Origin of the sequence: Lentzea alba (genome assembly GCF_047445655.1) — a bacterium.
GTDB classification, from domain to species: domain Bacteria; phylum Actinomycetota; class Actinomycetes; order Mycobacteriales; family Pseudonocardiaceae; genus Lentzea; species Lentzea alba_A.
In genome coordinates this window covers 55,981-158,514 of the sequence record NZ_JAJAEG010000003.1, presented here as the reverse complement: position 1 = coordinate 158,514, position 102,534 = coordinate 55,981, and the positions used below count along the sequence as shown (strand labels likewise).

The 102,534-nt window shown below is 68.4% G+C and carries 90 protein-coding genes and 1 pseudogene (1 of these 91 only partly in view); 37 read left to right on the top strand and 54 right to left on the bottom strand.

The genetic code is table 11. The annotated features are described in order from the left end of the window. Positions 1–5 precede the first annotated feature (5 nt). Both LFM09_RS06270 and LFM09_RS06265 read right to left on the bottom strand, forming a co-directional pair. A complete protein-coding gene (locus LFM09_RS06270; RefSeq protein WP_414095312.1) occupies positions 6–1,208 on the bottom strand; it encodes a cytochrome P450 in 1,203 nt (400 codons plus the stop codon). Continuing rightward, positions 1,205–2,797 carry an FAD-dependent monooxygenase gene (locus LFM09_RS06265; RefSeq protein ID WP_414095311.1) on the bottom strand — a complete coding sequence of 531 codons (1,593 nt, stop codon included), beginning with the start codon at positions 2,795–2,797 and terminating at the stop codon, positions 1,205–1,207. The genes LFM09_RS06270 and LFM09_RS06265 overlap by 4 nt, the downstream gene beginning before the upstream one ends. A gap of 226 nt (positions 2,798–3,023) precedes the next feature. On the opposite strand from LFM09_RS06265, the gene LFM09_RS06260 reads away from it, so the two are divergent. Then, a complete protein-coding gene (locus LFM09_RS06260) occupies positions 3,024–3,776 on the top strand; it encodes an alpha/beta hydrolase (RefSeq protein ID WP_414095310.1) in 753 nt (250 codons plus the stop codon). 48 nt (positions 3,777–3,824) lie between these two features. On the opposite strand, the gene LFM09_RS06255 is transcribed toward LFM09_RS06260, so the two are convergent. The 6 genes from LFM09_RS06255 to LFM09_RS06230 are packed head-to-tail and all read right to left on the bottom strand — an operon-like array spanning position 3,825 to position 10,931. Then, the gene (locus LFM09_RS06255; RefSeq protein ID WP_414095309.1) at positions 3,825–4,304 is read right to left on the bottom strand and encodes a flavin reductase family protein; all 480 of its coding nucleotides are present in this window, start codon (positions 4,302–4,304) and stop codon (positions 3,825–3,827) included. Continuing rightward, a complete protein-coding gene (locus LFM09_RS06250) occupies positions 4,301–5,518 on the bottom strand; it encodes a cation:proton antiporter (protein ID WP_414095308.1) in 1,218 nt (405 codons plus the stop codon). The genes LFM09_RS06255 and LFM09_RS06250 overlap by 4 nt, the downstream gene beginning before the upstream one ends. Before the next feature lie 12 nt (positions 5,519–5,530). After that, positions 5,531–7,069, bottom strand: a complete 1,539-nt coding sequence (locus tag LFM09_RS06245; protein WP_414095307.1) for a tryptophan halogenase family protein — start codon at positions 7,067–7,069, stop codon at positions 5,531–5,533. 36 nt (positions 7,070–7,105) lie between these two features. Further along, entirely contained in the window at positions 7,106–8,104 is a 999-nt protein-coding gene (locus LFM09_RS06240; protein WP_414095306.1) for a methyltransferase, read from the bottom strand. Next, the gene (locus LFM09_RS06235; RefSeq protein ID WP_414095305.1) at positions 8,104–9,336 is read right to left on the bottom strand and encodes an FAD-dependent oxidoreductase; all 1,233 of its coding nucleotides are present in this window, start codon (positions 9,334–9,336) and stop codon (positions 8,104–8,106) included. The genes LFM09_RS06240 and LFM09_RS06235 overlap by 1 nt, the downstream gene beginning before the upstream one ends. After that, positions 9,333–10,931 carry a tryptophan halogenase family protein gene (locus LFM09_RS06230; RefSeq protein WP_414095304.1) on the bottom strand — a complete coding sequence of 533 codons (1,599 nt, stop codon included), beginning with the start codon at positions 10,929–10,931 and terminating at the stop codon, positions 9,333–9,335. The genes LFM09_RS06235 and LFM09_RS06230 overlap by 4 nt, the downstream gene beginning before the upstream one ends. 222 nt (positions 10,932–11,153) lie before the next feature. Here LFM09_RS06230 and LFM09_RS06225 point away from each other — a divergent pair, with 222 nt between their 5' ends. Further along, positions 11,154–12,563 (top strand): flavin monoamine oxidase family protein, encoded by a 1,410-nt coding sequence (locus LFM09_RS06225; protein ID WP_414095599.1) that lies wholly within the window; start codon positions 11,154–11,156, stop codon positions 12,561–12,563. Beyond that, positions 12,560–15,412, top strand: a complete 2,853-nt coding sequence (locus LFM09_RS06220) for a ferritin-like domain-containing protein (RefSeq protein ID WP_414095303.1) — start codon at positions 12,560–12,562, stop codon at positions 15,410–15,412. The genes LFM09_RS06225 and LFM09_RS06220 overlap by 4 nt, the downstream gene beginning before the upstream one ends. Before the next feature lie 36 nt (positions 15,413–15,448). On the opposite strand, the gene LFM09_RS06215 is transcribed toward LFM09_RS06220, so the two are convergent. From LFM09_RS06215 to LFM09_RS06205, 3 genes are all read right to left on the bottom strand, one after another. After that, positions 15,449–16,156, bottom strand: a complete 708-nt coding sequence (locus LFM09_RS06215; protein ID WP_414095302.1) for a class I SAM-dependent methyltransferase — start codon at positions 16,154–16,156, stop codon at positions 15,449–15,451. Between the two features lie 9 nt (positions 16,157–16,165). Beyond that, positions 16,166–17,266 (bottom strand): cytochrome P450, encoded by a 1,101-nt coding sequence (locus LFM09_RS06210; protein WP_414095301.1) that lies wholly within the window; start codon positions 17,264–17,266, stop codon positions 16,166–16,168. 96 nt (positions 17,267–17,362) lie between these two features. After that, the gene (locus tag LFM09_RS06205; RefSeq protein ID WP_414095598.1) at positions 17,363–20,128 is read right to left on the bottom strand and encodes a LuxR C-terminal-related transcriptional regulator; all 2,766 of its coding nucleotides are present in this window, start codon (positions 20,126–20,128) and stop codon (positions 17,363–17,365) included. 693 nt (positions 20,129–20,821) lie between these two features. On the opposite strand from LFM09_RS06205, the gene LFM09_RS06200 reads away from it, so the two are divergent. Further along, complete coding sequence (locus LFM09_RS06200; RefSeq protein WP_414095300.1) at positions 20,822–20,983, top strand: hypothetical protein; 162 nt, start codon at positions 20,822–20,824, stop codon at positions 20,981–20,983. Between the two features lie 117 nt (positions 20,984–21,100). On the opposite strand, the gene LFM09_RS06195 is transcribed toward LFM09_RS06200, so the two are convergent. Together LFM09_RS06195 and LFM09_RS06190 are read right to left on the bottom strand one after the other, a co-directional pair. Beyond that, complete coding sequence (locus LFM09_RS06195; protein ID WP_414095299.1) at positions 21,101–21,751, bottom strand: response regulator; 651 nt, start codon at positions 21,749–21,751, stop codon at positions 21,101–21,103. Beyond that, entirely contained in the window at positions 21,748–23,001 is a 1,254-nt protein-coding gene (locus LFM09_RS06190) for a sensor histidine kinase (RefSeq protein WP_414095298.1), read from the bottom strand. The genes LFM09_RS06195 and LFM09_RS06190 overlap by 4 nt, the downstream gene beginning before the upstream one ends. 150 nt (positions 23,002–23,151) lie before the next feature. Between LFM09_RS06190 and LFM09_RS06185 the strand changes: the two genes are divergently transcribed. Both LFM09_RS06185 and LFM09_RS06180 read left to right on the top strand, forming a co-directional pair. Then, positions 23,152–24,378, top strand: a complete 1,227-nt coding sequence (locus tag LFM09_RS06185; protein WP_414095297.1) for an ABC transporter substrate-binding protein — start codon at positions 23,152–23,154, stop codon at positions 24,376–24,378. Positions 24,379–24,418: 40 nt separating this feature from the next. Then, positions 24,419–25,171: an MBL fold metallo-hydrolase gene (locus LFM09_RS06180; RefSeq protein WP_414095296.1), complete on the top strand. Its 753-nt coding sequence runs from the start codon at positions 24,419–24,421 to the stop codon at positions 25,169–25,171. Here LFM09_RS06180 and LFM09_RS06175 read toward each other — a convergent pair. Genes LFM09_RS06175 through LFM09_RS06165 form a run of 3 tightly spaced genes read right to left on the bottom strand, consistent with a single transcriptional unit; the run spans position 25,158 to position 28,349 of the window. Further along, on the bottom strand, positions 25,158–25,580 hold the full coding sequence (locus LFM09_RS06175; protein WP_414095295.1) for a VOC family protein: 423 nt from the start codon (positions 25,578–25,580) through the stop codon (positions 25,158–25,160). The two genes, LFM09_RS06180 and LFM09_RS06175, sit on opposite strands and share 14 nt — an antisense overlap. 10 nt (positions 25,581–25,590) lie before the next feature. Continuing rightward, entirely contained in the window at positions 25,591–26,025 is a 435-nt protein-coding gene (locus LFM09_RS06170) for a helix-turn-helix transcriptional regulator (protein WP_414095294.1), read from the bottom strand. A gap of 50 nt (positions 26,026–26,075) precedes the next feature. After that, on the bottom strand, positions 26,076–28,349 hold the full coding sequence (locus LFM09_RS06165; RefSeq protein WP_414095597.1) for a glycosyl hydrolase family 18 protein: 2,274 nt from the start codon (positions 28,347–28,349) through the stop codon (positions 26,076–26,078). 172 nt (positions 28,350–28,521) lie between these two features. Between LFM09_RS06165 and LFM09_RS06160 the strand changes: the two genes are divergently transcribed. Beyond that, positions 28,522–28,968, top strand: coding sequence for a hypothetical protein (locus LFM09_RS06160; RefSeq protein WP_414095293.1), 447 nt, complete (start codon positions 28,522–28,524; stop codon positions 28,966–28,968). 9 nt (positions 28,969–28,977) lie between these two features. Here the strand turns inward: LFM09_RS06160 and LFM09_RS06155 are convergent, their stop codons facing one another. Beyond that, positions 28,978–29,430, bottom strand: coding sequence for a DUF4396 domain-containing protein (locus LFM09_RS06155; RefSeq protein WP_414095292.1), 453 nt, complete (start codon positions 29,428–29,430; stop codon positions 28,978–28,980). An 83-nt stretch (positions 29,431–29,513) separates the two neighbouring features. On the opposite strand from LFM09_RS06155, the gene LFM09_RS06150 reads away from it, so the two are divergent. From LFM09_RS06150 to LFM09_RS06140, 3 genes are all read left to right on the top strand, one after another. Continuing rightward, the gene (locus LFM09_RS06150) at positions 29,514–29,840 is read left to right on the top strand and encodes a hypothetical protein (RefSeq protein ID WP_414095291.1); all 327 of its coding nucleotides are present in this window, start codon (positions 29,514–29,516) and stop codon (positions 29,838–29,840) included. Positions 29,841–29,888: 48 nt separating this feature from the next. Beyond that, positions 29,889–30,416 carry a DUF305 domain-containing protein gene (locus LFM09_RS06145; RefSeq protein ID WP_414095290.1) on the top strand — a complete coding sequence of 176 codons (528 nt, stop codon included), beginning with the start codon at positions 29,889–29,891 and terminating at the stop codon, positions 30,414–30,416. 62 nt (positions 30,417–30,478) lie between these two features. Continuing rightward, positions 30,479–31,150, top strand: coding sequence for a glycosyltransferase family 2 protein (locus LFM09_RS06140; RefSeq protein WP_414095289.1), 672 nt, complete (start codon positions 30,479–30,481; stop codon positions 31,148–31,150). Here LFM09_RS06140 and LFM09_RS06135 read toward each other — a convergent pair. From LFM09_RS06135 to LFM09_RS06115, 5 genes are read right to left on the bottom strand one after another with little or no spacing between them, the layout of a single operon-like run. After that, a complete protein-coding gene (locus tag LFM09_RS06135) occupies positions 31,143–32,138 on the bottom strand; it encodes a YdcF family protein (RefSeq protein ID WP_414095288.1) in 996 nt (331 codons plus the stop codon). The two genes, LFM09_RS06140 and LFM09_RS06135, sit on opposite strands and share 8 nt — an antisense overlap. 22 nt (positions 32,139–32,160) lie before the next feature. After that, positions 32,161–32,334 (bottom strand): hypothetical protein, encoded by a 174-nt coding sequence (locus LFM09_RS06130; RefSeq protein ID WP_414095287.1) that lies wholly within the window; start codon positions 32,332–32,334, stop codon positions 32,161–32,163. Positions 32,335–32,350: 16 nt separating this feature from the next. Continuing rightward, complete coding sequence (locus LFM09_RS06125; RefSeq protein WP_414095286.1) at positions 32,351–32,503, bottom strand: hypothetical protein; 153 nt, start codon at positions 32,501–32,503, stop codon at positions 32,351–32,353. Between the two features lie 27 nt (positions 32,504–32,530). Next, a complete protein-coding gene (locus tag LFM09_RS06120) occupies positions 32,531–33,274 on the bottom strand; it encodes a phosphotransferase family protein (protein WP_414095285.1) in 744 nt (247 codons plus the stop codon). A gap of 12 nt (positions 33,275–33,286) precedes the next feature. Beyond that, a complete protein-coding gene (locus LFM09_RS06115) occupies positions 33,287–35,689 on the bottom strand; it encodes an NB-ARC domain-containing protein (RefSeq protein WP_414095284.1) in 2,403 nt (800 codons plus the stop codon). Positions 35,690–35,749: 60 nt separating this feature from the next. Between LFM09_RS06115 and LFM09_RS06110 the strand changes: the two genes are divergently transcribed. Both LFM09_RS06110 and LFM09_RS06105 read left to right on the top strand, forming a co-directional pair. Then, a complete protein-coding gene (locus LFM09_RS06110; RefSeq protein ID WP_414095283.1) occupies positions 35,750–36,508 on the top strand; it encodes an IclR family transcriptional regulator in 759 nt (252 codons plus the stop codon). A 33-nt stretch (positions 36,509–36,541) separates the two neighbouring features. After that, a complete protein-coding gene (locus LFM09_RS06105; RefSeq protein WP_414095282.1) occupies positions 36,542–37,987 on the top strand; it encodes an aldehyde dehydrogenase family protein in 1,446 nt (481 codons plus the stop codon). Here LFM09_RS06105 and LFM09_RS06100 read toward each other — a convergent pair. The 7 genes from LFM09_RS06100 to LFM09_RS06070 all read right to left on the bottom strand — a co-directional run bounded on the left by LFM09_RS06100 (position 37,984) and on the right by LFM09_RS06070 (position 44,783). Next, the gene (locus tag LFM09_RS06100; RefSeq protein ID WP_414095281.1) at positions 37,984–38,613 is read right to left on the bottom strand and encodes a response regulator; all 630 of its coding nucleotides are present in this window, start codon (positions 38,611–38,613) and stop codon (positions 37,984–37,986) included. The genes LFM09_RS06105 and LFM09_RS06100 overlap by 4 nt on opposite strands. Beyond that, entirely contained in the window at positions 38,610–39,470 is an 861-nt protein-coding gene (locus LFM09_RS06095; protein WP_414095280.1) for a sensor histidine kinase, read from the bottom strand. Before LFM09_RS06095 ends, LFM09_RS06100 begins: the two co-directional genes overlap by 4 nt. Continuing rightward, complete coding sequence (locus LFM09_RS06090; protein ID WP_414095279.1) at positions 39,467–40,675, bottom strand: serine hydrolase domain-containing protein; 1,209 nt, start codon at positions 40,673–40,675, stop codon at positions 39,467–39,469. The genes LFM09_RS06095 and LFM09_RS06090 overlap by 4 nt, the downstream gene beginning before the upstream one ends. 96 nt (positions 40,676–40,771) lie before the next feature. Next, the gene (locus LFM09_RS06085; protein ID WP_414095278.1) at positions 40,772–42,322 is read right to left on the bottom strand and encodes an MDR family MFS transporter; all 1,551 of its coding nucleotides are present in this window, start codon (positions 42,320–42,322) and stop codon (positions 40,772–40,774) included. Beyond that, complete coding sequence (locus tag LFM09_RS06080) at positions 42,319–42,945, bottom strand: TetR/AcrR family transcriptional regulator (protein ID WP_414095277.1); 627 nt, start codon at positions 42,943–42,945, stop codon at positions 42,319–42,321. Before LFM09_RS06080 ends, LFM09_RS06085 begins: the two co-directional genes overlap by 4 nt. Positions 42,946–43,007: 62 nt before the next feature. Further along, complete coding sequence (locus LFM09_RS06075; protein WP_414095276.1) at positions 43,008–43,760, bottom strand: DUF427 domain-containing protein; 753 nt, start codon at positions 43,758–43,760, stop codon at positions 43,008–43,010. A gap of 39 nt (positions 43,761–43,799) precedes the next feature. Further along, the gene (locus LFM09_RS06070; RefSeq protein ID WP_414095275.1) at positions 43,800–44,783 is read right to left on the bottom strand and encodes a ribose-phosphate diphosphokinase; all 984 of its coding nucleotides are present in this window, start codon (positions 44,781–44,783) and stop codon (positions 43,800–43,802) included. A gap of 174 nt (positions 44,784–44,957) precedes the next feature. Here LFM09_RS06070 and LFM09_RS06065 point away from each other — a divergent pair, with 174 nt between their 5' ends. After that, entirely contained in the window at positions 44,958–45,089 is a 132-nt protein-coding gene (locus LFM09_RS06065; RefSeq protein WP_414095274.1) for a hypothetical protein, read from the top strand. Positions 45,090–45,183: 94 nt separating this feature from the next. Next, the gene (locus tag LFM09_RS06060) at positions 45,184–46,680 is read left to right on the top strand and encodes an alpha/beta hydrolase (protein ID WP_414095273.1); all 1,497 of its coding nucleotides are present in this window, start codon (positions 45,184–45,186) and stop codon (positions 46,678–46,680) included. Here the strand turns inward: LFM09_RS06060 and LFM09_RS06055 are convergent. Continuing rightward, on the bottom strand, positions 46,669–49,428 hold the full coding sequence (locus LFM09_RS06055; protein ID WP_414095272.1) for an AAA domain-containing protein: 2,760 nt from the start codon (positions 49,426–49,428) through the stop codon (positions 46,669–46,671). The genes LFM09_RS06060 and LFM09_RS06055 overlap by 12 nt on opposite strands. Before the next feature lie 40 nt (positions 49,429–49,468). Here LFM09_RS06055 and LFM09_RS06050 point away from each other — a divergent pair, with 40 nt between their 5' ends. Next, positions 49,469–49,666, top strand: a complete 198-nt coding sequence (locus LFM09_RS06050) for a hypothetical protein (protein ID WP_414095271.1) — start codon at positions 49,469–49,471, stop codon at positions 49,664–49,666. 593 nt (positions 49,667–50,259) lie between these two features. On the opposite strand, the gene LFM09_RS06045 is transcribed toward LFM09_RS06050, so the two are convergent. The 3 genes from LFM09_RS06045 to LFM09_RS06035 all read right to left on the bottom strand — a co-directional run bounded on the left by LFM09_RS06045 (position 50,260) and on the right by LFM09_RS06035 (position 54,659). Beyond that, positions 50,260–52,074, bottom strand: a complete 1,815-nt coding sequence (locus tag LFM09_RS06045; protein WP_414095270.1) for a S8 family peptidase — start codon at positions 52,072–52,074, stop codon at positions 50,260–50,262. A gap of 165 nt (positions 52,075–52,239) precedes the next feature. After that, positions 52,240–53,178 carry an RNA polymerase sigma factor RpoD/SigA gene (locus tag LFM09_RS06040; RefSeq protein ID WP_414095269.1) on the bottom strand — a complete coding sequence of 313 codons (939 nt, stop codon included), beginning with the start codon at positions 53,176–53,178 and terminating at the stop codon, positions 52,240–52,242. Between the two features lie 197 nt (positions 53,179–53,375). Further along, on the bottom strand, positions 53,376–54,659 hold the full coding sequence (locus tag LFM09_RS06035; protein ID WP_414095268.1) for a hemolysin family protein: 1,284 nt from the start codon (positions 54,657–54,659) through the stop codon (positions 53,376–53,378). A 93-nt stretch (positions 54,660–54,752) separates the two neighbouring features. On the opposite strand from LFM09_RS06035, the gene LFM09_RS06030 reads away from it, so the two are divergent. The 4 genes from LFM09_RS06030 to LFM09_RS06015 all read left to right on the top strand — a co-directional run bounded on the left by LFM09_RS06030 (position 54,753) and on the right by LFM09_RS06015 (position 57,348). Next, positions 54,753–55,148 carry an ATP-binding protein gene (locus LFM09_RS06030; RefSeq protein WP_414095267.1) on the top strand — a complete coding sequence of 132 codons (396 nt, stop codon included), beginning with the start codon at positions 54,753–54,755 and terminating at the stop codon, positions 55,146–55,148. A 79-nt stretch (positions 55,149–55,227) separates the two neighbouring features. Continuing rightward, positions 55,228–55,689, top strand: a complete 462-nt coding sequence (locus LFM09_RS06025; protein ID WP_414095266.1) for a hypothetical protein — start codon at positions 55,228–55,230, stop codon at positions 55,687–55,689. 10 nt (positions 55,690–55,699) lie between these two features. After that, positions 55,700–56,746, top strand: coding sequence for a sensor histidine kinase (locus LFM09_RS06020; RefSeq protein ID WP_414095265.1), 1,047 nt, complete (start codon positions 55,700–55,702; stop codon positions 56,744–56,746). Then, positions 56,743–57,348: a response regulator gene (locus tag LFM09_RS06015; protein WP_414095264.1), complete on the top strand. Its 606-nt coding sequence runs from the start codon at positions 56,743–56,745 to the stop codon at positions 57,346–57,348. The genes LFM09_RS06020 and LFM09_RS06015 overlap by 4 nt, the downstream gene beginning before the upstream one ends. 314 nt (positions 57,349–57,662) lie before the next feature. Here the strand turns inward: LFM09_RS06015 and LFM09_RS06010 are convergent, their stop codons facing one another. Then, positions 57,663–58,316, bottom strand: coding sequence for a GntR family transcriptional regulator (locus LFM09_RS06010; protein ID WP_414095263.1), 654 nt, complete (start codon positions 58,314–58,316; stop codon positions 57,663–57,665). Positions 58,317–58,373: 57 nt separating this feature from the next. Between LFM09_RS06010 and LFM09_RS06005 the strand changes: the two genes are divergently transcribed. Both LFM09_RS06005 and LFM09_RS06000 read left to right on the top strand, forming a co-directional pair. After that, positions 58,374–58,826: a VOC family protein gene (locus tag LFM09_RS06005; protein WP_414095262.1), complete on the top strand. Its 453-nt coding sequence runs from the start codon at positions 58,374–58,376 to the stop codon at positions 58,824–58,826. A gap of 331 nt (positions 58,827–59,157) precedes the next feature. Next, positions 59,158–60,180 carry a cytochrome P450 gene (locus tag LFM09_RS06000; protein WP_414095261.1) on the top strand — a complete coding sequence of 341 codons (1,023 nt, stop codon included), beginning with the start codon at positions 59,158–59,160 and terminating at the stop codon, positions 60,178–60,180. Here the strand turns inward: LFM09_RS06000 and LFM09_RS05995 are convergent. Further along, complete coding sequence (locus LFM09_RS05995; RefSeq protein WP_414095260.1) at positions 60,170–60,760, bottom strand: TetR/AcrR family transcriptional regulator; 591 nt, start codon at positions 60,758–60,760, stop codon at positions 60,170–60,172. The two genes, LFM09_RS06000 and LFM09_RS05995, sit on opposite strands and share 11 nt — an antisense overlap. 137 nt (positions 60,761–60,897) lie before the next feature. On the opposite strand from LFM09_RS05995, the gene LFM09_RS05990 reads away from it, so the two are divergent. From LFM09_RS05990 to LFM09_RS05960, 7 genes are all read left to right on the top strand, one after another. Next, positions 60,898–63,966, top strand: coding sequence for a S8 family peptidase (locus tag LFM09_RS05990; RefSeq protein ID WP_414095259.1), 3,069 nt, complete (start codon positions 60,898–60,900; stop codon positions 63,964–63,966). A gap of 172 nt (positions 63,967–64,138) precedes the next feature. Next, complete coding sequence (locus LFM09_RS05985; protein ID WP_414095258.1) at positions 64,139–65,395, top strand: alpha/beta hydrolase family protein; 1,257 nt, start codon at positions 64,139–64,141, stop codon at positions 65,393–65,395. Between the two features lie 317 nt (positions 65,396–65,712). Next, the gene (locus LFM09_RS05980; protein ID WP_414095257.1) at positions 65,713–69,516 is read left to right on the top strand and encodes a discoidin domain-containing protein; all 3,804 of its coding nucleotides are present in this window, start codon (positions 65,713–65,715) and stop codon (positions 69,514–69,516) included. A 29-nt stretch (positions 69,517–69,545) separates the two neighbouring features. Next, a complete protein-coding gene (locus LFM09_RS05975) occupies positions 69,546–72,875 on the top strand; it encodes a CARDB domain-containing protein (protein WP_414095256.1) in 3,330 nt (1,109 codons plus the stop codon). Between the two features lie 54 nt (positions 72,876–72,929). Beyond that, positions 72,930–73,781, top strand: a complete 852-nt coding sequence (locus tag LFM09_RS05970) for a universal stress protein (protein ID WP_414095255.1) — start codon at positions 72,930–72,932, stop codon at positions 73,779–73,781. A 6-nt stretch (positions 73,782–73,787) separates the two neighbouring features. Continuing rightward, entirely contained in the window at positions 73,788–74,195 is a 408-nt protein-coding gene (locus LFM09_RS05965; protein WP_414095254.1) for a hypothetical protein, read from the top strand. A 33-nt stretch (positions 74,196–74,228) separates the two neighbouring features. Then, a complete protein-coding gene (locus tag LFM09_RS05960; RefSeq protein WP_414095253.1) occupies positions 74,229–75,056 on the top strand; it encodes a hydrolase in 828 nt (275 codons plus the stop codon). Between the two features lies 1 nt (position 75,057). On the opposite strand, the gene LFM09_RS05955 is transcribed toward LFM09_RS05960, so the two are convergent. From LFM09_RS05955 to LFM09_RS05945, 3 genes are all read right to left on the bottom strand, one after another. Further along, positions 75,058–75,990, bottom strand: coding sequence for an alpha/beta hydrolase (locus tag LFM09_RS05955; RefSeq protein WP_414095251.1), 933 nt, complete (start codon positions 75,988–75,990; stop codon positions 75,058–75,060). A 153-nt stretch (positions 75,991–76,143) separates the two neighbouring features. Beyond that, positions 76,144–78,144: a neutral/alkaline ceramidase gene (locus LFM09_RS05950; RefSeq protein WP_414095250.1), complete on the bottom strand. Its 2,001-nt coding sequence runs from the start codon at positions 78,142–78,144 to the stop codon at positions 76,144–76,146. A 25-nt stretch (positions 78,145–78,169) separates the two neighbouring features. After that, a complete protein-coding gene (locus tag LFM09_RS05945) occupies positions 78,170–79,030 on the bottom strand; it encodes an EamA family transporter (protein WP_414095249.1) in 861 nt (286 codons plus the stop codon). A 69-nt stretch (positions 79,031–79,099) separates the two neighbouring features. Here LFM09_RS05945 and LFM09_RS05940 point away from each other — a divergent pair, with 69 nt between their 5' ends. Continuing rightward, positions 79,100–79,948: a LysR family transcriptional regulator gene (locus tag LFM09_RS05940; protein ID WP_414095248.1), complete on the top strand. Its 849-nt coding sequence runs from the start codon at positions 79,100–79,102 to the stop codon at positions 79,946–79,948. Here the strand turns inward: LFM09_RS05940 and LFM09_RS05935 are convergent. Further along, positions 79,917–80,825: a LysR family transcriptional regulator gene (locus tag LFM09_RS05935; RefSeq protein WP_414095247.1), complete on the bottom strand. Its 909-nt coding sequence runs from the start codon at positions 80,823–80,825 to the stop codon at positions 79,917–79,919. The two genes, LFM09_RS05940 and LFM09_RS05935, sit on opposite strands and share 32 nt — an antisense overlap. Positions 80,826–80,907: 82 nt before the next feature. Here LFM09_RS05935 and LFM09_RS05930 point away from each other — a divergent pair, with 82 nt between their 5' ends. Next, complete coding sequence (locus LFM09_RS05930; protein ID WP_414095246.1) at positions 80,908–82,287, top strand: MFS transporter; 1,380 nt, start codon at positions 80,908–80,910, stop codon at positions 82,285–82,287. Here the strand turns inward: LFM09_RS05930 and LFM09_RS05925 are convergent. Genes LFM09_RS05925 through LFM09_RS05905 form a run of 5 tightly spaced genes read right to left on the bottom strand, consistent with a single transcriptional unit; the run spans position 82,238 to position 86,603 of the window. Then, complete coding sequence (locus LFM09_RS05925) at positions 82,238–83,068, bottom strand: macrolide 2'-phosphotransferase (RefSeq protein ID WP_414095245.1); 831 nt, start codon at positions 83,066–83,068, stop codon at positions 82,238–82,240. The two genes, LFM09_RS05930 and LFM09_RS05925, sit on opposite strands and share 50 nt — an antisense overlap. Before the next feature lie 48 nt (positions 83,069–83,116). Then, positions 83,117–83,836 (bottom strand): DUF1963 domain-containing protein, encoded by a 720-nt coding sequence (locus LFM09_RS05920; RefSeq protein WP_414095244.1) that lies wholly within the window; start codon positions 83,834–83,836, stop codon positions 83,117–83,119. Further along, complete coding sequence (locus tag LFM09_RS05915; RefSeq protein ID WP_414095596.1) at positions 83,836–84,582, bottom strand: hypothetical protein; 747 nt, start codon at positions 84,580–84,582, stop codon at positions 83,836–83,838. Before LFM09_RS05915 ends, LFM09_RS05920 begins: the two co-directional genes overlap by 1 nt. Before the next feature lie 60 nt (positions 84,583–84,642). After that, the gene (argG, locus tag LFM09_RS05910) at positions 84,643–86,088 is read right to left on the bottom strand and encodes an argininosuccinate synthase (protein ID WP_414095243.1); all 1,446 of its coding nucleotides are present in this window, start codon (positions 86,086–86,088) and stop codon (positions 84,643–84,645) included. A gap of 8 nt (positions 86,089–86,096) precedes the next feature. Continuing rightward, a complete protein-coding gene (locus tag LFM09_RS05905) occupies positions 86,097–86,603 on the bottom strand; it encodes a hypothetical protein (protein WP_414095242.1) in 507 nt (168 codons plus the stop codon). Between the two features lie 47 nt (positions 86,604–86,650). Here LFM09_RS05905 and LFM09_RS05900 point away from each other — a divergent pair, with 47 nt between their 5' ends. Then, positions 86,651–87,007: a MerR family transcriptional regulator gene (locus tag LFM09_RS05900; RefSeq protein WP_414095241.1), complete on the top strand. Its 357-nt coding sequence runs from the start codon at positions 86,651–86,653 to the stop codon at positions 87,005–87,007. A gap of 142 nt (positions 87,008–87,149) precedes the next feature. Here the strand turns inward: LFM09_RS05900 and LFM09_RS05895 are convergent, their stop codons facing one another. Continuing rightward, positions 87,150–87,629 (bottom strand): hypothetical protein, encoded by a 480-nt coding sequence (locus LFM09_RS05895; RefSeq protein ID WP_414095240.1) that lies wholly within the window; start codon positions 87,627–87,629, stop codon positions 87,150–87,152. A gap of 78 nt (positions 87,630–87,707) precedes the next feature. Between LFM09_RS05895 and LFM09_RS05890 the strand changes: the two genes are divergently transcribed. The 3 genes and pseudogenes from LFM09_RS05890 to LFM09_RS05880 all read left to right on the top strand — a co-directional run bounded on the left by LFM09_RS05890 (position 87,708) and on the right by LFM09_RS05880 (position 89,791). After that, entirely contained in the window at positions 87,708–88,529 is an 822-nt protein-coding gene (locus tag LFM09_RS05890) for a siderophore-interacting protein (RefSeq protein WP_414095239.1), read from the top strand. 97 nt (positions 88,530–88,626) lie between these two features. Then, positions 88,627–88,884, top strand: a pseudogene (locus LFM09_RS05885) (5-methyltetrahydropteroyltriglutamate--homocysteine S-methyltransferase); the annotation flags it as partial. Between the two features lie 160 nt (positions 88,885–89,044). Further along, complete coding sequence (locus LFM09_RS05880; protein WP_414095238.1) at positions 89,045–89,791, top strand: NPP1 family protein; 747 nt, start codon at positions 89,045–89,047, stop codon at positions 89,789–89,791. 3 nt (positions 89,792–89,794) lie between these two features. Here the strand turns inward: LFM09_RS05880 and LFM09_RS05875 are convergent, their stop codons facing one another. Continuing rightward, positions 89,795–90,466 carry a TetR/AcrR family transcriptional regulator gene (locus LFM09_RS05875; RefSeq protein ID WP_414095237.1) on the bottom strand — a complete coding sequence of 224 codons (672 nt, stop codon included), beginning with the start codon at positions 90,464–90,466 and terminating at the stop codon, positions 89,795–89,797. A gap of 94 nt (positions 90,467–90,560) precedes the next feature. Here LFM09_RS05875 and LFM09_RS05870 point away from each other — a divergent pair, with 94 nt between their 5' ends. Then, the gene (locus tag LFM09_RS05870) at positions 90,561–91,286 is read left to right on the top strand and encodes an SDR family oxidoreductase (protein WP_414095236.1); all 726 of its coding nucleotides are present in this window, start codon (positions 90,561–90,563) and stop codon (positions 91,284–91,286) included. Then, positions 91,286–92,158, top strand: coding sequence for an SDR family oxidoreductase (locus LFM09_RS05865; protein WP_414095235.1), 873 nt, complete (start codon positions 91,286–91,288; stop codon positions 92,156–92,158). Before LFM09_RS05870 ends, LFM09_RS05865 begins: the two co-directional genes overlap by 1 nt. A 4-nt stretch (positions 92,159–92,162) precedes the next feature. Here the strand turns inward: LFM09_RS05865 and LFM09_RS05860 are convergent, their stop codons facing one another. The 7 genes from LFM09_RS05860 to LFM09_RS05830 are packed head-to-tail and all read right to left on the bottom strand — an operon-like array spanning position 92,163 to position 101,369. Further along, positions 92,163–92,882, bottom strand: coding sequence for a polysaccharide deacetylase family protein (locus tag LFM09_RS05860; protein WP_414095234.1), 720 nt, complete (start codon positions 92,880–92,882; stop codon positions 92,163–92,165). After that, positions 92,879–93,361 (bottom strand): MOSC domain-containing protein, encoded by a 483-nt coding sequence (locus tag LFM09_RS05855; protein ID WP_414095233.1) that lies wholly within the window; start codon positions 93,359–93,361, stop codon positions 92,879–92,881. Before LFM09_RS05855 ends, LFM09_RS05860 begins: the two co-directional genes overlap by 4 nt. Further along, positions 93,358–93,855: a peptide-methionine (S)-S-oxide reductase MsrA gene (gene msrA / locus LFM09_RS05850; protein ID WP_414095232.1), complete on the bottom strand. Its 498-nt coding sequence runs from the start codon at positions 93,853–93,855 to the stop codon at positions 93,358–93,360. The genes LFM09_RS05855 and msrA overlap by 4 nt, the downstream gene beginning before the upstream one ends. Before the next feature lie 23 nt (positions 93,856–93,878). Beyond that, entirely contained in the window at positions 93,879–95,027 is a 1,149-nt protein-coding gene (locus tag LFM09_RS05845; protein WP_414095231.1) for an AI-2E family transporter, read from the bottom strand. Positions 95,028–95,077: 50 nt separating this feature from the next. Continuing rightward, positions 95,078–98,005: a DUF4062 domain-containing protein gene (locus LFM09_RS05840; RefSeq protein ID WP_414095230.1), complete on the bottom strand. Its 2,928-nt coding sequence runs from the start codon at positions 98,003–98,005 to the stop codon at positions 95,078–95,080. Next, on the bottom strand, positions 98,002–100,944 hold the full coding sequence (locus LFM09_RS05835; RefSeq protein WP_414095229.1) for a DUF4062 domain-containing protein: 2,943 nt from the start codon (positions 100,942–100,944) through the stop codon (positions 98,002–98,004). The genes LFM09_RS05840 and LFM09_RS05835 overlap by 4 nt, the downstream gene beginning before the upstream one ends. Positions 100,945–100,973: 29 nt before the next feature. Continuing rightward, positions 100,974–101,369 (bottom strand): nuclear transport factor 2 family protein, encoded by a 396-nt coding sequence (locus tag LFM09_RS05830; RefSeq protein ID WP_414095228.1) that lies wholly within the window; start codon positions 101,367–101,369, stop codon positions 100,974–100,976. 83 nt (positions 101,370–101,452) lie between these two features. Between LFM09_RS05830 and LFM09_RS05825 the strand changes: the two genes are divergently transcribed. After that, a complete protein-coding gene (locus LFM09_RS05825) occupies positions 101,453–101,824 on the top strand; it encodes a winged helix-turn-helix transcriptional regulator (protein WP_414095227.1) in 372 nt (123 codons plus the stop codon). Here the strand turns inward: LFM09_RS05825 and LFM09_RS05820 are convergent. After that, positions 101,809–102,534, bottom strand: partial view of an FAD-dependent oxidoreductase gene (locus LFM09_RS05820; protein WP_414095226.1) — the 3' portion only. Its footprint extends 426 nt past the window's final position; the window shows 726 of its 1,152 coding nt (coding positions 427–1,152); the start codon falls outside the window, past its right edge; its stop codon occupies positions 101,809–101,811. The two genes, LFM09_RS05825 and LFM09_RS05820, sit on opposite strands and share 16 nt — an antisense overlap.

The window sequence follows — 102,534 nt, the reverse complement described above, 5'->3', positions numbered from 1 at the left end:
GCCGGTCACACCGACCGGCGCACGACCACCTTGTGCGGACCGTGGAAAACCATGTCGTACGGGTACTTCACATCGTCCACAGTGAACTCGCAGAGCGCCTTCAGCAGCAGCCCGAGCCCGATCTCCAGCTCCACGCGGGCCAGCGTCGCGCCGAGGCAGTAGTGGATTCCCAGCCCGAAGCTCACGCTCCTGCCGCCATCGCGGTCCAGGTCCAGCTCGGTGGGTGCGGTGAACCGGGCGGGGTCGCGGTTGGCCGCCCCCAGCATCACCATCACCTTGCTGCCACGAGGGATCTCGACCCCGGCCACGGTGACGTCCTCGTAGGCCCACCGGCTGATCGCCTGCACGGGTGAGTCGAAGCGCACGAGCTCCTCAACCGCCGCCGCGGTCACGCCAGACCTCAGCCTGCTCAGGGCTTCCGGGCGCGTCGACAACGTCAGCACCGCCTTGCTGAACACGTTCGTCGTCGTCTCGTGGCCCGCGGTCATCAGGTGCACGCACGTCGCCACGATCTCGTCCAACGACAACGGCTCACCACGGGTCTGTGCCGACACCATCAACGACACGAGGTCTTCACCCGGCGCCGCACGTCGATCCTCCGCCAGTGCGGAGAAGTAGTCGTGCAACTCGCGGGCAGCGGCTTCGGCGATCTTGTGCGCGTCGGGGTTGCGAGCGGCGCGGCTGCTGCTCCCTTCCTGCAACGCAACGGCCTGGCTGCGCAGCCAGTCCCACTTCTCCCGCGGCACGCCGAGCAGCTCCGAGATCACCATGATCGGAAACGGCGCGGAGAACCGCTCCACCAGATCGAACTCGGCCGGCAGGTCGGCGAGCAGGTCCTGAGCGATCACGGTGATCCGGTCGCGCAGGTTGGTCACCACCGACGGCGAGAACTCCCGGTTCAGCACGGACCGCAGTTCGGTGTGACGGGGTGGGTCGAGGAAGACGAGCCAGTTGTTCACCATCGTGCGCAGGATCGAGTGCCCGGCCGGGATCGGGCCGCCACCACCGGACCTGCGGCCGAAGACCTGGCTGGACAGCACGGTCGAAGCCGCTGCATGACTGAAGATGTAGTAGGTGCCATCGGCGACGTGGATCGGCGACTCGGCGAGATACCGCTCGAAGACCGGGTAGGGGTTGCGGACGTCGGCGTCGGCCCAGTCGCGCAGGTCGAACGGCGGCAGTGCCTTCTTCGTGGTGGAGATGGTCATCGAGCACCGCCCCGGACCTGGTCGGCGATCTCACCGGCGGATTCAGGCAGTTCGTGACCGCGCCACGCGACGTGACCATCCGGGCGGACGAGGACGAACGGACGCTCGTAGGCCTCGGCGATTTCGGGGTCGTCCAGGGTCACGGAGCTGAAGGGGATGCCTCGCTCCCTGAATGCCTGACTGAAACCGTTCAAATCCTCGGACTCCGCAAAGCACAACAACACGAATCCTTCACCGAAGAGGTCCAAGGTGGACATCCCCGGCTTCACCCACGCGTGCGGCGCCCGCGACCCCGGCCGCGTGTTCGGCCTCCGATCCTGAGTCTCCGGTGCGGTCGGGTCCGGCACGATCAACGGCGACCCCGCGTAGGTGAACCCGAGGTGGATCTCCGGAGCGTCGAACTCCCGCGCCACTCCCCCGCGCTCCAACCCCTCACGAACCTTGCCCCGCAGGAACTCGCCCTGCGGCGTGTCGTCGTTCAGCCCGTCCGGCACCTGCCGCTTCATCGCGCGCTCCAGGTTCCGGTTCGCCTCCTCCAGCCCCTCGAAGGCGACCGGCTGGCGTTCCGTGGTGTAGCTGTCCAGCAACCCCGGCCCGGCCCAGCCGGCGATCTCCGCGGCGAGCTTCCACCCGAGGTCCGCCGCACCGCAGATGCCGGTGTTCATCCCGAACCCACCCGACGGGGACAGCGTGTGCGCCGAGTCACCGACGAGGAACACCCGGCCGGAGCGGAAGTTCGACGCGACGCGGTGCACCAGGTGCCATTCGTTGTCCGACAACACCTCCACCGGCGTGTCGAACGTGATGGCTTTGCGCACCAACGTCTCCGCGTCCTGCAACGCCTCAGGAGAACCCTGCAGACCGACTGTGAGCCGGTAGAGCCGCTCGCCGTCCAGTGCGCGCATCGGGAACCGCAACGCCGACGAGATCATCAGGTAGTAGAAGTTCGCGTTCCGCGAGCCGAGCAGCGAACGCAGCTCAGGTGCGCTGAAGAGGATGTTGCGGAAGACCTGGGTCTCGTGCACAGCAGCTGCCGGTATCTCCAGGGTCTTGCGGATCGGCGACCCCGTGCCGTCACAGGCGACCAGGTACCGGGCACGCACCTCCGACACCTGACCCGAAGCCAGGTCGGTGACCACAGCGGTCACCCCGTCGGCGTCCTGGGTGAAGGAGTCCATCCGCGTGCTCATCCGCACCGCGTCGCCGAGCTCCTCGCGCAGCAGCGGGCCGAGCCAGTGCTGCGGGCAGATCGCGTCGGGTTCCGGGGTGTGCCGGAAGTCCGCGCGGGTGTCCATCGTGGCGCGGTGCAGGCGGAACAGCTCGTGGCCGCCGATGCGGGTCGTCCAGACGCAGTCCAGCGGGTGGTCACCCGGCCAGCCCGAGTGCCGGATCCGGTCGGCGATGCCCCAGCGCCGGAAGAACTCCATCGAGCGCGGACCGATGCTGCTGACCTTGGGATGACCGACCGCGCCGTCACCGGCCTCGACCAGGACGAAGCCGACGCCGCGGTAGCGCAGCTCCAACGCCATCGCCATGCCGATCGGGCCACCGCCGACGACGAGCACGTCGGTCGTGAGCTGCGAGGTCATCTGGTTTCCCTTTCCAGGCAACGGAGTCCCGCCCATCCTCCTGAGCCGCCACGACCTCCCACATCCCCAACCACCACCCGCACCGCACGGTTTGTGGTGCCCGCACCCCGCGCGACCCAGTCGAGACAAGCCTTCACACCACGCGAGCCAACGGGTTCCAACGCGCGTGCGTGGGAGAGGACCGCACGCGGGCAACACTGGCGCAAACCGAGGACAGGAGGACGCGATGCCAGCGCGCACCGCCGATACCCAACTGCGCACCACCGTGCGCACCCACGACGGCCTGCGACTGGCCGGCACGCTGGTCGCACCCGACCACCCGAAGAACGCGGTCCTGCTCCTGCACGGCGAGGGGGCGACCCAGGAGCAGGACGGCTTCTACTCGCGGCTGTCGCTCGAACTCGCCGAACGAGGCGTGGCGAGCCTGCGCTTCGACCTGCCGGGCCACGGCGAGAGCGAGGGCCTGCAGGAGGAGCTCACCCTGTCCGGCCTGCTGAACACGATCAGCGCCGGACTGGCACACCTGCGCGAGCACGTCACCGCACCCGCCACGCTGCTCGCCACCGGACTGACCGGCGGGGTCGCGGCGGGGTACGCCGCGCGCCGGGCGCCGGAGGTGGACCGCCTCGTGCTGGTCAACCCGCTGATCGACTACGACCGGTACTTCGGCGCGTTCCTCGACGAGCAGGCAGGCCGCGACCTGATCACCCGCGGCCGGGTCGAGGTCTCCCCCACGTTCGCCGTGGGCAGGGCGATGCTCAACGAGATCTTCTGGCTCCAGCCGCGCGGCGCCCTGAACATGATCTCCGCACCGACGCTGATCGTGCACGGCGCGGGCCCGACAGACGTCCCGCTCACATCATCAACCACCGCAGCGGAAGCACTCACCTGTGAGAAGCGCTTCGTCGAGATCAACGGCCCCCAAGCCGCCCACTGGCAGGCTCCCGCAATCCGCGAAGCAACCGAGTGGATTCTCTAGCCAGACCAAAGGGGGAGCCTTCGCAACGAAGGCTCCCCCTTTGACGTGTCAGGCAGATGCGGGCCAAGCCGCGTACTGCCGCTTCCCGTACAACAACGGCTCCAGGGCCGACCGGTGCGTGACCTCACGGACCTCGCCGAACACCACGACGTGCGTGCCGACCTCTTGTGTCTGCGAGACAACGCAGTCCGCCACGGCGTGGGCGTCGAACACCAGATGCGGACCGCCCAGCGCCGGCCGTTCCCACGACACGCGCGAGAACCGGTCCGGATCACCCGAGCAGAACAGCTCCGCGACCGGCCGGGCCGCGTGGTGCAGCAGGTTCACCGTGAACGAACCCTTGCGCAGCAACGCCTCCAACGTCGGACTCCCGTTGCGGACGCACACCAGCAACGTCGGCGGGTCCATCGACACGCTGCACACCGACGAGATGGTCATACCCCACGGCGAGTCGTCGAGGTCGAACGTCGTCAGCACCGCCACCCCGGTCGGGAACCCGGCCATCAAATCCCGGAACGCCGGCTTCATCGCGCACCCACCAGCACCCGCCGGTCGATCAGGTCGATCACCGGTCCGGTCAACGTTGTCGTCACCAGCGCCATCACCAGCAACGCCACGAACAGCCCCGGCGTCAGCAGACCCGCCGTGTAACCGACCTGCAGCACCACGATCTCGGTGAGGCCGCGGGTGTTGACCAGCACGCCGATCTTCAGCGACGTCAGCCTGTCCTCGCCACCCCACCGCGAGCCGAGGTAGCCACCCCCGACCTTGCCCACCACACCGAGCACCACGGCCAGCACCACACCGAACCACGGCAGCGCACCGATCCCGCCCGTCGCCAGCGTCATGCCCGCGACCACGAAGAACACCGGCACGAACACCCGCCCGGTCCGGCAGACCAGCCCGACGACCCGCTCCCACGCCGGCCCCTTGGGGATCATCAGGCCGACCAGGAACGCACCGAAGATCGACGTCAGACCCATTGCGTGCACCCCGTTGCCGGCACCCAGCGCCACGAGCCCGAGCACCACCGCGAAGATCCGCGGATACGTGCTGGCCAGACCGTCGAACCGGCCCAGCACCCGATACCCCAGGAACGCCAGCACACCGCCGACCGCGATCGTCGCGAACGCGATCCACACACCGCTCAGACCACCCGCGGCGAGCCCGAGAGCCACCGCCAGCAGCAACCACGCGGGTGTGTCGATCAGCATCGACGCCATCATCGACAGGTCACCCGAGCGGCCGAGCTCTTCCTTGCGCTCCTCGATGATCCGGGCGAGCACGGGCACCGCGGTCACGCTCATCGCGACCGCCAGCATCATCACCAACGCCCAGACGTCGGCCGTGCCGCGCACCTCCGCCGGCGCCAGCCACAGCACCCACGCCGCGAACACCAGCCCGGTCAGCAGCGGCAGCACGAAGGAACCCAGCGTGATCCGCCCGACCGTCTTGCTGCGCAACCCGTTCGTGCCGTGGTCGAGCTGGTGCACGATGCCGACCAGGAACAGCACCAGCCCGGCCTCACCGATCTGCTTCAACAGCCCCGTGACGTCCTCGGGCAGCACCGCCGCGAACGTCGACGGCCCGAACGCGTGCAACAGCACCGGTCCGAGCAGGATGCTCAGCGCGATCTCGCCGATCACGGTGGGCAGCCGGAGCAGCCGGGCCACGAACCGTCCCGCGGCCGCGACCCCGAACAGCGCACCGAGCAACACCAGCAGGTGGAAAAGGTTCTGCATCGCCGACCCTCCTCAGTGGAACTGCGCGAAGTACTCGTACTGGGTGGGCAGCGTGCGTTCGAGCTCGGAGGCCTGTTCCGCGACGAGCTTGAACTCGTGCTGGGCCGACGACGGGTCGAGCAGTCCCAGCGCGGCCGACGGCTTCAGCTCGATCCCGCCGAGCCCGAGCAGCATGCAGACGTAGGAGTAGGCCTCGAAGCCGTGGTAGTGCGGGTAGACGGACTCGCCGTCGGGCAGGCGGGTCTGCCACCGCTCCAGCCGCTCGGCCAGACCGTCCGGCAGCGCCCGCTTCTTGGTGTCGAGCCAGTACTGGTTGTCCGTGCGCTTGGCCGCGTAGTAGTGCAGCACCAGGAACTCGCGCACGCCGTCCATGCAGCGGTTGACCAGGCTGTTGTAGGAGTCGCGCAGCCCCTCGTCCCACCGCGCGTCCGGGAAGTGCTTCACCAGCTGCTCGATGGCGTGCTGGATGAAGAAGATGCCGGTCGACTCCAACGGTTCCACGAACCCGGACGACAGCCCGATCGCGACGCAGTTGTTGACCCAGTGCCGGCGCGAACGGCCGATCCGCATCTTGATGTGGTTCGCTTCAAGGTCTTCCGCCGCCGGGCCGACGAACTCGCGCAGCCGCTTCTCGGCCTGCTCTGGCGTCGAGTACTCGCTGGCGTAGACGTAACCCGTACCGATGCGGTCGAACAGCGGGATCGTCCAGATCCAGCCGGCCTCCTGCGCGGTCGCCGTGGTGCACGGCCTCAAGCCCTTGCGCTCCATGTCCAACGGCACCCGCAACGCCACCGCGGAGTCGTTGGGCAGACTGCTCTGGTACGACTCGAACGGCTCCTCAAGAGCCTTGCCCAGCAACAGACTCCGGAACCCGGTGCAGTCGATGAACAGGTCACCGGTCAGGTCGCCCTGTTCCTTGGTGACCACGTGGCTGATCCACCCGCGGTCGTCGAGAGCCACGTCGACCACGTCGTCGAGCACGTGGCGCACACCCCGCGCGACCGCGTAGTCGCGCAGGAAGTTCGCGACCAGGGTGGCGTCGAAGTGGTAGGCGTACGGGAACTGCGTCGACTGCTCGGTCAACGTCGTCCGGTACATCGACCGCTCCCCCAGGCCTCCCTCGAACAGCGTACCGTCCAGGTGCCGCGGCGACTTCAGGCTGTCGCACAACGTCCCGACCAGGAAGCAGTCGCGGTCGAACCGGTCCGACGACGGGTTGCGCAGCCACCAGTCCGGCAGCGTGAACCCGTCGACCACGCGCTGGCGTTCGAACGGGTGGTAGAAGTGATGCCCCTCCTCGCGCCAGTTCTCGAACCGGATGGCGAGCTTGTAGGTGGCGTTGCACTTCGGCATCCAGTCCTTCTCTTCGAGACCGAGGTACTCGAAGAAGTGCCGGACCGTGCTGAACGTCGCCTCGCCGACGCCGATCGCGCCGACGCGGGCCGACTCCACCAGCGTGACCTTGATCCGGTCACCGAACGCGGCGGTCAGGTACGAAGCCGTCATCCAGCCCGACGTTCCACCGCCGACGACCACAACACTCTTCAGCATGAAAGGAATCCTCCGAAGTGGAACGAGAAAGCCGGCTTACTGGGCCACGGCTTCGATCAGGCTTTGCGGGGAACGGGTGGGCGTGACCTGCGTCCGCCGCAGGCCGGCCGCCACGAACAGGGCGTCGTAGTGGGCGAGGTCGCGTTCCCGGCCCGGCACCACCGCGAGCATGTTGAGGTCGAGCAACGGCGCGAAGCCGGGCTCACCGATCGGGCCGAGCGGCATCTCGACGACCACGACCCGGCCGCCGGGGTTCAACGCGTTGCGGCACCTAGTGAGGATCTTGACGCACGAGTCGTCGTCCCAGTTGTGCAGCACTGCCTTGAGCAGGAACAGGTCGCCCTGCGGAAGGGCGTCGAAGAACGAGCCGCCGACGAACGAGCAGCGGTCACTCAGCCCGGCCTTCTCCGCCTCGGCGACCGCAGTCGGCTCCACGCTCGGCAGGTCCAGCACCACGCCACGCAGATCCACATTGGACTTGAGCAGGGCGTGCAGCAACGCACCGTTCGCGCCGCCGACGTCGACCGCGGTTCCGGCTCCGGTCGTGTCGAGCAGCGAGGCGATCTCGCGGGAGAGTCCGTCGGTGAGCTCGGTCATCGAGTTGGAGAACCGCTCGAACTCCTCCGGGTGAGCCGCGAAGTGCGACCACACGTCACCGCCGAGCGCGGCCTGCGTCTGCGGCTCGCCGGCCCGCACGGCGTCGGGGAACCGGCCCCAGGACAGCCAGTGCGCCGGTGAGCCGTGCACGATCGCGATGTCCCGCAACGAACCCGGCACACCCTCGCGCAGCGCCTCCAGCAGCGGGGTGCTGCCGAACCGCCCGGCACCGTCGTAGGAGGCCAGTTCCAGCGACGCGGCCGTCCGCATCAGCCGGAACATCGCGTCGACGTCGGACTTGGTGAGCGCGGCCAGTTCCTCGGCGGTGAGGAGATCCTCCGCGAGGTGGTCGGCGATCTTGAGCGAGGCCAGCGCGTGGACGATCTGGGTCACCCAGTACCCGGTGATCATCTGCATCAGGCGTGCTTGTGGTGGCATCAGATCCTCCTTTCGTGCTGCTTCGTTCCTGGCGTGCGCACGTGCTCCGGCCGGAAGCCGAGCCCGATGACCCGGCTCATCAGCCACTGCGCCGGGGCGAACTTCTCGAACAACTTCGGTGCGGGCGGCTGGCCGGACCCGTCGAGCGCCTCGTCGATCCCGAACCGCTGCGTCGCCCGCTGCAGCCCCTGCGACAACGTCGTGGTGAGCCGCCGCCGCTTCTGCACCGCGGCCAGCGCCGAGTCGTCGAACGCCGCACCCGTCAGCTGCGTGTTCAGCAGCGGCGCGACCAGCGCGTTGGCCGTGGCGACCGCGTCCTGCACGGCGAGGTTCACGCCGAAGCCCGCGACCGGTGACATGGCGTGCGCCGCGTCGCCGATGAACAGCAGGCCGGGCGCGTGCCAGGTGTCGAGCCGGTCGATCCGCGCCTCCAACAGCTTCAGGTCGTCCAACGAGGACAGTTCGTGCACGCGGTCGGCGAGGAACGGCACCGTGGCGGCCAGATCGGCCCGGAACGCCTCGATCCCGTCGCGGCAGACCTTCTCGTAGCCGCCCTTGGGCGTCTCCGTGAACATCTGCCAATAGGTGCGGCGGTCCGTGGCGCCGAAGATCTTGCCGTCACCGACCCGCACGCAGAGGCCCTCGTCGGGATCGGTGTCCCGGCGCGAGATCCGGAAGAAGATCACGTCCAGGGTCTTGCCGATCTTCCGCGGTACCGCTCCGACATCGCGCCGGATCGCCGAATGCCTGCCGTCCGCGGCGACCACCAGCGTCGAGCGGATCTCGAACTCGCCCTCCGGTCCCCGCGCCCGGACACCGGCGATGCGGCCGTTCTCCCGCACCACACCGAGGACCTCGGTGCTCATCATCAGCCGGAACCCGGGATAGCGGGCGGCCTCCGACGCGATGAGGTCGAGGAAGTCCCACTGCGGCACGAACGCCATGTACGGGTAGCGCACGCGCAGCCGGCGGAAGTCCGCGATGTCGATGCGCTTGCCGTCCTGCACCACGCCGATCGTGTGCACCCTCTGGTGGGGCAGCTCGTGGAACCGTTCCGCCAGGCCGAGCTCGTCGAGGATCTGCAACGTGGCCGGGTGCACCGTGTCGCCGCGGAAGTCGCGGTGGAAGTCGGCGTGCTTCTCCAGCACCACCACGTCCACCCCGGACCGCGCCAGCAGCAGTCCCAGCATGACGCCGGCCGGACCACCACCAGCGATGCAAACCGTCGTCATCCCTGACGCCCGTGCAGCTTGCGCAGGTGGTCGTAGTGCGTCGGCAGCGTCGCGAGCAGTTCCTTCTGCTTGTTCTTCATCTCCGCGAACGCGACCTCCGCGCCCGCCACCAGGTCGCCGCGCTGTTCGAGCAACGGCAACGGGTGCTCGGGCAGGTAGTCGAGGCCCGCGAAGATGCAGTAGTAGCTGGAGTTGGTCCAGTAGTTGCGGAACTCCGCCTCGAAGTTCGCGTAGTACGTCGTCTCGTCGACGGCCGGCATGTTGACCGCGAGGCCCGCGCGGTAGGCGGCGAGCTTGTGCTTGAAGTCCGGCGCCAGCTCCAGTTCCTTGCAGGCACGCCAGAAAGGCGAGTCGTCGCGCGGCGCCAGCGAGAAGTGCGCCTGCAGGAAGTCACGGCTGTCGTCGAACATGGTGTTGATCTCGCGGTTGAACGAGTCCGCGAGCACCTGGTCGAACCGCTTGTCCGGGAAGTGCTTGGCCAGCTGGTACAGAGCGGCCGTGATGAAGTAGATACCGGTGGACTCCAGCGGCTCCAGGAAGCACGACGACAGACCGATGCTGACGACGTTGCGCACCCACGTGCGGCGGTTGCGGCCGACGCGGAACTTCACGTGGTTGAGCGGCTGCGTCTCGGGGTCGAGGCCCCACATGTCGCACAGTTCGCGGGTCGCCTCGTCCGGCGTGGTGAAGCGGCTGGAGTAGACGTAGCCCGTGCCGAAGCGGCCCAGCATCGGGATCTTCCAGGTCCAGCCGTTCTTCATCGCGATCGCGGACGTGAAGGGCTCGACGCCGTTCGCCTCGTCGTCGTGCGGCACGGCGGTGGCGACCGCGCTGTCGTTGAGCAGGTGGTCGCTCATGTCGAGGAACGGCTCGCGCATCGCCTTGTTGATGAGCAGGCCTCGGAACCCGGAGCAGTCGACGAAGAAGTCGCCCTCGATGACCCGGCCGGACTTGGTGCGCAACGCGGTGATGTGGCCGCGGTGGTCGATGACCGGCTCGGTCATCTCGTCCTCGACGTGGATCGCGCCCTGCCGTTCGGTGGCGAACCGGCGCAGGAAGTCGGCGACCAGGTGGGCGTCGAAGTGCCACGCGTAGTTCGTCCAGCGGGAACCGTCGGCGTGCCGGGGCGCCAGCTTCGCGTCGAGGATCGGCGACTCGCGATAGCAGGCGTAGTCGAACTGCTCGTCGGTGCGCCCGGCGAGGCGTTCGGCCGTCCAGTAGTGCGACAGCGGCCAGTTCGCGTGGTTCGGCAGCAGGCCGAACAGGTGGTCGAAGTGGTCGGGCTTGCCGCGGTGTTCGCGCGCTTTACCCTCTCCGACACCAGGAGTGCGCCAGTTGATGAACCGGACGCCCATCTTGTAGGCGGCGTTGCACTCCCGCATCCACTCGTCCTCGTCGAGGCCGAGGAAGTCGAAGAACGTCTTGTGCAGGTTCGGCACGGTGGCCTCGCCGACCCCGATGCGCGGGATGGACGGCGCTTCGAGCACGGTGACCGTGACGTCCGGGCCCAGCGCCTTGCCGAGGTAGGAGGCAGTCATCCAGCCCGCGGTGCCACCGCCGAGGACGGTGACCTTCCTGATCCGATGATCTTCCACCAGACGTCCCTTCGTGCCGGGTTCACGATTTGCTCGATCCGGGGCGAAGTTAGCCAGCGGCGGGCCTGTTCAGACGCGTGCGAAGAAGAACCTCTCCGATCACGCGGGGTCAGCGAACTGAGACGCACCGTGTCGGCGGACGAACCTGCGCGCCTTTCGGGCAGACCGCGCAGGTTCGCGTGATGTGCCCGTCGTGACCTGGGCGACAGGATTGGTGCCGTGATGTCACCACGAAAGAAGGTCACCGTCCTCGGTGCCGGGATGGCAGGTCTCGCGGCCGCGTACGAACTGGAACAGCTGGGCCACCAGGTCGAGGTGATCGAGGCGAGCGAGCGGCTCGGCGGCCGGGTCTACACGCACCGGTTCGGTGCGGGCCCCGACGCGCCGCTGGTCGAGCTCGGTGCCATGCGGATTCCCGCGAACCACCGGCACACCCTCGACTACATCGAGAAGCTCGGGCTGTCGCACAAGCTCCGCGAGTTCAAGACGCTGTTCTCCGACGACGGCGCCTACCACCGCACCCGCACGGGGTTCGTGCGCGTGCGCGAGGCGGCCGAGGTTCTGGTGGCGGACTACCAGGAACTCATGGGCGACGACCTGAAGGACGAGACAGTCCTCTTCGGAGCGTGGATCACCGCCATCGGTGACGCGATCGCGCCGGGCAGCTTCATGGCGGAGTTGCGGCCGGACTTCGCGGCTCTGCTCGATGCCGTCGACCGCATCGACATCACACCGTTCCTCGTCGGTGAGGCACGCGATCAGATCGACCTGCACGCGTTCTTCGCGGCGCACCCCGAGGTGCGCAACAGCGGAACGGGCCGGATCAACCACTTCATCGGCGACATCCTCGACGAGACCAGCGCGGGGCTGCGACGGCTCGAAGGCGGGATGGACCAGATCGTCACCGCGCTCGCCGAGCAGATCAACGGGCCCATCCGCACCTCTCACGAGGTGCGCGGGATCGCCGTCCACGACGACCACGTGGCCGTGACCGTCTCGAATGGACAGACTCAGGTGCTGCACTGCGACCAGGTGCTGAGCACGATTCCGTTCTCGGTGCTGCGCAGGCTGGAGCTGTCCGGGTTCAGCGACGACAAGCTGGCGGTGCTCGGCGAGGTCACGCACTGGCCGGCCACCAAGATCGGGTTCCTGTGCCGCGACGCGTTCTGGGAGCGCGACGGGATCAACGGCGGCGCGTCCTACGGCGGCGGGCACATCCGGCAGACCTACTACCCGGCGGTGGAGGGCGACCCCGCTCGTGGCGCCGCGCTGCTGGCCAGCTACACGATCGGCGCCGACGCGGCCGTCCTGGACGACCTGCCGGAGGAAGAACGCCACGCGCTCGTGCTCGACGAGGTCGCCGGCATGCATCCCGAACTGCTCGAACCAGGGATGTTCGTGGAGGCGGTGAGCCTGCCGTGGGGGAAGTACCCGTGGAGCGCCGGCGCCGGTGTCCTGCGGTGGAACAAGGACGAAGCCGCCTGCCTGGAAGAACGCGACCGGGCCGCACGTCCTGAGCGCGGCAGGTTGTTCTTCGCGGGCGAGCCCTGCGCGACCGTCACCGGGTGGATCGACGGTGCCATCGAGTCGGCCCAGCGTGCCGTTCGCTTCATCGAGGAGAGCTCGCGATGAGTGTTTTCGACCTGCCTCGCCTGCACTTCGCCGGTGTCGCGTTGACCAGGCTGCCGACCGGGCCGCGCAACGGGCTCGTCGACTTCACCACGCACACGGTGTTGATGGACGGCGAACCGTTCCCGCGTGACCGCCCGGCGGCCGAGTACCACGCCTACCTCGACCGCGTGGGTGGGAAGGGCGAGACCTTCGGCGCCAACGGGACGTTCAACTTCGACGCCGCGATCACGGGTGTCGAACTGGTGGCCGGTGACGTGCTGACCGACGATCCGGTGGTCGGGCGCGCGGTCGACGTGTGGGGGCACTACAACGAGTACCTGGCCACGACCTTCAACCGGGCGCGGATCTTCGACGTGGACCCGGCATCCACGACCTCCACGACTGTCATGATCGGGCAGTTCGGGTTCGGGCGGCTCGGGCGGTCTCACGACGTCGAGTACATGCTCTCCGGTGGCGTGCACGGGATGCAGCCACCGCGCTGGCAACAGGACGGACGTGTGCTCTACCAGTTCGTCGTGCCCGCGGGCGAGGAGATGATCTGGCTCGACAGCGCGGCCGACTCCCCCGCTGTCGACCGGTTGCGCTCGCTCGCGGTCGACGGACTGGTCGTGCAGTTCGCGATGGCCGACCCGGTCCCTGCGCCGATGCCCGGCACCATGGCGTGGCAGCTGCGCGGCACCATCGCCGTCTGGCACGCCGACGAGCCGCGGACCGCACCCGCGGGCCGGCAGCTGGACAACCTCGCCGTCGACCTGCGCGATGGCCTGGCCTCGCTCAACCTGGTCGCGTTCCGCGCGCCCGAGGGCGTGACCGATCTTCAGCTGTGCGCTGGTGACACGGTCCTGGCCGCGGTGCCTGCCGAGCAAAGTGTCGTGACCGTGCCGTGCGCGGCCACGGACGAACTGCTGAGCCTGACAGGCACGCGTGCGGGCGAGCGCGTTGTGCTGGCACGCGAACAGGAGATCGTCGTCGTGGTCGACGACGCGAGCCTGTTCCTGGAACACCCGCGCGATGCCGAGGACAGCTCGCAGGACGCGGTGATCGCGGTGCGGACCTTCGTGCGGGGTGTTCCGGCGAGCGTTCCCGCTGTCCACATCAGACAGTTCCACAACCCGCGGGCGTTCCCGCTCGACAAGCGGGAGCACATCGACGTGGTGCGGCTGAGCGCCGACGTGATCAGCACTGACGAGCACGGCCGCGGGCAGTTCACGATTCGAGGTGCCGAGGCCGGTACGACCAGGCTGGAGCTCGGCCCCGGTGGGTCGATGGCCGTGCGGGTGCTGCCGAACCACTGGTGGATGGACGACGTGCCGCAGGACGAGGTCACGTTCGACCTGCTGTACCGCGAGGTCTTCTCGTTCTACGAGCTGATGTACTCGTTCATGGCCGACGAGGTGTTCAGCCTCGCCGACAAGTTCCGGATCGACACGTACTACCAGATCACCTGGAACATGTGCGACCCGCGCAACCGCGTGAAGACGTACTACATGCCGCAGACGCGCGACCTGACCGGACCGCAGGCCAGGTTGCTGCTCAAGTACCTGCGCGCCCGCCGGGCCGAAGTGGCGGTGCCGACGATCGAGCCGTCGCTGTCGCGGTCGTCGCGGCCGATCACCACCCGTGCCGAGCTGATCAAGGCGTTGCGCCACGGTGTCACGGTCGAGCTGGCCGTCATGCTGCAGTACCTCTACGCGGCCTACTCGATCCCTGTTCACGGTGCCGGCGAGGAGCTGGTGCGGCGCGGTGACTGGACGCCCGAGCAGCTGACGTTGATGTGCGGCGACGGTGGCGAGACCCGCGAGGGCGGCCTGCGCGCGAGCCTGATGGACGTCGCGCGCGAGGAGATGATCCACTTCCTGGTCATCAACAACGTGCTCATGGCGTGCGGAGAGCCGTTCTACGTGCCGGAAATCGACTTCGGCACGTTGAACGAGACCCTGCCGGTGCCGCTGGACTTCTGCCTCGAAGCGTTCAACCTCGGCAGCGTGCAGCGGTTCATCCAGATCGAACAGCCGGAGGGGCTCGTCGGTGCGGTGCGGCTGGGCGACCTGCCGTCGCCGTCTTCAGCGGACCACCACTACGCGTCGCTGAGCGAGCTGTACGGCGACATCCGGGAAGGCCTGCAACGGGTTCCGGACCTGTTCCTGGTCGAGAAGGGACGAGGGGGCGGCGAACACCGGCTGTTCATGCGGGAGTCGGTCAACGCCCGGCACCCGGACTACGTGCTGGAGGTCGACGACCTGCGCAGCGCGTTGTTCGCGATCGACTTCGTGACCGAGCAGGGTGAGGGTCACGTCCTGACCGAGGATTCCGAGGAGGACTCGCACTACGACACGTTCGTCCGCATTGGCGAGCTGCTCATGAAGGAACGGCTGGCGGCCGCGGAGAAGGGCCGGGCGCAGTGGAACCCGGCGTACCCGGTGGCGCGCAACCCCACTTTGCGCGAGGGCCACGCGAAGGAGCCGGTGACCGACCCGGTCGCGCGGGAGCTCACCGCGTTGTTCAACGGGGCGTACTTCATGGTGCTGCAGCTGATGGTCCAGCACTTCGGCAACCCGGACGCGAGCCTGCGCCGGTCCAGGTTCATGAACACCGCCATCGACGTGATGACCGGTGTCATGCGCCCGCTGGGTGAACTGCTGGTGGCGGTGCCGTCCGGTCGTCACGGCCGCACCGCGGGGCCGTCGTTCGAGCTGGACGAGCAGCCGGCGTTCATCCCACGTCCTGACGTGGCGCAGAAGTCGCTCTCGATGCGGTTCCGGAACCTGCTCGACGCCGCGCGCAAGTGCCCGCTGGTGCCGGAGAAGGTGATCGGCAACCTGGAGCACTTCGCCGAGCAGCAGTTCTGACCGGGTTGGGGCCCTCGGCGAGGGCCCCGACCAGATTCAGACGCGACGGAGGCGGGCCAGCCAGGCCGGCAGCTCCACCGGACCGTCCGCGGGCAGACCGGCTTTCGCTGCCTCCCGCGCGATCAGCTCCGTGACACGGGCGCGATAGCGGGACAGCTCCAGGGACTCGATCTCCCAGCCGGTGGCGAAGGACTCCTTGATCACCTGCTCGCTGATGCCCGAGCTGAGGCCCGGCCCTTCGCTGGCGTGGGCCAGGACGTGCACGAGTGCGCCTGGGTTGCAGATGTCGTGCAGCACGGCCGCGTACTGCTTGGCCACGTCGAGGTTGTCGCCGTAGGCACCGAAGCCGTGGAACATCGCGACGTCGACGACCGTGTCGAACTTGGGCGTGAGGAACGGGTAGTCCTCGGGGTGGAGCATGTTCGCGACCTCGAACCTCGCCGTGGGCACGCCCTTTTCAGCGGCCGTTCGGCGGGCGTACTCCACGGCGCTCGGCGAGAGATCCGTGCCGATCGCGTCGTAGCCGAGCCTGGTGAACAGGATCGTGTGTTCGCCTGAGCCACAACCAGGTTCGAGCACGCGGCCGCGGATCAGCCCCTGACGTTCGAGGTCGGCGATCACCGGCTGTGGCTCGTCGATGAGCCACGGCGCGGTCTCGTCGTCGTACATGAAGTTCCAGAACTCGGGGTTGTCGAACCCCAGGTCACCTTGCGCTTTGTCGAATCCCGGGCGGCGACGGGGCATGCGGTCTCCTCAGTTTCGTTCGACGGTGAGCGAAGTGAGTGCGGTGATCAACGGGGTCTGGCGCCAGGTCACCTCCCCCACGGGCTTGGCGTGGGGGAAGCGGGTGAAGAACGCCGTGATGCCGACCTGGCACTGGAGCTCGGCGAGGTTCGCGCCGATGCACCGGTGCAGGCCGTGGCCGAAGCCCAGGTGCTGGCTGTCGCCCTTGCGGATCTCGAACCGCTCGGGGTCGGTGAACCTGGCCGGGTCGCGGTTCGCGTCCTTCAACGCACACACGACGATGTCGCCGGGCGGCACGGTCTTGCCGTCGAGCTCGATCGGCTCGGTCGCCATCCGGAACGACGTCATCTGCAGCGGCGGGTCGATCCGCAGCACCTCGTGCACGGCCGACGGCAGCAGGCTCCAGTCGTTCAGGAGCAGCTCCAGCTGGTCCGGGTGGGTCAGCAGCAGGTACAACGCCTTGGCCAGCAACTGGGTCGTCGCGGTCTGGCCGCCGATCACCAGCGTGAAGATCATCGAGGCGAGCTCTTCGTCGTTGAGGCGGTCCTCGTCGTCGTGCATCGACACGAGCCGCGACACCAGGTCGTCGCCTGGGTTCTCCCGGCGTGCCACGACCAGCGCTTTGGTGTAGTCGATCAGCCTGTGCGTGGCCTCGATCGCTTCTTCGTTGCGCGTCAACAGGTCCAGCACGAACATCTCGGACCAGTACCGGACGTCCGCGGCGTCCTCCGGGGCGATGCCGAGCAGCACGCCGAGCACCGTGGTCGCCAGCGGGCCGGCGAAATCCCCCACCAGATCAGGGGTTTCGCCGAAGTTGTCGATCAGCTCGGCGGCGACCCGCTCGACGTACGGGCGGTGGTCCCCAATCCGCCGCACGGTGAACGTCGGCGTGACCAGGCGCCGCAGCCGGGTGTGGTGGGGTGGGTCGTTGTTCAGCATGTCGTGCGCCATGACCGAGGCGATCGACTCCGGGAACGCGGAGAACGGCGCCTTGTCGCCCATGCGCAACGGGTCGTTGGTGAGACGCGGGTCGGTCAGGACGCTCCGCGTGCCGGCGTAGTCCGAGACTAGCCAGACCTTCTTGCCGTCGGGGAGCTGGATCTGTTCCACCCGGCCGAGGCTAGGTGCCTCCGCGGATGCTCCGACACTGCACGTTCGCGCAGGTAGGTGGTCGTGAGCGCGTTCTCACCCACGACCACCCTCCGGTCATGGCGCGATGCGGGCCAGGTCCACGCGCGACTGGATGTTGAGCTTGCGGTAGATCTGGCGCAGGTGGAAGCCGACGGTGTGCGGCGACACGAACATCTCGCTCGCCACCTGCCGGTTCGTGAGGCCCCGTGCCACCAACCGGGCGACCTTCGCCTCGGTGCTGGTGAGGCTGTCCCAGCCGGTTTCCGGCCGCGCTTCGTGGTTCCAGTGCCTCCTGCGCACGCCGAGCCTGCGGAGCTTGCGGCGGACGCGGGCCGAGTCCCACTCTGCGCCGAGCTCGTCGTAGGCGGCCATCGCCCGGTTCAGCGCCGCCACGGCGGCATCGCGGTCGTCGTCACGCAGGAGCGTGCCGGCGTCCTCGATCACCGACGCCGCCGCCCAGGGATCGCCGTAGCAGTCCTCCAGGCCGCTGAGCGCGCCGACCTCGCCGTCCAGCAACGCCCTGCTGTGTTGCGCCGCCGCGACGATCGTGAGGTAGCACTGGTTGCCCGCGGCGATCTTCTCCGCGGCGGCGACCACGTCCTCGGCGATCTCCTTCTCACCGGCGGACAACGCGGTGCGGACCGCCCACGCCGCCATCGACGGGTCCTCCAGCAACAGCCGCCGGCACTCGTCCGGGTCCGCGAGCGACTCGCGCAGCTCGTCCATCGCCGCGTGCACGCCACGCCGCGCCGACGTGACGAGTGCGGTGAGCACGCGCACCATGCCGGACCACGGTTGTGAGCGTTCCGCGGGAGCGCACTCCTCCAGCCGGCGCAGGCCGTCCGAGGCCGTTGCCAGATCTCCGCGCCGCAACGCCGAGATCACCAGGACCGCGCGCAACTGCGGTTCGTACAACGGCATCTCCGCGCGTTCGGAGGCGGCGAGCCCTGCCACGGCGTCGGCCTCCGCGGCCGCGATGTCGCCCTTGGCCAGCAGGATCGTCGCGCGCAGAGCGAGCGGGACCGGGCTGAGCACGCCGTTGTGCTCGGTGTCGATGGCGCTGCGGGCGGCCTCGGCCACCGCGAGCGCCTCGTCGAGCCGGCGGACCCTGGTGAGCAGCCACGCGCGAGTCCACAGTGGATCGCACTGCCACGCGCGGGTGAGCGGGCCGCGCAACCGCACGGCCTCGTCGGCGGCACCCATCGCGGCGTCGAGGCGGCCGTCACGCCAGTGCGCCATCGCCCGCACGTTCAGCGCGGCGGCGCGGACGTCGTCGCTGTGCGGGCCTCCCGGCACGTCCAGCACGCGGTTCGCCACCGCGAGAACCTTGCTGTGATCGTTGTGGGACAACGCGTTGAGCAGCAGCAGCTCCGGGCATGGCTCGGCCTCGGCGGCGTTGCGCGACTTCGTGACGGCGATGGTCTCCTTGGAGACGTCGAACGCCGCCGTCGTGTCGCCGCGCAGCATCAACGCCGTGGCGAGCCACGTCCGCAACGGCCGGGTGAACTCGGGGCAGGTGTTCGTGTGCACCCGCAGCTGCTCTTCAGCGAGGTCGACCGCGTCGGACAGACAGCCCAGCCGGACCAGTGCCGCGGTCGCGGTGGTCGCCAGCGCGACGTGGTCGGAGCTGTCCGGTGGAGCGATCCGCAGTCCTCGCGCCGCGACGGCGGACGCGGCCTGCGGCGAACTCGCCAGCATGCGTTGCGCCGCCTCACAGATCGTGCTGATCGCCTCCTGGTCACCGGGCACCGCGCAGTGCACCAGGTGCACCGCCGCGGCTTCGAGCCGGCCACGCGGGTGGTCGAGCAGCATGGTGGCGGCCTGCCGGTGCAGCATCGAGCGCAGCAGCTCCGGAACCGTGTCGAGCACCGCGCGCCACACCGGTTCGCGGTGGAACACGAACTCGTCGGAGTCACTGCCGATCAACCCGGCACCGATCGCCTCCTGCAGCGGCCCGAGCAGCTGCGCCGGACGTTCGCCGAGCATCTCGGCGAGGTCCTGCGGCGCGAAGCTGTTGCCCAGCACCGCCGCGACCTGCAGCACCTCCTGCGCACGAGGCGACAGCTCCCGCAGCCGCGACTGCATCAGCCGCACGAACGGGCGAGGCAGCGGCGCACCGGGATCCGGCTCGACCGCCGCGGAGATCCCCGTGGGCATCGGCCCGGTCGCGAGCCGCGCCACCTGGTCGGTGACAGTGACGCAACCTTCCCGCCGCACATCGAGCACCAGGTCGACGATCGCCTGCGGAGTACCGCCGACGCTCTCGCACAACGCCACCACGTCGTCGCCCGGCGTCGCGTCGAGCAGATCACCGGCGATGCCGGCCACGGCCTCACCGGTCAACGGCTCCAGCGGACCGAGCCACTCGACGCGGTGCTTGCGCGCAAGAGTGCGCAACACGACACCGTTCGGCGAGTCCACGTGGTCGGCGTGCACCGTGAACAACCACAGCACGGGAGCGTTGTCCAGTTTGGACATCACGACGCCAAGCGCGTTGAGCAGGGCCAGATCGGTCCACTGCGCGTCGTCCACGGCCACGAGCACCGGGCCGCGCCGGAGGTGCCCGGTCAGCTGCGCCTCGAACCGACCGGCGAGCGTGCCGATCCGGTCGTCCTCCTGTCTGCCGTTGCGCGGGTTCACCAGCGTCACCGCCCGCGCCAGACCCGGCTGGTCCAGCGCACCGTTGACAACGGCGAAACCACGTCTGGCCGCGTTGGCCATCAGCTCCAGCAGCAGACGGGTCTTGCCCGTACCGGCTCCTGATTCGAGGACGACGACCTGTGCTCGCCGTCCCTCGACACTTTCCCGCATCAACTGCTCGATGCGACCGACCTGTGTCACTCGGCCGTGCAACGACCACCTGGGCCCGGCAGTATCCGGTATCGCCGAGTCCGTGAGCTCTTCCAGAATCCGACGCTCCACACTCTCTCCCCGTCGGCTGTGCAGTTCACTTCAACGGCGGCGTGCAATTGAGGATAGGTACGTCAATTACCCGAAGCTAGACACTCGTCTCAGTACGCCACCATCGGCCACATTCCCTCCTACCCGCTGTCACCTGCCCTTTTCTTGACTGTTTGCGCTGGTAGCAGGCCGCGTTACGACAGAGTTCAGACCTTCGCCGCCAGGACGCCGGGATCATGAAATTAAGATGGATCTGACATTGTCATACCCTTGACCAAAAGGATCGAAACGCCTTGCTTCGACCATAATGACCAAAAGTCTAAGGGAAGCACTAGACCAGCGACAACGGTTCCCAGATCACGCCCACCGCTACCGCCAATCAAGACGGAGCCCTCAAGAAAGGTAGTCCATCTCAGCAGGACGCAGGAGCATTAAGCGGAAGCTCGTTTGATGCCGAACAGGGTGGCGTTTCCGGAAATGCAAGAAGCCCACGCGTGGCCACGCTCTCACCTCGTGAGCGACCACGGCGGGCTTCCAGAAGTACGAATTTCTTGAATTTCGCAAACATCCGGTGAATTGACGTTAGGCAGACCGGGAGAGTCTGCGGCATCACGGTGCGGGAGTGCGACGTTCGTGCCCGCGAGCTGGACGCCGCAGACGTTGAACGCGCTGGAGAAGGGTGAGATCGACTTCTACAAGGCTCGGGTGTTGTACGACAAGACCGTCCCGTTGTCGGCGGATCTGGCCGCGCAGGTTGAAGAGCGGGTGTTGGCCCCAAACACCACCACCGCGTGAAGCACCGCACGGCCTGGCAGGTCAGCCAACCGAAACCGGTCGGTTTCGCTTCCGCAGCCCAGCCGGGAAGACCTACCAAAGAGACCCCGAACCAGTGCTCGGCGACCTGCCGCCGTTCTAGCCGCCCGGCGTGACGATCCCCTGCTCGTAGGCGAAAACGACCGCGTGCGTGCGATCGCGCAGGCCGAGCTTCGCCAACACCCGCGAGACATGGGTCTTCACTGTCGTCTCGCCGAGGAACAGAGCGGACGCGATCTCCGCGTTCGACGCGCCCTTGGCCAGTTCGACCAGGACCTCGAACTCGCGATCGGTCAACGAAGGCGGCCGGGTGCGCTCCTGTTTGACCGCACTGCTGAACCGGGCGATCACCCTCCTGGTGACCTCCGGCGACAGCAGCGCATCCCCGCGCGCCACCACCCGCACCGACTCCACCAGGTCCTCGGGCGAGGCGTTCTTCAGCAAGAAGCCGCTGGCTCCGGCCTGCAACGCCTCGAACAGGTAGTCCTCACGGTCGAACGTCGTCAGGATGACCACCCGAGTGCCAAGCCCCGCGGAAAGGATCTGGCGCGTGGCCTCAAGCCCGTCCATGCGCGGCATCTGCACGTCCATCAGCACGACGTCCGGCCGCAGCTGTGACACGAGCTCGACCGCCGCAACGCCGTCACCCGCCTCGCCGACCACGGTGATTCCAGGTTCAGTGCCGAGGATGACGCGGAAGCCCGCTCGGACCAGATCCTGGTCGTCGGCCAGCACGACTCGCAAACTCACGCCTTCTCCTCCGTCGGCAGCGACGCGCGCACAAGATAACCCGCGCCGCGCCGTGGCCCCGCCTCCAGCGAACCTCCGTGCACCGCAACACGTTCCCGCATCCCGACCAGACCGAAACCGCCACCCGCCGAGGACGTGCCCTGGCCGTCGTCGGTGACCTCGACCTCCAAAGCCGTGTCCAGGAAACGCATCCGCACGTCGACATGCCGTGCCGACGAATGCTTCACCACGTTCGTCAACGCTTCCTGCACGACCCGATACGCCGACAACGCGACGGCAGAAGGAACATCGCGCGGCGAACCGTAGACGCCGTGCGAGACCTCCAAGCCGGCGGCGCGGGCGTTGTCGAACAACTCCGGCAGATCGTCCAGGCCGGGCGCGGCACGAAGATCCGACTCGGCGTCCGCGCGCAACACTCCCAGCAACCCGCGCAGCTCGTTGATCGCGGTCCGGGCGGTCTGCTCGACGGTCTGCAGCGCATCGCGTGCCATCACGGGGTCGGAGTCCAGGACCCGGCGCGCGGCACCGGCCTGGATGCCCATCACGGAAACGTGGTGCGCCACCACGTCGTGCAGGTCGCGGGCGATGCGCATGCGTTCGGCGGCGATGGCGCCGCGCGTGTTCTGCTCCTGCGAAAGCCGCAACTCCTCGGCCTGGAACTCCAGCTGGGCCCGGCGCCTGGCACCGGACCACGCCATCTCGCCCACCACGTAGGCGAGCAGGAAGAAGAAGATGTTGAACTCGAGTCCGTAGAGGACGGAGGCGAGCACCGGGTCCAGAGGCCCGGCAGCGTTCTCGAACTCCCCCTTGGGACCGAGCAGAGCCCGCACGAGGCTGAAGCCGAGCCACAGGAACATCGCGACGATGACACCGATGCGAGACCAGCGGGAGACAACGCGGTTCTGCTCCCACGCGCCGGCGGTGTAGATCGCGAGGAAGAGGATCGCGGACGGCACCAGGGTGTCGCCCGCCTTGTTCACCTGCGCGGCGATGAACAGCGCGGACACCACGAGCATGACCGCCAGCGGGTAGCGGCGGCGCACGACCAGGGGCACCGACAACGCGAGCACCCACGCGAGCTGCTCAGCCAGACCGGGCGGATCCTTGAAGACGTAGGCGCCCATGCTGTTGACGAGAGTGGTGACCTCGACGGCGCACAGCAGCACGATGACAGCGATGCCGATGTCGCGGCGCTGTTGAGCGGGCGTGGGGCCAGGCCGCCGCCACTCGTTCCACACGGGCTCTTTCACCCGAACACGGTACCCGGCAAGCCTTTTCCATCGCTAATCGAAGTTATTCACCCTCAGGGGGTGTTTCCGGCCACAAAATTGGACTCACCTGGACCTGTTACTCAATACTTCGCGCTACCCACGAGTAACCCCCCTGCGACAAGGCGTGAGATGTCCATTCGCCACCTATTCCTGGCCACCCTCCTGCTGGTGCCCGCCTGCGCGTCCGATGACCAGATGACTCCGCCTGTACGCACAGGTCCCGGGGTCGCCGCTGAATCGATTTCGCTCGGTGTGTTGACAGACATGACAGGCCCCTTCAAAGGATCCTCTGTTTTCCGGATCCGCGGCTACGAGCTCTATCTCGCTGATGTCAACAAACGAGGTGGCGTGTGCGGCCGCCGCGTTGAGCTGAAGCAGAAGGACCACGCCTACGACGTGCAGAAGGCGCTCGACGGCTATTTCGACCTCGAACCGCAGGTGCTGGGTTTCATCGACGTCGCCGGCCAGCCCATGACCGCCGCCATCGAACCCGACCTGATGCAGACGCGAGCCCTGACCGTGCCCGGCTCGTGGGCCGCCTCCCTGCTCGGCAACCCGCACATGATGGTCGTCGGCACCACCTACGACCTGGACATCATCAACGGCCTCGACCACTTCAAGCGCAAGGGCCTCCTCACCGCCGGCGACACGATCGGCCACGTGCACCTGCGCGGCAGCTTCGGCGACAACGCCCTGGAGGGCAGCCGTTTCGTCGCCGAGAACTGGGGCATGAAGATCTCCGAGCAGGCCGTCACCGAGACGACGGCGAACCTGATCGAGCAGATCACCGCCCTGAAAGCCGCGGGCACGAAGGTGCTCGTCCTGAGCCTGACCCCACCACAGACCGCAGCCGCCGTGGGCATCGCCGCCCAGCTCGGCTGGCAGGTGCCGATCCTGTCCAGCGCCGTCAGCTACGACCCGGCGATCATGCAGTCACCGGTGGCCCCGGTGTTCGCCAAGCAGGTCCTGCTCACCTCCCCGGTCGCCCCGTGGAGCTCCGACGCGGAGGGCGTCCGCGAACTGCGCGACGCCTACCACCAGCGCTTCCCCGGCGAGGAGGGCACGCTGAACACCGTCCACGGCTACACCGTCGCGATGGCGTTCGTGGCCGTGCTGGAAAAGGCCTGCAACAAGAAGGATTTGACGCGCGACGGCGTGCTGCGCGCGTTCCACGACACCAACAACCTGAAGACCAAGAGCCTCACGGGCGAACTGCGGTTCTCGTTGGTGGGCCGCCCGTCCGCGACCCAGTCGTACATGGCGAGGCCGGACGCCAAGGTGCCCGGCACGCTGAAGGTCGAGGAGACCCTCTACGAGTCGGAACTGGTGAAGCTCAAGGGAACGCGCGCCCGTTGATCTAGTGGGTGCGGCCCGAATTCACCACTAGCCTGGAGTGATGGGACTCAGCCTGACCGTGCTCGGGTGCGCGACGCCGTACCCGAGCACGGACAACCCGTGCTCCGGCTACCTGGTGTCGCACGGCGACACTCGCGTGTGGATGGACGCCGGCACCGGCACGCTCGGCCCGCTCCAGCAGCACACCAGCCTGGAAGCGCTGGATGCGATCTGGATCTCGCACCTGCACGCCGACCACAGCGCGGACCTGCTCACCGCGTACTACGCCCTGCTGTTCGCGGACGTCGAACGCGCTCCGATCCCGCTGTACGGCCCACCGGGCATTGCCGACCGGCTCGCCGGTTTCCTCACCAACGGCCCGCAACGCAGCCCGATCGAGGACGCGTTCGCGGTCACCGAGCTGGACGACGGCCACCAGACCGCGATCGGCACCCTGCGCCTGACCACCGCGGCAGTCGAGCACGGCATCCCGGCGTTCGGCGTGCGGATCGAGGCGGACGGCGGGTCGCTGACCTACTCCGGCGACACCGCGCCGTGCCCGAGCCTCGTCGAGCTGGCCCGCGGCACCGACGTGCTGCTGTGCGAGGCCGAGAGCGCGGAGAAGACTCCGGACATGGCTCATCACACGCCCGAGGACGCCGGCGAGACCGCGACCGCGGCCCGAGCGAAGAGGTTGATCGTGACGCACGTGGGCCGCTTCCTGACCCCGCAGGAAGCGGTCACCCGTGCTGGAACCCGATACGCGGGCAGAATCGACTACGCCGCGCCCGGCACCACGTTCACCGCTGGTTGACGCGCACCAGGTTGCCCGCCGGATCGCGGAACGCGCAGTCCCGCACGCCCCAAGGCTGATCCTCCGGTTCCTGCAGCACCTCCCCCGCCCCAGACGACTCGACCCACGCCCGAGCACGGTCGAACGTGCCCTGCAGGTCCTTCGAGGCGAGCGAGATCGCGGTGTAGACGCCCTTCGCCATCAGGACGGCGATCGTGCGGCGCTCCTCGTCGCTCACGCCGGGGTCGGCGGCGGGCGGGTGCAGCACGATCCCTGTTTCGGGCTGGTCGGGCGGTCCGACGGTGATCCAGCGCATGGTGCCCTGGCCTACGTCCTGGCGGACCTCGAAGCCCAGGCCGTCGCGGAAGAAGCCGAGGGACTTCTCGGGGTCGTCTGCCGGCAGGAACGCCGCGGCGATGATGACTGACATGACGGCCAACCTAATCGGACGAACCGGCCGCCGCTTCTCGATTCCTGATCGGCCGCATCACGGCCTTGGCCAGGCAGTTGGGAATGCCCTGACCGTCCTCCGCGGCGACCTTGCGGTACTGCGAAGGCGACATGCCCACCAGCTCGGAGAAGCGGGTGCTGAACGTGCCCAGCGACGTGCAGCCGACCTCGAAGCAGACCTCGGTGACGGACAGGTCGCCACGCCGCAGCAGGGTCATCGCCCGTTCGATCCGGCGGGTCATCAGGTAGCTGTAGGGCGACTCGCCGAACGCGGCGCGGAAAGCGCGAGACAGATGCCCCGCGGACAGGTGCACGCCACGAGCCAGCGCCGCGACGTCGAGCGGTTCGCGGTACTCGCGGTCGATCCTGTCTCGCACCTTGCGCAGCAGAACGAGCTCCTGCAGGCGCGGGTCTTGGGCGGTCACGAGAGACAGCCTAAGGCCCGCGCCTGACAGATTCCTGACTAACGGACTGACTAACAGGCGCCCTGGTCGCGCCAGACGCCCCACTCACCCGTGGTGCCGGGCTCCTCGTTCTGCGTCCACCACTGGGCCCGCCACTTGCGGCCCTTGTGCGACACCTCGTTGCCACCGGTGTAGACCTTGCCGCTCTCCCACGCGGGCAGCGAGCACGTCGGCGGGTTCGAGGTGGTGGTCGTCGTGGTGGTCGTCGTGGACGTCGTGGTCGGCGGGTTGCCGCCACCGATGCGCGGGTAGTCGGCCGTGATCGCGTACGACTGACCGCCGAACGTGAACACGAAGTTCGACGGCGTCGAGATCGGCAGCTGGTAGCTGACCGTCATCTCGATCGAAGCGCCGGGCGCCAGCGACTGCCACGACGGCAGCGTGAGCTCCGCCTTCTGGAAGTCGCCCTTCAGGCCGCCGACGTTCGAACCGCTGTGCCCCTTGGTGACGACGCGCAGCCCGAACCCGGACTGGTCGGCCATGCTGCCGGGAGCGCTGGTGCCGTAGTCGAACGAGATCTTCGTGCCACCGGGGATGGTGACCGTGGACCGGTTGGTGAACTTGATCTTCGGCGTGATCGGGTAGTTGTTGTCGCCCAACGCGAAGCCGTGAACGTCGACGTCGACAGCCAAGGACTGCGTCTGCTGCGACGAAGCCTTCAAGTTGCCGTAAGGAGCGGCACCGTTCAGGCCGGTGTTGATGGTCGACAGCAGCGTGTCGCCGATGAAGTACTCCTTCTTGACGGAGTCGTACTTGTAGTCGCCGGCGAGCTCCCAGATCATGATGCCGCCGAGACCCTTGTCGCGCACGTACTTGGCCTTCTCCGCGATCGACTGCTCGGTCTCGGTGGAGAGGAACACCTTCTTGTCGTTGTTCCACAGCCACGGCGACTTCAGAGTCGAGTCGTAGTACGGCGTGTACGTGCCGGTCAGGCGATCGGTCGGGTCGTTGACCGGGTCGAGACCGTACTGCGACGAGTACGAACCGGTGACCTTGGCTTCGAGGTTCTTGGTGTGCCACAACGGGTTGACGCCGGACGGAACCTCAGCGCCACCAGCGGTGACGTCGTGCCAGATGTTGTCGATACCGGTCGCGCCGTTACCGCACGGCGTGGTCGAACCGACCGACGAACCGGTGCCGGGCGGGCACTTCGACTGGTCCGGCAACGCTGCCTTACCCCACAGACCGTTCGTGCCACCGGTGACGCCCTGCCATCCGCGCGAGTAGAACGGCACACCGACGTTGATGCGTCCGGCCTGCATGGCACCGCGGTAGTAGTGGTAGGCCCAGTCGGTGTTGAGGTAACCCATGCCCTCGTACTGCGGTGCCGTGTACACGCCACCGGCCGCGAGCTCGCCGTCCTTGCCGTCGTCGTAGAGCGACGCGTTCGGCCCGACGAAGTGGTTCCACGAACCGTGCAGGTCGTAGCTCATCACGTTGAGGTAGTCGAGGTACTTGACGACCTGGTACGACTCCTGGCCACGCAGCAGCCAGCCGGAAGCGGGCACCGCGGCGGTCAGCAGGTAGTGCTTGCCGTCAGCCGCACCGGCGCGGTCGAGCTTCTCCCGCAGCGTCTTCATGATCGCTTGGTAGCCGGCCCACAGCGTGCCGCGGTTGGCGTTGGAGATCCAGAAGTCGTCCGGGTTGCCGGCGTGGTTGTTCGACGTCGCGTACTCGTAGTCGATGTCCGCGCCGTTGAACCCGTACTGGCGCAGGAAGGCGACGACGCTGTCAGCGAACGTGTCGATCGCCGCCTGGTTCTGGCCGAGCTTGTAGAAACCGCCCGACGCGTTGCGCGTGCCGTCGGCGTTGAAGAAGCCACCGGTCTCCGCCCAGCCGCCGACCGAGATCAGCGTCTTGACGTTCGGGTACTGCTTCTTGAACTTCGTCAGCTGGTTGAAGTGCCCCTTGTAGGACAGCGACGGGTCCATCTCGGCACCGGCGACACCCGGCCACTCCATGCCGATCGACGAGTTGTTGGCGCTGTTGGCGCCGACCGAGATCTTGTTCTGCGCGTCGATGTGCGCGAACGCGTAGTTGAGGTGCGTGACCTTGTTCCACGGGATGTCTTTGGCGAGGTAGCCCGGCTGACCGTTCTTGCCGGTCCGCCAGCTGGTGAAGTACCCGATCACGCGGCGGGACTTGTCCGAGCCCATGTTCTCGCGGCCCGCGGTGTCGTACACGGTGCAGTAGGGCACGTCGACGCCCGCGGTCTTGTACAAACCGTCCGGCCGGCAGTCCTCGTGGGCTGCGGCGGCCGTGGGCGCGTTGGTCACGGCTATCACGGTCCCGGCTAGCAGGGCTAGCACCGGAACCACTCTGGTGAGCAGTCGCAAGGGAAGGACCTCCTGGCTAGGGCGGCGGCCACTGCCCGGAACGGTAAAATGGTCCAGACCTTTGCGTCAATGTTTTGATCACTGACATCGGCTGTCAGTGATGGCGTTTTAGCGTCCACCCATGAGTGAGAACGATTTCGACTTCTTCCACGGACGCTGGCACGTCGCCCACCGCAAGATCGCCGACATCCCCGGCCGCGGCACCGACTGGGTCGAGTTCGGCGCCGAGACCGAGGTCAGGCCCATCCTCGGCGGCCTGGCGAACGTGGAGAGCCTGCGCGCGGCGGACTGGGAAGGCATGACGCTGCGGCAGTACGACCCCGAACGGGACGTCTGGCGCATCTGGTGGGCCTCAACCCGCGCGCCCGGCCACCTGGACCCGCCGCTCGAAGGCCGGTTCACCGACGGGCACGGCGTGTTCTTCGGCGACGACGTGGTGGGCGGGCACGCGGTGAAGCTGCGGTTCGACTGGACGGCCGGTGACGAGCCGGTCTGGCAGCAGCAGTTCTCCTACGACGGCGGCGAGACCTGGGAGACCAACTGGGTCATGCGGTTCACCCGCGCATAGCAGGCCTGCTCAGTGGTGGTGCTGGTGGACCACGGCGTGGCCCTTGCCGCGCCCGATCATCCACCGGTTCACCGGCACCGTCACCACGAACGCCACGGCCAGCGAGAACGCCAGCGCCGCCCAGAACACCCAGTTCGCGAGCCCCGCGTCCATCGCGCCGGGCACGAGCAGCATCACGGCGTTGTCGACGATCTCCATGACGGCGATCGAGACCGTGTCGGCTGCCAGCGCCACGCCGATCGCGGCCTTCAGGGCCAGACCGGACTTGAGCACCGGGCGGATGGTGAGCGAGTAGCCGAACACGAACGCGAGCACCACGGCCAGCGCGATCGTGGCCAGGTTGCTCCAGCCCAGCGCGGTGCCGATGACCATGCCGAGCACCTCACCGATCGCGCAGCCGGTGAGGCAGTGCAGCGTCGCGGAGATCGCCTGCCTGGTCAGATTCGCGGGAGCGTGATCCATCTCAGAGCCTCCTTCTCGGGTCGTGTCGAACCATACCCCTAGGGGGTATTGGTATCAAGCCGTACCCCGGTACCGTGTGTCACGTGACGAGGCGCCGGCTCACCCAGTGGGTGCTGTTGTGCGCGCTCGTTTTCGCTGTCGTCGGCATGCACCATGTCGCAGCCGCGGAAACCCCGCACGCCGGGCACACGGTCAGCCACGAACAACAAGACCCGCACGAGCACGACCTCGTGCACTTGTGCCTCGCGGTGCTGGTCGCCGCGACCGTCGCCGTGGCGGCCTGGTGCTTGATCGCGACAGCACTCCCCCAGCTCGCGGCGCACCCCGGTAGCGCCCTGCCGAGCCCTCCTCAACGTCCGCCACCGGGCGGAAGAACGCTGCTCACAACTCTCTGCGTGCTGCGGAACTGAGTTCCTCGGGTCCACTAGCACTGTCCACAAAGCAGAGAGAAGAAGACGTTGAAGAAGTCCCTCATCGGGGCTGTCGTCGGCATGCTCATTTTGAGCGGCTGCAGCAGCACGACGAACCACGAAACCAAACACGCGGCCGCGGACGTGACGTTCGCGCAGCAGATGGTGCCGCACCACGAGCAGGCGCTGGAGATGGCGAAGCTCGTGCCGACGCGCAGCAGCAACGAGAAGGTCCGCGATCTCGCCGAGCGCATCGAGAAGGCGCAGGCCCCGGAGATCGCTCAGATGAACGAGTGGCTCGGCAAGTGGGGCGCGCAGAAGGCGGACCACTCCGGCCACGACATGACCGGCATGATGAGCCAGGACGAGATGGCCGAGCTGGGCAAAGCCACCGGCGCCGAGTTCGACCGGCTGTGGCTCGACCTGATGATCAAGCACCACGAGGGCGCCGTCGAGATGGCGAAGACCCAGCTCGACAAGGGCCAGGACGCCGACGCCAGGAAGCTCGCCCAGGCGATCATCGACGGCCAGCAGAAGGAGATCACCGAGATGGCGGACCTGCTCCGGACCATCTGAGCAGCATCTGATCAAGAACGCGGGGGCCGGGCACGCCCGGCCCCCGTGCCATCATGGTGATCATGACCCTGACGTTCGCGGTCGTCCCCACGCACAACCGGCCGGCCGAGCTGCGGCAGATGCTGAAGTCACTCGGTCTGCCGCGCGACCGCGTCCTCGTGATCGACAACGCGAGCACGCCACCCGTCGCGGACGTCGAAGCGGTGGTCGTCCGCGACGAGGAGCAGCCGCCGAACCTCAGCAGGCTGTGGAACATCGGCCTGGACTGGGCTCACGAGCAGGCGGCCGGCGAGAAGTACGCGGTCGCCGTGCTGAACGACGACCTGGTGCTGCCGCAGGGCTTCATGGACGCGATGGTCGACGCTTTGGGCCGTTACGGCGCCACGATCGCGTATCCGGACCGCTCAGGCCGCGGCACCGACTGGCACAACACCGAGCAGGGTCCGGTGCTGATGGCCAACCGGATGACGGGCTACGCGTTCGTGCTGGACGGCACGGCGAACCTGCGCGCGGACGAACGGCTGCGCTGGTGGTACGGCGACGACGACCTGGAGTGGCAGGCGCAGGCACTGGGCGGCACGGTCCTCGTCGGAGGCGTCACCATCGAACACCTGCACCACAACACTTCCACGGAACAGAACCCGGTCCTCCGCGCACAGACCGAAGTGGACGAACAGGAGTTCATCGCGAAGTGGGGCAGGTCGTCCTGGGACTACCGCCCGCCCGCTAGCTGAGCTGGGTCAGCGCGAGCCCGCCGGCCATCAGCACGGCGCACGCCAGGCCGTGCACCACCGGGTTGCGGACGAGCAGCGCCACGAACTCCCGCAGGAACGCGCTCGGCACGAAGTACCAGGCCGTCGGCGCACCGATGACCTGCAGCCGCAGCCCCTGCTTGCGCGACAGCACGGCGGTGCGGAACACGTGGTAGTTGTTCGTGACCGCGACGACCCGGCCGTTGAGCCCGCGTTCGGCCAGCAACTCCTTGCTGTACCGGAGGTTCTCGTCGGTCGTGGTCGCCTGGTCCTCCAGCACGATGTCGTCCTCCGGCACCTCGCGGTCCATCAGGTACTGCCGCATCGCGAACGCCTCGGACACCTCCTCGTCGGCACCCTGCCCACCCGACACCACGATCACGGGCGACCGTCCGGCCTCCTGGTCACGCCGGTAGAGCCGGAGCGCACGGTCGAGCCGCGACGCCAGCAACGGCGGCACGCGCGAGCCGTTCAGCCCGGCGCCGAGCACCACGATGCCGTCGAACCCGCTGCGCCGCCCGGTCCGGCCGTAAATCACCGAGTACAGCAGCAGGCTCACGAACAGGAACGCGATGTACGCCGACACCAGGAACAACCCGATCGCGCTGCCGCGGATCCAGTCGTTGGGCTGCCCGATGCCCCAGAAGAAGTAGACCATCTCGCCCAGCAACGCGAGCCCTGCCAGCAACGACAGGAGGTTGCCCAGCGATCGGCCCTCGCGCCGGACCATCACCATGCCGTTCGCCAGCAACGCCAGCGGCAGCAGGAGCAGGCCCAGCACCGCCAGCATGAACGCGAGCAACAGCGGCAGGCTCACCACGGGGTTGTCCCTGCCGGCCTCGGCCAGCAACAGCAGCAGCATCAACAACGTGATGCCGAGCCAGATCGCGTTGCTCAGCCTGCGACGGTCACGCACCATCCCGTACAGGAAGAACGCGGCAGGGATGATGAACAGCAGGCCGGCTAGCACCGGGCAAGGGTAATACCGATGATCACGTGGTGCTCTCGGGATCCGGTTTCGGGGCAGGCTTCGGCCGAGGCCTCAGCTGCACCGCTCCCTTCGTGAGATCGAGCGGACCGGTCTCCTCGAAGTCCTCACCGGTACCGGAGTCCCCCGCCTCAGTGCGGAGCTTGCGTCCCGGGAACAACTCACCCAACTGCCCCATGCCTGCGACCCTACTCTCAGAACAGGGCGATCAGCAGCACGATCACGGCGAGCACGACCAGCAGCGGGATCCACGCACCGCCGGGGCGCCTGCGGTAGTGGCTGCGGACCGTCGTGCTGCGGAACCAGCTGTACGGCGTGCGGCGTCGGTGCCGGCTGACCCAGGGCATCGGAGCTCCTTCGTCACGGTTGGCTTGTCACGCCGGGGATACCCCGATCCGCAACCGGTCACGCACTCCCGTGAACCCGTTCGCCACCACCGCCGGATCACCGATGTCGTTGCCGTACAGCACTTCGTGCCACGGACCCAGCTGGTGCCAGCTCAGCGCGCGTTCCCGCAGCTCACCGGTCACGCCGTAGGTCCGGGCCAGCGCGTCCGCGAACTCCGGCGGCGTGGAGTTCAACGCCCAGGCCAGGTCGATCGCGGGGTCGCCGAGGTGCAGGTCGCCGAAGTCGATCACACCGGTCAGCACGCCGGCGCGACCGAGCACGTGCTCGGGGCCGAGGTCGCCGTGGACGAGGGTGTCCGCGGGCAGGCTGGAGATCCTGGCCAGCAGCCGCGCACCTTCCGGAACGGACGGCAGCACCTCTGTCCGGAACCGGTCGATCGGCTGGGGCATCGGGCCGACGCCGAGCTGCCGCGCGTGTTCGGCCGACGCGGAGTGCAACGCTCGCAGGAACTCTCCCAGCTGACGGCCTTGCGTCGCGTTGAACGACGTCAGTTCCTCGCCGGGCACCAGCTCGTGGCGAACGACGAGGGGTGACTCGGTCAGCACGACCGGGACGGGCACGGACAGCGGCAGCTGCGGCGCGAGCCACGGCATCACGACCGATTCGCGGATCAGCTGCGGACCGATCTCGGGACGGCGCGGGCGTCGGTCGACCCACCGCCCGTCGACCAGAGAAGCGGTGCTGTCCCAGCCTTCACCGAGGTACGTCACGCGCCCAATGTTTCATGCGCGCAGTGTTGCCAGCAGCTCGCGCGCATCCGCCGCCACCTTCGCCTGACCACGAGCCTCGGCCGCTGCCAGCGCCTCCCGAGCCGTCTCATCGGACCCGGTGATGTGTGCGCGGGCCAGCAACGCCCGGGAGTGGTCCATGAAGCTGTCGGTCTCCCGGATCGTCCCGAGCACCTCGTCGATCAGCTCCACCGACCCGGTGGCCCGAGCGAGCAGGATCGACGCCGTGATCACGCCGGGCTCGTAGCCGATCTTGCGGCCGAGCTCGACCGCTTCGCCCGCGTGCTCCGCGGCCCTGGAGGGCTCCAGCACGGCCATCGCGACGAGGCAGTCGATCTGCGCCTTGGGGAGTTCGGCGTCCTTGGCGACCGCGAAGCACCGCTCGGCGGCGGCGAGTCCCTCCGCCGTCTCGCCCCGTTCGGCGTGGATCCTGGCGAGGGTCGCCAGCGCGTTGGCGAGCGCCCGTCGCTGGTCGCGGCCTGCGTGCAGGTCCACCGACTCGATGCTCGTGGCGAGCGCCCGGTCGAGTTCACCCAGCTCGAAGTACGCGACGGACAGGTTGTCCAGCGTGAGGGCGCGCTGGTTGACCATCCCCAGGCGTTCGGCGATGTCCTTGCTCTCCTGGATGTACTCGGCGGCCTTGCGCAGCTCACCCCGCGCGCCGTAGGAGATGCCGAGGTTCATCAGCGCGCCGCCGGCCCCGCGCTCGTCGCCGATCGCCCGCCGCAGCACGAGGACCTCGGCGAACCTGTCGCCGGCCAGAGTGGTCTCGCCCAGCTCCAGGTGCACGAGCCCGGCCGCGTTCTTGATCAGCGCCACCGCGATCGGGGCCTCGGCGTAGTCCAGCGCCTCCGCGTAGTCGTCGAGCGCGTCGCGGTAGGCGCCACGGGTCCACGCGGACATGCCGAGGCCGAACAACGTCGCGCTCTGCCCCGCCCGGTCCCCCGCGGCGCGTGCCGTGCGCAGGCCGGCCAAGAACACCAGTGCCTTGTCGATCTCGAACCGGCCCATGTGCAGGTAGACCCGCATGGCGTCGGCGAGCTGCTGCGCGTACGGCGACGGCGCGGAGAGCACGGCCGCGACGAGGTTCGAGTGTTCCTCCTCCAGCCACACCAACGCTTCGTCCCTGGCGGCGAACGTCAGAGCCGCCCCGTCGAGATCGGGTTCGGTGAGCAGCACGGTCTCGGGGAGCGCCAGGCTGATCGCGTTGAACGCGGTCCGCAGGTACCACCCGTACATGTCCAGCAGACCGCGTTGGTCGTCGTCGTCCGCGGTGTCGGCGGCGAACAGCCTGATGAGGTCGTGCAGCTGATAGCGAACGCCGACGTGGTCGACGAGCCCCGCCCGCACGAGCTCGTCGAGCTGCGGTTCGGGATCACGACCGGCGAGCGCCGTGACGGCGTCGAGGCCGATGTCCGCACCGGGTGGCAGGCCGAGCAGCCGGAACACGCGCTTCGCCTCGTCGCTCAGCGCCCGGTAGGACAGGTCGAACGTGGCCCGGACGGCCGCGTCGCCGTCGATCTCCAGAACGTCCAGCCGGTCGCCGCGCAGCTCGTCGAGGTAGTCCTCGAAGTGACCGTGCACGACGTTCGCACCCGCGATGCGCAACGCGAGAGGGAGGTGCGCACACAGCCGGACGAGCTCTGCACGTTCTTCAGGCGAGCCTTTGACCTGCATGTTCGTCAACAGGTCGTGCGCCGCGTCATCGGCCAGCACATCGAGCCGCAGCTGGCCGGGCAGGTCGTGCCGGCTGGTGACGATCGCGAGGCAGCCCGGTGCGTTCGGCAGCAGCGGCTCGATCAGGTCCTCGACGGCGTTGTCGAGCACCACCAGCACCCGCTTGCCGTCGAGCTTCGCCCGGTAGAGGTCGATCTGGGCGGCGAGGCTCACCGGAACCGCCGACTGCGGCACCCCCAGCGCCCGCAGGAAACCGCTCAACGCCTGCTCCGCGGTGACCGGCGCCCCGGACGCGAACGCGCGCAGGTTCACGTACAGCTGCCCGTCGAAGTACCGCTCCCGCAACCGGTGCGCGAGCTGCACGGCCAGCGCGGTCTTGCCGACACCGGGGGCGCCGGTGATCGCGACGAGCCCTTCCCCGCAACCTTCGAGCCGGGCCAGCTCGTCCGTGCGGCCCACGAAGTCGGGGAGGTCCGCCGGCAGCTGGCACGGTCCGGGCGTGCGGACCTTCAGCCGGTAGCCCGACACGTCGGTGACGATCTCGTCCGGAATGGATCGACGTAGTCGCTTCACCAGCGTGCGCAACGCCGGGAGCGGCGCCAGCGGCGGCGCGTCACCCCAGACCTCGCGGATCAGGTCGGCGGACAGCACCGGCTCGTTGGGGCGCTCGGCGAGTGCCCGGTGCAACGCGCGCAGTCTGTTGTCCGATGTACCGCCCACCGCGCCGATCCTAGGGGCACGGATGCACGAGATCCTCGCCGAGCAGGCAGAATTTCCCTGGTGACCGCCACCGTCTCCGCGAAGCTGCTGTCGCTGCTCGGCACGTTCGACACCCGCCACCGCCGGCAGACGCTCAGCGGCATCGCGCGCCGCAGCGGGTTGCCGATCAGCACCACGCACCGGCTGCTCGCGGAGCTGGTGGCGTGGGGCGCGGTGCGCAGGCTGGCGTCCGGTGAGTACGTGATCGGGCGGCGGATCTGGCGGCTCGGACTGCTGGCCGCGGGCGAGGTGGACCTCAGCCGGGTCGCGGAGCCGTTCCTGCACGACATCCACGCCGCGACCCGCGCGGTGGTGCACCTGGCCGTGCGGGAGGGCACCCAGGTGCTGTACCTCGACCGGGTGTCCGGGCACGCGTCGGTGCCGATCGTCAGCTCGACGGGCAGCAGGTTGCCGTTGCACTCGACGGGGGTCGGCAAGGTGTTGCTCGCGCACGCACCGCCTGAAGTGCAGGAGGAGGTGCTCGCGCACGGTCTCACGCGGCTCACCGCCTACACCGTGACCGAACCGGGGCGGATGCGCGCGCAGCTGCACCGCATCCGGCGCGACGGGTACGCGCAGACGTTCGAGGAGATGACGCTCGGCGCCTGCAGCGTGGCGGTGCCGGTCGAAGTGGACGGTGAGGTCGTGGCAGCGCTCGGGATCGTGGTGCCGGACCTGCGCAACGTGCGGGCGCGACTGGTCGCGGCCTTGCAGGTGGCGTCGCGGGGTATCACCAGGACGATGGAGTCGGGTTTCCACCCACCGGAAGCCGGGCTTTGATGAGTGAGCGCTCTACCGCTTGAATCCTGCACTGTGGCAGGCGAAAAGCGAGAGCTGTTCATCGGCGGCGAAAGCGTTCCCACGCTGGACGGCCGCACCACTGAGGACCTCAACCCGTTCACGGGTGAGGTGCACGCCGTCGTGGCCGCCGCGAGTCCGGCGGACGTGACGCGCGCGGTCGACGCGGCGCAGGAGGCCTTCGCGTCGTGGTCCGCGACATCGCCGTCGGTGCGGCGCGGGATCCTCCTGCGGGCCGCGGACGACCTGGAGGCCAGGACACCGGAGGCCGTCAAGCTCATGGCCGCCGAGGTCGGTGGCGTCGCGGGATGGGCCGGGTTCAACGTGATGCTGGCGGCCGGCATCCTGCGCGAGGCCGCCGCCGCGGTCACCCAGCCCGTCGGCGAGGTGCTGACGACCGAGGTGCCGGGCCAGCTGTCGCTCGCGGTTCGTGAGCCGCTCGGCGTCGTCGCGGCGTTCGCGCCGTGGAACGCTCCCATCATCCTCAGCACGCGTGCCGTCGCGGCACCGATCGCCGCCGGCAACACCGTGGTGCTCAAGCCGAGCGAGGACGCGCCGATCGCGGCCGGGCTGTTCATCGCCGACGTGCTGCACGAGGCCGGACTGCCCGCGGGCGTGCTCAACGTCGTGACGAACGCTCCGCAGGACGCGGCCGAGGTCGCGACGGCGTTGATCACCGACCCGCGGGTGCGCGCCGTGAACTTCACCGGCTCGACCGAGGTGGGCCGGATCGTCGGAACCCTTGCCGCGCAACACCTCAAGCCCGCGGTGCTGGAGCTCGGCGGCAAGAACTCGTTGCTGGTCCTCGACGACGCCGACCTCGACCACGCGGTGAACGCGGCGACGTTCGGGTCGTTCCTCAACGCCGGCCAGATCTGCATGTCGACCGACCGCATCCTGGTGCACCGGGCGGTCGCCGAGGAGTTCACCGCGAAGCTCGCGGCCAAGGTGTCCTCGTTGCCGCACGGCGACCCGGCCGACGCGGGCACCGTGATCGGCCCGGTGATCAACCCGCGTGCGGCTCAGCGCATCGCAGCGCTGGTCGGTGAAGCCGTCGGCGCCGGTGCACGGGTCCGGGCCGGTGGTGAGGGTGCCGCGACCGTGCTGGACGGCGTCACCCCGGACATGCGGATCTTCCAGGAGGAGATCTTCGGACCGGCCGTCGTGGTCACCACCGTGGCCGACGACGACGAGGCCGTCACGATCGCCAACAACACCGAGCACGGCCTCACCGCGGGCATCATCACCGAGGACTCACGGCGTGGATTCGGCCTCGCGCAACGCATCCGCACCGGCATCGTGCACGTCGGCAACCAGACCGTGGACGACGAACCGCAGGCGCCGTTCGGTGGCGTGAAAGCCAGCGGGTACGGCAGGTTCGGCGGCCGGTGGGGCATCGAGGCCTTCTCCACCACGAGATGGGTCACGATCGCCGGCGGACACGGACACTTCCCCTTCTAGAGCCCCGCTTCGTGCGCCACGATCGCCGCCTGCACCCGGTTCTCCGCCCCGAGCCGGGTCAGGATGGCGCTCACGTGCCCCTTCACCGTGCCCTCCACCAGGTCCAGCCGCCGCGCGATCTGCGCGTTCGACAGCCCCTCGCCCAGCAACGCCAGCACGTCCCGTTCCCGCGCGGTCAACGCCTCCACGCGGGAACGGGCCTCGCTGATCCGGCCGCCGCGGAACCGCGTGATCATCCGGGCCGCGACCTTCGGCGCCAGGTAGGCACCACCGGACGCCACCGCGTGCACGCCCGCGATCAGCTCACGCGGATCACCTGACTTCAGCAGGAAGCCCCGCGCGCCACCGTCCAGCGCCCGTTCCAGGTAGCCGTCGTCGTTGAACGTCGTCAGCATCGCCACGCCGAACCCCAGACGGGCCAGCTCGGCCGCCGCCTCGAGCCCGTCGAGCCGGGGCATCCGGATGTCCAGCAGCACCACGTCCGGCCGGTGCTTCAGCGCGAGGTCGATCGCCTCACGACCGTCCGAAGCCTCCGCCACCACCTCGACAGCCGGGTCGGAGCCGAGGATGGCGCGCACCCCGGCGCGCACCATCGCCTCGTCGTCAGCCAGCAGAACGCGAATCACGAATCCCCCGAGTGCGGTAGCACCGCGACCAGCTCGAACCTGCCCTCGCCACGGCTGACGCGGAGAGTACCTCCCGCGAGCCGCACCCGTTCCCGCAACGCGACCAGGCCCAGCCGACTGCCTCCACCGCGCCGAAATCCGGTCTCGTTGCTCGCCTCGACGACGGTCGAGCCCGAGGAAACAACCTTCAACCGCAGCAACGACTTCGGTGCGTGCTTGGCCGCGTTCGTCAACGCCTCCTGCACCACCCGGTGCACGGTCCGTTCCACTGTGGACGGGATCGCACCCTCCACCGTGAACTCGACCCGCAACCCCGCCGCCACCGCGCGATCCACCAGGTCCTGGAGGCCCGAGACCGGCGGCTGATCCCCGTCGCGCAACAGGAAGACCAGGTCCGCCAGCCGGTCCGTGGCACCGGCCGCCGTCGTCCGGAGCGCAGCCGCGGCCGCCCGGTGCTCGGCGGGCAGTGTCATCTCCAACGCACCGGCCTGCAGCGCGAGCAGGCTGAGCTCGTGCCCGAGCGTGTCGTGGACCTCATGTGCGATCCGGGTGCGTTCGCGCAGGTGAGCGGCCTCGACCCGGGTCGCGGCAAGCGCGGCCTGCTCGTGGGCGACGCGCCCGAGGAACCACGGCAACGCCACCGCCAGCCCGACCACGCCCAGAGCGGTGAGCCCGAACGCGCCACCCGCGGCGAACAGGGCCGCGGGCCACGCCTTGGACGTCCGGCGACCGAGCAGGAACGTGATCACGAACAGCGGGATGCACACCGCGGCCGTCCACGGCGGCACGTTGTCGTGCATCGCGAACGACACCGCGACCGCGACGGCAACACAGGCCGCGAGCGCAACGATCCTCATCGCCGCCACCGGACGACCGCCACACTGATGTTCATCACGCTGGACACGCCCAACCACACCACAAGCGGCAACGAATAGTGCATCAGTTGGTAGAAAGAGATGTCCCTCCCACCGAACACCACACCGATCAGCATCGGCAACGCCAGCAGCACCCCCAGCGGCACGAACCTGAGCACCTGCCACGCCTTGTGGAACCTCCGCGGCCGCCGCAACGCCCGCACGCCGAGCGCCAGCGACAACAGGGTCAGCGCGGCCAGCACGAGATCGGTCAGCAGCCGATACGACGACGGCTCGGCGGGAGTCTTGCCGTCGACGATGTCCGCGATGCCGCTCTCCAGCTCGTAGGTGCCCTCGTTGCCGAGACCGATGCCGCTGTTCGACATCACCGCGATCCCGTAGCCGGACGGCGTCAGCATCTGACCGGCTGTCGCGGTGAACCAGATCCCGCTGTGCCGCAACCGTCCGGCTGAGTCCGTCTCCCAGCCCATGCCGTCCTGCGGCGCCAGCTCCGGTTGCGCGGCCAGCCACTTCGCCATGTCCGCGGCCGTGCTGATGATCCCGTCGGACCCGGTGAGGAACCGGTGCGGCTCGGTCAGCGAAACCGAGAACCCGTACGCAAAGCCGAAACCCTGCACGAAGTCCGGCGGCAGATCCCGTGGCGCCACGTCGATCGCCACGGTGTCACGCATGTCCAACGGCTCGAAGATGTGCTTACGAAGGTACGAGTTGAAGTTCTCGCCGGACGCCATCTCGACGAGCCGTGCGGCCAGGTGGTAGTTGGTGTTGGTGTAGCGGAACTGGCCGTCGGGCACCGCCTCGCGCAGAACGTCCCCGGCCCGCTCCACCGCCTCGACCGTGGTGCTGGGCTGCGGCAGGCTCTTCTCCGGCAACGTGCGGTCGCTGATCCCTGAAGTGTGCGAGAGCAGCTGCCGGGGCGTGACGCGCGAATCGAACACCGGACGATCGAGATCGAGCTTGCCGGCGTCGGCCAACTGCCGGACCGCCAGCGCCGTGAACGACTTGCTGACCGACGCGATCGCCATCTTCGAGTGTTCGGTGATGGGCGCGCCCGTCGAGTCGTGGCCGATGCCCTGGACCGCGATCACCTGGTCCCCCTTGGTGATCGCCACCGCGACGCCGGGATGGGCGGCTTCCGCGCTGTAGGACATGACGAACGCGACCACCGCGCTCAAGATGCTGTTCATGGTCGAGAACCTATGGAGCACAACGGAAACAAACCCGACCCTAAAGACAGAGCAGACCCCCGACGAAAGTCAGGGGTCTGCTCCGAGAACCGACGATCAGTGACCCGCGGCCATCTCCGCCGCCAGCCGGTCGTCGCCGCTCTGCTCCTTGAGCGGCTTCTCCTTGATGAACACCACCGCCAGCAGCGCGAGCACCGCGAACGGCGCGCCCACCAGGAAGATCTCCGCGGTCGCCGTCGCGTAGATGTCGGCGATCACGGCCTTGATCTCCGGCGGCAGCACCGAGATGTCCGGCACCTGGTCGCCACCGGTGCCGCCCATCGGGCCGAACTTCTCGGCCGCCAGCGACGACACCTTGCTCGCCAGCACCGCACCCAGCGCCGACACACCGATCGCACCGCCCAGCGAGCGGAAGAACGTCAGCGTCGACGTGGTGGCACCCAGGTCCTTGGCCGGCACGTCGTTCTGCGCCGCCAGCACGAGGTTCTGCATCATCAGACCGACGCCGACACCCAGCACGAACATGTGCACGGACACCATGAACACGGTGGTCTGAGCGGTGATCGTGGACAGCAGCAGCATGCCGGCGACCATGATCACGCCACCAGCGACCAGGAACGCCTTCCACTTGCCGTACTTCGTGATCAGCTGACCGGCCACGGTGGACGAGATCAGCAGGCCGAGGATCAGCGGCAGACCCAGCAGACCGGCCTGGGTCGGCGTCTTGCCGAGCGACAGCTGGAAGTACTGCGAGAGGAACACCGTGCCGCCGAACATCGCGACACCCACCAGGGCGCTGGCGATCGTGGTCAGCGACACCGTGCGGTTGCGGAAGATCGACAGCGGCACGATCGGGTCGTGCGCGGTGGCCTCGACCCGGACGGCCGCGACGAGCAGCAGGACGCCCAGCGTCACCAGGCCGGCGGTCCAGCCCGACCACCAGTCGAACTTCTGCCCGGCCAGCGACGACCAGATCAGCAGCGTCGACACACCGGACACGATCAGGAACGCGCCCAGGTAGTCGATCTTCGTCTCCTGCTTGCGCACGACCGGCAGGTGCAGGGTGCGCTGGAGCAGCCAGATCGCGGCCAGCGTGAACGGGACGCCGATGAAGAAGCACCAGCGCCAGCCCAGCCACGAGGTGTCGACCAGCACGCCGCCGATCAGCGGGCCGGCGACCGTGCCGACGCCGAACACGGCACCGAACAGACCGGAGTACCGGCCGAGCTCACGCGGCGGGATCATCGCGGCCATCACGATCGTCGCTAGTGCCGTGACGCCACCGGCGCCCAGGCCCTGCACGATGCGGCTCACGATCAGCATCTCGATGTTCTGCGAGAAGCCGGCGATCAGCGACCCGACCACGAACAGGCTCAGCGACGCCTGGATCAGCAGCTTGCGGCTGTAGAGGTCGGCGAGCTTGCCCCACAACGGCACGGTGGCCGTCATCGCGAGCAGCTCGACCGTGACGATCCAGGCGAAGATCGACTGCGAGCCCTTCAGCTCCGCGACGATGCGCGGCAGGGCGTTCGACACGACGGTGCCGGCCAGGATGGCGACGAACATGCCGAGCATGAGGCCGGACATCGCCTGGACGACGTCTCTCTTGCTGTGGACTGGTGTTGGAGCATCGGTTTCGGTGCTCATGATCCCCCTTCGTGGTGGTGCTGCGGCGCGTGAGCCAGCCCCCTGCTGAACAGGTCGAGCGCTTCGCCGACCAGGTCACCCAACGCGACGTCGTCGTCCTGTGCCCAGCGAGTAACCGCACAGCGGAACGCGGCCGTCCCCGCCGCGACCAGCAGCCGCGGGTACAGGTCGGCCTCGGGCAGCCCGCTGCGCCGCGCCACCGCGGCGGCGAGCATCTGCTCGGACTCCGCGCTCGTGGCGAACGCGCGGACCAGCAGGTCCGGTCGCTGCATCAGAACTTCCTTGCGCAGCAACCACAGGTCGCGGGCGTTGTTCAGCTCGTCGGTGATCTCCGCGAGCACCGAGTCCCGGAACGCCTCGAACGGCGTCACCCCGGCGGGCGCGTCGACGATGCGCGCGGCCATGCGCGGACCCGCCTCCGGGTCCGCGCCGATCAGCGCCTCGTCCTTGCTCGCGAAGTAGTTGAAGAACGTGCGCACCGAGACGTCGGCCTCGGCGGCGATCTCCTCGACCGTGACGTGGTCGTAGCCCCGCTCGGCGGCGAGACGCAGCGTGGCCCGCTCGAGCGCCGCACGCGTGCGGCGCTTCTTGCGGTCGCGAAGGCTCTCCCCCGGTTGGCTCACGAGCCAACAGTACAGGAGAGTTTTGCAGTGACTGCAACTTTGCAGCGCGTGAAATGGACCACCTATGACCAGGGGGTTTTCGGCTTCGCCTGAAGCTCACCGTCGATGAACAGGTCGACACGCTCCGTGTAGAAGCACGCGAGCCCGGCGACCTTCTGACTCTCCGGCAGCGGCGTCCGGTAGATCCACACGAGGTCCTCGTGGACCTTGCCGTTCACCTCGACCGACCAGTAGTCCGCGGTGCCCTTGTACGGGCACTGCGTCTGCGTGTCCGACGGCCTGAGCAGGTCGAAGCGGATGTCGCTCAACGGCAGGTAGTAGCGCGGCGGGAGCCCGGTCTCGAACAGGATGCGAGGCTGCGACGACGCGGCCAGGGTCACCCCGTCCAACGCCACCCGCACGTGCCGAGAGCTGCCCAGGACGTCGACCCGCGAGTACGGGTCGCGCGGGTGCACGTAGATCGGCTCGTCCTCCTCCAGCCACTCGTCCATGGCGGAGAACTCGAACCGGACCAGGTCCCGCAGCTCCTCGATCGGCGAGTCGGGATAGGTCAGCGCCGCACCCTCGGCCGTGCCGCCGGCGGTGATCACGTCGTGCAGCACCCCGTCGCCCCTGCTCGGCGAGTGCTTGGTGTCCCCGTTCGGCTTCAGCTCGGCGCGCACCGAGGAGAGCGGCACGTAGTAAGTCGGGTAGTAGGGGATCTCCCAGACCAGGTGCGGCGTGGTCGTGTCCGCGACCAGTTCGCCACCGAAGAACGCACGCACCCGCTTCGCCGAGGTCTCAACCCGAACCCGCCCACGCTGTTCGTTAGCCATGTCCCACTTCAACACGGGACGGGCGAGCAGGCTTCCCGGTCAGGCGTTGCCGTCGAAAAGGCTCGTGACCGAGCCGTCCTCGAAGACCTCCTGGATCGCACGGGCGAGCAGCGGGGCGATGCTCAGCACGGTCATGCCGGGGAACCGCTTCTCGTGCGGGATCGGCAGGGTGTCGGTGAGGATCACCTCGCGCGCCTTGCTGGCGATGAGCCGGTCGTAGGCCTCACCGGACAGCACACCGTGCGTGGCCACGAGGATGACGTCCTTCGCGCCGTGGTCCAGCAGCTGCCGCGCGGCCGTCGTGCTCGTCATCGCCGTGTCGATCATGTCGTCGACCACGACGCACGTGCGACCGGCCACGTCACCGACGACGCGGTTGCCCATGACCTCGTTGGGCCGCAACGGGTCGCGGGTCTTGTGGATGAACGCGATCGGGCAACCGCCGAGCAGGTCGGCCCACTTCTCCGCGAGCCTGGTGCGGCCGGCGTCCGGCGACACGATCGTGAGGTCTTCGCCCTGGTAGTGGGCCCGCACGTGGTCGGTGAGCAGCCACATCGCGTGCAGGTGGTCGACCGGGCCGTCGAAGAAGCCCTGGGCCTGCGCGGTGTGCAGGTCGACCGTGACGATCCGGTCCGCGCCCGCGGTCTTGAACATGTTCGCGACCAGCCGAGCCGAAATCGGTTCACGTCCGGCGTACTTGCGGTCCTGCCGCGCGTACGGGAACGACGGCACGACCGCGGTGATCCGCTTCGCCGAGGCCCGCTTGAGCGAGTCGACCATCAGCAGCTGCTCGATCAGCCAGTCGTTGATGGGCGCGCTGTGACTCTGCATGACGAACGCGTCCGCGCCGCGCACCGACTCCTCGAACCGGACGAAGATCTCCCCGTTGGCGAAGTCGTAGGCGGACTGCGGGGTGATGCCGACGCCGAGGTGCTTGCCGACGGCCTCCGCGAGTTCGGGGTGCGCCCGGCCCGTCAGCAGGATCAGCTGCCTCTTCGCCACGCCTGGCTTGCCGCTGACCATGCACGCTCCCCGACAGAGATTCCACGTAGCTGAGCAATTGTGCGTACCCCACAGGAGCACGGGGTCCACCCACGGTAGAGATTACCCACGCCGGATTCACCTCTTGGGGTATCGCTCGTGTGATTTCTTGATCAGCGTGCTTGAGGGGTCAATGACCATGCCTACGCTCCTGACATGCCTGACAACCAGGACAAGCCCGGGCCGACATCGCCACCACCGCCGAACCCGATCGTGATGAGCACGCCGATCCACGACCAGATCGCGACCCAGTTGGGCATACGCGTGATGCGCCGCCGTCCCGATTGAGACACCGGCACGGGTTGCCTACTTTCGGCCGTCGACGGACGACGCGCGCACCAGATAGGAATGGCCCCTCTGCGGACAAGAGGGGAGCTTGTCGATGCGTTTCACCGTGCTGACCGCCGCTGCGGCACTCATGATCACCGGCACACCCGCGGTCCAGGCCGATCCAGGGGCACTGAGAGTCCCGGCGATCAACTGGCAGGCGTGCGGACCCGAGAACCCCGGCTTCGACTGCGCCTCGGTGAAGGTGCCGCTGGACTACGACAACCCGCGTGGCGCCACCACGACGGTGGCGCTGGCGCGCAAGCCCGCCTCCGACCAGGCGCGCAAGATCGGGTCGCTGTTCCTCAACCCCGGCGGACCGGGTGGCTCGGGCGTGGACTTCGCGTTCGGCTGGGGCGACCGGCTCAACACGAACCTGCAGGGCCGGTTCGACATCGTCGGCTTCGACCCGCGCGGCGTCGGGCGCTCCGACCCGCTGCACTGCTTCGCCAGCGAGGAAGACCTCAACAAGTTCTTCGAGGGTGTTCCCGCCTTCCCGTACCAGTCGGCGCAGGAACGGCCGTTCTACGACCGCTACCGCTCGCTCGGGCCGGAGTGCCGCGACGACCAGCCGATCGCACGGCACATGAGCACCGCCGACGTCGTGCGGGACCTGGACCTGCTGCGCCGTGCCGTGGGTGACCGCAAGCTCACCTACCTGGGCTTCTCGTACGGCTCGTACCTCGGCGCCACGTACGCGAACATGTACCCGAACAACATCCGCGCGCTCGTGATCGACGGCGTGCTGAACCCGGAGCTGTGGTCGAGCGGCCGGCAGATCGAGTCCGACCGGATCGCGACCAAGGAGGAGTTCCGCGAGTTCCTGCGCAACTGCGACGAGGCCAAGTGCGTGTTCGGCCCGAACTCGGAGAAGCGCTGGAACGCGTTGCTGAAGTCGGTGCGCGCCAAGCCGATCCAGCTGGGCGAGGACGTCTACACCTATGACGCGGTGATCGCCACCGCGACCGGCGCGATGTACAACCCGCGCAGCTGGCCCGGCGCCGCGAACCTGTTCGACCAGTTGTCGGACGCGTCGGCGTCAGTCACCACAGCCTCCGCGGAACCGGACTACGACAACGGTTTCGACGCCTACAACGGCAACGCGTGCGCGGACATCGAATACCCGGGCAACTTCAACGCCTACCGCGCCATCGGCAAGTACGCCGAGGCCGGCTCGGAGTTCGGCCCGTACTGGTGGTGGAGCAACGCGGCCTGCGCGAACTGGCCGACCAACCACGACCGCTACGCCGGGCCGTGGCGCGCGCGCACGAACGCACCGGTTCTCGTGGTGGGCAACTACTTCGACGGCGTCACGGACTACCGCGGCGCACAGGCCGTGAACAAGCAGCTGGCGGGTAGCCGACTGCTGACGTACGCGGGTTGGGGTCACACGGCGTACGGGCTGAGCAAGTGCGCTTCCGACCACACGGACGCATACCTGCTCAACGGCACGTTGCCTCCGGTCGGGACGGTGTGCCCGGCGAACCCGAACCCGTTCCTGCCGACTGCTGCTTTGTCGGAGCCCATGTTCCAGCCTGCTTCACGGCGCTAGTTCTTGAGCTAGCTCCACCGCTGCACGCGCGGGATCGTGGTTGAACCGACTGCCGAACGCGTCGTGCACGCGCCACCCCGCGTGGGTGAGCGCACGCCAGCGAGCGAGATGCGCCTGCACCCCTTCCGGGTGCGGGCGCGTCTCCACCGCCACGGCATCGCCCTTCTCGCCGACGACGAGGTCGACCCGCCACTGCCCCACCGGATAACCCGTGCGGACAGTCAGGCCCGTCGCCTTGAGCTCCTGCGCAAGCCGCGCCGTCCAGTCATCGGACGGCTCCACGCCCTCGGTCTCCGTCGGCGGCACCTCGGCGTGCTTCAGGTACTCGCCGATCAACCCGGGCGGCTCCGGCGCCGACGTGATCACGTGCACCGACCGGCGCGCCCGCGTCGTGAGCACCGCCAGCAGGTTCCGGTCGTTCACGAACCGCCACGCACCGGGCTTGGCGTCCGCGGCCAGGCTGATCACGACCTCGTCGAACTCGCTGCCCTGCACGCCGTGCACCGTGCCGACGCGGACACCACCCTTGGTGATCTCGTCCAGCGTCAGCTGATCGAGCATCGCCTCCTCCAACGCGTCGGCCTGCGCGCGGAAGGGTGTCACCACACCGATCGACCGCACGCCCATCGCGACCCGTTTGCGCAGGTGGGCCAGCACGGCGTCGATCTCGACCTGGTTGACGCCCTTCGTCGTCCGCTCCCCCGGCACGTGCTCGGTGTCGATGCAGTCGACGTCCGCGATCGACGGGTGCGTGGTGAGCAACGCGATCTTGCCGTCGTAGAACTTCGTGGCGGCGAACCCGATCAGGTGCGGCGCACAGCGGTGGTGCTCGTCGAGCCAGTGCACACCCGCGGTCGCGGCCGCCGCGTCGAACAGGCTCACCTTCGGCACGTCCAGCCGGTCGCGCAGGTCCTGCGTGCCCTCCGCGTCGACCGCCGCCTGCACGGCCTGGTCGCTGACGAACGACACGTGCCGCAGCTGCCGCGGATCGCCACCGATGACCGCGGACCGCCCGCGCAGCAACGCCGGCGCCGCCAGCGGCTGGTCGACGTGACTCGCCTCGTCGATGATCACCAGGTCGAACATGCCCGGCACCGGCGGCAGGATGTCCTCCACGTCCGACAACGTGCCGACCCACAACGGCAGCGCCGCCACCAGGTCCGCGCTGTCGATCTCGGCCAGCCCGCGCCGCCGCGCCGCCCTGCCCGACCGCAACGCCTTCGCCAGCGCCGCCACCGCCCGGCGCGCACCCGACCCCCGGCTGCTGACCGCGTACTCCTTCAACCACGCGGCCGTGGCCTGCCGGGACGCGGCGTCCTGCGCGGCGAGCAACGGCCGCAGCTCGCTGAACTCAGTGCCGCCCGCGGTTGCGATCCTGATCGCCGCAGCGGTCTGTTCGGCGGCGTCGACAGCGGCTTTGAGGTCCTCTGTGGACACTTCTGCGGCGCCGGAGATCTTACGTGCCCTCTTCAGTGCCCAGCTCGTGCGAAGTCCACCCAGGAACCCCTCGCGGGGGCGCAGAAGTCCTTTCAGGTCAACAAAATCGATACCCGCGTCGAACGCCTTGGGTGCCACTGAGCGATGCGTCGCCATCAGGGCCTGCTGGCGCCGTGCCTGCGCGGCCAGCTCCTCGTCGGTGAGCGCCGCGCCGACCGTGCGCTCGATCCTGGCCACCGCGGCGGTGGCGGAGTGCCGTTCCTGATCGAGCTCCTTGAGCTGCTGCGGGTTGCCGAGAGCGGACAGCCCGTCGCTCAGCTCGCGCGCCATCTCCTGCCGCAGCTCGGAGTCACCGAACAACACCGGCACCGGCCCACCCGCCCGGCGCAGCGCGGCACCGAGGACGTCAGCGGCATTGCGCGTGCGGCTGGCGAGCAGCACCGACTTGCCGGCGGCAACGGCGTCCAACGCCAGCGCGGCCAGCGTGTGCGTCTTGCCGGCACCGGGAGGCCCGCCCACGACGGTGATCGGCGCGCGCCGGGCGTGCTCGACAGCGCGCTGCTGGCTGGCGCTGAGCGGCAGGGCCGAGCTGATCGGCGCGCTGTGCTCGTCGGTCTGCTGGGGTGCGCCGTAAAGAGCCGCGAACGCGGTGCGCTCGACGTTCTTCTTGGGCGCCCACCCGTACAGCGCCGCACCCTGCTCGGTCGTCACCACCGGTTCACCCGCGTGCAGCCCCGCCCCCATCGCCACGACCAGCTCGCTGCCGGAGATCAGCGTCGTCGGGTCCTTCCGCACGATCGGCACGTTCTCGAACCCGGCCAGCCGAAGCGTCTCGGTGATCCACTCCGCGGTAGGCGCGAGCGCCGCCTCCCGCTCGGCGGTCTTCGCCCAGCCGTCGATCAACGGGAACACCCCGGTGTCACCGGCGACGTGGTAGGCGTAGTTCAACCCGCTGCTGTGATGCAGCCGCACCGGCCGCGACACCAGCGGCAGACACACCCGCCGCCGCTGCCCACCGATCTGCGCGGGCCCGACGAGGAACGCCCACCCCACGCGCAGCAACCGGTCCTCCTGGTGCAGCGCGTCGAACGCCGCGAGCCGCTCGACCTGCTCACGCGCCTGCTTCGGCACGGTCCACATGATCGGCGTCCACTCGACGGACTCCTGCACGGTGGTGATCGCCCGCCACGACGGTTCGTGGTCCCCCTGCCACAGCAGACCGGCGGCCTTGGTGAGGTCGAGCTGGACCTTCTGAGGCTGCTCGGCGGCACTCAGCCGGGCCAGGGTGCGCAGGACGGCGGGAACAATCACGCGCGACATCGTGCCACCCGGCTGGGTAGCTTCGTGCACCGTGGAGGATCTTCCCGCGAGCCTGTCCGAACACGACCTGGCGGCCGGGCTCGCCCGGTTCGGCATCACCGAGCCGCCGACCTACGTGCCCGTCGGCTTCGGCGACTACCACTACGCCGTCGCGGACCGCTGGTTCACCTGGGACTTCGACCTCTCGCAGCGCGGCGGCACCGGAGAAAGCCGGGGAACGACGACTTGATCGTCCGGCTGGACAACCGCGGCGCGCTGAGCATCTTCACTCACCTGGAGACAAAGGGGCGCTTTCAGCGACGAACTCCCGGCAAGCGACTGCGCCGAGAAGCTGACCCTGCTCGCCGCGTTGCACGATCACGAACCACCGCAAGACGTTCCCGGTGGCCGAAGTGGACCCACCGAACCGAACGGCGCTGAGAGCACCACCAGAGGAACGCTGCGAGCGGTTCTCGACACTCGCGCAAGAAGCGTTCATCGCCAGCACCGGATGAATCCGCGACTCGCTCGCCGAGGTCGACCGTCTGGCTCACCAGACAGAACGAAGGTGCGGTGGCACTCACCCTCATGAGGTCTGAGGCTGATCGACTGGGACACCGTCGCCCTGGCCGCGCCCGAACGCGACCTGTACCGGTTCGACGACCTGACCGTCTACAAGAACCTCACCGGCCACGAACCCGACGCGGCCGGCCTGGCCCTCTACGAACTCCGCTGGAGTCTCGACGACATCGCGGAGTACGTGGTGTGGCTCCGCGCCCCGCACGAACAGTCACGGGACGCGGAACTCACGTTGCACTACTTCAAAACAACCCTCGACAGCCTTTAGAGCGTCAGGCTCCAGGTGTCGATGGTGCCGGTGTCGATCGTGGCCGCGTCACGGACCCGAAGAACCCAGGTGCCGTTGCGAGTCTCCGACGACAGGTTGACCGTGAAGGTCTGGTCGATGTTGTCGGCGCTGCCACCCGAACGGTTCGAGAGCGAGTAAGCGGTACCGTCCGGCGCCACCAGGTCGACCACGAGGTCACCGCGGTAGGTGTGCTTGATGTGCACCTCCACCTTGCTCGACGCCGAAGCGGTGCCGGTGCAGCCGCTGAACGTGATCGAGCTGGTCACCGTGGTGTTGTCCGGAATCGCGACGTCCGTGCCGTTGGTCTGCGTGGCACAGGTCGACGAGCCGACCGTCCACGTGAACGACGTGCTGCCCGAACCACCGGCGGAAGCGGTGGCCGTCACGGTCACGTTGTAAGTACCCGCAACCGAAGCCGTACCGGTGACGAGACCGGTCCCAGAACCAATCGAGAGACCGGTCGGCAGACCGGTGGCCGACCACGTGTACGGCGCGGTGCCGCCAGAGGCCGACAGCTGCAGGTTCGCAGAGCCGTTCAGCGCCGTGGTCTGGTTGCCGGGGTTGGCCACCGAAACACCAGGCACGCCACCGGAGTTGGTGCGCAGCAACAGGTTCGCCGTGTTGGCACCGGGGTTGGTGACCTTGTTCGGCGTGGCCGCGGCGAGGATCGCGGAGTGCACCTCGGCCGGGGTCTTCGACGGGTTGTCCGCCAGGTACAACGCGGCCGCGCCCGCGACGTGCGGGGAGGCCATCGAGGTGCCGCTCATCGTCGCGGAGCCCGAGTTGTTGTTGTACGAGGCCGAAACGATGTCCTGGCCGGGTGCGAACAAGTCGCTGCACGTGCCGAACGACGAGAACGACGCGCGGGCGTCGGTGCGTGCCGTCGCCATGACGTTGATCGTTTCCCGGACGCGCTGCGGCGAGTACTTGCACGAGTCGTCGTTGAAGTTGCCCGCCGCCACGACGTACGAGACGCCCGCCCGGATCGACGCGCCGACGGCGTCGTCGAGCACGCGGCTCGGCTCGTTCGCGGTGCCGGTGTAGAGGCTCATGTTCGCGACCGCCGGCAGGACGGCGTTCGCGGTGACCCAGTCGACGCCCGCCGCCTCGGTGGAGACGGAGCCGCCACCCTGGCAGTTGAGCACGCGGACGGCCTTGAGCTTCACGTTCTTGGCCACACCGTACGAGGTTCCGCCGACGGTGCCGGCGACGTGCGTGCCGTGGCCCTGGCAGTCCTTGCCGTTGCGGCCGTCGGTGAACGCGTCGAACCCGAACGTCGCCCGGCCACCGAAGTCCGCGTGGTCGTAGTTGATGCCGGTGTCGATCACGTACGCGGTGACGTTCGAAGCGCCGGTGCTGTAGCTGTACTTGCTGTTCAGCGGCAGATCGGCCTGGTCGACCCGGTCCAGGCCCCACGACGGCGGGTTGAGCTGGTCGGCCAGCACCTGGACGGTCCGGTCCTGCTCGACGTAGAGCACGTCCGGGTCGGCGGCGAGGCGCTTGGCCTGCTTGGCCGACATGGTGGCGGAGAAGCCCTTGAACGCCGCCTTGTAGGTGAAGCCGACCTTGGCGCTGTAGCGCGACGCCAGGCCACCGGCACGGCCGGCGACCTCCGTGCGCGCCATGCCGTTGTCCTTCAGAACCACGATGTAGCTGTCCTGGACGGCGTTCGGCGCGCTTTCCGCGACGATCTGTCCTTCCGGCTGGGCAGCGGCCGGTTGGACCAGTAGTGCCGTACCAACGGCGGCAACTGCCGCCACCCCGAGCGTGCGCAGGGCGCGTTGTCTCATCACTGCTCCTTGTTCACAGGGAAACCGCGCGTGAACAGAGGGCCGGCCCTCGACGGCCCCACAGGTGCGTTCACACGCGGTTTGCGAAACAGCGGTAGTCCGCTAGCGGACGTGATGAGTCTTTAGTTGCAACAACGATCTGTACAAGCGACTTTCGGCTGGTTGTCAGCCCGCGAGCGCGAAAAGCTCCTCCGACCGGCCAGACGACTTGAGCAGCGCCAGCGACTGCTTCTCCAGCTGGCGGATCCGCTCACGGGTCAGGCCGAGCTCCTCGGCGACCTCCTGGAGGGTGCGCTCCCGCCCGTCCTCCAGGCCGAACCGCAGCCGCATGATCCGGCCCTGCCGCTCGGGCAGAACGTCCAACAACGACCGCACGCCCTCGGAGAACGCCTGGCGCTCCACGAGTTCCGGCGCGGACACGCCGTCGGTGTCCTGGATCAGGTCGGCCAGCACCGAACCGCCGTCGTCACCGACCGGCGTCTCCAGCGACACACAGGTGCGGGAGGCGTCGAGCAGGTCCTGCACGCGGCTGGGCGAACACTTGTGCTCAACAGCGATCTCTTCGACCGTGGCCTCACGGCCCAGCGCCGCGGAGAGCTTCTGCGCGAGGCGCTTGAGCTTGTTGACCTCCTCCACGACGTGCACCGGCAGACGGACCGTGCGGGTCTGGTCGGCCAGACCGCGTTCGATCGCCTGACGGATCCACCACATCGCGTAGGTGGAGAACTTGTAGCCCTTGGCGTAGTCGAACTTCTCGACCGCGCGGATCAGACCGAGGTTGCCCTCCTGAACGACGTCCAGGAACGGCAAGCCGCGGAACGAGTGCTTCTTCGCGACCGACACGACCAGGCGCAGGTTCGCGCGGATCATGTGGTCCTTGGCGCGCTCGCCCTCCGCGACGATCCGGCGGGGCAACCGCGCCTCGTGCAAGGTGTCACCGGACTGCAGCAGGTGGGCGGCGTAGACGCCCGCCTCGATGCGCTTGGCGAGGTCGACCTCCTCCGACGCGGTGAGCAGCGGCGTGCCGCCCACATCGCGCAGGTACTGGCCGACCAGGTCCGCGTCCTGCTGTCCGGACGCGCGGTTCTTCAGATCTGCAGGCATGACAAATCCCCCCGTTTCCGTTGGCAGGAGTGGCAGCCGGACGCGAGGTTTCGCGTCGGCCATCCGGTTGCCCCTTCGGGTCAACCGCCGCAGGCGATTCGGCGCGAAGCGGTGGCCGGATGGCCGACTCCCAGGCGAAACTCGCCGCCGTCTGCGGAGCAGCGGCAATCGAACACCGCTGCCTCATGTGTAACGGTTCAGTGGCCTTGGTCATTCCGCGGTTCGGCCTGTGACCTCAGCCTCACCTGCGTGATCGCGTGGTGCTCGACCTCCAGCACCTCGATCCGCCAGCCGGAGACGTGCACCACGTCACCCGGTTCCTCCGGGATCCGGCCGAGGATCTGCAGCACCAGGCCGGCGATCGTCGCGTACGAACCGGGTGGCGGATCGCGCAGCTCGACGCCCACGTCCACCAGGTCGTGCACCGGGAACGTGCCCGGCAGCTCGATCGAGCCGTCCGCTTCCGGCCGCACCGCGACCACGTCCGGGTCGGTCTCGTCGTAGATCTCACCGACGATCTCCTCGAGCAGGTCCTCCAGCGTCACGATGCCGCCGACCGCGCCGTGCTCGTCGACCACCAGCGCCATCTGCTCGTGCTCTGTCTTCATCCGCCGCAACGCGTCCACCACGCGCAACGAGTCCGGCAACACCATGGCCGGGCGCGCCACATCCGGTAGCCGCGCGTCGTCGTCGAGCAGATCGCGCAGGTTCACCACGCCGATCACGTCGTCCAGGTGCCCGTCCTTGGTCACCGGTGCCCGTGAATGTCCCGACCTCGCCAGGACTTCCCGCGCCTGCACCGTCGTCAAACCTGCGTCGAGCGCCGTCACAAGCCGCCGCGGCACCAGGACCTCGCGCAACAGGCGTTCGTGGATCTCCAGCGCACCCGTCATGATCTCGCGTTGCTCCGGGTTCAGATGCTTTTGCACGGCAACGAGATCGCGCAGCTCCTCCGGCGACATCTGTTCCTCTTCGACCTCCGGGTCACCGCCGAAGACCCGCACCACGAGGTCGGTCGACTTGCTGAGCAGCCACACCACCGGCCGCGACACCGCGGACAGCAGGTCCAGCGGCCGCGCGATGATCCTCGACCAGCGCACCGCGTACTGCATGGCCAGCCGCTTCGGCGCCAGTTCCCCGAACACCAGGGTCAGAAACGTGAGAACGATCGTCACGAGCGCGATCGCGACGCCGTTCGCCGCTCCACCAAGGAACTCCAGCAACGGCACGATGGGCTGCGCGAGAGAGACTGCGGCGGTCGCGGAAGCGAGGAATCCGGACAGCGTGATCCCGATCTGGATGGTCGCGAAGTACCTGTTCGGATCACGTGCGAGGCGGACGAGCGTGCGGTGTCCTTCGCGTTCCAGCGACCGCAGCTGACCCTCCCGCAACGACACCAGTGCCATCTCGCTGCCGGCGAACGCCGCGTTCAACAACACCAGCACCCCGACCAGCGCGAGGTTGAAGCCGTACCCGTCCACACGTTTGGGGTAGCACGCGTGGTGGTATTTCGCGACCTGACGGCCATCTTGAGCAGCCAGGAGGCCTCAGCGGAACGAGGTGGGGACATCGACATGGAAACACCGCAGGTGCTCAGTGCCTCGGTGAGAACCCTGCACACCTTGCCCGAGGAGAAACCCGACCTGGCCGCGATGCGCCGATGGGTGGGGGCATTGCTGGGAGATCTCCCGGAGGACGTGCGGCTCGACGTGCTGCTCGTGTGCACGGAACTCGCCAGCAACGCCTATGAGCACGCCGACGGACCACGGACAGTGCGGGTGCATCGGCACGAAGACTTCGTTCGGATCGAGGTGGACGACCACACGCCGGCTGACTTGCCTCAGCTCGGCGAGTCGCGGCTCGGCGACTCACGCGGCCGTGGCCTGATGTTGATCGCCCAGCTCTCCCGTTGCTGGGGTACGCGTGCCTTCCCGGGCGGTAAGACCGTGTGGTCAGAGGTGAGCGCATAGTTCGTCTGTGCGTTTCGCACAGAAAAGTCATGACAGCGCACGGATGGGTCTTGCCGGGAGTTTCTTCGACTCTCAATGCATGACAACAGCGATGAAAGCAGCGGCTGCGGCGATGAAGCCGCTGGTGCGCCACGGCGCGAAGATGCTCCACCTGACTCCCGACGCGCACCCGGTGCTCCGGGCGTTCGGTCATCACTGGCCGACGTGTGTCGCTCTGGCGGTGTCGTTCGACTTCTGGCAGACGCCGCTCGTGCCTCCCGTTTGGACGCTTCTGCTGTGCCAGGCGGCCTATCTGTTCTGGGGACGTCGTGCGCCACGGCTGCAGCTCGCGGTGTTCGGTGTGTACGTGGCGTTGGCTGCGGTGGTTCTCCTAGTGTCCGCGGACGTCGGCGTGCTGCTGATCGCACTCGGGTGGGGCGCGCACGCCGTGTGGGATCTGGTGCACCACATCCGCAACGCCGTCGTGCCGCGCTGGTGGTCCGAGTTCTGCGGGGTGTTCGACCTGGTCATCGCGGTCACGATCCTGCTGAAGTGGTTCTAGTCTGATGGCGATGAACGATCTTCCGCACACCGCGCTGCGCTGGACCCTGCACGCGCTGTGGCTGGGCTCGCTGGTCGTGCCGCTGGTCTCGGTGCTGCGCGACCCGTCGGCCCTGCGCTGGCTCGGTGTGCTGGGCCTGCTGGTGCTGGCCGTGGCGTACGCGGTGGCGCTGCGCGAGGGCAGGCTTTGGGTGCTCGTGGCCGCTGTCGTCGTGTCGATTCCGCTGGTGGCGCCCGCGGGTCCGGACGAGCTGTCCACCTGGGCGTGGATCGGCGGCGGCGCGGCCGGATTCGCTCCCCTGCTGCTGACCGGAGCGTGGCGCTGGCTGGCGGCGCTCGGTGCGGTGGTGCTCGCGGGGCTGGTGGGGTTCTTCGTCACCCGCGACCACACGACGTACCAGATGATCGCGGCCGCGGTCGGGGTCACGATCATCGCGATGGCAGGTTTGCCGATGTGGTTCGCGAACCTGCTCGAGCAGGCACGGGCCGGCCGCGAGGCGCGCCTGGAGCTGGCGGTGAGCGAGGAACGGCTGCGGTTCGCCCGCGACGTGCACGACCTGCTCGGCCATCGGCTGACCGTGATCGCGTTGAAGGCCGAGCTGGCCGGGCGTCTCGCCTCCTCGGATCCGGAGCGCTCGGCCGCGGAGGCGTTCGAGGCACAACGGCTGGCGTCCTCGGCGCTGGGCGAGGTGCGGGACGCGGTGCACGGCTACCGCGCCGTCGATCTTCCTTCGCAGCTCGAAGCGGTGCGCGACGTGCTGCAGGAGGCCGGGATCCGCTGCACCGTGTCCGAGGTGCCGGTGCACGGCGAGGGCGCCACCCAGCTGGCGTTGGCGTTGCGCGAGGCCTGCACGAACGTCCTGCGCCACAGCAACGCGACGTGGTGCATGATCGACATCGCCGACGAGGACGGGGAGGTGCGGATGACCGTGACGAACGACGGCGCCGAGAAGCCTTACCGGGAGGGCAACGGCATCCGCGGCATGCGCCTGGGCGGCCGGGTGACCGCCGAGCTCTCGTCGAACACCTTCACGCTGCAGGTCGTGGTGCCCGCGTGATCAGGGTGCTGCTGGCCGACGACGAGGAGCTGATCCGCGACGCCCTCGCGGCCCTGCTCGACCTCGAACCGGATCTGGAGGTGGTGGCCCGCGCCGGTGACGGCCGGGCCGCCGTCGCGGCCTCGCTGGCCCATCGCCCCGACGTGGCCGTGGTCGACCTCCAGATGCCTGAGCTGGACGGCCTGGAGGTGACTCAGGAGCTGGCGCGCGTGTTGCCGTCGTGCGCGGTCGTGATCCTGACCGGGCGGGGCCGGCCTCCGCACCTGCAGCAGGCCCTGCACGCGGGCGCGAAGGGCTTTCTGCCCAAGGGTTCCCCCGGCGGCACCCTGGCCGACGTGATCCGCCGCGTGCACTCCGGTTCGCGCTGGGTCGACCCGGCTCTGGCCGCCGACGCACTGGCCGCGCCGCCGTGCCCGTTGACGCAGCGGGAGCTGGAAGTGCTGCGGCTCAGCGAGTTCGGGACGCCGGTCGCGGAGATCGCGACGCGCACGTCGTTGTCCGCGGGGACCGTGCGGAACCACCTGTCGGCGGCGGTGGCCAAGCTCGGGGTCGGTGGCCGGGCCGAGGCGTTCAAGCTCGCCCAGGAACACGGCTGGCTGTAGTTCCAGGCGGCCGCTCGCGCTGCCGTCGTGTCGTTCCTGGCTGCTCGATCGCGGCGTGATCAGTCAACCTCGAACGCGACGACGTGATGGCACCGAGCGAGTTCCGCACCGACGTGCCCCCACCGCGGCTCCGCGGCCACTGGGGACGACGGCCACCACGCGTTGATCGAGCCCTGGTTCTCCGACCGGGTCGAGACTTCCGCTTGTCACGTCGCCTGTGGACAGTCCACATTGGCCGGCGACCGGTCGTTCCACGTGGGCATCCGGTGCGGCCTGCTGGACCGAATTCCGCGCCACATCCCGGGCTGCGCGCCCTACTCGCCTGAGGTCAGCACGTCGAACGCGTGCCTGCGGTGCTCCGCGAACAACTTCAGCGCCCCGTCCACGTTGCCCAGCCGCAGCGCCGCCGCCAGCTCCCGGTGCTCCTCACGAATCTGCTCCAGGTACCCGTCCGTGCTCACGTTGACCCGCGTGATCAGGAACAGGTGCACCTGCGACCGGATCGCCTCCCACGCACTCGCCAGTCGTGAGTGGTTGGCAGCGGCGTACACGGCGTCGTGGAACGCGATGTCGCACCGCACCATCTCGTGCGGCGTCTCGGCCCGGTCCATCTCCGCCGCGGCCTTCTCGATCAACGAGAGCTCGGCGTCCGACGCCTGATCCACCACCCGCCGCACGGCCAGCACCTCCAGCGCGCCGCGCAGGCTGTCCAGTTCCGCGACGTCCTGCAACGACAGCGCGGTCACGGTGGTCCCGCGATGCCACCCCGCGCGCACGACACCCTCGTGTTCGAGCTTCTGCAAAGCCTCGCGCACCGGCCCCCGGCTGACCTCCAGGGCCTCCGCCAGCTCCACCTCACGCAGCGCGCTCCCCGGCGGGTAGCGGCCGTCGAAGATCGCCTCGCGAATCGCGTCCGCGACCTCCGTGCTGAGGCTGCGGCGGCGGGCCGGACCCATCTTCGAAGTCATGTCGCAATGTTAACAACACCACAAGCTGCCTGGTTGTGCGATTGTCGGGATGTCGTAATGTTGACATTAGGACAAGCCCAAGAGACTGGAGCCGCAGTGACCATCCCCCGCTTCCACCTCGCCATGCCGGTGGACGACCTGGACGCCGCCCGCACCTTCTACGGCGAGACCCTCGGCCTGCCCCAGGGCCGCAGCTCCGACACCTGGATCGACTGGAACCTGCACGGCCACCAGTTCGTCACCCACCTCGCGCCGAAGACCGAGCGCGTGCACAACCCGGTCGACGGCCACGACGTGCCGGTCCCCCACTTCGGCCTGGTCCTGACGGTCGAGGACTTCCACACCCTGGCAACCGAACTCACGAACGCCGGCACGAAGTTCGTCATCGAGCCGTACGTCCGGTTCAAGGGCGAGCGCGGCGAGCAGTGGACGATGTTCCTGTTGGACCCGGCCGGCAACGCACTGGAGTTCAAGGCCTTCGCCGACGACTCGATGGTGTTCGCGGTCTAACCCCAAGGGTTCGTAAAAATCTTGCACGACGCGCAAGTTTCGGTAGCGTGGAGGTGACGCCGAGCCACGACCCGGTCACCCCGGGTCAGACAGGAAGAGGCCACCATGACCACGGCCGAGCGGCAGCGCAGCGCGCAGGAGCTCATCCGCCCGCAGCTGCCCGCGGAACTCACGCAGCGCGGGAAGTGCCCGTTCGACCCGGCCGCCGGGCTGACCGAGCTGAGCGGGCAGGGGCGGGCAGGGGCGGGTTCACCGGATCGAGCAGGACGGCGAGACGGTCTGGCTCGTCACCGGGCACGACGAGGCGCGGGCGGTGCTCGCGGACCCGCGGATGAGCTCGGACCGGATCAACAGCCCGCGGGCGCGCAAGCTCATCTCGCCCGAGCTGCACGCCAAGATGTTCCCGCCGGAGCGCCAGGCGGGGTCGTTCATCTTCATGGACGCCCCGCAGCACACCCACTACCGAAGGCTGCTCACCGGCCAGTTCACCGTCCGCAGGATGCGCGACCTCAAGCCCCGCGTGCACGAGATCGTCACCGCCCAGCTCGACGCGATGATCGAGAAGGGACCGCCGGCGGACCTCGTGCAGGACTTCGCACTTCCGGTGCCCAGCCTCGTGATCTGCGAGCTGCTGGGCGTCGACTACGGCGACCGCGAGGAGTTCCAGCGCCGCACGTCCAAGCTGCTCAGCCTCAAGACGACGGTCGACGAGCAGATCGAGGTCGGCACCGAACTGCGCCGGTTCATGCAGGGCCTCGTCCAGGACAAGAAGCGCAGCCCCGGCGACGACCTGCTGTCCGGACTGATCAACGACACCGACCTCGACGACGAGCTCACCGGCATCGCGAACCTGCTGCTCATCGCCGGACACGAGACCACGGCGAACATGCTGGCGCTCGGCACGTTCGCGCTCCTCGAGCACCCCGAGGAGTTCACGAAGCTGCACGACCACCCCGAACTGGCCGAGAACGCCGTCGAGGAGCTGCTGCGCTACCTGTCGATCATCAGCATGGGAGTCGCACGGCACGCCAAGGAGGACGTCACGCTCGGCGGAGCCACCATCCGTGAAGGCGACACCGTCGTCATCTCCGTGCCCGCGGTGAACCGCGACGAGACCCAGTACCCAGACCCGCACGAGCTGCGCGTCGACCGGCCGCGCGGGCACCACGTGGCGTTCGGGCACGGCATCCACCAGTGCCTCGGTCAGCAGCTCGCCCGCGTCGAGATGACCGTCGGCTTCACCGAACTGCTGCGCAGGCTGCCGACCCTGAAGCTCGCCGTGCCCGTGGACGAGGTGCCACTGCGCACCGACATGTCGATCTACGGCGTGCACGCGCTACCAGTCACCTGGTGAACCCGGTGCTGAGCTGGTCGATCATCCCCTCGACCAGCTCGGCGGCCGTGTAACGCTCCGAAGCGGCCGGCGTGTCCAGCCACCACTGCACGACCGCGCGCAGTGACGCGAGGATCGTCGAAGCCGCCACCGCCGGATACGGGTCGTCGGCGACGTCGACGCCCAAGCGGGAAGCGATCACCGCGGTCAGTTGCTGTTCGCGCGCGGAGTAGGCCGCCAGCACGTGCGGCAGCAACGCCGGTGTGCGGCGCAGTTCGCGCAGCTGACGCAGCCGGTCGAGGTCTACGTGCTGCGGGTAGATCGAGTGCAACGCCCCGCGCAACGCGACCAGCACCGGTTCGCCGGCGGGCCGCAACTCGAACTCGCGCACGAACGCCTCGGCCATTGCCGTGTCGCCCGCGACGACCGCCTCTTCCTTCGACGAGAAGTAGTTGAAGAACGTCCGCAACGACACCCCGGCGGCCCGCGCGATCTGTTCGACCGTCACACCGTCCAGACCGTGCTCGACGCACAGGCTCCACGCCGCGTCGCCCAGCGCCTCTTTGGTCGCCGCCTTCTTGCGTTCACGCAGGCCCGTCATGGCGGAAAGGTTAGTGCGATGCGCGCAATCCTTCGTCGCTAGACGCACCTGTACCGGAAATTGGTGTAGACCTTGCTACGCGGTGACGACCTCACTACGGTCCGTGAGACCGCTCTCACAGACCCACGGAGGACCGGGTGCGCCTACTCGGAGTCGTCGTACTGGCCGGGGCCCTGCTCACCGCCGGCCAGGCTCATGCCTCTCCCACAAGAGGAACAACCGCGCCCGCGATCACCCTCATCACGGGCGACCAGGTGCTCACCGGCCAGCGGGCGGTCAAACCGGCAGCCGGTCGTGAGCACGTCCTGTTCACCACCTACACCGCGCAGGGCCACGAGTACGTCGTGCCGTCCGACGCCATCCCGCTGATCGCGAACGGCAAGCTCGACGAGCGCCTGTTCGACGTCACCGAACTCGCCACGTACGGCGGCGCCCTGCCCGTGATCGTCACCTACCCCGAGGGCACGCTCAGCGCGCAGTCCGGCCTCCAGCTGCGCAGCATCAACGGCGTGGCGTTCGACGCCGCCAAGACACCGCTCGTCGGTGGGCTCAAGGCGACCGGCGCGGAGAAGATCTGGCTCGACGCCAAGCGCAAGGCCGACCTCGACCGCAGCGTCGCCCAGATCAACGCGCCCGCCGCCTACGCCGCGGGCTTCACCGGCAAGGGCACCACGGTCGCCGTCCTCGACACCGGCGTCGACCAGACCCACCCTGACCTGGCAGACCGCGAGATCGCCGAGCGCAACTTCACGGCCTCCCCCGACGCCGTCGACCGTTACGGCCACGGCACGCACGTCGCGTCGATCATCGCGGGCACCGGTGCGAAGAGCGGCGGCAAGTACCGCGGCGTCGCACCGGACGCACGCATCCTCGACGTGAAGGTGCTGGGCGACAACGGTTCCGGCCAGGACAGCGGAATCATCGCCGGCATGGAGTGGGCGGTCGAGCAGGGCGCCCAGATCGTCAACATGAGCCTCGGCGGCTTCGACACCCCCGAGATCGAGCCGCTCGAAGAGGCCGTCAACCGCCTGAGCGCCGACAGGGGCACGCTGTTCGTGATCGCCGCCGGCAACAGCGGCCCCGGTTCGAGCACCCTCGGCTCCCCCGGCACCGCCGACGCCGCGCTCACCGTAGGCGCCGTCGACGACCAGAACCAGATCGCCGAGTTCTCCAGCCGTGGCCCGACCAAGGCAGGCACGCTCAAGCCGGACCTCACCGCACCCGGCGTCGGCATCGTCGCCGCCCTGCACGCACACGGCAAGATCGGCCCGCCGGTCGTCGAGGGCTACACCTCGCTCGACGGCACCTCGATGGCCACCCCGCACGTCGCGGGCGCCGCAGCCCTGCTGCACCAACAGCATCCGGGACTCAAGGGCGGCGAACTCAAAGCCCGCCTCACCGGCAGCACCACCCCGACCGAGAAGCTGACCCCGTTCGAACAGGGCTCCGGCCGCGTCGACGTCGCCAAGCTGATCAAGCAGAACGTGACCTCGACCCCGACCAGCATCAGCTTCGGCACCCACCAGTGGCCGCACACCGGCGAACCCGCGCTGACCAAGGAGATCACCTACACCAACGCGGGCACCGAGCCGGTCACGCTGAACCTCACGACCGAGACGACCGGCGCGCTCTTCAGCATCTCCCCCAGCACCTTGACCGTGCCCGCGGGCGGCTCCGCGACCGCCACCGTCACCGCGGACATCGCCAAGCAGCCCGCCGGCGGCGTCCTGGGCGGCGCCATCGTCGCGAGCGGCGTGCGCACCGCCGTCGTCGTCGACCTGGAGACCGAGAGCTACGACGTCAAGATCACCGGTACCGAACGCTCCGGCGTCACCACCACGTCGACCTTCGCGTTCCTGATCAACGTCGACACCGGCGCCCGCGTCTGGCCGAACAACGGCGTCGCCCGCCTCGCCAAGGGCCGCTACATCCTCACCGGCAGCGTGATGTCTTCGTCTGGCGCCTACACCCACGACGTCATCAACTACCCGAACCTCACGGTCACCGGCGCGGCCTCCATCAACCTCGACGCCCGCGCAGCCAAGCCGGTCGACGTGAAACTCCCGGTCACCGCACAACTCTCGTTGCTGCAGACCGGTTTCGAACGCGTCGTCAACGGCACCAGCTACACCATCGGCAACTTCTCCGTCGGCGGCTCCGTGGCCCATCTCGGCGTCGCAAGCCTCGGCCCGGACTCCAACGAGGTCACCGGCAAGATCGCGACGTTCTGGAACGCGGGCCCGGACTTCTACGGACTGGCCTGGTACCGCAAGGGATCGGCGCCTTCGGGCCTGACCAAGACCGTTCAGAAGAAGGACCTCGCCACGGTCCGCGTCGACCTGGCTGCCCTGAAGGAAGGCGAGAACGCCACCATCGGCCACACCTCGTCACCCGAGGGCCGCGCCGACTGGGGCTACGGCTCGCTCGACAACCTGGCCCCCGGCCCCCGTACCGAGTACTACGGCGGCGAGGGCGGCGACTGGTCGCGCAGGTTCAACCTCTTCAACGCGACCGGCAACACCGGCGCCCTGGACGGCCCGCTCAAGCACTACCGCCCCGGCAAGACCTACGTGGAACCGTTCAACCGCGCGGTGTTCGGCCCGGCCCTGCCCCCGACCCGCGACATCCCGCACACGTTCCGCACCGGTGACTTCGTCCGCATCACCATCCCGCTCTACGGCGACAACGCGGGCAACGCCGGCTACGCCCCGGTCACTGAGGCGAGAACAACGCTCTACCGCGACAACGTCAAGGCCGGCGAGACCGCCGAGGCGGGCTGGGGCCTGTTCGACGTGCAACCGGGCGCCGCGTCCTACCGCGTCGAGACCACCGCAACGCGCGACAACCCGCTGAGCACCCATGTGTCCGGCGTCTGGACGTTCACCAGCGACACCACCCCGAAGCAAACCGCGCTGCCGCTGTCCGTCATCCGCTTCACCCCGCAACTCGACGACAACGGCACCGCGCGCGCCGGCCAGATGCTCGCTGTACCGGTGTCGACCCAGTCGCAGACCGGTTCGGTGCGCGTCACGTCCGTCGAGGTCTCCTACGACGGCGGCCAGACGTGGCGCCACACCCCCATCACCAGCAACCGCGTGCTGCTGGCACATCCGAAGAACGCGAAGTCGGTCTCCCTGCGCGCCAAGGCTTCCGGCAGCGGCCAGACCGTGGAGCAGACCATCGTCAACGCCTACCTGCTCCGCTGATCCTTGAAATCCCCCCTCGGCCGCCGTGCTCACCCCTCACGAGCACGGCGGCCGAGGCTCATCTGACAACAGGGACGGTAGAAGCTTCAGTTAGCTGGAGGTCAAGCCCCGTCGCGTGACAGGTTCCGCTAGGTTGGAAACGTCGAACTGGGGCGACGACGGGGGCTGCGCAGTGCGGGAACTGACCGACGAGATGGTGGTCGATCACCTTCCACCACCAGAAGCGGCTGACACACCGGCAGACGTCCACATCCCGGGCCGCCACGTCACCGCGACCGCGAGGCACCCCGACGGCCGATTGGCCGTCATCACGTGGTCGGAACCGAAGATCGATCCCGGCCTGCTCAACCCCGCCCTGCACGTGATCGAGAACGGCCAGATCACCGACCTCGGACCGACACCAGCCGACGCGAGCTCACCGGCGTGGTGGGGCGACGAGATCGTCTACCTCGCGCTGACCCCACCACACCTGCAGGGCGGCAACGCCGTCTTCGACCAGCGCCACCGCAACCTCACCGCAGGACTCCAGGTCTGCCCGGTGGACCTGGTCCAGCACGACGGCCACGCGCCGATCATGGTCGTCGCCGCCGGTCTGGACACCGAGTTCCACCGCCTCGGAGAAGGCCTGCTGGCCCGCATCACGGGAGCGCACCGGCCCCGCGGCGGCCTCCCGATCGACAGCATTCCGTGGGGCACCCAGGAGCGCCTTCGCTACCAGGCGCGGGATGGCCTCGACCTCGACGGCCTGTTGGTGCTCCCGGTCGGCAAGACAAGAGATGATGGCCCGTTTCCGCTCGTCACCCTCGTCCACGGCGGCCCGTACGACCGCTGGACCGACGACTTCCAGCTGCACTGGGTGCCGTCCGCGCAGTGGTTCGCGCACCAGGGGATCGCGAGCTTCCTGCCCAACCCCAGGGGCAGCCTGGGCAGGGGTCACGAGTTCGCGCAGGCAGTCGAGAAGCGCGTCGGCCAGGAGGAGTGGCACGACATCGAGACCGGCATCGATCTCCTGGTCAGCCAGGGTGTCGCCGACCCGGACAGGCTCGGCATCGCGGGCTGGAGCCACGGCGGCTTCATGGCGGCTTGGGCGACCACGCAGACCGACCGGTTCAAGGCCGCTCTTGTGGGCGCGGGCATCTCCGACTGGCCGAAGCAGATCGCGACGGGCGAGTGGGGCGCGTTCGAAGCGGCGCTCGGGGACAGCGCGGAGCACAGCCCGATCACCTACGCGCACAGGATTCGCACGCCGTTGTTGATCGTGCACGGCGCAGACGACACCAACGTGCCGCTGGAGCAAGCCGAACTGCTGCACGCGGCCACGAAGCACTCCGAACTCGTCGTCTATCCCGGCGAGGGCCACTCGATCAGGCAGCGTGAGCACAGGCTGGATCTGCTGAACCGAGCCAGAAGGTTGTTCGCGAAGCTCTGAAACTTGCGCAAACCTTACGCAAGCCCTGCAAGTCACAGGCAAACTGACGCAAGCGAACGCATCGAGATCGAATCAATTTCTTGGGCACGTTCGGGTACGAACCTCCCGGACCACAGTCCGCACCGGTGCTGGTGATCGCACTTGCGCATCGTGCGGCACCGTTCGGATACGCGAACCGCGACCCGTCTTTCCTGTTCAGAGGCGGATGTCGCAAATTTGCGCAATCACGTCGACATATTGCGGTAATCTGCTGGGCACTTCTACGGTGAGGCGCGCCACACCCCCTCGCGTCCCCACCGAGAAGGGCCAAGCACGCCATGTCATCGACGACACGCGCTCGCTCACGCCTAGCGCCCCTGCTGGCTTTAACGCTCACCGCGGCAACGCTCGTCACGAGCCCACCGGCCCAAGCCGCTCCCGCGAACATCGATCTGCCCAAGCAGACCCGCATCGACCAGGTCACGCTCACGGCGGCGAAGAACAGCACGGAGACCTTCGCCATCCAGACCAGTCTCGACGGCAGAGGCTGGTCGACGCTCGTCGCGGAACAACCGCACGCCTTCAAGAACGGCAAGATCACGTTCCAGGTCGACCCGACCCTCGCGAAACACGTCCGCGCCACCAGGACCACGGCCAAGCTCGACGTCCGTGAGGCCGCCGCCAGCGCGAAGCTGCAGGCGAGCTACACGGCCAGCAGCAGCAACCAGAGCTACACGCCGGGCAACGCCGGCGACGGCGACCAGGCCACGTACTGGGAGAGCGCGAACAACGCGTTCCCCCAATGGATCCAGGCCGACCTCGGCTCGGCGATCAAGGCCGACCGGGTCGTCCTGAAGCTCCCCACGGCCAACTGGGGCACCCGCACCCAGACCCTCGCGGTCCAGGGCAGCACCGACGGCAGCAACTTCACGGATCTCGTCCAGGCAACGGGTTACGAGTTCAACCCGAACGCGAGCAACACCGTCACCATCGACTTCACCGCCGCGACCACGAGGCACGTCCGGCTGCGGATCACCGCGAACACCGGCTGGCCGGCGGGCCAGCTCAGCGAGTTCGAGGTGCACGGCCCCACCACGGGTGACACGCAGGCCCCCACCGCACCGGGTAACCTCGCCTTCACCCAGCCGCAGTCCGGCCAGATCCGGCTGACCTGGAACGCGAGCACGGACGACGTCGGCGTGACGAGCTACGACGTCCACGCCAACGGCTCCCTCAAGACCACCGTCACCGGCACGACGTACACCGACAACCAGCCCGACGGCCTCCGCGTGACCTACCACGTGATCGCGAAGGACGCGGCCGGCAACCAGTCCCCCGCCAGCAACTCCGTGACCCGCGAGGGCGCGGCCGGCGAGAACCTCGCGCAGGGCAAGCCCGTCACGGCCAACCACAACGTGCACAACTTCGTCGCCGCCAACGCCAACGACGGAAACCTGGGCACCTACTGGGAGTCCAACGGCTTCCCCGGCACGCTGACCGTCCAACTGGGATCGAACGCGGACATCACGTCGATCACCGCGAAGCTCAACCCGGACAGCATCTGGGGTGCCCGCACGCAGAACGTCGAGGTCCTCGGCCGCGAGCAGAACGCGACCGGCTTCACGAGTCTCGCAGCAGGACGCGACTACCGCTGGGACCCGGCAACCGGCAACAGCGTCACGATCAACGCCTCAGCCCGCGTCGCCGACGTCCAGCTGCGGTTCACGTCCAACACCGGTGCCCCAGGCGCGCAGGTGGCGGAGATCCAGGTGTTCGGCACCCCTGCCCCGAACCCCGACCTCACCGTCACCGGCACGTCGTTCACCCCGGCGAGCCCGGTCGAGACCGACCAGATCACCCTGAACGCCACGGTCCGCAACGCGGGCAACGCCGCCAGCGCGGCCACCGACGTGACGTTCTTCCTCGGCACCACCGCGGTCGGCACCGCGCAAACCCCGGCCCTGGCAGCGAACACCCAGGCGAACGTGAGCACCACCATCGCTGCCCGCCCGGAGGGTTCGTACCAGTACACCGCCAAGGTCGACGAGACCAGGAAGGTCGCGGAGCAGAACGAGGCCAACAACGCCCGCCTGCACCCCGATCCCCTCGTCGTCACCCCGGTACCCAGCTCCGACCTGGTCGCGGTGCCGGCCTGGTCGCCGAGCAACCCCGCGAACGGCCAGAACATCACGTTCGCGGTCGCGATCAAGAACCAGGGCACGATCGCATCAGCAGCGGGAGCTCACGGCATCACCGTCACGATCCTGAGCAACGGCCAGACCGTCCGCACGTTCACCGGCAGCCACACCGGCACGATCAACGCCGGCGCCACGACCGCGGCCGTCAACCTCGGCACCTGGCAGGCCGCCGACGGCCGGTACACGATCCGCACCACGATCGCGAACGACGGCAACGAGATCCCGGCCAAACAGGGCAACAACACCAGCGAGCAGTCGCTGTTCATCGGCCGCGGCGCCAGCGTTCCGTGGCAGCACGTCGAGGCCGAGGACGCCACCACGGCCGGTGGCGCGCAGGTCCTCAGTCCGAACAGGACGATCGGAGACCTCGCCGGTGAGGCGTCCGGACGCCGGGCCGTCACGCTCAACAGCACCGGTGCGTCGGTCGAGTTCACGACGTCCGCACCGACCAACACCCTGGTCACCCGCTTCTCGATCCCCGACAGCTCGGGCGGCGGTGGCATCACCTCGAACCTCAACGTCTACGTCAACGGCCAGTTCCACAAGGCCATCGACCTGACGTCGAAGTACATGTGGCTCTACGGCAACGAAGCCTCGCCCCAGAACTCACCGGGAGCCGGCGGCCCGCGCCACATCTACGACGAGGCCGGCGTGATGCTGAACTCGACGTTCCCGGCGGGCACGAAGATCAAGCTGCAGAAGGACGCGGCCAACACCACGAACTACGCGATCGACTTCGTGAACTTCGAGGACGTCCGGGCCGCGGCGAATCCTGACGCCGCACGCTATGCCGTGCCCGCCGGGTTCTCCCACCAGGACGTGCAGAACGCGCTCGACCGCGTGCGGATGGACACCACCGGCACGTTGATCGGCGTCTACCTGCCCGCCGGCACCTACCAGACCGCGCAGAAGTTCACCGTCTACGGCAAGGCGATCAGGGTGATCGGCGCTGGACCCTGGTTCACCAGGTTCCAGGCACCGACGAGCCAGGAGAACACCGACATCGGGTTCGACGCGCAGTCGTCCGCGAGCGGGTCGACGTTCAGCGGGTTCGCCGTGTTCGGCAACTACACGCAGCGCATCGACGGGCCGGGCAAGGTGTTCAACTTCGCCGGCGTGCAGAACATGACCATCGAGAACATCTGGGTCGAGCACATGATGTGCCTGTTCTGGGGCAACAACGTCGACAACAACGTGATCAGGGACAGCCGCATCCGCGACATGTACGCGGACGGCCTGAACATGACCAACGGGTCGGCGGGCAACCGGATCGCGAACATCGAGGCCCGGTCGACCGGTGACGACGCGTTCGCGCTGTTCGCCGCCACCGACGCCGGTGGCAGTGGTCAGCGGGACAACGTCTTCGAGAACCTCTCGGTGCTGACCCCGTGGCGTGCGGCGGGTCTCGCGGTCTACGGCGGCAAGCTCAACACGTTCCGCAACATCTACGTGGCGGACACGTTGACCTACTCAGCGGTGACGATCAGCTCGCTCGACTTCGGCTATCCGATGGAGGACTTCGGGCCGGAGCCGACGACGTTCAGCGGGCTGACGCTCGTGCGTTCCGGTGGCCACTTCTGGGGTGCGCAGACGTTCGGCGCGATCTGGATGTTCAGCGCTTCCAAGAAGTACACCGGGATCCGGGTGAGCGACGTCGAGATCATCGACCCGACGTACAGCGGAATCATGTTCCAGACCAAGTACAACGGCGCCCACGAGAACATCTTCCAGGACACCGTGCTGTCCAACATCAGCATCTCGGGAGCGCGCAAGAGCGGCGACGCGTTCGACGCGAAGTCCGGCTTCGGCCTGTGGGCCAACGAAATGCCCGAGCCAGGGCAGGGCCCGGCCGTGGGTGTCGTGACGATCAACGGCATCCGGTTCAGCAACAACTTCCGCGACATCCAGAACACCACAACCACCTTCACGATCAACATCAACTGATTTTCCCTGCCGTGTGAGGACAATTCAAAATGAAGAACGCGCTCTTGAAGCGTGCGGTGAGCGCTGCGCTCGTAACCGCACTGGCACTGTTCGGATTGACACCAACGGCAGGAGCCGCGGTCGTCAGACTGTCGGCGAACCTGACCTCGTCCAGCAACAACGGCCCGTACGGCCCTGGCAACGCCGGTGACGGCAACCAGGGCAGCTACTGGGAGAGCACGAACAACGTGTTCCCGCAGTGGATCCAGGCCGATCTCGGCGCCGCGAAGGACGTCAGCAAGGTCGTGCTGCGCCTGCCCTCGAACTGGGAGCAGCGCACGCAGACCCTTGCCGTGCAAGGAAGTCAGAACGGCTCGCAGTTCAGCGACATCTCCGGTTCCAGCGGCCGGGTGTTCTCACCGGCGTCGAACAACACGGTGACGCTGGACTTCGCGGCCACGAGTGTCCGGTACGTCCGCGTCACGATCACCGCGAACACCGGCTGGCCCGCGGGTCAGCTCAGCGAGTTCGAGGTGCACGGCGAGTCCGGACCGGTCGACCCGCCGCCCGCCGGTGACAACCTCGCGGCCGGAAAGCCCGTCGAGGAGTCCGGTCACGTCCACAACTTCTTGCCCGGTAACGCCGTCGACGGAAACCTGGGCACCTACTGGGAGTCCAACGGCCTCCCCGGTCACCTCACGGTGAAGCTCGGCTCGAACGCGGACGTCACCTCGGTCGTCGTGAAGCTCAACCCGGACCCGGTCTGGGGCGCGCGCACGCAGAACTTCGAGGTGCTGGGCCGGGAATCCAGCAGCACCGCGTTCGGGACCCTGAAAGCACGGGCGGACCACCGCTTCGATCCGGCCACGGGCAACAGCGTCACGATCCCGGTCAGCGGCCGGGCAGCGGACGTGCGTCTGCACTTCTACTCCAACACCGGCGCACCCGGTGGTCAGGTCGCCGAGTTCCAGGTGTTCGGTTCGGCCGCACCGGCGCCTGACCTGACCGTCACGAACCTGACGTGGACCCCGGCCAGCCCGAGCGAGGCCGACGCGATCAGGCTCACCGCGACGGTCCGCAACGGCGGCACGGTCGCGTCCGGCGCCACCACCGCCAACGTCACGCTCGGCGGCACCTCAGCGGGAACGGCCCAGGTCGGGGCACTGAACCCCGGCGCCACCACCACCGTCACCGTCGACGCGGGCCGCAAGGCCGCAGGCTCCTACGCGGCCGCAGCCACCGTCGACCCGGCCAACCAGGTCGCGGAAACGAACGAGGGCAACAACACCTTCACCTCCGGCTCTCCCCTGGTCGTCGGCCAGGCACCAGGCCCTGACCTGCAGATCACCGGCATCACGCCGAACCCGTCGTCCCCGGCGGCAGGTCAGCAGGTGACGTTCGCCGTGCAGGTCAACAACCGCGGCACGTCGGCAGCGGGCGCATCGGTGACCCGCGTGGTCGTGGGCGGCAGCACGTTGACCGCCAACACCGCAGCCATCAACGCGGGACAGACCGTGACGGTCAACGTCGGTTCCTGGACCGCCACCAACGGCGGCGTCACGGCCACTGCGACCGCCGACGCCACGGGGCAGGTCGCGGAGACCAACGAGAACAACAACACCGCGACCCAGTCCATTGTGGTCGGACGCGGCGCATCGGTTCCGTTCACGAGCTACGAAGCGGAAGCGGGCCGCTACCAGGGCGAACTGCTGCAGGCGGACGCCAAGCGGACGTTCGGGCACACCAACTTCGGCAGCGAGTCCAGCGGCCGCAAGTCGGTGCGGCTGAACAGCCAGGGCCAGTTCGTGGAGATCACCTCGACGGTCAGCACGAATTCGATCGTCGTGCGCAACTCGATCCCGGACGCCGCGGCCGGTGGCGGCCAGGAGGCGACGATCAGCCTGTACGCCAACGACCAGTTCGTGCAGAAGCTGACCCTGTCGTCGCGCCACAGCTGGCTCTACGGCACGACCGACGACCCAGAGGGCCTCACGAACCGGCCGGGCGGCGACGCCCGCAGGCTGTTCGACGAGTCGTCGCAACTGCTCGCGAACTCCTACCCGGCGGGCACCCGGTTCAAGCTCCAGCGCGACTCCGGTGACAACGCGCAGTTCTACGTCATCGACCTGATCGACCTGGAGCAGGTCGCGCCCGCCGCGCAGAAGCCGTCCGAGTGCGTGTCCATCACGCAGTACGGTGCCACTGCGAACGACCAGACGGACGACGCGGACGCGATCCAGCGCGCGGTGACCGCCGACCAGAACGGCGAGATCCCCTGCGTCTGGATCCCGGAAGGAAAGTTCCGCCAGGAGAAGAAGATCCTGACCGTGTTCAACAGCGGCGGCCACAACCAGGTCGGCATCCGCAACGTGAACCTCCGCGGCGCCGGCATGTGGCACTCGCAGCTGTTCTCGCTGACCCAGCCGCAGGACGCGGGCACGATCAACCACCCGCACGAGGGCAACTTCGGGTTCGACATCGACGACAGCACGCAGATCTCCGACATCGCGATCTTCGGCTCCGGCCGGATCCGCGGCGGCGACGGCGGCGCTGAAGGCGGTGTCGGTCTCAACGGCCGCTTCGGCAAGAACACGAAGATCACCAACGTGTGGATCGAGCACGCCAACGTCGGTGTCTGGGTCGGCCGCGACTACACGAACCTGCCGGACCGCTGGAACCCCGGCGACGGTCTGCAGTTCAGCGGCCTGCGCATCCGCGACACCTACGCCGACGGCATCAACTTCACCAACGGCACGCGCAACTCCACGGTGTTCAACTCGTCGTTCCGCACCACGGGCGACGACGCACTGGCGGTGTGGGCGTCGAAGTACGTGAAGGACCAGAACGTCGACGTCGGCAGTGGCAACGCCTTCCTCAACAACACGATCGCGTTGCCGTGGCGTGCCAACGGAATCGCCATCTACGGAGGGGCGAACAACCGCGCGGAGAACAACATCATCTCCGACACGGCCAACTACCCCGGCATCATGCTGGCGACCGACCACGACCCGTTGCCGTTCGGCGGCACGACGTTGCTCGCCAACAACGCCCTGCACCGCACGGGTGGCGCGTTCTGGGGTGAGGCGCAGGAGTTCGGCGCCATCACGCTGTTCTCTCAGAACCTGGCGATCCCGGGCGTCGTCATCCGCGACACCGAGATCCTGGACTCGACCTATGACGGGATCCAGTTCAAGGGCGGCGGTAGCGGCATGCCGGACGTGCAGATCACCAACGTCCGCATCGACAAGTCCAACAACGGCGCGGGCATCCTCGCGATGGCGCAGGCCAGGGGTTCGGCCCGTCTGACGAACGTCGTGATCACCAACTCCGCTGACGGCGACATCGTCCGCGAGCCAGGTACCCAGTTCGTCATCTCGTAGATCACATTTAGAGCCACCTCCGGCTGGGTATCCCCTGGCCGGAGGTGGTTTCTCATGTCCACGGTCGTGGTGGGTTTCGACGGCTCCGATCTGGCCAGGCGGGCGGTGCTCTGGGGCGCTGAGGAGGCTTCCCGGTGCGGCTCGGCCCTGCAGGTCGTCCAGGCGGTCCGAGCGCCCCTTCCCGAACCCGTCTTCACCCCGATGTCCATGCCGGTGCCCGAGTTCGTCACCGAGGAGACGATGAGCCGCGCTGCCGAGGACCACCTCGCCGAGCTGGCCGCCGAGATCAAGCAGGGCTGGCCCGGCCTCCAGGTCGACACGCACGTCCGCCTCGGCCGGCCGGTCGACGTCCTCGCCGGCGAACCCGGCGATCTGCTCGTGCTCGGCTCGTCCGGCCGCACCGGCATCGCCGAGATGTTCCTCGGCTCCACCGCCGCCGAACTCGTGTCGATCGGCGGCCGGCCCGTCGTCGTCACCCGCTCCGGACCGTTGGACGGGCGCGTAGTCGTCGGTGTCGATGGGTCCGAGACCTCCACCGACGCGATCGAGTTCGCCTTCGCCGCCGCCGCCCGCCACGGCCGTGAGCTGCTGGCCATCTACGCGTGGAACGACGTCGGCTGGGCCGAACTGCCCGAGACGGACTTCGACCACGTCCGCGTCGACCTCTCCAAGGTGCTGGACGAACAGCTCGCGCCGCACCGCTCCCGCCACCCCGAGGTGCACGTGGCCCAGGAGGTCGCGTTCGACGCTCCGGCCCGCGCGTTGCTCCAGGCGGCCGATGGCGCGGCACTCGTCGTCGTCGGCAGTCACGGCCGTGGCGCGGTGAAGCGTGCAATTCTCGGCTCGGTAAGCCACGCTGTGCTGCACCACGCGGCGTGTCCCGTCGCGGTGGTCCACCGGAGGTGACGTGAGATGCGCGGGTTAACGGCCGTGCTCCTGTGCCTGATGCTGGCTTCGTGCGGCGCGCAACAGGCGCCGCCCCAGGCTCCGGCGTCCAGCTCGCCGTCGTCCGACACGTCCACGCCCGACCTACCGGCTCCGCTGCCACCGTCGTCCACGCCGATCACGCCCACGCCCACGCCGTCACGGGCGTTGGAGCCGGGGATGACCGTGCGCGGAACGGTGTCGGGCGGCGTCGAGTCGGGCTGTCTGATCCTCGACACCGGCACCGCGCAGTACCTGCTGCTCGGCGCCGACCCCGCGATCGCGGTCGCGGGCGCCGAGATCGAGGTGACCGGACGTGCCCAGCCGGACCAGATGACCACCTGCCAGCAGGGCACGCCGTTCGCGGTGACGAAGACTCAGCGCGTGGGTTCTTGACCTCCAGCTAACTGCAGGTTCAAGAATCCGATCATGACGATCTGGATCTGTGGAACGTGCGGCGTCGAACATCCCGGCGGCGACCGGCCGCCGGCAGCCGACTGCCGCATCTGCACCGACGACCGCCAATGGGTGCCCGCGTCCGGCCAGGTGTGGACGACGCTCGGCAAGCTGGCCGCTGAAGGCCACGTGCTGGTGCACGAACAGCTGGAGCCCGGCCTGCACGTGCTGCACCGCGAGCCCGGGTTCGGCATCAGCCAGCGGACCCACCTGGTGCAAACGCCCGAGGGCAACCTGTTGTGGGATCCGCCCAACGTCGTCGACCAGCCGCTGCTCGACAAGATCGCCGAACTGGGCGGGGCCGCGGTGATCGTGGCGAGCCATCCGCACATGTACGGCTCCCAGGTCAGCCTCAGCCACGAACTCGGCGGTGTCCCGGTCCTGGTGCACTCCGCCGACCGCGAGTGGGTCCAGCGGGAGGACCCGGTGATCCGCGAGTGGTCCGGCACCGAGGAGGTCCTGCCCGGAGTGACCCTCGTCGAAGCCGGCGGCCACTTCCCCGGCGCCTCGGTCGCGCACATCGCGTCCGGAGCCGACGGGAAAGGCACCCTGCTGGTCGGGGACACGATGGTTCCGGTTCCGGACACCGGCTGGGTGACGTTCATGCGCAGCTACCCGAACCGGATCCCGCTGTCCGCCGGGCTGGTGCGGCGGATCGTCGAGCGGCTCGAACCCCATGCGTACGAACGCCTCTACAGCCTGTTGGACGGCGCGATCCTCGTCGACGCCAAGGGCGCCGTGCGCCGCTCCGCCGACCGCTACATCGCGTGGGTCAGCGGAGCGAACGACCACCTGGGGTGAGTCACTTGAGCGCGTCGCGGAGGAACGCTCCCGCCTGGTTGATCGCGGCCTCGGCGGCGTGCGTGCCTCGCAACGCGTTCAGCATCACGAAGTCGTGGATCGCGCCGGCGTACCGGACGGCGGTGACGGGCACACCGGCCTCGCGCAGCTTGTCCGCGTAGGCCTCGCCCTCGTCGCGCAGCACGTCGGCCTCGGCGGTGATGACCAGCGCCTGCGGCAGACCGGAGAGCTGTTCGGTGGTGGCCCGCAGCGGTGACGCGGTGATCTCGGCGCGCTCCACCGGGTTCGTCGTGTACTGGTCCCAGAACCACTGCATGCCGTCACGGCGCAGGAAGTAGCCCTCGGCGAACTGCAGGTACGAGTCGGTGTCGAAGTTCGCGTCGGTCACCGGGTAGAACAGCACCTGGGCCTTCAGCGCGACGTCGCCGCGTTCCTTGGCCTGCAAGGTCAATGCCGCTGCCATGTTGCCGCCGACCGAGTCACCGGCGACCGCGATCCGTGCCGCGTCCAGCCCGAACTCCTTGCCGTTGGTGGTGATCCACCGGGCGGCGGCGTAGTTCTGGTTGATCGCGACCGGGTAGCGGGCCTCGGGCGAGAGCGAGTAGTCGGGGAACACGACGGCTGCCTGGGCCTTCGTCGCCAGTTCGCGGACCAGGCGGTCGTGGGTGTGGGCGTTGCCGAACACCCAGCCCGCGCCGTGGATGTAGAGGATGACGGGGAGCTCGCCGGTGACGCCGGCCGGCTTGACCACGCGGATCTTGAAGCCGTCGAGCTCGACCCACTGCTCGTCGACCTCGGGCTTCTCGATCTCGCCCGACTGCACGTCGTCGACGGCCTTGCGGCCCTCCTCCGGGGCGATCTCGAACAGGAACGGCGGCTGCGCGGTGGCGGCGGCGAACTCGGCGGCGGCGGGCTCGAGAACTGGGCGCTTCATGGCTGCTCCTTCAGGTTGGTCCTTCAGGTCCGATGCCATGAAAGCTAGTACGCGATTAAATCGTGCACAACGTAACTGTCGCCTCACTCGTGCCGGGAATAGCTTCAGCCCTCGCCGAAACCAGTCGACGAGGGCCGAAGCGAGGGGTGGACGTCAGCCCACCGTGAAACCGGCTGTCGCTCCCGTGAAGCCGGTGATCCTTCCGGTCCAGCCGCTCTTCTCGTCGCCGTGGTGCACGATCCGATAGGTGCCCGCGGGCGTGTCCGCCGGGATCTGCCAGGTGATCGTGGCGTTCGAGAACGCGATGCCGACCCGTTCCCACTTGTAGCGCGTGGACCAGTCACCGTCATCGGCGACGCGCTGCCACTGGCCGTTCACCTGCCGCTGCACCTCCAGGAAGGTGTGGTTGCGGTGCAGGTTGTTCTTCGGGTGCCCGGTGACGAACACGGCCGTGACGGTCTCACCGCGCGCATAGGACGCCTTCGGCGCCGACAGGACATCGCCGTACTTCTTGTCCGCGGGCTTGTCGTCGAGCACGACACCGGTCTGCAGGTTGATGTCGGTGAACGGCGGCTTGCCCGGGTTCGGGCCGGCGGGCAGAGCGGAACCCGCCTTCATCGACGCCGCGAGCTTGCCCATCTCCTGCTGGTACGCGGGCGTGGTGTTGCGGCCGAAGAGGGTCGAGCCGCCCTCGTACTGCTGCGAGTCGTACTCCTCCGGCGTGGTGACGTACTGGCTGTAGTCGTTGGCGTAGCCCTGGATCAGGACGTTCTGCACCGGCACACCGAGCTCGGCCGCGACGGTCTTGCGAATGCGCAGGCCCGCGGTGATCGTGACCTCACCCGGCATCGCGATGAGGTGCAGCTGTCCGATGCGGACGATCTGCATCGGCACGATGTTCGGCGTCGCACCGATCAGACCCGTTGGCACCAAAGAGGCCTTCGGGAACTGGCAGTCCCGCAGCCACTGCGGGACCTCCATCTGCAGCGGCTCGAACAGCTTCTTCCACGGCGACTGCATGCCCTCGGAGAAGCCGGGGATCGCCGGGCCGTCCTCGACGCTGCCCGCGATCGTCGACGCGCCGACAACTCCGGAGCACGTCGTGCCGGACTGACCGGTGGACATGTATTTGCCCTCGACCTGGACGGCCGACATGTCCACGAACCGCATCCGGGAGTCGACCCCGCCGGAGACCGCGGTCTGCGGACCGTTGTAGATCTCCTGTGCCTTGCGGTTCTGCCGCTCGCCGATGATGCGGGCGTTCTCGAACTCGTTGTCGGTGGGGCCGGAACCGGGCTTCAGGTTGAGGTTCGGCGACATGTCGCCGGCGTTGGTGTTCGCGAACGTCGCCACGAAGCCCGCGGTGTTGTCCAGGTACCGCACGCCCTTGTCGTCGTGCTCCCACTGGTAGGCCGCGTAACCCTTGTTGTCCGGGCTGATCAGCGTGTTCGCGTTGGTGATCGACGTGTTGTGCGTGGCGAACCAGCTGATCGCGCCGACGTCGTTGCCGGACTGCCTGAACTTCAGCACGGTCATCTGCGGGTCGATGCCGGCGGGGAACGCGCCCTTGTCCGGGTTCTTGTCGAACGCGACGCGCGACCGGTTCACCGACGCGTTCGTGAGCTCGCCGAACCCGAGGCTGATCGAACCGGGCTTGAGGTCCTCGTGCGCCTCGACGACCGACTCGGTGATGCCGTCGACCACGGCGGCGAGCGCCTGGGGCTGCATGCCGAGGATCGACAGGTTGTAGGCGAGGTTGTGCGACTGGCCGCCGGGGCCGCTGTGCGTGTGCGTGGCGGACAGCAGCAGGTTCTCGCGGGTGTAGGTGCTGCCGTACTTGGCCTGCAGCTTGGTGAGCACGCCCTCCTGGACGGCGCGGAAGATCATCGCGAGGTCGGCGTTGACGTACGCGACCCGTTTGTTCGACGCCCGGTCGACCACGACGTAGGCCCGCGACCGCAGTCGCTGGTGGATGCCCGTCGTCTTCTGGTCGAACTTGGAGTAGCCCATCATGCCGTTCTCGGCGGCCGGGCCGGTGACGTCCGAGATGCCGCGGCCGACGAGGTAGGGCTCGGGTTCTGCCCACGCGAACGGGCCGCTGACCAGCGCGGCTCCTGCCAAGGCGGCGACGACCGTCAAGATTTTGGTCCGCATGGACACCCCGCTAAGTGAATTGGATTCACATTTCGGGTTGAACGGTAGGTGATCCAGACCACTTCGAGCAAGTCACCGCGAGTGCGTTGGCGGTGACCACGAGCAAGATTCCGGCCCAGTGGTGCAGCTCCAGCCGCTCCCCCAGCACCACGAGCCCGGCCAGTGCCGCGAGCACCGGGTGAACGCTCATCGCCAGTCCGAACAGGCGCGCAGGAACTTTCCTGAGAGCGATAACATCCACCGCGTAGGGCACGACGCTGCAGAAAACGCCCGCGCCGATCGCGTACAGGATCGACATCCCGGTCAGTTTCCCGTGCAGAACCAGCAGCACCGCGACCGGGACGTAGAGCGTCGCGGACATCGCGGTCGCGACGGCGGGCGCCTGCAGACCGGGCAGCCGCTGACCGACCAGCCGGTTGAGCAGGATGTAGGCGGCCCAGCAGCCGGCGGCCAGCAGACCGAGTCCGACGCCGAAGTAGTCGCTGGTGGGACCCGGCAGCACGAGCACGTACACGCCCACGGCCGCGATCAGCACGAAGAGGATGTCGCGGCGGGTTCGCGAGCCCGCCAAGGCGACCGCGAGCGGGCCGAGGACCTCCAGCGTGACGGCGAGCCCGAGACCGATGCGGTCGATCGCCATGTAGAGGCTGAGGTTCATGGTGGCGAACACCAGGCCCAGCGCGATCGTCGGCCACCACTGCGCCCAGGTGAATCTTCGCAGGTTCGGCCGGGCCATCGGGAGCAGGACCGCGGCCGCCACGAACTGCCGCACCGCCACCACGCCGGCCGGGCCGATGGCGGCGAACGCGTGCGCACCCACGGCCGCACCGAGCTGGTTGCTGGCGGCGCTCGCCGTGATCGTCGCGAATCCACCGAGGCTCTTCATGTCGCCCAGCCTGCGTCTGCGTCGTTGATACGGGAAATGCATTGGTCGTTTCGGCTATACGCTGCACGTATGGATCTGCGGCAGTTGAGGGCGTTCGTCGCGGTCGTGGACGCGGGCACGTTCACCGACGCGGCGCGCGAGCTCGACCTCACCCAGGCGTCGGTGTCCCGCGCGATCGCCGCGCTGGAAGCCTCTTTGGGCGTGCGGCTCCTGCAGCGGTCCACGCGGCACGTCGCCCTGACGGTCGCCGGTACGCAGGTGCTCGCCAGCGCGCGCCGGGTGCTGGACGAGGTCGCGCACCTGCGGCGGATCGCTTCGTCGTCGCAGACCGAGCTGCGCATCGGCTACGCCTGGGCCGCGCTGGGCAAGCACACCCGCCGTGTCCAGAAGGCCTGGGCCGCGGCACATCCCGGGCTGCCACTGGTGTTCGTCCAGTCGAACTCGCTGACCGCCGGCCTCGCCGAGGGCACCGCCGACGTCGCGGTCGTGCGGCGCGCCCTGGACGATCCACTCTTCGAGACGGCTTTGCTGGGCACCGAACGGCGCTACGGCGTGGTCGCGACGGACAACCCGTTGGCGCGCAAGCGTTCCTTGTCGTTGGCCGACTTCTCCCGCTACGGCATCGCGGTGGACGACCGGACCGGAACGACCACTTTGGACCTGTGGCAGCCCGGTGCCGCGCCTGCCGTCGTGCGCAACACGTACGGCGTCGACGAGTGGCTGACGCTGATCGCGGCCGGACAGGCCGTCGGCATGACGTCCGAGGCCACCGCGAGCCTGAACCCGCGGCCCGGCGTCGCCTACCGCGCGGTGAAGGACGCGCCGCCGATCGCGGTGTGGCTGGCGTGGTGGAAGGACCAGCCGCCCCAGTTCCTGGGAGACCTGGTCACGCTGGCGTGCGACGCTTATCGCGCGTGAAGATCTCGTGCACGACCGCGATCAACGCCCTGGCCGCCGCGGTGGGCGTGCGGTCGGCGGGCCTGGCGAGCCCGAGTGGCCACCTGAGGTCGGCGCCGGTCACTGTCAGGGTCGTGATGTTCTCGGTGTCGCCGAGGATGTAGTTGGGCAGCAGGGCCACGCCGAGGCCGTGCCGGACGTAGTCGACGCCGGTGTAGATGTCGGACATCTCCAGGGTGACTCGTCTGGGTACGGCGGCTGCGGCGAACGCACGGTCCGCCACGGCCCGGTTGCCGTAGCCGAGCGGTGAGTCGATGAAGTCCAGTCCGGCGAGGTCCCCGATGGGTACTTCCTGGTGTCGGGCCAGCGGGTGATCGCTGGGGACGACCAGGTCCATCACCGAGTGGGCCAGTTCGTCGAGGATGATCCCGTCCGGCACCTCGCCCGGCAGCGAGGCGAACGCGAGGTCGAGTCTGCGGTCCAGCAGTTGCTCGACGAGGCCTTGCGAACCCGAGGTCGCCGCGCTGGTGCGGACGAGCACTCCGGGGTGCCTGCGGTGGAACTCTCCGAGCAGGGCCGGCAGGTCGATCAACGTCATCGAGGTCAGGGTGCCGAGCCTGACCGTGCCTCTCAACCCGCCCTTGACCTCCGCCACGGCGTCTTCGGCTTCGGTTGCGGCATCCAGCACGGCCCGGGCTTTCGGCAGGAGGGCCTCGCCGGCGTCGGTCAGCAGGACTCGCTTGGAGTTGCGGTCGAGGAGGGTGGCGCCGAGTTCGCGTTCGAGGGTCTTGATGGCCGCGGAGACGGCGGACTGCACGACGTGCACACGGGCGGCGGCTCGGGTGAAGCTGCCTTCCTCGGCGATCGCGACGAAGTACTCCAGCTGGCGGAGGTCCACACCAGCAAGTATCTCAGAAAGTGATGATCATGAGCTTCAACTTTCGTTGGACGTGATGCATCAAGGCACGGAGGGTGGTCACATGCCACTCCGCCTGTCCCCGCCGGCTTCCGGCGCCGCGGCCACCGGGCCTGGTGCCACCGGGCCCGGTGCCACCGGGCGCACCACCACCGGCCACGCCGCCACCGCGCCCACCACCACCAACCACGCTGCCACCGGGCCTGGTGCCACCGGCCACGCCGCCACCGCGCCCACCACCACCGGCCACGCCGCGACCGCCCCTGCCCCGCCCAGCCGCCGCCACGGCGCAGCCTTCTGGGCCATCGCCGCCACCTTCCTCATCGCGATGGCCTACTCCACCGTCCCCTCCCCGCTCTTCCCCCTCTACGTCGCCCGCGAAGGCTTCTCCACCTTCACCATCACCGTCGTGTTCGCGGCGTTCGCGGTCGGCGTCGTGATCAGCCTCCTGCTGGCCGGCCACATCTCGGACTGGGTGGGCCGCAAGGCCGTCCTCATCCCCGCCCTCGGCCTGGAACTGCTGTCCGCCCTGCTGTTCCTCAGCAGCACCGCGCTGCCGGTCCTGATCACGGCCCGCGTGATCAACGGCCTGGGCGTCGGCCTGATCGCCGCGACCGCCACCGCCTACCTCCACGACCTGCACGCGCACCACCGCCCCGGTGCCTCGCCGCGTCGCTTCGAGATCGTGTCGACCGCGGCGAACATCGGCGGCCTCGGCTTCGGCGCGCTGGTAGCCGGGGTGCTCGCGCAGTACGTGGACGCCCCGCTCAGCACCCCGTACGTGGTGCTGGCAGTGCTGCTCGTGATCAGCATCGCCGCGGTGGCCCTGTCCCCGGAAACCGTGACCCGCCACCAGGTCCCCTACCGTCCACAACGGATCAGCGGCGACCACGGCACCGGCTACCTCGCGGCCGGGGCGGGAGCGTTCAGCGCGTTCGCGGTGTTCGGTGTCTTCACGTCCGTCTCGCCGGGGTTCGTGGCGGGCGAGCTGCACCACCCGTCACGGACACTGGCCGGGCTGGTCGTCTTCATCGTGTTCGGCGGCGCGGCACTGGCCCAGAGCGTGACCGGTGGCCTGTCCCTGCAAGCCTTGCGCACGTCGGGCCTCACAGCGCAGGCCATCGGCGTGCTGCTGGTCGTCGCGGGCATGTACGCGACGAGCTTCCCGGTGTTCATCACGGGCGGCGCGATCGCCGGCATCGGCGCGGGCGTGCAGTTCAAGGCCTCGATCGGGGCCGTCGCGCGGATGGCGGCACCGGCCAACCGCGGAGAAGCGTTGGCAGGCCTGTTCTTCATCGCCTACCTCGGGCTGAGCGTGCCGTCGCTGTCGATCGGCCTCGCGACGCGCTACCTCGACCCCACCACGGTCATGACGTGGTTCGCCGGGATCCTGCTCATGCTCCTGGCTGGTCTAGCAGCGCTAGCCGCTCCAAGGCGGTCCTGACGTAGCGGTCCTGACCGGAGTCGATGCCGTACAGCCCGGAGTCGATCGGCGCCATCCGGCTGCGTTCCTCGATGTGCCGCTTCATCCCCGGCCACACCCGCCCGCCGTGCCGCTCGTAGGCGTCGAGCAACGAGTCGAGCCGCCCGAACTGCTTCACGAGCCGCCGGAAGTCGGCCGCGGGGTCGCCCACCAGCGAGTCGGTCCAGTCGATCACTCCGGACAGCTTTCCGTTGTCCACCAACGTGTTGGCCGGGGACATGTCCGCGTGCGCGACGACCGAGTGCGGCGGCCAGGTCGAGTCCTCGAGCCACGCCTGCCAGTGCCGCCACAACACGTCCGACAGGCCCAGCTCGGTCCGCGCGCGGTGGATCTTCAGCGCGACGATCTCACGGATCTGGTCGGGCGTGCGCACCTGGACGCCCGTCAACGCCGCCTCGTCCAGCGGGATCGCGTGCAGGGCAGCCAGAAACCGCGCGACGTCCTCGAAGTACTCCTCCTCCGGCTCGTCCGGGCTGGCGCCGGGCAGCGCACGGTAGACGGCCACGTCGGCGACGTCCGGACGCCAGCGCGGCACCGGAACCGGCACCCGGTCCGCGACGAGGTCGAGGAGCGCGCGTTCCGGACCCATGCGCTGCAACGCCCACTCGCGGCGAGGCTGCCGCAGGATCCACGCGTCACCGGCGGCGTCCTGAGCGTGCAGCACCAGGAAGTCGCCGCCGGAGTCGATCAACGACCCCGGCCGCAACTCCAGCGAAACGGCGAACTCCCGGAGGTCAGTCATTGTGCAGCCTGATCTGATGAGTCACGTCCGGTCGCGCGTACTCCTCCATCAGTCGATCCACAACCGGATCGGGTGCCGCACATCCTTCTGGCACACCAGGATGTTCAGGTTCCCGTCCCGCCCGAACGCCCACTCGACGTCCTCGCCAGAGGGTTCGCTCGTCGCCAGAGACAGCATCTGCTGCTGCACCGAGTCGCACTCAGGGCACCGGAACTCGATCGGACCGGACTGCCACCAGCACGTCCACCCGCCGATCTTCGACCCGCTCGACGTCTCCGGCCAGTCCGCGTCGCGCAGGTCCGCCGGGCGGTCGAACGAGTGCGCGTACTCGGTGAACCGGATCGGCTCCAGCACGTTGACCGTCGGCACGTAGATCTCTTCCTGCACCGGCGGTTCGGGCTCCTCCTCGATCAGCTCGACCACCGTCGTGGAGTCACGCCACACCAGGCGCACGTCCGGGCCGTAGCAGTCGTCGAGAGTGTGTTCCAGCGTGCAGAGGAACACCTGGAGCAGATCCGTGCCGGAAGGGAACGGCAACTCCGGGAAGTCCCGCTGGTACAGCTGCACAACTCCGACGAACGGCATCCCCACACCCACCGCGAGCGAGGTCGCGTTGATGTCGTCGTGCTGCTTGCCGTCGCACCACGGCCACGGCTCGTCGATCGGCCACAGCATCGGCCCGCCGATGTGGCTGTCGGCGTCCGTCGGTTCTCCCTCGCGCGGGTTCAGCAGCACGGCTGGGCGCGCGAAGTCCTCTTTCGCCGCCATCAGTCGATGTGCAGCTTGATCGGGTGCCGCACGTCCTGTGTGCACGCGAACACGTTCAAAGCGCCCTCCCGGCCGAACTCCCACCCGACGACCGCGCGTTCCGCGACCTCGCAGGAACACAGTTCCTTCTCGGGTTCCTCATGGGTGTAAAGAGCTAGCAGAAGGCGCCGGTCCGTCCCGCAGGTGGGGCATTCCAAGCCGTACGGGGAGGTCTGCCACCAGAACGCCCAGCCGCCGACCTTGCTGCCGTTCGCGACCGGCGGCCAGTCCCCCGCCCCCACGGGCTGTTCGTCGCCCATCGGGTACTCGACGATCCGGCACGGGTGCAGTGCGCACGGCCGTGAGCGGTACTGCGGCTCGAACACCGCAGGTTGAGGTACATCAGCCAGAACATCGCCAACGGCCGACGAGCGCCAGAACAGCTGCACGCACGGCCCGAAGTGGTCGATCTCCTCGTCGATGTGCTCCAACGGGCACAGCAACACCTGAAGGAGGTCGGTGCCATCCGGGTAGGGCAGTTCCGGGAAATCGCGCCGGTAGAGCTGCACGGCGCCAACGAGAGGTACGGGTACGCCGAAGCTGTCGGCGGGGAGGATGGTGAGGCCCTCGTCGTGCTTGCTGCCGTCACACCACGGCCACGGCTCGTCGGCCGGCCACAGCAACGGCCCGCCGATGTGGCTCTCGGTCACCCCCGGTTCGCCCTGAACCGGATGCAGACGAACTGCGGGCCGGGCCCACTCCCCCATGATCGACACGACATACGAGGCTAGCTCCCGGCCCCTGCGAAGGGGCCGGAAGCGGCCAAATCAGTCCGTTCCCGACTCGATTGCCGCGGCGTCGAGCAGCGCGTCGGCCGCGGAGACCTCACCGCGCGAGGCGATGACCTCGGCGCCACCGTCCGGCACGTCGCCGATCAGCTTCGTCGGCTCGACCTGGGCGGCGATCAGCGCCGACTGGCGAGTGCCGACCATGCCGAGGCCCGCGAAGAGCTCCAGCTTGGCGCGCGAGTCCGCGATGTCGAGGTTGCGCATCGTCAGCTGGCCGATGCGGTCGACCGGGCCGAACGCCGAGTCCTCGGTGCGCTCCATCGACAGCTTGTCCGGGTGGTAGCTGAACGCCGGGCCGGACGTGTCGATGATCGAGTAGTCGTCGCCCCTGCGCAGCCGCAGCGTGACCTCGCCGGTGATCGCGGAGCCGACCCAGCGCTGCAGCGCCTCGCGCAGCATCAGCGACTGCGGGTCGAGCCAGCGGCCCTCGTACAGCAGCCGGCCGAGCTTGCGGCCCTCGTTGTGGTAGGACGCGACGGTGTCCTCGTTGTGGATCGCGTTCACGAGCCGGTCGTAGGCGATGTAGAGCAACGCCATGCCGGGCGCCTCGTAGATGCCGCGGCTCTTGGCCTCGATGATGCGGTTCTCGATCTGGTCGGACATGCCCAGACCGTGGCGGCCGCCGATGGCGTTCGCCTCCAGCACGAGGTCGACGGCGCTGCCGAACTCCTTGCCGTTGATGGTGACCGGGCGGCCCTGGTCGAAGCCGATGGTCACGTCCTCGGTCGCGATCTCGACGCTCGGGTCCCAGAACTTCACGCCCATGATCGGCTCGACGATCTCGATGCCCTCGTTGAGCAGCTCCAGCGACTTGGCCTCGTGCGTCGCGCCCCAGATGTTCGCGTCGGTCGAGTACGCCTTCTCGACGCTCGACCGGTAGGGCAGGTCACGCTCCAGCAGCCACTCGGACATCTCCTTGCGGCCACCGAGCTCGGTCACGAACGCCGCGTCGAGCCACGGCTTGTAGATCCGCAGCGACGGGTTCGCGAGCAGGCCGTAGCGGTAGAACCGCTCGATGTCGTTGCCCTTGTAGGTGGAGCCGTCGCCCCAGATCTGCACGTCGTCGTCGAGCATGGCGCGCACGAGCATGGTGCCCGTCACCGCGCGCCCGAGCGGCGTGGTGTTGAAGTACGCGCGGCCGCCGGAACGGATGTGGAACGCGCCGCACGCCAGCGCCGCGAGCCCCTCCTCGACGAGCGCGGCACGGCAGTCGACGAGGCGCGCGATCTCGGCACCGTACGTGCCGGCGCGGCCTGGGACGGTCTCGATCTCCGGCTCGTCGTACTGGCCGATGTCCGCGGTGTACGTGCAGGGCACTGCGCCCTTCTCACGCATCCACGCGACCGCGACGGAGGTGTCGAGACCACCTGAGAAGGCGATGCCGACGCGTTCGCCGGCGGGAAGTGAAGTGAGCACCTTGGACACGTTGAGAATTATGCACGACAATGTATGAGCATGCACATCGGGGTGCCTGTTACTTGCGCCTCAGCGATGTCGTCGCTGGTAGTGAGCCACAGATCCGCCTCGGCCGCGAGGCGGGCCAGGGTCTGGTCGAGGTACTTGTAGCGCAGCGGCCGGCCCCGTTCGAACGGCCGCAGCACCACGGGCCGCGCGTCGAGTTCGCTGGCCTCGTAGGCGAGTCCCGGTGGCGCCGGTGCGGGCCCCGACCAGCCGCGCGGCTTGGTTCCGGTCACCCTTTCGATCGCCTCGACCGCTTCGTGTTCTGCCGCGAGCCACGCCCAGCCGCGTGCTTGCCCGGCCGCGATGATCTGCGGGTACTGCTCGACGGCGGCGCGAGTGAGCGGCACAGTGGCGCGGATGCCGTTGCGGTCGAGTGCGTCGATGGTGTGCCAGATGCCGATCCGGGCGCTGTAGTCGCGCCAGCCGTGGGCGTTCGTGATGTCGAGGAGGACGTAAGCGGCTTGCGTGTTGTGCGTCATGCCGGGACGGTAGGAGCTGACATCAGTGTCAGGTTCAAGGGGTGAACATGAAGATCGGCGAACTCGCGCGACGCACAGGCGTGAGCGAACGGTCGTTGCGCTACTACGAGCAGCAGGACCTGCTGGCCTCCACGCGCACGGCCGGTGGCCAGCGCGAGTACTCCGAAGCGGCGGTGGACCGGGTGATCCGGATCCAGGAGCTGTTCGCAGCCGGTCTGCCCAGCAAGAAGATCGCACTGATGCTGCCGTGCATGCGCGACCGGGACGGCGGGCCGTCCGAGCTCGCGACCCCGCTGCTGGTCGAGGACCTCAAGAAGGAACGGGTGCGGATCGACCAGATGATCGCCGACCTGCACAACACCCGTGCGGTGCTCGACGACGTGATCGACGCGGCGGAGGGCTAGGACAGGGGTCAGGCCTTCTCCAGCTCCGCTGCCACATCCTGCATGCCCGCCACCTGCATGCCCGCCCGCATGCATGCCCGCCCGCATGCGTGCGTGCGTGCGTGATCGACGTGATCGACGCGGCGGGGGCTAGGACAGAGGGTCAGGCCTTCTCCAGCTCTTCAACCTTGTCCAACATGCGCTGGATGCTGCCCTCGTGCTCATCGGCGCGCATCGCTGTGATGGCCGCGAACAGGTGCGCACCCGTGTACGGATCCTGCTCCTTGCGTTCGTAGACCTCGCCGAGCGTGGCGTTGTACATGGCGTGTGACATCGCCGCGAGGAGCGCGCGCGTACGTGGCGCGACACCCTTGGGCGCGGCGGCGTCGATGATCGGGGTGACGCGTTCCCACACCTCGTCCGGCGGACCGGGCGGGTAGACCTGGTTGAGCGCCAGCAGACCCTGCTCCAGCGAGCCCATGACCAACCGGATCTCGTCCTCGTCGGCCGGCAGCAGCTGCTCGACGCCCTCGGCGTCCTGCTCGTGGTACGCGATGGCGAGCCGCAACCCGATCGCCTGACTCCGGTTCTTGAGCTCCGGATCGGCGCACCACCACCGTTCCCGCGCGGTCCTGGGAAACATGCGGCCCAGTCTGCCGCCGCCCTCACGATTCCGCGCGGGATGTTAGGTAAGCCTAACCAAAGGTGTTAGGTTTTGGGCATGCCGCGCTACTCCGCCCTCGACAGGTTCACGATCAAGGCCGCCACCAAGGTCGCCGAGCTGGTGATGGCTCCCGCGAACCGCCGCGAGGTCTTCGACCAGTTCGTCATGACCGTCACCGCGGTCACCGAGCTCAGCGACCACATGCGCCGCGTGACCTTCCACGCGCCGGAGTTCGCCTCCTTCGCGGTGACGGGCCCGGACGAGTACTTCGGCCTGCTGATGGCGACCGGCCGCGAGCTCGTGATGCCCGCCGACGACCGGATCAACGTCCGCACCTCGTTGCGCGCCATGCCCGAGGACGTGCGGCCCGACCTGCGCTGGTACACAGTCCGCGCGCACCGCACCGACGTGGCCGAGATCGACGTCGACTTCGTGGTGCACGGCGACGCCGGCCCCGGCACGCGGTGGGCTCGCCGTGCCGTCGCAGGCGACAAGGCAGGCTTCCGGGCGGGTGGTTCGGCTTATCGGCCACCGTCGGACGGCTCGGTTCTGCTCGCGGCCGACGAGACGGCGTTGCCCGCGCTCGCCGCGATCGTTGAAGTGGAGACGCGGCCGTTGCAGGTGTTCGTAGAGGTGCCGGACGAGTCGTACCGCGTCGACCTGGAGGCCGAGTGGGTGTTCCGCGGGGACGCCGAGCCGGGTTCCGCGGTGCTGAAGGCGATCCAGGACAAGGCACTGTCCGGTGTGGACTACGCGTGGGCGTGCGGCGAGTCCGCGTTGGCCACCGGGGTGCGCCGGCACCTGGTGAAGGATCGCGGGGTGGACCGGAAGGCGATCATGTTCAGCGGCTACTGGAAGGTCGGCTCGGCCCGGTTCTAGGAGTCCAGTCCCTGCACCAGTTGCGGCACCGGAATGGTGTGGTCGTCCCTGAGCGACCACACCGCCGTGCCGACGGCGAAGAACTCGGTGACGTGGCCGGTCCAGGATGGAGATTCTGGAGTGCCCGGACTTCTCGCGCGGTATCGGTCCTGGCGCCTACGACATCCACTCCCCGTTGGTGCCGAACGAAGACGACATCGTTTCGCTGATCACCGAAGCAGTGCGCCCGGCGCCAGGTGAACGTTTGTGGATCAACCCCGACCGCGGGCTCAAAACTCGCGGTTACGCCGAGGTGGAGCCCGCGTTGCGAAATCTTGTCGCCGCGGCTGCCCGCACGCGGGCCTACCTGGACTGATGAGAGCGCGACCCCGGGACGTGATCGATTCCGTCTCGGGGTTGTTAAATTCCCGGTACGGCAAAGATTTGGCCAACTAGCTGGACGTGAAGGTGGTTCATGTACCACCTTCTGCCTCGCAAGCCTCTCCGCTCCCCCTGCCACGGAATCGAGGCCACTGTTGAGGAAACTCCTACCCGCGCTGGCCGGCGCACTCCTGATCACCGCCCTGTTCCCCGGCATCGCGCTCGCCGACCCGCCGCAGGCCATCCCCGCGAACTACGCGGCGGAGGACGGCAAGTGGCAGCCGGCGTTCGACTACGACGGCGACGGTTGCTACCCCACGCCGGCGATCTCGCCGAGCGGACAGGTGGCGCCGGGCCTGAAGAACTCGGGCGCTCTCAACGGCAACTGCCACGACCGGTCCGACCTGGACAACACCAACTCCTACAGCCGTTCCAAGTGCAACAACGGCTGGTGCGCCTACCTGTACGACCTGTACTTCGAGAAGGACCAGGCCGTGCCGGGCTGGGACTGCTGCGGCCACCGCCACGACATCGAGCACGTGATCGTGTGGGTGCAGAACGACGTCGCGCAGTACGTCTCGACGTCGGAGCACGGCAAGTACAAGACCCACCCGCGTGCGAACGTGCAGTGGGAAGGCACCCACCCGAAGATCATCTACCACAAGGACGGCGCCAGCACGCACTGCTTCCGACTCGCGAACGCGGGCGAGCAGGCGGAGAACCACTACGGGGTCTACCAGTACCCCGACCTGGTCAGCTGGGACCGGTTCCCGGCCGGGGTGCGCGACATCCTGGTGAACGCGAACTTCGGCAGCGCGTCGCTGGCGATCAAGGACAGCGCGTTCAACTACAACCTGGGCATCGCCAAGCCGGCCGGGATTCCGTTCGATCCCAACGCGTGAGGCTCACTTAGCCACGCGATCAAGCCACTCGGCCAGGAGGGCCCGTTCCGCTGGAGACAGCATCAGGGGCGGGTCCTCTTCCAGTGCGGCGCGCAGTGCGATCGCACGGCTCGGGATGTCCGTCGGCTCGTCCGGTGAGACGTCCGTCGTGATCGCCCTGATCACCTGCTCGCGCGAGAACGTGATCAGCCCCAGGTCTCGTTCCTCCTCCGGCGTCGCGATCAGCGACAGCACGACGCCCATGCCCGCCGCGTGCACGAACTCCGCGGCCTGCTCGACCGGAACCGTCAACCGGCCGACCGCCGCGATGCGGCCGATGATCTCGCGGAGCATCGCGTCCGCCTCCAGCCGCGCCTCACGCTTGCGCGGCTCGCCGTACATCAGCAGGTAGAACGCGGGCCGCGCGAGGCCGAACCCGATGTGCAGCTCCCACCCGCGACGCAGGTCGTCGACCGGGTTGTCGCTGGCGCCCATCGCGTGCTTGGTCGCGAGGTAGTCGGAGAAGCCGTAGGCCGCGACCGCGTCCAGCAGGCCGTCCTTGTCGCCGAACAGCCGGTACAGCGTCGGCGCCTGCACACCGGCCGCCGCGGCCACCGCCCGCGTGGAGACCGCGTCCTTGCCGCCCTCGATCAACAGGTCGGCCGCTGCCTGCACCAACCGCTCTCTCGTGTCCATGTAACGACGATAACAGATGAGGGGTAGCACTGTTTCAGAATCGGTGCTACGTTATTGGCGTTAGCGACGGAAACACCAGCTAGGGAGCATCGAAATGACTCGGGTTGCGATCGTCACCGGCGGATCGAGGGGCATCGGGCGCGCCGCCGCCGAGCGTCTCGCCGCGGACGGCATGGCCGTCGTCATCGTCTACGCCGGCAACGAGGTCGAGGCCGACAAGGCCGTCGAGGAGATCGAGGCGAACGGTGGCCAGGCCATCGCCGCCCAGGCCGACGTGGCCGACGAGGCGGCTCTCTCGTCCGCCTTCGACCTCGCTGTCGAGACCTTCGGCGGCGTGGACGTCGTCGTGAACTCCGCGGGCATCATGCCGCTGGGCACGGTCGCCGACATGGACCTCGACGTCTTCGACCGCATCATGCGCACCAACGCCCGCGGCACGTTCGTCGTGTCCCAGCAGGCCGCACGCCGCCTGCGCAACGGCGGCGCCCTGGTCAACGTCTCGTCGTCGGTCGTCGGCCTGCGGTTCCCCCAGTACGGCGCCTACGCGATGTCGAAGGGCGGCGTCGAGGCGCTGACCCTGGTCCTGGCCCGCGAGCTGCGCGGCCGCGACATCACCGTGAACGCCATCGCCCCCGGCCCCACCGCCACGGCGTTGTTCCTGGACGGCAAGGACGAGGCGACGATCGACAACCTCGCGAAGCAGGCGCCGCTGGAGCGCCTCGGCACCCCCGACGACATCGCAGAGGTCATCTCCTTCCTGGCGGGCCCGGCCCGCTGGATCAACGGTCAGGTTGTTCGTGCGAACGGAGGCATCATCTGATGGGCAAGGTCATCGTTGTCACGGGAGCATCAAGCGGTTTCGGAGCACTGACTGTGCGTGCGCTGGCTCGCGCCGGGCACACCGTCTACGCCGGAATGCGCGCGACCACCGGCCGCAACGCCGTCGCGGTCGCCGACCTGGGAGCGTTCGGAGCCTCGGGCGGTTTCGACGTCCACGCCGTCGAGCTGGACGTGCAGTCGCAGGAGTCCGCGGACGCGGCTGTCGAGCTGATCATCGCCGAACAGGGTCGCCTGGACGTGGTCGTGCACAACGCCGGCCACATGGTCACCGGCCCGGCCGAGGCCTTCACGCCCGAGCAGTACGCCGCGCTCTACGACGTGAACGTCCTGGGCACACAACGAGTCAACCGCGCCGCCCTGCCGCACTTGCGTGCGCAGCACTCGGGTCACGTCGTCTGGGTGGGCTCCTCCTCGACGCGCGGCGGCACTCCCCCGTACCTGGCGCCGTACTTCGCGGCCAAGGCGGCGATGGACGCCGTCGCGGTCTCCTACCGCGCCGAGCTGCTGCGGTTCGGCATCGAGACCACGATCGTCGTGCCGGGCGCGTTCACCCACGGCACCAACCACTTCGCGCACAGCGGCACCCCCGCCGACGCCGATGTGGCCAAGGCCTACGAGGAGTTCTACCCCGGCCTCATGGAGCAGGTGGCCGGCAAGCTGGCCGAGCTGGAGCCCTCGTGGGCGGACGTCGGCGCGGTCGCGGACGCGATCGTGGACGTGGTCGGCGCTTCGAAGCCTCCGTTCCGCGTGCACATCGACCCGTCCAACGACGGTGCCGAGGTCGTGAACGGGGTGGCGGACCGGGTGCGCAGCGAGCTCCTCCGGCGGGTGGACCTGGCTGACCTGATCTGAGTTCTCAGGCTTGGTTGAGGAGCGCGGACACGGTGACGAACCGGAAACCGCGCTCCTTTAGCTCCTGGATGATCGGCTTCAGTGCCTGCCGGGTTTCGCTGCGGCTCGCGTACATGGGGTGGAGCAGGATGATCGAGCCCGGCTTGGTCTGGTCGAGGACGTCTTGCTCGATCTGCTGGGCGGTGGGTGTTCCTGCGGAGTCAGGTTCCACATCCCACATGATCGTCTTGCGGTTGTGGTTGCTCAGGTAGTGCGGCAGGGCGAAGAGCTTCTTGCCGTTGGGTGGCCGGAAGTGGATCTCGCCGCTGTATCCGGTCTTCTTGATCTGGGCGTCGGTGTCCTCGATCTCCTTCGCCACCGTGCTCGGGGTTACGCCGACCATGCGCTTGTGGTTGTAGGTGTGGTTGCCGATCTCGTGGCCCGCTTGTGCGATGGCCTTGCCCAGGTCGGGGTGTTGGTGGAGGTCACGGCCCATGAGGAAGAACGTGGCTTTGATCTGTTCCTCGTTCAGGGTGTCGAGGACCTCCTGGGTGCCCGCCGGGTCCGGGCCGTCGTCGAAGGTGAGCGCCACGACCTTGTCGGTGGTCTCGACTCGGTCGACCAGCTCGCCGAAGAACTGGAACGTGCGGGAGCTGCTGACGTTCCACAGGGTCGCGGCAGCTGCGAGCACGACCACGAGACTGACTGCGGTGATGATCGTTGGCTTGCGGCGCAACCACTTCATGCGCTCACCATGGCCAACGCCGCTTCGCCGACGCGCAGCACCCCGTCGTCGAGCGGCACACACCTGATGCCGCCCTTGCCGCGCAACGCCTTGAACGCGCCGGGAGCGATCACCGCGTCCATCCAGGCGCACGGGTTTGCGGGGCGGTGCACTTCGAACCGCACGGGCCCGTCGCCGCTGTCCAGACTGAACACGGTGCCACGGGCGAGTGAGTCCACGTCGAACCCCCGCACGACGATGTTCCGGCGGGCTACCAGCGGATCCACCGGCCAGGGATCCAGCGACTCGGCCGCGATCAGCGTGACCGCCGCGTTGTGGTGGGCCGGGTGGTTGAAGAACCGGTCACCGACGATCCCGAGCCCCGCACGGACCTCCACGTGGTCCCGGGAGACAGGAGCGGGATCGGGACGAGGGCCGTCCGATGGACGGCCCTCGAAAGCGTGCACGGCTGAGACGTGCAGCGCAACGATCTCGATCACCGCTCGCCGAGCTGCCACTCCGGCCTCACGTAGTGGCACGTGTAGCCGTTCGGGTACCGCTCCAGGTAGTCCTGGTGCTCGGGCTCGGCCTCCCAGAAGTCCGACTCCTGCGTCACCTCGGTGACGACCTTGCCCGGCCACTTCCCGGAGGCGTCCACGTCCGCGATCGTCGCCTCGGCGACCTGCTTCTGCGCGTCGTCGGTGTAGAAGATCGCCGACCGGTAGCTCGCACCGAGGTCGTTGCCCTGGCGGTTGCGGGTCGACGGGTCGTGGATCTGGAAGAAGAACTCCAGGATCTGCCGGTAGCTCAGCTGCGCCGGGTCGAACACGATCTCGATGGCCTCGGCGTGGTTGCCGTGGCGGCGGTAGGTCGCGTTCGGCGTGCTGGGGTCGCCGGTGTAGCCGACGCGGGTGGAGATGACGCCTGGGTGGCGGCGGAACAGGTCCTGCATGCCCCAGAAGCAGCCGCCCGCGAGAACAGCCTTCTCCGTCACAGTGGTTCTCCTCTGTTCGGTGTTCACTCAGGAGAACGTTCGGTATCGCCCGGTTCATCCCCGTCAACTTGTGACGTATCCATTACGGGCATCGTCGAGCGCGCCTCGATGACCTCGCCCAGATAGCGGATGACGACGGCCACGGCGGCGGCGACCGGGACCGAGAAGAACGCGCCCGCGATGCCGTACAACGAGGTACCCGCGGTGACGACCAGCAACACCACCGCCGCGTGCAGGCGCAGGCCGCGCGACTGCAGGATGGGCTGCAGGACGTTGCCCTCGACCTGCTGCACCACGATGACGATCACCAGCATGATGATGGCCGTGGTCAGGCCGTTGCTGACGAGCGCGACCAGCACGGCCAGCGCGCCGGCGATGAACGCTCCGATGATCGGGATGAAGCCGCCGAGGAACGTCAGCGCGGCCAGCGGGATCGCCAGCGGCACGCCCAGGATCACCAGGCCGAGGCCGATGAACACGGCGTCGATCAGCGACACGACCGCCTGGCTGCGGATGAACGACCCGAGCGTCACCCACACGCGCTCCAGCACCGTGGTCACGTGCCCGCCCGCGCGCTCGCCGATCAGGCCGCGCAGCCACGGCGTGAAGCGCATGCCGTCCTTGACGAAGAAGAACGCGAGCAGCAACGCCACGAGCCCCGTCACCACGCCCGACGTCACCGCGCCCGCGCCGGTCAGCAGGCCGTTCGCGATCGACCCGATGCTCGACTTGACCTGCTCGACGCCCTGCGCGATCAACCGGTCGAGGTCGGTGTCGGCCAGGTTGAACGGCGGCCCGGCCACCCACTTCTGCGCCTGCTGCACCGCGTCGGTGGCGCTGCGGGCGATCTCCGGCACGCCGGACGCGATGGACGTGGAGATCGCCGCGATCACGCCTCCCAGCACCACCAGCCCGACGACCAGCACGATCGTCGCCGACAGCGCCGAGTTCAGGCCCTTCGACATCAGCCAGCGGGCCGGCGGCCACAGCACGGTGGTGATCAGCAACCCCAGCAGCACGGGCATCACGACCACCCACAGCTGCCCGATCACCCAGAAGACCATCCAGAACCCGAGCGCGGCCAGCGCCACCCGCAGACTCCACCGCGCGAGCCAGCTCACGCCGTGCCCGATGGCCTCACCCTTGTCCGCCCACCTGCGTTCCCGTTCCACCCGCACAGTCTGTCGTGATCTAGCCCGAACGGGTGGCAGACATGCCGTTTTCACTCCCGCAACGTGTCCATGAACGCCCGTACGTCGGCCTCCCACGGGAACTCCGCGTCGGCGGCAGGGTCGTAGGCAGGTAGAACCGGGATGTCAGCACCCAGCTCGACCAATAGCCGTCTGGCCCGCTCCAGATTGAACCCCCACGTATAGGGCTCGCCGTCGGCCCAGGCCCACCGATAGGCGGCCAGCGCGTGCTTCCGGGCTTGCTCGACATCGCCTATCTCAAGCCAAAGCCGCGCCAGCGCGCCGTCGGCACACTCGCGTTCCCCAGCTAGCCGCGCGGCCACCTGTGCTGGCTCGCGCAGCTCACCGAGGTGCAACTGGGTGAGTGCCAGCCCGGCTTCCGCCCTCGCGTCGTGCACCCCAACCTCACGTCCCATTCTCACTGCTTCGCTCAACTCGGCCGCGGATCTGGCCCACTCGCCGCGCTCCGCGCGCCAGAGACCGCGGAGCTTGAGTGCAGTTCGGACCACGTAGCGATACCCGTGTTCCCTGCCTTCCGTCTCGACGCGGTCCAGGTCCTTTGCAGTGAGCACCCCCTTCTCGAAGTCGAACCAGGCGCGATCGAGCGCGGCGTAACACAACGGCTTTGCCAAATCGCCCTGTCCTGCGATCCGGGGCAGCGTTTGCCACATCTCTTCTGCGTCCTCGACCCAGCCGGCTCGCGCGAGCCACACGAAGGCGGCCCGGCGAGCTCTTAGGACGTTCGCCACGCGGCCGTCGGACTCCGCCAGCTCGATGTTCAACCAGATCAGGCGCCGTGACGACGCGAGTCGGTTGCGCTGGGACACCACCAGAGCGAGGTTCGACAGGTTGACCACGGTTTCGTCCGGTTCGTTGCCCGTGATCGAGAGCCTCAACGCGACTTCGCACACCTCCTGTGCCTGTTCCAGATCCCCGTTGCTGTACATGCACCCCGCAATAGAGTTCACCAGATTGGCAACGTCTCCGTCGGGCAACTCGGCCACCGGCGACGACCAAGTGCTCCCGAAGAACGGACGCAGCAACGACAGCATCTCGGAACGAGCTTCCAGCTGTTCGACCAGCACGGACTGGAGTCCGGCGAACCAGAAGTCGGCAGCCGCTTTCAGGCGGCCGATCTGCAGCAGGGTTCGCACCAGCGTTAAATCGTCCCGCACCTCCTCCAGACTGGACACTTCCCCGTAGCGCGAAGTGGTGCGGGTCGAGAAGTAGTCGACCACACGGGTGCCGAGAAGTTCGCGATCTCCGGACTCAAGCTTCGCCGCCGCCACCGCGCGCACCACCGGGTGCAGGTCGTACTGGCCCGTCGACCGGTCGTGCTGGAGCAGCCCCCGGCGCTCCAGATCCGACACCGTGCTGGTCAGGTCACGGGCGGCGGTCGTACTCTCACGGTGAGGGCTGAGTGCGTTGAGAGTCCTATAGTCAACCGCGTAGGGCAGCAGCGCCAACGTAGACAGCAACTGCCTGCTCCCGTCCGGCAGCACCCCAATGGCTGTGTACAGGACGTGGTTGCGCTTCTGCACGAGGTCCAGCTGCCCGACCTCAAGGCTGCCGCCGTGTTCCAGATCGGCCGACCATCGGTCGAAGTCACCGCGGGCGGGCAGGTACTCGTTCACCAGCCCGGCCACGATGCCGGTGACCAACGGGTGGCAGTCGCAGTGCCGTTGCAGGAACGACCTCATGGCCGCCGATGCACCGGTCACCCCGCACGCCCTCAGCAACGCCTCGGCCTCCGCAGGCCGTAGACCGGGCAGACGCTCATGCAGCACACCGGGAATCGCCTGACTGGACGGGTTGAGCAACACCCGCGGCACAAGCCGCGACGTGATCAGGATCCGCGACGGCGACGCCCCAGCCAGGTGCCGCAGCAGTTCCTCGTCCTCAGGCCGGATCGCCGCACACGGGTCGCGGTGCGCGATCTCGTCCGAACCGCCCGCGTTCTCGTCCGACACCTGCGCCGCGTCAACCCGGTGGTAGGCCACGAGAACGCGTTCTAAGCCGTCCAGCACGAGCAGCCACGGCCGGGCCTCCAGCTCGCTGACCAGCAACTCGGTCAGCTCCGCCTGCCTCTTGCCCGCGAACGCCTTCACAGGCTTGCCAGTCATGTACGCGAGCGCGCGCCGGCAGAAGTCCGACATCACCGCGCCGGCCTCGTAGAACGAGTACCAGAACCGCCCGGCCCAGTCGCCGCGCACACCCAGCGCGTGCCGGGTCGCCCACTCCCACGTCAGGATGCTCTTGCCGGACCCGCCGATCGCCTCGAAGAGCAACACTGAGTGCTGCCCGGCCGGACGTGCCCAGTCGTTCAACGTCTCCAGCTGCGCCTCACGACCGACGAAGTCGTGCGACCCGAGATAACGCGGCTTGGCGTAAAGAGCAGGCGCCGCAGGGATGTGATCATCGGCCTCCACCACCGGTTCCAGAACGGGCACGTCGAGCACGCGCCGCAGCTCGGCCACCGCCTGCGTGGCCGACGCGGCGAACTCCGCCAGGTCGTTGAACTCCTTGTAGACCTGGTGCACCTCACCACCCGCGAACTTCGCCTCCTCGCGGAACTCCGCCAGTTTCCGCCGCTTCTCCGGATCCAGCTCCACCCCGTCCTCGGTGAGGAGATGACCGGAACCCATGATGAACACCAGGATCGGCAGCCCGAGCCGCACCGCCTCCCGGAACTCCAGGTGGGTCAGCGAAAGCGCGTCGGGATTGGTCCCGCACTCGGGCACCGACCCGTACCGGCGGCTGATGATCGCGACGTACGCCGCCGCGTCCCGCACCTTCTCCAACGACGACTCGACGACGGTGACCGGCCGCGCCGAGTCGGATTCCATTGCCACGGCATGAAGATGCTGCCCCTGGATGGCGCTCATCAACGCCGCCCGGTGCTCCTTGAGGTCCTCGTAGGTGCTGGACACGACCACGCCGAGGTACTGCCGCCGAGTCACCGAGAACGCCTCTTCTTCAGCCCCGCGATGACCTTCTCGATCCGGCGTTCGCACGGCAACGGTGGATCGGCGGCGGGGTCGTACGGCGGCAGCACGGGCACTTCCGCTCCCAGTTCCTCCAGCAACCGCACGGCGTTGATCAGCTCGAACCGGCGCGTGTACGGCTCGCCGTCCGCCCAGGCGATCGTGTACGCCGCCTGGGCGTGGGCGATCGCGCGCTCCTGGTCGCCGTAGGCCCGCCACAGCTCCGCCAGCACGGCGTTGTCCGCGCGGAGCCGTTCGATCTCCGCCCGCGCGTCCGGGAGCCGGCCGAGCCGCAGCCGGGCCAGCGCGAGCCAGCCGTCGCTCGTGCCGGGGATACCGGTTTTCCGAGCGATGCTGACGGACGCCTCGAACTGGGCGGCGGCCGCGGCCCAGTCCCCGCGCGACATGAGCAGCTGACCACGCACGTGGTGCGCTCCCCTGATCACGTACATCGTCGCGTTGGCGCGTCCCAGCGCCTCGACGTGGTCCAGTTCCGCGTCGGTGAGCAACCCGCGGTCGAACCGGCTCTGGAGGTACGAGAGCTCGGCGAGTCCGGCATGCGCGCCGTGCGAGTCCCACGACCGGGTCAGGTCGATCTCCGCCCACATGGCGTCGGCTTCGGCCGCGTCACCCAGCAGAACCCACGAGTCGAGCAGCTTGGACTGGGCGTGGTAGCGCGTGGCGGGATTGTCGCGCAGCTCCGCGAGCCGCAGGGCCAGCCTCGCCACGAGATGTCCGCGTGCCAGCCGGTTCAGGTCGTTGAGCACGATCCCGACGTTCCCCAGGCAGTCCGCGACGGCTTCCCAGCCCTCCTCGTCCGCGTGCGCGGTCACGGCGGTCTCGAACATCCTCAGCGACTGCTGGAAGTCGGCGAGCATGTGGAAAGCGCTTCCCACGTCGTTCGACAACCAGCCGATCTGCTCGCCGGTCAGCTGTCGCGCGGCCGTCTGGCTCACCTGCCACCCGCTGGCGAAGAAGGGCCGCAGCAGCGACAGTGCTTCCGGTGCCGCCTCGAGCTTGTACAGCAACGCCGTCGACAACCCCGCGGTGTACGTGCCGAAAGCGGAGCGGAACTTGCCCATCTGCGTCAGCGTCCGCACGACGGTGAGCTGACCTCGCAGCTCCTCCACGTCGGCCGCCTGCCGGTGCGCCCCCTTGGTGCGCGCCGTGAAGTGGTCCACCACGCGCTGGCCGAGGATCTGCCGGTCCTCCTCCCGCAGCCGGCCGGAAGCCACCGCCCGCACCACCGGATGCAGGTCGTAGTGCTTGGAAGACCAGTCGTACTGCAGCAGTCCGCGCTGCTCCAGGTCGTTCACGGCCCGGCTGAGCTGGTCGGGCGACAACTGCGGGCTCACCGCGCTGAGCGTGTCGTAGTCGACCTCCTCGGACAGCATCGCGAGCGTCGACAACACCTGACGGCTCAACGGCGGCAGCAACCCGAGTGCCGCGCGCAGGACGTCGTTGCGCTTCTGCACGAGGTCCAGCTCGCCGATGTCCAGGCGGCCACCGTGGTTCAGGTCGGCGGCCCACGCGTCGAAGTCGCCGCGAGCCAGGAGGTAGTCGTTGACCAAGCCGGCCACGATCCCCGTGACCAGCGGGTGGCAGTCGCAGTGCCGTTGCAGGTAGGCCCGGATCGCCGCGCCGTCACCGACCACACCGCAACCGCGCAACAACGCTTCGGCGTCCACAGGCCTGAGTCCTGGCAAACGTTGGTGCAGCACACCGGGAATCGCCTGGGACGCCTGGTTCAGCAACACCCGAGGAACCAACCGCGAGCTGATCAGGATCTTCGACGGCGAGGCGGCCGCTAGCCGGCGGAGCAGATCCTCGTCCTCGGGCCGGATAGCCGCGCACGGATGCCGGTCACCGATCTCGTCCGACGATCCGGCGTCCTCGTCGAGCAACTGCGCGGCGTCGTAGCGGTGATAGGCGACGAGGACGCGCTCCAGCCCGTCCAGCACCAGCAGCCACGGCCGGGATTCCAGCTGCCGCAACAGGAGTTCGCCGAGCTCGGCCTGCCCCTTGCCGGCGAACGCCGAGAGCGGCTGACCCGTCATGTACGACAGCGCGTGCCGGCAGAAGTCCGACATCACCGCGCCGGCCTCGTAGAACGAGTACCAGAACCGGCCGGCCCAGTCCCGCACGCCGGGCGCGTAGTGGTTGATCCACTCCCAGGTCAGGATGCTCTTGCCGGTACCGCCGATCGCCTCGAACAGCAGCACGGTCCGCGATTCCGCCGTGCCTGCCCACTCGTTCAACGTCGCGAGCTGCTCCTGCCTGCCCACGAACGGATGCGAGCCCAGGTACCGGGGCCGCGCGTACAGCGCCGGTGCCGCCGGAATACCGTCCAGCGGCGCGGGAACGTCGGGCGTCGGCTGTGCTTCGAGCAGCCGGCGCAGGGCGCTGACGGACTGGGCGGCGCCGGCGGTGAAGTCGGGCAGGCTGGAGAAGACGCGGTAGACGCGCTGAAGCTCACCGTCGGCGAGCTTCACCTCCTCCAGGAACCGCGCGAGCTTGGCCTGTTTCTCCGGATCCAGCTCGACGTCGGCACGGGTGATCGGGTGGTCGTCGCCCATGATGAAGATCAGGATCGGCCGTCCGAGGCGCAGGGCTTCGCGATATTCCAGGTGGGTCAGCGAAAGACCCTCGGGGTTGGCGTCGCACACCGGCACCTGGCCATAGCGGTGACTGATGATCCCGACGTAGCCCGCCGCGTCCCGCACCTTGCGCAGCGACGAGTCCAGCACCGTGCCCGCGGGCAGCGCAGAGTCGGATTCCATTGCCACGGGGAAGAGTTGCTCGGCCTGGATGGCACTCATCAGCGCCGCGCGGTGTTCGCGGAGATCAGCGAAGGTCGACGACACCATCACACCGAGGAACTGCCGTGGCGCGGACATGCAAGGTTGTCGCGCCACGGCAGGAAGTTGTTACGGCCCCGAACGGGCTACCCGACACCCCAGAACGCGTCCTCCTCGGCGGGGTCTGCGGTGAACAGCCACACCTCGGCGACCTTGCCGTTCTCCACGCGCATCAGGTCGACGCCGACGCCGTCCATCTCGGCACCGGAACGCTTGGCGGTCCAGTGGACGGGAGCAGCGACGATCGAGCCGTTGACCATCAGCGGGGCGTTGCGCTTCAACGTGAAGGTGCCCTCGGAGACCGTCATCATGCCGCCGATCATCTCGCCGACGGCCGCACTGCCGTGGTGGATGCCCGAGAAGCGGTTGGCGCCCGGCTGGTGCCACACGATGTCGTCGGCGAACGTGGCCGAGACGGTGGCGAAGTCACCTGCTTCGAGGGCGTCGAAGTAGGTGGTGATGACGGCGAGCGGGGTGGTCATGGTTTCTCCTTCGGGCTGGTGTTGCCCTATGCTCACCAAAAGTAACCAATTACCTCAACGTAACTAATGAGCGGATGTGGCCCATGTCACAGGTGATGCCCGACTGGAGCGTTCTCGCCGCCACGTGCCCCTCGCGCACGAGCCTGGCCCGCATCGCGAACAAGTGGACGGCCATGGCGGTGTCCGTGCTGGGCAACAACGGGCTGATGCGGTTCGGCGACCTCAAGGCGCAGCTCGACGGCATCAGCGGCAAGGTGCTCACCGAGACGCTCAGGGACCTCGAACGCGACGGGCTCGTGACGCGGCACGTGCACGCCGAGGTGCCACCGCGGGTCGAGTACGCGTTGACAGACCTGGGTTTCACGCTGCACGTGCCGCTGCTCGCACTGTGCCGGTGGGCCGAGGAGCACATCGCCGAGGTGCTGGTGAACCGCGAGGCCTACGACGCGCGCTGAGTGAGCACGCCGTCCACGTCCGGCATGACCGACCCGCGGATCATGTTCCGCACGACCGGCAACCCGGACAGCCGGAAAGCCCAGTCCCGCAACGAGATCCGCCACCGCGACGACGGCGCCATCCAGCCGATGAACTTCCGCCCGAACTCCTGGGTCCGCGCGACCACCGGCTTCATCCGGGCCTCGTAACGCGCGAAGGCGCCTGGGCCGGCGGCAAGCTCCTCCGCCAGCACGAACGCCCCGGTCATCGCGAGCGACGCACCATGGCCGGCGAACAACGACACCGCGCCGCACGCGTCACCCACGAGGACGACCTTGCCGCGGTGCCACACCGACATGTCCACCTGGGACACCTCATCGTAGTAGATGTCCTGCGGCACCACGGAAAGCAGCTCGGGCGCGACCCAGCCGAGATCACCGAACCGGGAACGCAACGCCGCCGGAGGATCCGCGGGCACCTCCGGCGAGGAGGACCGGTAGAGCATCAACGCCGCCATCGCCCCGTCCCGCACGGCGTAGCAGCCGATCATCCGGTGCGGCACGGTCAGCATCTGGTAGCGGTAGCCGATCTGAGCACTCAACTCGGCGTCACGAACCGAAAAAGCAGCCACGTGATGCCCGAGGTACCGCACGAACGACGACCCGAACACCAGCTCCCGGACCCGCGAGTGCACCCCGTCCGCCCCCACGACCAGGTCGAAGTCCTCGAC

Excerpts from the sequence above, each read along its gene's own strand:
- LFM09_RS06270 (WP_414095312.1), bottom strand. The coding sequence starts at position 1,208 with ATGACCATCTCCACCACGAAGAAGGCACTGCCGCCGTTCGACCTGCGC.
- LFM09_RS06265 (WP_414095311.1), bottom strand. The coding sequence starts at position 2,797 with ATGACCTCGCAGCTCACGACCGACGTGCTCGTCGTCGGCGGTGGCCCG.
- LFM09_RS06260 (WP_414095310.1), top strand. The coding sequence starts at position 3,024 with ATGCCAGCGCGCACCGCCGATACCCAACTGCGCACCACCGTGCGCACC.
- LFM09_RS06255 (WP_414095309.1), bottom strand. The coding sequence starts at position 4,304 with ATGAAGCCGGCGTTCCGGGATTTGATGGCCGGGTTCCCGACCGGGGTG.
- LFM09_RS06250 (WP_414095308.1), bottom strand. The coding sequence starts at position 5,518 with ATGCAGAACCTTTTCCACCTGCTGGTGTTGCTCGGTGCGCTGTTCGGG.
- LFM09_RS06245 (WP_414095307.1), bottom strand. The coding sequence starts at position 7,069 with ATGCTGAAGAGTGTTGTGGTCGTCGGCGGTGGAACGTCGGGCTGGATG.
- LFM09_RS06240 (WP_414095306.1), bottom strand. The coding sequence starts at position 8,104 with ATGCCACCACAAGCACGCCTGATGCAGATGATCACCGGGTACTGGGTG.
- LFM09_RS06235 (WP_414095305.1), bottom strand. The coding sequence starts at position 9,336 with ATGACGACGGTTTGCATCGCTGGTGGTGGTCCGGCCGGCGTCATGCTG.
- LFM09_RS06225 (WP_414095599.1), top strand. The coding sequence starts at position 11,154 with ATGTCACCACGAAAGAAGGTCACCGTCCTCGGTGCCGGGATGGCAGGT.
- LFM09_RS06220 (WP_414095303.1), top strand. The coding sequence starts at position 12,560 with ATGAGTGTTTTCGACCTGCCTCGCCTGCACTTCGCCGGTGTCGCGTTG.
- LFM09_RS06215 (WP_414095302.1), bottom strand. The coding sequence starts at position 16,156 with ATGCCCCGTCGCCGCCCGGGATTCGACAAAGCGCAAGGTGACCTGGGG.
- LFM09_RS06185 (WP_414095297.1), top strand. The coding sequence starts at position 23,152 with ATGTCCATTCGCCACCTATTCCTGGCCACCCTCCTGCTGGTGCCCGCC.
- LFM09_RS06180 (WP_414095296.1), top strand. The coding sequence starts at position 24,419 with ATGGGACTCAGCCTGACCGTGCTCGGGTGCGCGACGCCGTACCCGAGC.
- LFM09_RS06175 (WP_414095295.1), bottom strand. The coding sequence starts at position 25,580 with ATGTCAGTCATCATCGCCGCGGCGTTCCTGCCGGCAGACGACCCCGAG.
- LFM09_RS06160 (WP_414095293.1), top strand. The coding sequence starts at position 28,522 with ATGAGTGAGAACGATTTCGACTTCTTCCACGGACGCTGGCACGTCGCC.
- LFM09_RS06155 (WP_414095292.1), bottom strand. The coding sequence starts at position 29,430 with ATGGATCACGCTCCCGCGAATCTGACCAGGCAGGCGATCTCCGCGACG.
- LFM09_RS06140 (WP_414095289.1), top strand. The coding sequence starts at position 30,479 with ATGACCCTGACGTTCGCGGTCGTCCCCACGCACAACCGGCCGGCCGAG.
- LFM09_RS06130 (WP_414095287.1), bottom strand. The coding sequence starts at position 32,334 with ATGGGGCAGTTGGGTGAGTTGTTCCCGGGACGCAAGCTCCGCACTGAG.
- LFM09_RS06125 (WP_414095286.1), bottom strand. The coding sequence starts at position 32,503 with ATGCCCTGGGTCAGCCGGCACCGACGCCGCACGCCGTACAGCTGGTTC.
- LFM09_RS06095 (WP_414095280.1), bottom strand. The coding sequence starts at position 39,470 with ATGAGGATCGTTGCGCTCGCGGCCTGTGTTGCCGTCGCGGTCGCGGTG.
- LFM09_RS06090 (WP_414095279.1), bottom strand. The coding sequence starts at position 40,675 with ATGAACAGCATCTTGAGCGCGGTGGTCGCGTTCGTCATGTCCTACAGC.
- LFM09_RS06085 (WP_414095278.1), bottom strand. The coding sequence starts at position 42,322 with ATGAGCACCGAAACCGATGCTCCAACACCAGTCCACAGCAAGAGAGAC.
- LFM09_RS06075 (WP_414095276.1), bottom strand. The coding sequence starts at position 43,760 with ATGGCTAACGAACAGCGTGGGCGGGTTCGGGTTGAGACCTCGGCGAAG.
- LFM09_RS06070 (WP_414095275.1), bottom strand. The coding sequence starts at position 44,783 with ATGGTCAGCGGCAAGCCAGGCGTGGCGAAGAGGCAGCTGATCCTGCTG.
- LFM09_RS06065 (WP_414095274.1), top strand. The coding sequence starts at position 44,958 with ATGCCTGACAACCAGGACAAGCCCGGGCCGACATCGCCACCACCGCCG.
- LFM09_RS06060 (WP_414095273.1), top strand. The coding sequence starts at position 45,184 with ATGCGTTTCACCGTGCTGACCGCCGCTGCGGCACTCATGATCACCGGC.
- LFM09_RS06045 (WP_414095270.1), bottom strand. The coding sequence starts at position 52,074 with ATGAGACAACGCGCCCTGCGCACGCTCGGGGTGGCGGCAGTTGCCGCC.
- LFM09_RS06040 (WP_414095269.1), bottom strand. The coding sequence starts at position 53,178 with ATGCCTGCAGATCTGAAGAACCGCGCGTCCGGACAGCAGGACGCGGAC.
- LFM09_RS06030 (WP_414095267.1), top strand. The coding sequence starts at position 54,753 with ATGGAAACACCGCAGGTGCTCAGTGCCTCGGTGAGAACCCTGCACACC.
- LFM09_RS06025 (WP_414095266.1), top strand. The coding sequence starts at position 55,228 with ATGACAACAGCGATGAAAGCAGCGGCTGCGGCGATGAAGCCGCTGGTG.
- LFM09_RS06020 (WP_414095265.1), top strand. The coding sequence starts at position 55,700 with ATGAACGATCTTCCGCACACCGCGCTGCGCTGGACCCTGCACGCGCTG.
- LFM09_RS06010 (WP_414095263.1), bottom strand. The coding sequence starts at position 58,316 with ATGACTTCGAAGATGGGTCCGGCCCGCCGCCGCAGCCTCAGCACGGAG.
- LFM09_RS06005 (WP_414095262.1), top strand. The coding sequence starts at position 58,374 with ATGTTGACATTAGGACAAGCCCAAGAGACTGGAGCCGCAGTGACCATC.
- LFM09_RS06000 (WP_414095261.1), top strand. The coding sequence starts at position 59,158 with ATGAGCTCGGACCGGATCAACAGCCCGCGGGCGCGCAAGCTCATCTCG.
- LFM09_RS05995 (WP_414095260.1), bottom strand. The coding sequence starts at position 60,760 with ATGACGGGCCTGCGTGAACGCAAGAAGGCGGCGACCAAAGAGGCGCTG.
- LFM09_RS05980 (WP_414095257.1), top strand. The coding sequence starts at position 65,713 with ATGTCATCGACGACACGCGCTCGCTCACGCCTAGCGCCCCTGCTGGCT.
- LFM09_RS05975 (WP_414095256.1), top strand. The coding sequence starts at position 69,546 with ATGAAGAACGCGCTCTTGAAGCGTGCGGTGAGCGCTGCGCTCGTAACC.
- LFM09_RS05970 (WP_414095255.1), top strand. The coding sequence starts at position 72,930 with ATGTCCACGGTCGTGGTGGGTTTCGACGGCTCCGATCTGGCCAGGCGG.
- LFM09_RS05965 (WP_414095254.1), top strand. The coding sequence starts at position 73,788 with ATGCGCGGGTTAACGGCCGTGCTCCTGTGCCTGATGCTGGCTTCGTGC.
- LFM09_RS05960 (WP_414095253.1), top strand. The coding sequence starts at position 74,229 with ATGACGATCTGGATCTGTGGAACGTGCGGCGTCGAACATCCCGGCGGC.
- LFM09_RS05955 (WP_414095251.1), bottom strand. The coding sequence starts at position 75,990 with ATGAAGCGCCCAGTTCTCGAGCCCGCCGCCGCCGAGTTCGCCGCCGCC.
- LFM09_RS05950 (WP_414095250.1), bottom strand. The coding sequence starts at position 78,144 with ATGCGGACCAAAATCTTGACGGTCGTCGCCGCCTTGGCAGGAGCCGCG.
- LFM09_RS05945 (WP_414095249.1), bottom strand. The coding sequence starts at position 79,030 with ATGAAGAGCCTCGGTGGATTCGCGACGATCACGGCGAGCGCCGCCAGC.
- LFM09_RS05940 (WP_414095248.1), top strand. The coding sequence starts at position 79,100 with ATGGATCTGCGGCAGTTGAGGGCGTTCGTCGCGGTCGTGGACGCGGGC.
- LFM09_RS05930 (WP_414095246.1), top strand. The coding sequence starts at position 80,908 with ATGCCACTCCGCCTGTCCCCGCCGGCTTCCGGCGCCGCGGCCACCGGG.
- LFM09_RS05925 (WP_414095245.1), bottom strand. The coding sequence starts at position 83,068 with ATGACTGACCTCCGGGAGTTCGCCGTTTCGCTGGAGTTGCGGCCGGGG.
- LFM09_RS05920 (WP_414095244.1), bottom strand. The coding sequence starts at position 83,836 with ATGGCGGCGAAAGAGGACTTCGCGCGCCCAGCCGTGCTGCTGAACCCG.
- LFM09_RS05915 (WP_414095596.1), bottom strand. The coding sequence starts at position 84,582 with ATGGGGGAGTGGGCCCGGCCCGCAGTTCGTCTGCATCCGGTTCAGGGC.
- LFM09_RS05905 (WP_414095242.1), bottom strand. The coding sequence starts at position 86,603 with ATGACGCACAACACGCAAGCCGCTTACGTCCTCCTCGACATCACGAAC.
- LFM09_RS05900 (WP_414095241.1), top strand. The coding sequence starts at position 86,651 with ATGAAGATCGGCGAACTCGCGCGACGCACAGGCGTGAGCGAACGGTCG.
- LFM09_RS05895 (WP_414095240.1), bottom strand. The coding sequence starts at position 87,629 with ATGTTTCCCAGGACCGCGCGGGAACGGTGGTGGTGCGCCGATCCGGAG.
- LFM09_RS05890 (WP_414095239.1), top strand. The coding sequence starts at position 87,708 with ATGCCGCGCTACTCCGCCCTCGACAGGTTCACGATCAAGGCCGCCACC.
- LFM09_RS05875 (WP_414095237.1), bottom strand. The coding sequence starts at position 90,466 with ATGGACACGAGAGAGCGGTTGGTGCAGGCAGCGGCCGACCTGTTGATC.
- LFM09_RS05870 (WP_414095236.1), top strand. The coding sequence starts at position 90,561 with ATGACTCGGGTTGCGATCGTCACCGGCGGATCGAGGGGCATCGGGCGC.
- LFM09_RS05865 (WP_414095235.1), top strand. The coding sequence starts at position 91,286 with ATGGGCAAGGTCATCGTTGTCACGGGAGCATCAAGCGGTTTCGGAGCA.
- LFM09_RS05860 (WP_414095234.1), bottom strand. The coding sequence starts at position 92,882 with ATGAAGTGGTTGCGCCGCAAGCCAACGATCATCACCGCAGTCAGTCTC.
- LFM09_RS05830 (WP_414095228.1), bottom strand. The coding sequence starts at position 101,369 with ATGACCACCCCGCTCGCCGTCATCACCACCTACTTCGACGCCCTCGAA.
- LFM09_RS05825 (WP_414095227.1), top strand. The coding sequence starts at position 101,453 with ATGTCACAGGTGATGCCCGACTGGAGCGTTCTCGCCGCCACGTGCCCC.